Source organism: Streptosporangium carneum (assembly GCF_027922005.1).
In the GTDB taxonomy this organism is placed as follows: Bacteria; Actinomycetota; Actinomycetes; order Streptosporangiales; family Streptosporangiaceae; genus Streptosporangium; species Streptosporangium carneum.
In genome coordinates, this window is record NZ_BSEV01000002.1 from 341,334 (window position 1) to 456,676 (window position 115,343).

Annotated in this window: 76 protein-coding genes (2 of these 76 cut by a window edge); 46 read left to right on the plus strand and 30 right to left on the minus strand. The window is 69.5% G+C overall.

Annotated elements, in window-relative coordinates; all coding sequences use genetic code 11:
* Together PKF00_RS07605 and PKF00_RS07610 are read right to left on the minus strand one after the other, a co-directional pair.
* Positions 1-288, minus strand: partial view of a hypothetical protein gene (locus PKF00_RS07605; protein WP_271216659.1) — the 5' portion only. It extends 12 nt beyond the left edge of the window; the window shows 288 of its 300 coding nt (coding positions 1-288); the start codon lies at positions 286-288; the stop codon falls past the left edge of the window.
* 47 nt (positions 289-335) lie between these two features.
* Positions 336-569: a hypothetical protein gene (locus PKF00_RS07610; RefSeq protein ID WP_271216660.1), complete on the minus strand. Its 234-nt coding sequence runs from the start codon at positions 567-569 to the stop codon at positions 336-338.
* Between the two features lie 151 nt (positions 570-720).
* Between PKF00_RS07610 and PKF00_RS07615 the strand changes: the two genes are divergently transcribed.
* Together PKF00_RS07615 and PKF00_RS07620 are read left to right on the plus strand one after the other, a co-directional pair.
* Positions 721-2,088 (plus strand): helix-turn-helix domain-containing protein, encoded by a 1,368-nt coding sequence (locus tag PKF00_RS07615; RefSeq protein WP_271216661.1) that lies wholly within the window; start codon positions 721-723, stop codon positions 2,086-2,088.
* Positions 2,089-2,194: 106 nt separating this feature from the next.
* Entirely contained in the window at positions 2,195-2,590 is a 396-nt protein-coding gene (locus PKF00_RS07620; RefSeq protein WP_438827848.1) for an NUDIX hydrolase, read from the plus strand.
* Positions 2,591-3,161: 571 nt separating this feature from the next.
* Here PKF00_RS07620 and PKF00_RS07625 read toward each other — a convergent pair.
* Both PKF00_RS07625 and PKF00_RS07630 read right to left on the minus strand, forming a co-directional pair.
* Positions 3,162-4,310: an ATP-binding protein gene (locus PKF00_RS07625; RefSeq protein ID WP_271217032.1), complete on the minus strand. Its 1,149-nt coding sequence runs from the start codon at positions 4,308-4,310 to the stop codon at positions 3,162-3,164.
* Between the two features lie 378 nt (positions 4,311-4,688).
* On the minus strand, positions 4,689-4,997 hold the full coding sequence (locus PKF00_RS07630) for a helix-turn-helix domain-containing protein (RefSeq protein ID WP_271216663.1): 309 nt from the start codon (positions 4,995-4,997) through the stop codon (positions 4,689-4,691).
* 329 nt (positions 4,998-5,326) lie between these two features.
* Between PKF00_RS07630 and PKF00_RS07635 the strand changes: the two genes are divergently transcribed.
* Entirely contained in the window at positions 5,327-5,788 is a 462-nt protein-coding gene (locus PKF00_RS07635; RefSeq protein ID WP_271216664.1) for a hypothetical protein, read from the plus strand.
* Positions 5,789-6,008: 220 nt separating this feature from the next.
* On the opposite strand, the gene PKF00_RS07640 is transcribed toward PKF00_RS07635, so the two are convergent.
* Positions 6,009-6,896, minus strand: coding sequence for an NmrA family NAD(P)-binding protein (locus tag PKF00_RS07640; RefSeq protein WP_271216665.1), 888 nt, complete (start codon positions 6,894-6,896; stop codon positions 6,009-6,011).
* An 81-nt stretch (positions 6,897-6,977) separates the two neighbouring features.
* Here PKF00_RS07640 and PKF00_RS07645 point away from each other — a divergent pair, with 81 nt between their 5' ends.
* Complete coding sequence (locus PKF00_RS07645) at positions 6,978-7,406, plus strand: winged helix-turn-helix transcriptional regulator (protein WP_271216666.1); 429 nt, start codon at positions 6,978-6,980, stop codon at positions 7,404-7,406.
* Between the two features lie 74 nt (positions 7,407-7,480).
* On the opposite strand, the gene PKF00_RS07650 is transcribed toward PKF00_RS07645, so the two are convergent.
* The 3 genes from PKF00_RS07650 to PKF00_RS07660 form a co-directional block, all read right to left on the minus strand.
* On the minus strand, positions 7,481-7,819 hold the full coding sequence (locus tag PKF00_RS07650) for a transcriptional regulator (protein WP_271216667.1): 339 nt from the start codon (positions 7,817-7,819) through the stop codon (positions 7,481-7,483).
* On the minus strand, positions 7,819-8,175 hold the full coding sequence (locus PKF00_RS07655; RefSeq protein WP_271216668.1) for a type II toxin-antitoxin system RelE/ParE family toxin: 357 nt from the start codon (positions 8,173-8,175) through the stop codon (positions 7,819-7,821). Before PKF00_RS07655 ends, PKF00_RS07650 begins: the two co-directional genes overlap by 1 nt.
* A gap of 161 nt (positions 8,176-8,336) precedes the next feature.
* Positions 8,337-10,289, minus strand: coding sequence for a glycosyltransferase (locus PKF00_RS07660; protein ID WP_271216669.1), 1,953 nt, complete (start codon positions 10,287-10,289; stop codon positions 8,337-8,339).
* A gap of 85 nt (positions 10,290-10,374) precedes the next feature.
* Here PKF00_RS07660 and PKF00_RS07665 point away from each other — a divergent pair, with 85 nt between their 5' ends.
* Together PKF00_RS07665 and treS are read left to right on the plus strand one after the other, a co-directional pair.
* Entirely contained in the window at positions 10,375-12,033 is a 1,659-nt protein-coding gene (locus PKF00_RS07665; protein ID WP_271216670.1) for an asparagine synthetase B family protein, read from the plus strand.
* A 703-nt stretch (positions 12,034-12,736) separates the two neighbouring features.
* Positions 12,737-14,425: a maltose alpha-D-glucosyltransferase gene (gene treS / locus PKF00_RS07670; RefSeq protein ID WP_271216671.1), complete on the plus strand. Its 1,689-nt coding sequence runs from the start codon at positions 12,737-12,739 to the stop codon at positions 14,423-14,425.
* Between the two features lie 88 nt (positions 14,426-14,513).
* On the opposite strand, the gene PKF00_RS07675 is transcribed toward treS, so the two are convergent.
* The 3 genes from PKF00_RS07675 to PKF00_RS07685 are packed head-to-tail and all read right to left on the minus strand — an operon-like array spanning position 14,514 to position 18,050.
* Positions 14,514-16,793: an FtsX-like permease family protein gene (locus PKF00_RS07675; RefSeq protein ID WP_271216672.1), complete on the minus strand. Its 2,280-nt coding sequence runs from the start codon at positions 16,791-16,793 to the stop codon at positions 14,514-14,516.
* A gap of 7 nt (positions 16,794-16,800) precedes the next feature.
* The gene (locus PKF00_RS07680) at positions 16,801-17,547 is read right to left on the minus strand and encodes an ABC transporter ATP-binding protein (RefSeq protein ID WP_271216673.1); all 747 of its coding nucleotides are present in this window, start codon (positions 17,545-17,547) and stop codon (positions 16,801-16,803) included.
* A complete protein-coding gene (locus tag PKF00_RS07685) occupies positions 17,544-18,050 on the minus strand; it encodes a PadR family transcriptional regulator (protein WP_271216674.1) in 507 nt (168 codons plus the stop codon). Before PKF00_RS07685 ends, PKF00_RS07680 begins: the two co-directional genes overlap by 4 nt.
* Before the next feature lie 132 nt (positions 18,051-18,182).
* Here PKF00_RS07685 and PKF00_RS07690 point away from each other — a divergent pair, with 132 nt between their 5' ends.
* The 6 genes from PKF00_RS07690 to PKF00_RS07715 all read left to right on the plus strand — a co-directional run bounded on the left by PKF00_RS07690 (position 18,183) and on the right by PKF00_RS07715 (position 24,601).
* The gene (locus PKF00_RS07690) at positions 18,183-19,439 is read left to right on the plus strand and encodes an ABC transporter substrate-binding protein (protein ID WP_271216675.1); all 1,257 of its coding nucleotides are present in this window, start codon (positions 18,183-18,185) and stop codon (positions 19,437-19,439) included.
* Positions 19,440-19,641: 202 nt separating this feature from the next.
* Complete coding sequence (locus tag PKF00_RS07695) at positions 19,642-20,973, plus strand: ABC transporter substrate-binding protein (RefSeq protein ID WP_271216676.1); 1,332 nt, start codon at positions 19,642-19,644, stop codon at positions 20,971-20,973.
* A gap of 12 nt (positions 20,974-20,985) precedes the next feature.
* Entirely contained in the window at positions 20,986-22,599 is a 1,614-nt protein-coding gene (locus PKF00_RS07700) for an ABC transporter permease subunit (RefSeq protein WP_271216677.1), read from the plus strand.
* The gene (locus PKF00_RS07705; RefSeq protein ID WP_271216678.1) at positions 22,596-23,471 is read left to right on the plus strand and encodes a carbohydrate ABC transporter permease; all 876 of its coding nucleotides are present in this window, start codon (positions 22,596-22,598) and stop codon (positions 23,469-23,471) included. The genes PKF00_RS07700 and PKF00_RS07705 overlap by 4 nt, the downstream gene beginning before the upstream one ends.
* 75 nt (positions 23,472-23,546) lie before the next feature.
* Entirely contained in the window at positions 23,547-24,224 is a 678-nt protein-coding gene (locus PKF00_RS07710; protein WP_271216679.1) for a uracil-DNA glycosylase, read from the plus strand.
* Positions 24,225-24,259: 35 nt separating this feature from the next.
* Complete coding sequence (locus PKF00_RS07715) at positions 24,260-24,601, plus strand: hypothetical protein (protein ID WP_271216680.1); 342 nt, start codon at positions 24,260-24,262, stop codon at positions 24,599-24,601.
* A gap of 2 nt (positions 24,602-24,603) precedes the next feature.
* Here the strand turns inward: PKF00_RS07715 and PKF00_RS07720 are convergent, their stop codons facing one another.
* The 4 genes from PKF00_RS07720 to PKF00_RS07735 all read right to left on the minus strand — a co-directional run bounded on the left by PKF00_RS07720 (position 24,604) and on the right by PKF00_RS07735 (position 28,517).
* Complete coding sequence (locus PKF00_RS07720) at positions 24,604-25,005, minus strand: VOC family protein (RefSeq protein ID WP_271216681.1); 402 nt, start codon at positions 25,003-25,005, stop codon at positions 24,604-24,606.
* An 89-nt stretch (positions 25,006-25,094) separates the two neighbouring features.
* The gene (locus PKF00_RS07725) at positions 25,095-26,039 is read right to left on the minus strand and encodes a hypothetical protein (protein WP_271216682.1); all 945 of its coding nucleotides are present in this window, start codon (positions 26,037-26,039) and stop codon (positions 25,095-25,097) included.
* 102 nt (positions 26,040-26,141) lie between these two features.
* Positions 26,142-26,912: an SAM-dependent methyltransferase gene (locus PKF00_RS07730; RefSeq protein WP_271216683.1), complete on the minus strand. Its 771-nt coding sequence runs from the start codon at positions 26,910-26,912 to the stop codon at positions 26,142-26,144.
* Between the two features lie 327 nt (positions 26,913-27,239).
* Positions 27,240-28,517, minus strand: coding sequence for a cryptochrome/photolyase family protein (locus PKF00_RS07735; protein ID WP_271217033.1), 1,278 nt, complete (start codon positions 28,515-28,517; stop codon positions 27,240-27,242).
* 151 nt (positions 28,518-28,668) lie between these two features.
* Here PKF00_RS07735 and PKF00_RS07740 point away from each other — a divergent pair, with 151 nt between their 5' ends.
* The 3 genes from PKF00_RS07740 to PKF00_RS07750 all read left to right on the plus strand — a co-directional run bounded on the left by PKF00_RS07740 (position 28,669) and on the right by PKF00_RS07750 (position 31,272).
* A complete protein-coding gene (locus PKF00_RS07740) occupies positions 28,669-29,619 on the plus strand; it encodes a MerR family transcriptional regulator (RefSeq protein ID WP_271216684.1) in 951 nt (316 codons plus the stop codon).
* Positions 29,620-29,734: 115 nt separating this feature from the next.
* On the plus strand, positions 29,735-30,259 hold the full coding sequence (locus PKF00_RS07745) for an RNA polymerase sigma factor (RefSeq protein WP_271216685.1): 525 nt from the start codon (positions 29,735-29,737) through the stop codon (positions 30,257-30,259).
* Positions 30,260-30,363: 104 nt separating this feature from the next.
* On the plus strand, positions 30,364-31,272 hold the full coding sequence (locus PKF00_RS07750) for a YbgA family protein (protein WP_425582269.1): 909 nt from the start codon (positions 30,364-30,366) through the stop codon (positions 31,270-31,272).
* Positions 31,273-31,319: 47 nt separating this feature from the next.
* Here the strand turns inward: PKF00_RS07750 and treZ are convergent, their stop codons facing one another.
* The 5 genes from treZ to PKF00_RS07775 form a co-directional block, all read right to left on the minus strand.
* Positions 31,320-33,020, minus strand: a complete 1,701-nt coding sequence (gene treZ / locus PKF00_RS07755; RefSeq protein ID WP_271216687.1) for a malto-oligosyltrehalose trehalohydrolase — start codon at positions 33,018-33,020, stop codon at positions 31,320-31,322.
* A 3-nt stretch (positions 33,021-33,023) separates the two neighbouring features.
* Entirely contained in the window at positions 33,024-35,351 is a 2,328-nt protein-coding gene (gene treY, locus PKF00_RS07760; protein WP_271216688.1) for a malto-oligosyltrehalose synthase, read from the minus strand.
* Positions 35,344-37,449, minus strand: coding sequence for a glycogen debranching protein GlgX (gene glgX, locus PKF00_RS07765; protein WP_271216689.1), 2,106 nt, complete (start codon positions 37,447-37,449; stop codon positions 35,344-35,346). Before glgX ends, treY begins: the two co-directional genes overlap by 8 nt.
* 336 nt (positions 37,450-37,785) lie before the next feature.
* Positions 37,786-40,998 (minus strand): ATP-binding protein, encoded by a 3,213-nt coding sequence (locus PKF00_RS07770; protein WP_271216690.1) that lies wholly within the window; start codon positions 40,996-40,998, stop codon positions 37,786-37,788.
* A 359-nt stretch (positions 40,999-41,357) separates the two neighbouring features.
* On the minus strand, positions 41,358-41,726 hold the full coding sequence (locus PKF00_RS07775) for a hypothetical protein (RefSeq protein ID WP_271216691.1): 369 nt from the start codon (positions 41,724-41,726) through the stop codon (positions 41,358-41,360).
* A gap of 311 nt (positions 41,727-42,037) precedes the next feature.
* On the opposite strand from PKF00_RS07775, the gene PKF00_RS07780 reads away from it, so the two are divergent.
* The 5 genes from PKF00_RS07780 (at position 42,038) to PKF00_RS07800 (ending at position 44,881) form a co-directional block, all read left to right on the plus strand.
* Positions 42,038-42,889: a helix-turn-helix domain-containing protein gene (locus PKF00_RS07780; RefSeq protein ID WP_271216692.1), complete on the plus strand. Its 852-nt coding sequence runs from the start codon at positions 42,038-42,040 to the stop codon at positions 42,887-42,889.
* 55 nt (positions 42,890-42,944) lie between these two features.
* Complete coding sequence (locus tag PKF00_RS07785; RefSeq protein WP_271216693.1) at positions 42,945-43,157, plus strand: DUF397 domain-containing protein; 213 nt, start codon at positions 42,945-42,947, stop codon at positions 43,155-43,157.
* 370 nt (positions 43,158-43,527) lie between these two features.
* Positions 43,528-43,728, plus strand: a complete 201-nt coding sequence (locus PKF00_RS07790) for a DUF397 domain-containing protein (RefSeq protein WP_271216694.1) — start codon at positions 43,528-43,530, stop codon at positions 43,726-43,728.
* A 68-nt stretch (positions 43,729-43,796) separates the two neighbouring features.
* Positions 43,797-44,222, plus strand: coding sequence for a large conductance mechanosensitive channel protein MscL (gene mscL / locus PKF00_RS07795; RefSeq protein ID WP_271216695.1), 426 nt, complete (start codon positions 43,797-43,799; stop codon positions 44,220-44,222).
* A 50-nt stretch (positions 44,223-44,272) separates the two neighbouring features.
* Positions 44,273-44,881: a hypothetical protein gene (locus PKF00_RS07800; RefSeq protein ID WP_271216696.1), complete on the plus strand. Its 609-nt coding sequence runs from the start codon at positions 44,273-44,275 to the stop codon at positions 44,879-44,881.
* Between the two features lie 18 nt (positions 44,882-44,899).
* On the opposite strand, the gene PKF00_RS07805 is transcribed toward PKF00_RS07800, so the two are convergent.
* The 3 genes from PKF00_RS07805 to PKF00_RS07815 form a co-directional block, all read right to left on the minus strand.
* Positions 44,900-46,060, minus strand: coding sequence for a DUF5685 family protein (locus tag PKF00_RS07805; protein ID WP_271216697.1), 1,161 nt, complete (start codon positions 46,058-46,060; stop codon positions 44,900-44,902).
* Between the two features lie 166 nt (positions 46,061-46,226).
* Entirely contained in the window at positions 46,227-47,207 is a 981-nt protein-coding gene (locus PKF00_RS07810) for a Gfo/Idh/MocA family protein (protein WP_271216698.1), read from the minus strand.
* Between the two features lie 285 nt (positions 47,208-47,492).
* Positions 47,493-49,076 carry a peptide chain release factor 3 gene (locus tag PKF00_RS07815; RefSeq protein WP_271216699.1) on the minus strand — a complete coding sequence of 528 codons (1,584 nt, stop codon included), beginning with the start codon at positions 49,074-49,076 and terminating at the stop codon, positions 47,493-47,495.
* A 238-nt stretch (positions 49,077-49,314) separates the two neighbouring features.
* On the opposite strand from PKF00_RS07815, the gene PKF00_RS07820 reads away from it, so the two are divergent.
* The 5 genes from PKF00_RS07820 (at position 49,315) to PKF00_RS07840 (ending at position 59,740) form a co-directional block, all read left to right on the plus strand.
* Entirely contained in the window at positions 49,315-50,079 is a 765-nt protein-coding gene (locus tag PKF00_RS07820) for a PP2C family protein-serine/threonine phosphatase (RefSeq protein ID WP_271216700.1), read from the plus strand.
* 610 nt (positions 50,080-50,689) lie between these two features.
* Positions 50,690-51,253 (plus strand): OB-fold-containig protein, encoded by a 564-nt coding sequence (locus PKF00_RS07825; RefSeq protein ID WP_271216701.1) that lies wholly within the window; start codon positions 50,690-50,692, stop codon positions 51,251-51,253.
* A 12-nt stretch (positions 51,254-51,265) separates the two neighbouring features.
* On the plus strand, positions 51,266-53,458 hold the full coding sequence (locus PKF00_RS07830) for a flotillin family protein (protein WP_271216702.1): 2,193 nt from the start codon (positions 51,266-51,268) through the stop codon (positions 53,456-53,458).
* Positions 53,459-53,466: 8 nt separating this feature from the next.
* Positions 53,467-58,713 carry a DNA repair ATPase gene (locus tag PKF00_RS07835; protein ID WP_425582261.1) on the plus strand — a complete coding sequence of 1,749 codons (5,247 nt, stop codon included), beginning with the start codon at positions 53,467-53,469 and terminating at the stop codon, positions 58,711-58,713.
* A 196-nt stretch (positions 58,714-58,909) separates the two neighbouring features.
* A complete protein-coding gene (locus PKF00_RS07840; RefSeq protein WP_271216703.1) occupies positions 58,910-59,740 on the plus strand; it encodes a phosphoribosylaminoimidazolesuccinocarboxamide synthase in 831 nt (276 codons plus the stop codon).
* 101 nt (positions 59,741-59,841) lie between these two features.
* Here the strand turns inward: PKF00_RS07840 and PKF00_RS07845 are convergent, their stop codons facing one another.
* Entirely contained in the window at positions 59,842-60,639 is a 798-nt protein-coding gene (locus PKF00_RS07845; protein WP_271216704.1) for a PP2C family protein-serine/threonine phosphatase, read from the minus strand.
* A gap of 84 nt (positions 60,640-60,723) precedes the next feature.
* Here PKF00_RS07845 and PKF00_RS07850 point away from each other — a divergent pair, with 84 nt between their 5' ends.
* From PKF00_RS07850 to PKF00_RS07870, 5 genes are all read left to right on the plus strand, one after another.
* Complete coding sequence (locus PKF00_RS07850) at positions 60,724-62,622, plus strand: N-6 DNA methylase (protein ID WP_271216705.1); 1,899 nt, start codon at positions 60,724-60,726, stop codon at positions 62,620-62,622.
* Between the two features lie 24 nt (positions 62,623-62,646).
* Complete coding sequence (locus PKF00_RS07855; protein ID WP_271216706.1) at positions 62,647-63,540, plus strand: serine/threonine-protein kinase; 894 nt, start codon at positions 62,647-62,649, stop codon at positions 63,538-63,540.
* A gap of 360 nt (positions 63,541-63,900) precedes the next feature.
* Positions 63,901-65,955, plus strand: coding sequence for a hypothetical protein (locus PKF00_RS07860; RefSeq protein ID WP_271216707.1), 2,055 nt, complete (start codon positions 63,901-63,903; stop codon positions 65,953-65,955).
* A 243-nt stretch (positions 65,956-66,198) separates the two neighbouring features.
* Positions 66,199-67,341 carry an inorganic phosphate transporter gene (locus tag PKF00_RS07865; RefSeq protein ID WP_271216708.1) on the plus strand — a complete coding sequence of 381 codons (1,143 nt, stop codon included), beginning with the start codon at positions 66,199-66,201 and terminating at the stop codon, positions 67,339-67,341.
* 177 nt (positions 67,342-67,518) lie between these two features.
* Complete coding sequence (locus PKF00_RS07870; RefSeq protein WP_271216709.1) at positions 67,519-68,343, plus strand: MBL fold metallo-hydrolase; 825 nt, start codon at positions 67,519-67,521, stop codon at positions 68,341-68,343.
* A 58-nt stretch (positions 68,344-68,401) separates the two neighbouring features.
* Here the strand turns inward: PKF00_RS07870 and PKF00_RS07875 are convergent, their stop codons facing one another.
* Complete coding sequence (locus PKF00_RS07875; RefSeq protein ID WP_271216710.1) at positions 68,402-69,532, minus strand: globin domain-containing protein; 1,131 nt, start codon at positions 69,530-69,532, stop codon at positions 68,402-68,404.
* A gap of 4 nt (positions 69,533-69,536) precedes the next feature.
* The gene (locus PKF00_RS07880) at positions 69,537-70,217 is read right to left on the minus strand and encodes a pyridoxamine 5'-phosphate oxidase family protein (RefSeq protein WP_271216711.1); all 681 of its coding nucleotides are present in this window, start codon (positions 70,215-70,217) and stop codon (positions 69,537-69,539) included.
* Between the two features lie 640 nt (positions 70,218-70,857).
* Here PKF00_RS07880 and PKF00_RS44630 point away from each other — a divergent pair.
* The 7 genes from PKF00_RS44630 to PKF00_RS07910 all read left to right on the plus strand — a co-directional run bounded on the left by PKF00_RS44630 (position 70,858) and on the right by PKF00_RS07910 (position 82,114).
* Entirely contained in the window at positions 70,858-70,941 is an 84-nt protein-coding gene (locus tag PKF00_RS44630) for a putative leader peptide (protein ID WP_369011161.1), read from the plus strand.
* A gap of 282 nt (positions 70,942-71,223) precedes the next feature.
* Positions 71,224-72,357, plus strand: coding sequence for a dimethylsulfone monooxygenase SfnG (gene sfnG, locus PKF00_RS07885; protein WP_271216712.1), 1,134 nt, complete (start codon positions 71,224-71,226; stop codon positions 72,355-72,357).
* A 154-nt stretch (positions 72,358-72,511) separates the two neighbouring features.
* Complete coding sequence (locus PKF00_RS07890) at positions 72,512-73,729, plus strand: acyl-CoA dehydrogenase family protein (protein ID WP_271216713.1); 1,218 nt, start codon at positions 72,512-72,514, stop codon at positions 73,727-73,729.
* Between the two features lie 345 nt (positions 73,730-74,074).
* Positions 74,075-77,386, plus strand: coding sequence for a chitinase C-terminal domain-containing protein (locus PKF00_RS07895; RefSeq protein ID WP_271216714.1), 3,312 nt, complete (start codon positions 74,075-74,077; stop codon positions 77,384-77,386).
* A gap of 549 nt (positions 77,387-77,935) precedes the next feature.
* On the plus strand, positions 77,936-79,918 hold the full coding sequence (locus tag PKF00_RS07900) for a B12-binding domain-containing radical SAM protein (protein WP_271216715.1): 1,983 nt from the start codon (positions 77,936-77,938) through the stop codon (positions 79,916-79,918).
* Positions 79,919-79,925: 7 nt separating this feature from the next.
* A complete protein-coding gene (locus tag PKF00_RS07905) occupies positions 79,926-81,089 on the plus strand; it encodes a MalY/PatB family protein (RefSeq protein ID WP_271216716.1) in 1,164 nt (387 codons plus the stop codon).
* A gap of 131 nt (positions 81,090-81,220) precedes the next feature.
* A complete protein-coding gene (locus PKF00_RS07910) occupies positions 81,221-82,114 on the plus strand; it encodes a phosphorothioated DNA-binding restriction endonuclease (protein WP_271216717.1) in 894 nt (297 codons plus the stop codon).
* Between the two features lie 59 nt (positions 82,115-82,173).
* Here PKF00_RS07910 and PKF00_RS07915 read toward each other — a convergent pair whose 3' ends face one another.
* The 3 genes from PKF00_RS07915 to PKF00_RS07925 are packed head-to-tail and all read right to left on the minus strand — an operon-like array spanning position 82,174 to position 87,804.
* Entirely contained in the window at positions 82,174-84,276 is a 2,103-nt protein-coding gene (locus PKF00_RS07915) for a UvrD-helicase domain-containing protein (RefSeq protein ID WP_271216718.1), read from the minus strand.
* Positions 84,277-85,827, minus strand: a complete 1,551-nt coding sequence (locus PKF00_RS07920) for a serine/threonine-protein kinase (protein ID WP_271216719.1) — start codon at positions 85,825-85,827, stop codon at positions 84,277-84,279.
* 45 nt (positions 85,828-85,872) lie between these two features.
* On the minus strand, positions 85,873-87,804 hold the full coding sequence (locus PKF00_RS07925) for an N-6 DNA methylase (RefSeq protein ID WP_271216720.1): 1,932 nt from the start codon (positions 87,802-87,804) through the stop codon (positions 85,873-85,875).
* Between the two features lie 230 nt (positions 87,805-88,034).
* Between PKF00_RS07925 and PKF00_RS07930 the strand changes: the two genes are divergently transcribed.
* The 9 genes from PKF00_RS07930 to pglZ all read left to right on the plus strand — a co-directional run bounded on the left by PKF00_RS07930 (position 88,035) and on the right by pglZ (position 115,177).
* The gene (locus tag PKF00_RS07930) at positions 88,035-91,346 is read left to right on the plus strand and encodes a hypothetical protein (protein WP_271216721.1); all 3,312 of its coding nucleotides are present in this window, start codon (positions 88,035-88,037) and stop codon (positions 91,344-91,346) included.
* A 121-nt stretch (positions 91,347-91,467) separates the two neighbouring features.
* Positions 91,468-93,078 carry a hypothetical protein gene (locus PKF00_RS07935; RefSeq protein ID WP_271216722.1) on the plus strand — a complete coding sequence of 537 codons (1,611 nt, stop codon included), beginning with the start codon at positions 91,468-91,470 and terminating at the stop codon, positions 93,076-93,078.
* On the plus strand, positions 93,068-93,961 hold the full coding sequence (locus PKF00_RS07940; protein WP_271216723.1) for a hypothetical protein: 894 nt from the start codon (positions 93,068-93,070) through the stop codon (positions 93,959-93,961). Before PKF00_RS07935 ends, PKF00_RS07940 begins: the two co-directional genes overlap by 11 nt.
* Positions 93,958-96,003: an Hsp70 family protein gene (locus PKF00_RS07945; protein ID WP_271216724.1), complete on the plus strand. Its 2,046-nt coding sequence runs from the start codon at positions 93,958-93,960 to the stop codon at positions 96,001-96,003. The genes PKF00_RS07940 and PKF00_RS07945 overlap by 4 nt, the downstream gene beginning before the upstream one ends.
* 31 nt (positions 96,004-96,034) lie before the next feature.
* The gene (locus PKF00_RS07950) at positions 96,035-100,645 is read left to right on the plus strand and encodes a DEAD/DEAH box helicase (protein ID WP_271216725.1); all 4,611 of its coding nucleotides are present in this window, start codon (positions 96,035-96,037) and stop codon (positions 100,643-100,645) included.
* Between the two features lie 209 nt (positions 100,646-100,854).
* Positions 100,855-105,171 carry a BREX system serine/threonine kinase PglW gene (gene pglW, locus PKF00_RS07955; RefSeq protein ID WP_271216726.1) on the plus strand — a complete coding sequence of 1,439 codons (4,317 nt, stop codon included), beginning with the start codon at positions 100,855-100,857 and terminating at the stop codon, positions 105,169-105,171.
* Entirely contained in the window at positions 105,168-108,860 is a 3,693-nt protein-coding gene (gene pglX, locus PKF00_RS07960) for a BREX-2 system adenine-specific DNA-methyltransferase PglX (RefSeq protein WP_271216727.1), read from the plus strand. Before pglW ends, pglX begins: the two co-directional genes overlap by 4 nt.
* Entirely contained in the window at positions 108,857-112,555 is a 3,699-nt protein-coding gene (locus tag PKF00_RS07965; protein ID WP_271216728.1) for a DUF6079 family protein, read from the plus strand. Before pglX ends, PKF00_RS07965 begins: the two co-directional genes overlap by 4 nt.
* A 3-nt stretch (positions 112,556-112,558) precedes the next feature.
* Positions 112,559-115,177, plus strand: coding sequence for a BREX-2 system phosphatase PglZ (gene pglZ, locus PKF00_RS07970; RefSeq protein WP_271216729.1), 2,619 nt, complete (start codon positions 112,559-112,561; stop codon positions 115,175-115,177).
* Positions 115,178-115,276: 99 nt separating this feature from the next.
* On the opposite strand, the gene PKF00_RS07975 is transcribed toward pglZ, so the two are convergent.
* Positions 115,277-115,343 carry the end of a hypothetical protein gene (locus PKF00_RS07975; RefSeq protein WP_271216730.1) on the minus strand. It continues 314 nt past the right edge of the window, so 67 of the gene's 381 nt are visible here — the last part of the coding sequence; the start codon falls outside the window, past its right edge; it ends in the stop codon at positions 115,277-115,279.

A 115,343-nucleotide genomic window follows, 5' to 3' on the forward strand; every position in this document is an offset into this window, starting at 1 on the left:
GGGCTCGCGCGGGGCGGGCGGGGCCGAGACGATCCGTCTCTGACGGTCCAGGACCGTCGGGAACAGGTCGGCGGAGGCGTGAACGGCCTCCGCCTCACGCATCCGCGCCTCCAGCCCCTCGGGGGTGGGGTCGCAGAGGATGAGAGGTTCGGGGGCGGGCCAGGCGGCGAGGGCGTGGAAGCGTCGGCTGCCGGTGCCGTACAGCACCACCCACCCCGGCCACGCCGTCTCCAGTCGTTCGGCCTCGGCCCGAGCCGGGCCGTCCCACAGGCGGCGATGCACCGGCATGCGGTCCTGCCCAGCACGATGTCTTCCCGGATTACGGGGCTGCCCGATCACGAGGCCACCCGTCCGGCGCTCGTGGCCCGCTCGGCCGTCTCCTCCTGACGGGCCGTCGCGACGCGCAGCTCCTCCAGCGTGTCGCCGTCCACGGTGCGCTCGGCCCCCGCCTCGAACGCGGCGTCCGTGAACGGTGCCACCCGCGAGGCCCAGAACCGCCCCTGGTCACTGAGAAACACCCGCCAGCCGGGAATCATCAGCCCCAGAGGAATGGACTTAACATCTTCCATGGGTCAGGAGCACCTTCCTGATCAAGGACCCGTCCGGACGTTACGAGCGCCGGACGGGTCCGTCGTTTTCCGCGCCTTTGACTTGCGGCAATGCCATAGTGAGGACAGCCGGGAGCCGACAGAGGAAAAACGGCGTGGTCACAGCGTGGCCATGTGCGAACACGATCGCGAGGTGGCGATGAGTGCGCAGTCAGGGGAATCGATCGACCCTAATTTCATATTCGGTGCGGTTATGCGCCGATGGCGGGAGAACGACCGCAAGATAGGGTTGCGCAGGGCTGCCGACGAGCTCAGCATGAACTTCTCCCACCTGGCGAAATGGGAGCGCGGCGAGCGTCCTGTGCCGTCCGACATGATCCACAAGCTTGATCACGTGTACGCGGCCGACGGCCTCCTCATAGCGCTCCACAATCTGATGGCCCGCCATGACGCGCTGCTTGCGATTTCCGATTCGGGGTACCTATCTAGCGGTACATTTGAGGGGAATCTCCCCCACCGTGAGGATGACGACACCATGGAGCGTCGCGCACTTCTGCAACTTCTCACCGCACTGGGCTACGGATCCGCCATTCCCATGAGCGCCCTGGAAACGATCTTCTCTCACGCCGAGAGCGTTATAGGCGGGCACGAAAACACCAATTTGGAAGAATGGGAGGAATCTGTCTTCGAGTACGGATTCCTCTATGTGACCCGCCCCCCGGGCAGTTTGATCAGCAGCGCCACCACAGACTTCGTCGAGATCTCACGCCTCCTCACGATCAGCCAGACCCCGGTGATGCGTTCGGGATTGCTACGGATCAGCGCACAGCTCGCGGCCCTTCTGGGGATGGAGTTCAGCGACATCGGTGAGAAAAACGCCTCGCTGCGTTCGTGGCGACTGGCCCGCCGCGCCGCTGACGCGACGGAGGACCGGGAACTGCGGGTGTGGGTGCGCGTCCGCGAGGCGTCCTACGCCTTCTGGACAGGACGGCCAGGCTCGATCACGTCCCGGCTGATCGACGACGCCGTACAAATCGGCGACAGGACACCGTCCGCGAGCCTCGCACGGGCATTGAGCGTGAAAGCGACTGTGTCGGCCTCCGGGGGGGACACGGAGGCAACCCGGACTGCCCTGACTGACCTCCAGCGGGCATACGAAAGGATCCCCGACAGGCGCCGCGAGTCTCCGCTCTGGAGCTTCTCCGAACGAAGAATGCACTGGGGACAGGCGTACCCCTCCGCCCTCATCGGCGACACCACCGAGGCGACAAAAGCGGTGGAACGGTCACTTGCCCTCTGCCCTGCCGACTATCGCGCGGACATCGCCGAGCTCAAGCTGATCCAGGCACTCAGTCTCGCCCACGACCGGGACGTGACCACCAGTCTCGACATCGCGACCGCCGCCACCGAGGGACAGCCTCTCGGGGCGTCGCGCCGCCGGATCCTCGGCCAGATCGTCGACGCCCTCCCCGAGAAGGCCCGTGCCCTGCCCGCCGCCCGAGACCTCCACGTCCTGGCAGCGAGCGGCCAGTCGGCCTGACCCTCACAGGGGTTGTCTTCCTAAGCCAGCAATGGCGTCTGTCCTACGAATGGACCGCATCCTAGGAGGCTTCCCGATGCCGAACCTTTCGCGTCACTCCGTCAGCGTGACGGCGGCGGTGTTCCACGAGGACGGCGGGGTGCTCGCGATCAAGCGACGGGACGACGGACGCTGGGTGCCTCCCGGAGGAGTCGTCGAGCTCGACGAGTCTCCCGAAGAAGCCGTGGTACGAGAAGTACTCGAGGAGACCGGCGTGATGATCAAGCCAGAGGTCCTGACCGGCGTCTACAAGAACATGGTTCTGGGCGTCGTGTCGCTGACCTTCCGCTGCCATGTGATCGGCGGGGCTCCTCGCCCCAGTGACGAGGCTGTGGAGTCTGTTTGGCTGACACTTGACGAAGTACGCGACCGGATGCCGGAAGCACGAGGGATCCGGGTGCTGGACGCGCTTCGTACGGATGGTCCATTCGTACGGATTCACGACGGCACGAGTCTGATCTGAGCCAGGTCGTCCTGTCCTGGCACCGGCTCGCTCCTCCTCGAGCAGAGCGGCTCAGCGGAGACGACGAGGAAGGTGTGATCCACGCCCAACAGCCGTCTCACATGGCATGAGACGAATTCAAGAGGTGTGGAGGCGAAGCTCTCGTCGAGTCCCGGCCGGGTGTGGTTGGGGCGGGCATCGGGCGCACCACCGAAGGGCGGGCCTCACGGGTGGGCTGGAACCGGCCCACCCGGCGCAGCCGATCGCCTTCGACGACTCGCCGCCGTACGGCCAGGCGGCTGTCGCCTCGGCCCTCTTCCTTGATGTAGATCACAGCAGTCGACCGACATTTGACGAGCTGTAGTACCGACAACTTAGAAAGGAAGAAGCGACATTTCACGGAAACTTAAACCGACAGGCTGTGACCCTGGACATCGGGCACCTGCCGGCCACAGTGGCGCCGGCGTCCCGATCTCGGTCGTGTCCGCCCCAAAGGATCGATCCCCTCCGAGGCGGCCGACGTCACCGTCCCGGGGACGGCCGCTCGAACAACCGTCGTGGCGGACACCCGCCGACTGTCACGAATGACCGGTCATCTGTCCCAGAGAGCGCTGATGGGCAACGCTGTCAGCCGGTCTCCGAACGACAGTGATCTCGCACCGGTGTAGAAGACGAACCCGTGGACGAAGTCCTCCCCCAGACTGTCGCGTAGAGCCACGAGCCCTTTGAAATCGTCCTGGTTGACGGAGTCGGTTGCTTTGGCCTCCACACCGACGACACGCCCGTTGTTGCGTTCGAGCACAAGGTCCACCTCGGCTCCCTGGCTGATCCTCCAGTGATGAAGCCCGATTCGGAACGGTGCCCATGTGGCCTGTTTCGCGATCTCGTTGACGATGAACGACTCGACAAGGGGCCCTCGCGCCGGCGAGATCCGGGCGGCCAGACCGTCGGCGTCGACCCCGATGAGGTGAGTGGCCAAACCGGTGTCGGTAACGTGAAGCTTGGGCCGGCGGACCGCCCGAGCCACGAGATTCCGAGACCAGGCCGGAACCTGGCGGATCAGGAAGACGGTCTCCAGCAGGCCGAGATAGCGGGTGACCGTGGTGCGGTGAAGCTGGAGGTCGCTACCGACCTTGACCAGGTTCGGCTCCTGTGCCGTGCTCGCGGCGGCGATGCCCAGCAGCTGTCGGAGGTTGCTCGGTTCCTCGATTCTCGCCATCTCCCTGATGTCGGTGTCGATGACCGACTGCACGTAGGCGCGATACCACGAGTCTCTGGTGAGCTCCGATCTCATCGCCACGGCCTCCGGATAGAAGCCGCGGCAGATCAGCTCGAAGTAGTCCCGGCGGCCGTGGTCACTGAACGACGGGGACCGCAACGCCTCGGGATCGTTGAAGGCGGTGACGAGGAAGGAGTCTCCTCTCCCTTCGAGCTCCTCCTGGGCGAAGGGCCAGACTTCCAGGACCCCCGCACGGCCCGCGAGCGACTCACTCAGCGACGGCGTGGACAGAAACCTTGTCGATCCGGCCAGGACGAACTGCCCTCGGTCAGTCTTCCGGTCGACTTCCGCCTTGACGGCCAGAACGAGGTTGTCCCCCCCTCTCTGGATCTCATCGATCATCATCGGACGAGAGTCCTCGGCGACAAAGGCGACGGGGTCGGCCTGGGCGGCCGATCTCAGCGAACCGTCGTCCAGGGTGAGGTAGGTTCCCCCTCTGCCATGGTTGAGCTGCTGGAGCAGGGTCGTCTTGCCCGACTGCCTGGGACCGTTGACGATCACCACTCTGAAGGCGTCGAGGAACTCCTCGGCATGCCCGGCCACATGCCGTGAAACCAGTTTCGCCATCACGTCTCCCCTCCTGACGCCAACCCTCGATCACCCAACCGACATTTGACGAACTCTCCAACCGACAGATTACAGAGATCGAGACGACATTTCACGGGATCCTCAACTGACAGATGACTCACCTCCAACCGACATTTGAGAGGAGCCGCAGCACTCTCACGATGAGACACCACACTGCGTCCTCCCGCGTTCGGCGGCCCCCGAGCCGTACGTGTTCGACGACTCCTCGCAGAAGTCAGGTCGCCGTACGGCCAGGCGATCGGCGTCCGGCGATCAGGCGGCGTGCGGCTCGAACCGCACCGAGCCCAGGTCGTGCCCCGGGGTGAGACGGACATCGGCGTTCAGTGCCGCGGCAAGACGTCGCAGCAGAGCGATCGTCGGCGCGGTGCCGCCCTCTTCGATGCACTCGATGTCGTCCTCAGTCATGCCCGCGCGTTCGGCGAGTTCCGCGACAGTCAGTTCAAGGGCGTTACGGCGGCCGTACAGAGCCTTGCCGAAGGCCAGAGAGTCCCGGATCGTGATCCGTTCTGGATCCTCGGCCTGAGACTCAGATCGCCCCCAACGGGTGTGACAACCAGCCATCACACCTTCCTCTCGTAGATCTCAGCCTCAGCCCCCTGCTGGTCGCATTCACAGATCTTCTGCGATCGGACCGCCCTGGCGCAGCTGTACGGGCTCGTGTCTCGGTGCCCAGGAAGGTTTTTCCACCTTGACGGCACAGGTCATCAGCGAATGAGCCGGAGCGAGCGGAGATTCCCGGCAGGGCCGTGAAGGCCCGGGGTTCGGACGGCCTACAGCGGGCTGCATGTGGGTGTCGGACGGCTGAAAGCGCGTTGCAGGCGGTCGGCCCGTCAATGGTGACGCGGGCCCCCACCGAGCCCGCACGGTTCACACTCACATGGGAGACCCCGATGAACCGCACCATCCGCACTCTGCTGGGAGCCGCCGCCACCGCCGGAATCGTCGCCCTGGGCGTCCCGGCCCTCAGCTCCGCCGCGAACGCGTCGACCGCGTCGAGCACGTCCGCCACGGGCGTCACCGGCACGGCCTCCGCCGTCAGCGACCTCAGGCGGGCGGGCCAGCCCTTCCTGTTCAACTACACCTTCAACGGCCACCTCAAGGTCGCCGGCGGCAACTTCACCGTCGGCCGCCGCGTCTACCTGGTCGTCAAGTACAACACCGGCCGGATCGCGTTCTCCAGGTGGCAGGTCGCCAAGACGCACTCCATCACTCCCGGCGGGACCATCTACGTGGAGACGACGATCGCCGCCCCCTGCTCCGGGAGCAGGAACGGCTACGCCCGCGCGTACGACGAGGCCACCAGGACGTGGTCCCCTCGGCTGGCAGTGGACATCTGCCAGCGGATCGACTGACCCCTCGCCGGCATGAGGTCATCCCGCCATGGCCGACGAACCCCTCCGCGCCCGGCGAGACGGCGACGGCCAGGCGCCCTCGCCGGGCGTGGAGGGGAGACCGCACGGGGACACCCGTCCTTCCGTATCCGGCCGAACCCGTCGCGGATCAGGCGCCGACCGTGTCGTCGGCGGTGGAACACGGCAGGCTCCCGGTCGCGACCGATTAGGAGGTGACTGATCAGGGCCGGGATCCACCCGCCTCAACGGTCTTCACGATGAGGTCGTGGACGGGGCGGGGCTTGGCCGACAGGAGGGTGGTCAGGTCGGTGTCGCGGGCTTCGAGGAGGCCCGCGTTGGCGTTGGAGAACAGCGAGAGCGCGTGGGTGACCTGGTAGGGCTCCAGGCCGCTGCCCGCCAGGGCCTCGCGTGTGTCGTGGAGGGAGACGGTCCGGTACTCGACGGTGCGGTCAAGCGCTTCGGTGAGCGCCTCGGCGATGTCCTGTCCACCGATGGCGACGACGCCCTCGAGTTCGTAGGTCTTGTCCGCGTGACGGCTGCGGCCGTCCGCTTCGAGGTCGCGCTGGGTCTCCGCCGCCACCCGTACGGCCACGTCCGCCAGATCGTCCCTCGTCACGACCGACACCCTGCCGTCGCCGAAGGGGGCCGCGAAGACACCGGTGGCGGCGGCCGACTCGATTCCCGCCGCGGCGAGGCCGACCGGCACCTCCGCGTACAACCCGTTGCGCAGGATGGTCACCTCGAACGGGGCGGCGGCCAGGCGTGCCTCGGTCCAGCGGTGCGGGAGCGCGAGGGTCATCAGATCACCCGAGCCCGCCAGGCTGGTGTAGATCACATGCCGAACGCCCGCCACGGCGGCCGCGTCGACCACGGCCCCGTGGCGGGCGAGCACCACGTCGTCCTCGGCGTACCCGGCCGAGATGAAAACCAGCACATCCACGCCCTTGAAGCCCTCGGTCAGGGTCGCCGGGTCGTCGAAGTCGATCCGCCTCACCGTCGTGCCGTCGCCAGATCGGCTGCCCGCCACCACCTCCACGTCCTCCACCGAAGACAGGCCTTGGAGAACCAGGCCGCCGAGCCCTCCGGAAACACCGGTGACGAGAATCATCAGGACACTCCTTGCGTTGCTCTGATTGGAAACACGTCCGAGCATCCGCGCAGATCGGCGGGGCCGTAAGGAGGCACTCTCGTGTCAGTCACGAACACGCCCATAACTTCCCAGGTCAGCGCACCTGTCACCACCGGGCCGTGTGGCGAGGACGACTGCGGCATCCGAGACGTGCTCGACCGGCTCGGCGACCGGTGGACCGTGCTGGTGATCGTGGAACTGTCGAAGGGCACACGCCGGTTCCGCGAGTTGCATCGAGCGATTCCGGGGATCTCACAGCGAATGCTGACGCTGACCACCAAACGGCTCTGCCGGGACGGGCTCGTCGAGCGGAACGCCTATCCGACCATCCCGCCGCAGGTCGACTACCGCCTCACGGAGATGGGACGCAGCCTCGCCGACACCGTCTTCGGCCTGGCCGACTGGTCGCGCGACCACAAGAACGCCATCGCCGCCGCCCGCGACCGCTGGGACGCCGATCACCCCGGCGCCGAACCCGCCCTCCGGTGACCGATTGCCGGTCGTGCGCCTTGCCTGCCGTGCGCCTTCACGACGAGAGCCGTGTGCCTTCACGACGGGAATCGTCACCCGGTACGGCGTCCGCGGGGCATGTCGATCACCATGGACGAGTCGCCGAAATCGGCCACGATCTTGAGCTGACCTCCGAGTGCCGTCACGTAGGCGGCCAGTGTGGCCACTTCACTGATCGCCCCGCTCTCGATCTGCGAGACACGCGCCTGCGACACGCCCATCGCCTGGGCGACGTCCTCCTGCCTCAGGCCAAGCTTGTGTCTCGCCTCAGCCAGCTGGTAGGCACGCTGGCGAATCACTAGCTCATCACGGAGCCTGGCGACCTCCTGCTCGTCCTCAGGCCGAACGAGCTCAGCACGCAGTTCCTCCCACGTCACCGCCTGATCGCTCATTACTCCTCCTTGAGGTATCGGGCGAAGCGGGCCTCCGCCGTTTTGATCGCCACGTCGTACCAACCGTTCCAGTCACTGGATTTGTCTCCGGCGACCAGGAAGACGGCTTGACGCCATGGATCGAAGACGAAGAGGATCCGCACCTCGCTCCGTCCGCTGGATCCGGGTCTCAACTCCTTGAGATTACGGATGGTCGACCCCTGGAGCGTGTCCACCAGAGGCCGCCCCAGGGCAGGGCCTTCCTCTGCGACTCGATCCAGAGCGGCGGTGACCTGCAAAAGCGTCTGCCTGTCTGTTTTCCGTAGCTCATGAAGCCAGTCACGCACCTCAGGAACGATCACTATCTGCCAGTCCACCTCAGCATAATAAATTTCTTATGTCGCTCCAAGTGCAGCTTTGCCAACTCAGAGTATTCGAACCGTCACGGGTATCAGTCGCTCGTGTCCCGCGCCACGGTCAGAACAGGACGTTTCCCCGCCAGCCACTCATACCACCTGTCTCGCGCGGCCGTACGGGCTCAGGCCAGGGCGTGGGGTTCCGGGGGGCCGTAGGCGACGAGCTGGGCTGAGCCGAGGAGCCAGCGGTCGCGGTCGCGGAGGCGGACGTAGCCGAAGCGGTCGGCGGAGAAGACCTTGACGCCGTCCGCGCGGCACTGCCGCATGAGCACCTCGTCCCAGCCCTCGGAGACGTCGGCGAACCCGATGCCGCGCAGGACGGCGCGGCGGGCCAGCAGGGTCGCGCCTGCGACCTCGGGGAGGTAGGCGTACTCGGCGGACGGCTGGCGCAGCACCGTCGCGGCGACGTCGCGCAGGTGCGCGTGGTAGGCGGCCTTGCCGACGATGTCGGCGGTGGTGAACAGGAAGGCGCGGGTCAGGTCGGCCAGGTAGTGCTCGCCGTACAGGTCCTGGGCGTCCATGATCGCCACCAGGTCGCCCTGGCACAGGTCGAGGGCGCGGTTCAGCATGGTGCCGGTGGTGAGCTCGGGGTCGATGGGACGGACCACGACCTCGACCTTGGCGGACATCGTCTCGCGGGCCCGCTTCGCGGCGTCCTCCGCGTCGGAGAGCAGCACCAGCTGGACGACGCCCTTCTGCGGCGCGACCTGGGCCAGGGTGTGGTCGAGGTCGCCCCTGTCGATCATGATCACCGAGATGTTCAGGGTGGCGCGGGCGCTGGGCAGGCCGACCGCGTCCAGCAGGTCGTCCACCTTGTGGGTCATCGTGCCCGAGGCGTAGGCCTGGCGGAGCGCCGCGTGGGCCCTGCGGGCGTCGGCGCCGGTGTCGGGGGCGACGCCGAGCGGGAGGGGTTCGGCGGGCTGCGCGGCCTGCGCGGCGCGCGACGCCACGATCGGCGTGCCGCAGGCGGCCAGCTCGGCCATGCGCCAGGCCTCGGTGCCCGGCGGGCAGTCGACCGCCTTCGGCCAGCGGTAGGAGGTGAGCACGTCGGGATACGACAGGTGCTCGGGAAGCAGCTCGTCCAGGGTGAGCACCCGGTCGAAACGGTCTCCCGCGAGCGGCAGCGGGTTGTGCACGCGGGGCTGCACGGCGAAGGGCAGCAGGCCCAGCGACGGCGAGCGGCGCCCTGGCTCCGGCTCACGTGCGGCCAGGGCCGCCCCCCACGCGCCCACCGACTTGGGTTGCGCGGTGACGATGTGCTCGAACAGGGCGGCGGCGGGGGCGAAGGCCGCGACCTCTCCCCCGGTGTGCCAGAAGACGGTGCGGATGCCCCGCTCGGCGCACCACGACAGCAGCGCGTGCAGGCCCTCGCCGGGCTCGGCCAGCTCCTGGGCCCACGGTCCCGTGGTGACCGACTCGACCAGCAGCAGGTGCGGGACCTCCGCGGCCAGGACCCTGGCGAAGTCTCTCGGCGTGAAGCCGGTGGTCTGCCGCCACTCGTAGCGCAGCAGCGCCTCGGCGTGCGGCTCGGCGACCACGGCCACGGTCAGGTGCGGCCGGGTGTTCGGCCCGGTCGGCACCCGGTAGGGCTTGAGCTTGACGGACTTGCCGCCGACGGTCCTGGTCGACGTGGTGGCCTGGAAGGACGCGCCGGGAACCGGCTTGCCCGCCGCCTTCTGCTGCACCGGCTGGCGTTTCGGCGCAGCGGGTCGCTTGGCGGGTTTGGCGGCCCCGCGCAGGCCGCGCGCCAGCCTCACCGGGTTGCTCTTGCCGGTCCTGATCGCGTCACCGAGCCTGGACCAGCGGGCCACCTGCACCGACGACAGCTTCCACTTCGCCACCTCGGCCTGGTAGCGCTGCTCGGCCAGGTCCCTGCGGAGCTTCTCCTCCGCGGCCTGGGCGGCCTGAAGCCGCTCCTCGGCCTCGCTCAGGCGCTCCTGGAGCCCCTGCAGCTCCGCTGTCGCGCCCTCCGCCTCAGCGGCCCTCGCCTCGGCCTCGGCGAGGAGCCTGGCCAGTTCGGCGGCCCGCTCTCCCTGGGCCATGGCCTCCCGCAACGCCAGTCGCGTGCTTTCCAATTGCCCGTCCGCCACGCCGTCCTCCGATTCCTGAGCCGGGCAAAGGATACCCTTTGGTCAATCGCGACACAGAGGAGTCAGCACGGTGCAGTGGCCGACGTTCAATGTGAGACCGTACGTCTGCGGCGGCATCGGCCACCTCGACGAGTCCGCCCTCGAGACTCTGCGAGGGGCGGGCCCACGGGTGAGGCCCGCGTTGCAGGCGCCCGAGGCGGCGCTGTTCAGCTCCTCCCCGCTGCCGCCCTACCGGCGCGACGAGCGGACGTGGGCGTTCGCCTGGGGTGAGCGCAGGCCGGTCGGGGCCGGGGCGTGGATCACCGTGGCGGAGGAGTTCGAGACACCCGGCCTGATCGACGAGGGCGGACGCGTCGTCCTGCACTCGGGCGGGCTCGGGCTGGTCGACCTCTACTACCTGTTCAAGGACGGGGCGGTCTACTTCTCCTCCCTGCTGGAACCGCTGCTCTCGCTGGCGCGCGCGCCGTACGAGGTCAACTGGGACGCCTGGGCCTCGATCATCCAACTGACCTTCCCGCTCCGCGACGACACACCGTACGCCCAGGTCAAGCGACTGGCGGGGGCGAGCGCGCTGGTCTTCGACCGGGCGTCGGGGCGGATCTCGACCGAGCGGACGCTGCCGAGGTGGCTGCGTGAGGAGCCGTTCGAGGCGGGGCGCACGGCCGGGGAGATCCTGGAGATCCTGCACGACGTCTACAAGGAGTTCGACGGGCGGCCGCTGCTGGTGCCCGTCAGCGGCGGCTACGACTCGAGGCTGCTGTGCTCGGTCGCGGTGGCCAGGGGCGCGGACGTGGAGTCGTGGACGACCAGCCCCGACGACGGCACCGACACCGACATCGCCTTCGCCCGCGCGATCACCCGCGAGCTGGGGGTGCGGCACCGGGTGATCGCCCAGGACGCCGCCGCCTACCCGGACGACGCGCTGGCCGTCGCGCGACGCCTGGAGTTCCTCACCCCGCACCACGCCTGGTACAGCCCCTTCGCCCGCGAGGTGCACCAGGCAGGCAGGACGCTGGTCGACGGCCTCGCCGGAGGTCCGCTGCTGAAGAACTTCATGGTCAGCGGGGCCGCCCTGGAGGCCTCGACGCAGGCGGAGCGCAAGGCCGCGCTGCTCGGCTCCCTGGCGCTCGGCGCCCCGTCGGTGCCGTTCCTGTCCGAGGAGGCCTCGGACTGGATCGGCTCCTCGGTCCGCGCGGCCTTCGCCCAGGCGACCTCGATGCTGAACGGCCACCGGGCCGAGCTGCCGCTGTCGGTCCTGCACACCAGGACGGCCAGGGGCATCGCCCGCTCCCCGGTCAACCTGGTCGGTCCGGAGGTGTCGTTCGCGGCGCCGTTCATGCACCCGGCCTTCTTCGACGCGGCGCTCTCGGTGGGCGTGGCCCGCAAGGCCCAGGGCCGGTTCTACCGGGAGCTGCTGCACGCGGCCAACCCGCGCGTCGCCGCCCTGCCCTCGACCAACGTGGTCAAGCAGCCGCTGCAGCGGGTGCCGCTGCGCTCGGCCGCCGCGCCCGCCAGGGAGTACGGCCACCGGATGCTCACCCGGGTCGCGACCCTGGTCCCCTCGCTGCTGTCGGAGCCGCTGCACGGCGTGGTGGCCGACGGGCCGGACGCCCTGACCCGGTTCAACGGGTGGAACGACCGGTTCTGGGTGCGGAGTCTGGTGCTGTTCGGGGCCTGGCTGGGCGACTACGAGACGCGGCTCACCGAGCTCGCCCCACCGTGGGCCTGACCCGGGCGGCCGGGGGCCGCCCGGGCCGCCCCTGCTGTGCGACCGGCGGATTCCAGGAGTGACCGACGAGTTTCCCCGCGTGACCGGCGGGCTCGCCCGCCTCGCGTCCCACGGGAAATCGATCTTCCCTCAGTAGTCTTTTCGTGATTTTTACCTTTTCAAGGTAAAACTTCGTGCTTTCTGATGACATTCATCTTCGAGGGATCGTCCCACCTTTGGCTAACCGTCCGTGAGCGTCCGAATTCATTTCCGAAGCCGCCCTGTCGAAAAGACGGAAGGGAAGGCGCGCGCCCGCTGTCGCGCCGCCCCGCCCGAATCCCCGGCGGGCGAGGGCGTCCGGACGCCTCGAACGAGGCCATAAGCCCAGCGAGACGTGTGTCGAGGTCACAGCGGTGCGGACCCCGGGTTTCCCGCCGTGGGACGCACGGTGACGACGCGATTACGAGCGGACGGCGCGATGTCGGCGAGGATTCCGCGCGGCCCGGGGGTGGCGACCTGTTTGAGGGGGCTTCGGCGCACTCATACGGCTGGTAGTCTTCGGCCCAGAAAGCGCCACAACGGATGGCACCGAATCACAAATTCGGTCCGCCGAGGGCACGGAGCTCGTGGGGATGACGGCTCCCGCCAGCGCAGTCATCAAACATCATGAGCCGGATACTCCGGTCACTTCGTCCTGCCCTTTCTCACTGTGAGCGAGAACACGATGAACGCATCCCCCTGCCCGGAATCCGTGCCCGAGGACTTCGTCTCGGCGGATCCGCAGTGGTACAAGCGAGCGGTCTTCTACGAGGTGCTGGTCCGTGGGTTCAAGGACTCCAACGGCGACGGCACCGGAGACCTGCGCGGCCTGATCGAGAAACTGGACTATCTCCAGTGGCTCGGCGTGGACTGCCTGTGGCTGCTGCCGCTGTACGAGTCGCCGCTGCGCGACGGCGGCTACGACATCTCCGACTACATGAAGATCCTGCCGGACTTCGGCAATCTCGGAGACTTCGTCCAGCTCATCGAGTCGGCACATGAGCGGGGCCTGCGCATCATCACCGACCTGGTGATGAACCACACCAGTGACAAGCACCCGTGGTTCCAGGCCTCGCGTCACGACCCCGACGGGCCGTACGGCGACTTCTACGTCTGGGCCGACGAGCCGACCGCCTACCCCGACGCCCCGATCATCTTCATCGGCGCCGAGGAGTCCAACTGGACCTACGACCCGGTCCGCAAGCAGTACTACTGGCATCGCTTCTTCCACCACCAGCCCGACCTGAACTACGACAACCCGGCGGTCCAGGAGGCCATGCTGGAGGTCCTGCGGTTCTGGCTCGACCTGGGCATCGACGGCTTCCGCCTGGACGCGGTGCCGTACCTCTTCGAGCGCGAGGGCACCGACTGCTCCGGGCTGCCGGAGACCCACGCGTACCTGAAGAAGGTCCGCGCCGAGGTCGACCGGCTCTTCCCCGACCGGGTGCTGCTGGCCGAGGCGAACGGCTGGCCGGAGGACGTGGTCGAGTACTTCGGAGACCCGTCCGTCGGCGGCGACGAGTGCCACATGGCCTTCCACTTCCCGCTCATGCCGCGCATCTTCATGTCCGTACGGCGCGGCAGCCGCGAGCCGATCTCCGAGATCATGTCCAGGACGCCGAAGCTCCCCGACAACGCGCAGTGGGGCATCTTCCTTCGCAACCACGACGAGCTGACGCTCGAGACGGTGACCGAGGAGGAGCGCGACTACATGCACGCCGAGTACGCCAAGGACCCGCGCATGCGGGCCTACCTGGGCATCCGGCGCCGCCTCGCCCCGCTGCTGGAGAACCACAGGGACCAGATCGAGCTGTTCACCGCGCTGCTGCTGTCGCTGCCCGGCTCGCCGGTCATGTACTACGGCGACGAGATCGGCATGGGCGACAACATCTGGCTCGAGGACCGCGACGCGGTCCGCACCCCGATGCAGTGGAGCCCCGACCGCAACGCCGGCTTCTCCTCGGCCGACCCGGGGCGGCTCTACCTGCCCGCCGTCATGGACCCGATCTACGGCTTCCAGGCGGTCAACGTGGAGGCGCAGCAGAACAACCCCGCCTCGCTGCTCCACTTCACCAAGAGGATGCTGGAGATCCGCCGCAACCACCCGGTCTTCGGCATCGGCGTCTACAACGAGCTGTGGTCGGCCAACCCGGCCGTGCTGTCCTTCATCCGCGAGGACGGCGACGACCTGATGCTGTGCGTCAACAACCTGTCGAAGTATCCGCAGCCGGTCGAGCTCGACCTGCGGCGCTTCGAGGGCATGACGCCGGTCGAGGCCAGGGGCGGCGTGCCGTTCCCGCAGATCGGCACCCTGCCGTACCTGCTGACCCTGCCGGGTCACGGCTTCTACTGGTTCTCCCTCACCCGCCACTGACGGCCTCACGGAAGGCGTGGCACGGTCCCGGCCGTGCCACGCCTTCTCCTTTTCGCGCCGACCTCCGGTGAGCGACCGCCGCGCGCCTCTATCTCGCCGTCACCGGCACTCGGGCACGGGCGGCCCTCCTCGCCGGGATCAGCGCCACCAGCAGCGCCGCCCCGGTCGCGGCGAGCACCGCGACGATCAGGGTCAGGGCCGAGGGCGTGCGGCCGATGCCCGCGCCGACGCCGCTGCTGTGGCCCTGCAGGTCGATCAGGCCGCCGACGAGCGAGGCTCCCGCCGCCGTGCCCGTGACCACGCCCAGCACGACGAGCAGCCCGGTTCCGGTGACCAGGGTCGCGGCCACCTGCCTGGGGGTCAGGCCCATGGCCTTGAGCACCGCCAGGTCGAGCGCGTGGTCGCGCAGGCCGAGGGCGCTGGCGGTCAGCAGGTTGGCCAGGCCGAGCAGCGAGAGCACGACGACCAGCGCCACGATCACCCCCCGGATGACGGCGAGCCGTTCGGCCGGGTTGACCACCCGCTGCACCTCGAGCGCCTCGCCCGAGGCGGCCAGCAGCCGTGCCCTGACCGCCACGGGGTCGGCTCCCGGTCTGAGCACCAGACTGTAGAACTGCGGCGGCACGGCGTCCTTCGCGGCCAGGCTGTCCATGCCGAGGGAGAGCACCTCGCCGTCCTGCTCCGGCTCGACCACCCGGCCGACGATGTGCACGATCAGCGGCGTGCCGCCGACCGTCATCCTGACCCGGTCGCCGATCTTCGCCCCCATCAGGTCGAGCAGGCCCTGCCCCGCGACCGCCTCGCCCCTGGCGGCGAACATGCGCCCCTCGACCACGGAGAAGGGGTACGGCTCCGCGGAGGTGCCCAGCGCCCGGGCGAGCACGCTCCTGGTCTGCTCGGGCTCCAGGGCGGAGACCTCGCTGCCCGGGTAGACGGCGGCCACCTCGGGGTCCGCCCTGGCCAGGCGCGCGGCGTCCTCCGCGGGCAGCTTGTCGGGACGGACCGTGAGCGCCGCCGCCTGGCCGACCTGTTCCGGATGACGCAGGAAGTCGTCCAGGGTGGCCCAGCAGCCGAGGCCGATCGTGATCATCATCATCGGGACGGCGAGGCCGAAGATGCTCAGGAGCGCGGGGACCCGCCTGGTGAAGGCGTCGCGGGTGCCCAGCACGAGGGCGGGCGGCAGCCGTACGAGGAGGGCCAGCCTGGCCAGCCGCGACAGGTGGCCCCTCGGCGGGGCGGTGGGGGCGGAGGGGAGCGGCGCGATGCGCCCGCCGCGCCAGGCGGGCAGGGCGACCGCGACGAGGACGACCGCGGCGGTGCCCGCGGTGATGGCGAGCAGCGGGACCGGCGAGAGCGGCAGGATCGACATGCCTCCGAGCGCCGCCGAGGCGGCGAGCTGGCCGCACAGGAGCCCGAGGGCGATGCCGATCAGGCCGAGGGCTCCGTGCTCGGCCATGAGCAGGCCGAAGATCTGGCCCCTGGTGTAGCCGAGGGACTTGAGGGTGGCGAGGTCGCGGGTCTGGCCGAGCACGCGGCCTCCCGCCGCGTTGGCGATGGCCAGAGCGGCGGCGACCAGCCCCGCCACGCCGAACAGCGCGAGCAGCAGGCCGAGCAGCCGGTTGTCCAGCTCCATGGCGGCGCGGACCTCGCGCCAGGTCGACATGCGCTGGATCTGCCCGCCCAGCATGGTGACCGCGCCGTGCGCGACGGGCAGGGTGTCCTCCCCGTCGGCGAGCCTGAGCCCGGTGACCGACTCGCTGCGCCCGAGCGCGGGCTCGATCCTGTCGAGGGTGGTGGTGAGGGTCCAGGCGAGACCCGGCGTCGACTCGGGGTAGAAGCCCTGGTCGGCCGTGTCGGCCAGGCCGACGACGGTCAGCGGGTGCGTCGCGCCGTTGAGCGCGGTGACGGTGAAGGGAGCGCCGATCCGCAGGTCGAGCGCCCGCGCGAAGGACCGCTCGACGACCACCCCCTCGCCGTCGCCCGCGCGCAGCCAGCGCCCCTGGCGGACCAGCGGAACGGCGACGGCCGGCAGCCGCGCCTCCATCCCCCGCAGCGTGACCGGCGACTTCCTGCCGTCCGTGGTGAGCATCACCGGCGCGGCCCGGTACGGCCCCGCCACCCGGACCACCCCCTGGAGCCGTGACAGCGCGGCCACGTCGGGGGCGTCCCTGGTGTGGATCCACACGTGCGCGCCCCGGGACTCGGTGAACAGCCCCCGCCACGGGTTGGTGCCGTCCTCGAGGAGCGTCGCCGAGGTGATCAGCGCCGTGACGATCCCCGCGACCGCGAGAACCGTCAGCAGCGCCTGCCCCCGCCGCGCTCTGAGGTCTGCCCTGATCCATCTGGCGGAGGCCCGCAGGGTGCTCACGGCCCGGTTACCCTCTCAGCTCGACGACGTCGCCCGCGGTGCCCCTGGGGCGGCGGCGGGTGGCCCCGATGAAGCCGTCGTCGACGATCTCACCGTCGAGCAGGGAGACCACGCGGTCGGCCAGGCTTGCCACCCGGGCGTCGTGGGTGACCAGGATGACGGTCTGCCCGTCGCGGTGGACCTCGCCGAGCAGGCGCAGGACGTCACGGGTGTTGCGGCTGTCGAGGTTGCCCGTCGGCTCGTCGGCCAGCAGCAGGCTGGGCCTGTTGGCCAGCGCGCGGGCCAGCGCGACCCGCTGCTGCTCGCCGCCCGCGAGCTGGGCGGGGGAGGCGTCCGCGCGGTCGGTCAGGCCCAGCTCGCCGAGGAGGTGCTCCCTGCGCTCGCGCGCCTCGCGGGCCGAGGCGCCGGCCAGCAGCGCGGGCAGCTCGACGTTGTCGGCCACGGTCATGTTGGCGACCAGGTTGAAGAACTGGAAGACGAAGCCGATCTTCTGACGGCGCAGCAGCGCCCAGGCGCTCTCGCCGAGCGTGTCCGCCCTCTTGCCGTCCAACCAGATCTCGCCGCTGGTGCGGGTGTCCAGGCCGCCGAGCATGTGCACCAGCGTGGACTTGCCCGACCCGGAGGGGCCGGTGATCGCGACGAACTGTCCCGCCTCGACCCGCAGGTCGACCCCCCGTACGGCGGGCACCGGCACGCCCCCGTTCTGGTAGATCTTGACCAGGTTGACCGCGTGAACGACGGGGGGTGGGCTCACGACAGGTCCTCCTGACAGCGTTCGAGCCAGTCGAGGTCGGCCTGCAGGTGCAGCATGGCCCCCTCGATCAACAGAAGCGCGACGTAGTCCTCGCGGTCGGTGCGGTCGGCCAGCTCGTTGAGGTCGCGCATGAGCCCGAGGTAGTGACGCCTCTGGCGGTTGATCAGCGCCATCCGGTCGGCGATGCCGGTCATCGGGGCCAGCACGAGTTTCATGAAGAACTCGTCGCGGACCCGCGGCCCCTCCGTCGGCTCGTCGACCCACGCGTCGAGGGCGTCCCGGCCCGCGGCGGTCAGATAGTACACCTTTTTGTTCGGCCGGTTGGACTGCTCGACGTCCACGGCGCGCACCAGGCCGTCCTTCTCGAGACGACCGAGCGTGACGTAGATCTGCCCGATGTTCGGCGGCGGATAGGCGCTGCCAAAGATCTGTTCAAGCGCCTGTTTCAGCTCGTATCCGTGGGCAGGTTCCTTCGCGAGGAGCGCCAGCAGCGACAGCCTCACGCCTCACCTCCTCGAACTGCTCGTTATCTGAGCGTTACGGGACTATCCGTTGACGCCCACATTAACGCTGTGCATAACATGCATGCATCTACCTAACACGTATGTAACCGCCGGGAAATGAGGAGGCAATCCATGCGCCGCCTGCTCATCGCGTCGCTCGCCGTGCTGCTGACGGCCGGCTGTTCCGGGGCCGTCGCGCAGGACACCGAGCGTTCCGGCGGCAGCGGCCCGTTCACGCTCGTGATCGGACGCGACACCACCGCCTACCTGCAACCGCTGCTCGACCGGTGGAACCAGGCGCACCCGGCGGAGCGGGCGACCCTGCTCGAGCTGCCGGAGGCGGCCGACGAGCAACGCGCCCAGATGGTCGCCAACCTGCAGGCCAAGAGCGACCGCTACGACGTGCTCGGCCTCGACGTGGTCTGGACCGCGGAGTTCGCCGACGCGGGCTGGATCGTGCCGCTCGAACGCGGCATGTTCCCGCTGGACCGCTTCCTGCCCCCGGTGGTCGACACCGCGACCTACCGGGGCAAGCTCTGGGCGGTGCCGTACACCAGCAACGCCGGCCTGCTCTACTACCGCAGGGACCTACTGGCGAAGCAGGGCCTCAAGCCGCCCACGACCTGGGCGGAGCTGCGGGAGCAGGCCCGCTCGCTGCACGACAGGTACGGCATCGGCGGCTACGCCGGGCAGTTCCTCGCCTACGAGGGGCTGACGGTCAACTTCGCCGAGGCCGTGCAGTCGGCGGGCGGGCAGATCCTCAACCACGACGGCACCCAGGTCACCATGGACGCCGCCAAGGCGAGAACCGGCCTCGACTTCCTGGTCGGCGGGCTCCGCGAGGGGTGGATCCCCCGCGAGTCGCTCTCCTACAAGGAGGAGGAGTCGCGGCTGGCCTTCCAGGAGGGCCGCCTGGCCTTCGCCCGCAACTGGCCGCACGCCTACGGCCCGGCCACGACCTCCGCGGTCGCCCGCAAGTTCGGGGTGACCCGGCTGCCCGGCCTGAACGGCCCCGGGTCGAGCTCGCTGGGCGGGGTCAACCTCGCGCTCAGCGCCTACTCGAAGCGGCAGAAGTCGGCGGCCGAGTTCATCCGCTACTTCACCGGCCTGGAGAACCAGCGACGGGTGCTCGTCGACGGCTCGTTCCCGCCCGTGTGGGCCGAACTGTACGACGACCCCGGCCTGATCAAGCGCTTCCCCTACCTGCCCGTGCTCAAGCAGAGCATCCTCTCCGCTCGGCCACGACCGGCGAGCGCCAACTACAACCAGGTGAGCCTGGTGATCGCCAGCGCGGTCTCCAACGCGCTCACCCCACCCTTCGACGAGGCGAGCGACGACGTCGTCGCCTCCATGAAGGGCCAGCTCAACGAGATCATCCGGGCTCAGTGACCGGGGGCGACCCCTCCGGCGAGCCGTCATCCCACCGCATTTCATCCCACCGCACGACCCGCACGACATCCCATCGAACGACCCGCACGCACATCCCGCCGAACGACCCGCGTCGACCCGTACCGAACCGGTGTCTCCCTGAAGGCCCCTCTCCCTCCCGATCCGCGCGTCGGGCCCCACCAGCACAGGAGGTTTGCTCAGCATGCGTAAATCCATCGCCATGGTGACGATGTCGGGACTGGCCCTCGCGCTCGCCGCGTGCGGCGGCCAGGCCGCGTCCACCGAACCGACCGCGAGCGGCAGCGCCTCCGCGTCCGCGCCCGCCCCTGCCGCCAAGACCCTGGACGGAGTGACCATCGAGGTCGCCGCCAAGTGGACGGGCCCGGAGCAGGCCAACTTCCAGCAGGTCCTCAAGGCCTTCGAGGCCAAGACCGGCGCCAAGGTCACCTACGCCTCGACCGGTGAGGACACCGGCGCCTACCTCGGCCCGCGCATCCAGGGCGGCAACCCGCCGGACATCGCGATCCTGCCGCAGCCCGGCCTGGTCCAGCAGTACGCCAAGGAGAAGGCCCTCAAGCCGCTCACCCCGGAGGTCCAGAAGCAGATCGACGACAACTACACCCCGTACTGGAAGGAACTGGGCTCGGCCGACGGCCAGGTCTACGGCGTGCTGGTGAAGGCGGCGCACAAGTCGCTCATCTGGTATCGCGACCAGGCCTTCCAGGACGCCGGGGCGCAGCCGCCGACCAACTGGGACGAGCTTGTGAAGACCGCCCAGACCGTCGCCGACTCCGGCACCCCGCCCTTCTCGCTCTGCGGCGCGTCGGGCTGGACCCTGACCGACCTGTTCGAGAACGTCTACCTGTCGACCGCGGGCCCGGAGAACTACACCAAGCTCTCCAAGCACGAGATCCCCTGGACCGACGCCACCGTGACCACCGCGCTGGAGAAGATCGGCCAGCTCGTCGGCAAGAAGGAGTTCCTGCTCGGCGGCGCCTCCGGAGCGCTGCAGACCGACTTCCCGACCTGTGTCACCCAGGTCTACGGCCAGGACAAGTCCGCGATGGTCATCGAGGCCGACTTCGTGGCCACCTCGGCGGAGCAGTCGGGGGCCAAGCTCGGCGAGGAGGCCAAGTACTTCGCCTTCCCCAAGGCCGGTGACACCGAGCCGGTCGTGCTGGGCGGCGACATCGCGGTGGCGCTGAAGGACTCCAAGGGCGGCATGGCGCTGCTGGAGTTCCTCGCCTCGAAGGAGGGCGGCGAGATCTGGGCCAAGCTGCCCGGCTACCTGTCCCCCAACCGCAACGTCTCGCCGGACAACTACCCGGCCGAGCTGACCAAGAAGCTCGCCCAGACGATCATCTCCGCGGGTGAGGCGGTCCGCTACGACATGTCCGACCTCGCGCCGAGCGCGTTCGGCGGCACCGAGGGCAAGGGCGAGTGGAAGCTCCTGCAGGACTTCGTCCGCAACCCCTCCGACGTCAAGTCGATCCAGAGCAAGCTCGAGGACGAGGCCAAGAAGGCCTGGAAGTAAGGGAGGCAGGCCGTGACCGACCGGTTGGACGGCCCGCAGAGCTCGCGGGGCGGCGAGGACGCCGCCCGCGAGTCCTCCTCCGGACCAGAAGAACCCCCCGGGACCTCCCCCGTCCCTGACGACGCCCCTCCGCCCGCGGAGGAGGGCGTCGAGCGGGACGGCTCCGACGGGGACGTCCACCCCGCCCTGGCGGACGTGGAGTCGGACGACCCCGCTGCTCCGCGGGCCGCACCCGAACTCGCGACCGCCGGGGCCGCCGCCCCGGCGGCCGGGCCCGCCGCGACCACCCGGGGAACCGGGCAGGGCGCGACCGCCCAGGGGACGGCGCGCGGCCGTACGGCGAGGCTCGGGCCCGCCCCGACGCTGGCGCTGGTGTTCCTGCTTCCCGCCGCGCTCGTCCTGGGCGCGATGGTGATCTACCCGATCGTCTACTCGATCTTCCGGAGCCTCTTCGACGCCACCGGGGACACCTTCGTCGGCGCGGGCAACTACGCGTCGATCTTCAGTGACTCCTCGACGCTGACCACGATCAGGAACAACCTGATCTGGGTCGTGGTCGCCCCCGCCCTGGTCACGGTGATCGGCCTGATCTTCGCGGTGCTGACCGAGCGGATCCGCTGGGCGACCGCGTTCAAGCTGGTCGTCTTCATGCCGATGGCCGTCTCCCTGATGGCCTCGGGCGTCATCTTCCGGCTGGTCTACGAGCAGGACCCCGACCGGGGCGTGGCCAACGCCGTGATCACCTCGGTCCAGGGGCTCTTCGGCTCACAGCAGGGCTATCCCGACGCCAGGCCCAGGGAGAACGACAAGGCGCCGGTCGCCCTCCAGCAGGGCGCGGTCGTGTCCAGGCAGCCGGCGAGGCCCGGGCAGGCCGTGCTCGTCCCGCTGGTCGGGGTCAAGCCCGCGACCCTCGCCTCCGCGTCGGCGGCCAAGGCCGCGCAGCCGGGCCCCGGCGAGCTGGCCGGCACCGTCTGGGTGGACTTCACCCAGGGCGGCGGCGGCACGCTCAACCAGGTCGACGGCACGGAGAAGGCCCTGGCCGGGGTGACGGTCGAGGCGGTGCGGGACGGCTCCGTCAAGGCCACCGCGACCACGGAGGCCGACGGGACCTTCCGCTTCGCCGGCCTCCCCCAGGGGGACTACCTCGTGCGGCTGCCGCAGTCGAACTTCCAGGAGGCCTTCAACGGGATCCCCTGGCTGGGCCCGACCCTGATCACCCCGGCGATCATCGGGGCGTTCATCTGGGTGTGGGCGGGCTTCGCCATGGTGCTGATCGCGGCGGGTCTGTCGGCCATCCCGCGTGACGCGCTCGAGGCGGCCCGCATCGACGGGGCCACCGAGTGGCAGGTGTTCCGGAAGATCACCGTTCCGCTGCTCTCCCCCGTGCTGCTCGTCGTGTTCGTCACCATGATCATCAACACTCTCAAGGTCTTCGACCTGGTCTTCGTGATCGCTCCGGGCTCCGTGCAGCCCCAGGCGAACGTGATCGCGCTGGAGATGTGGCGGGTCTCGTTCGGCGGCGGCGGCAACCAGGGACTGGGCAGCGCGCTGGCCATCTTCCTGCTGGTCCTCGTCCTGCCATTCATGATCATCAACATCCGCCGGTTCAGGAGGGACAACCAGTGACGACCTCCGCTCTCGGCGCTCCGCGTCGCGGCGCCCTCGGCAGGACCCTCGACCGGGTCGGCGGCGGCCTGCTCCAGGCCCTGCTGGCGGTGATCGGCGTGTTCTGGCTGGTCCCCACGCTCGGCCTGTTCGTGGTCTCGATCCGCGGGGACGCCGCGAACAACTCGACGGGCTGGTGGACGGCGTTCACCAAGCCTGCGGAGCTGACCCTCGGGAACTACTCCAGCCTGCTGGCCACCGGCTTCACCGGGTCGTTCTGGAACACCGTGCTGATCACGGTGCCGACGACCGTCCTGGTGATCGGCATCGCCGCCATGGCCGCCTACGCCTTCGCCTGGATGGAGTTCCCCGGCAGGGACACGCTGTTCCTGGTCGTGGTCGGCCTGCTGGTCGTGCCGGTCCAGATCGCGCTGATCCCGATCGCGAAGCTCTACGGCACGTTCGGGATCTTCGGCTCCATCGCCGGTGTGGTGATCTTCCACACCGCCTTCGGTCTCCCCTTCGCCATCTTCCTGCTCCGCAACTTCTTCGCGGGCATTCCGCGTTCGCTGCTCGAGGCGGCGCGGATGGACGGCGCGGGCGAGTGGAAGATCTTCTCGACCGTGGTGTTCCCGCTGGCCAAGCCCGCGGTCGCCTCGCTCGGCATCTTCCAGTTCCTCTGGGTCTGGAACGACCTGCTCATCGCCCTGGTTTTCGCCGACACCGACAACCAGCCGATGACCAAGGCCCTCCAATCCCAGATGCGGCAGTTCGGAACCAACATCGACATCCTCGCTCCCGGTGCCTTTCTGTCGCTAATAATCCCGTTAATCCTGTTCTTTGCGTTTCAGCGCTATTTCGTGCAGGGCATGATGGCGGGATCAGTGAAATAAAGGGGCAGGTCCGGTACGGCTGGCGGTTTTCCCGTGCGAGCCGTACCGGGTCTCAAACCTCGATAAGGTTTTCGCATGGCCGCACGTCCCTTGAACGAAGTCGTGGAAGCCGGGTGGGCCGAGGCCCTGGAACCCGTCGCTGAGAAGATCGCCGAGCTGGGCGAGTTCCTCAGGAAGGAGGTCGCGGAAGGCAGGCAGTACCTCCCTGCGGGAGCGAATGTGCTCCGGGCCTTCCAACAGCCCTTCGACCAGGTGAAGGTGCTGATCGTCGGACAGGACCCCTATCCGACTCCGGGCCACCCCATCGGCCTGAGCTTCTCGGTCGCCGCCGACGTGAAGCCGATCCCGGGAAGCCTCCGCAACATCTACAAGGAGCTCACCGAGGACCTCGGGCTGCCGATGCCGAGCAACGGCGACCTGACCCCGTGGACCGAGCAGGGCGTGCTGCTGCTCAACCGAGTGCTCACCGTCATGCCGGGCAAGCCCGCCTCGCACCGGGGCAAGGGCTGGGAGGACGTCACCGAGCAGGCCATCAAGGCCCTCGTCGCCCGCGACCGGCCGATGGTCTCGATCCTGTGGGGCCGCGACGCCCGCTCCCTGCGCCCGATGCTGGGCCAGACCCCCGCCATCGAGTCGGCCCACCCGAGCCCCCTGTCCGCCCGCAGCGGCTTCTTCGGCTCCCGTCCGTTCAGCCGCGCGAACGACCTTCTCCAGCAGCAGGGCGCGACGCCGGTCGAGTGGAAGCTGCCTTAGTCTGGTCGCCCCCGTCAGGGCACTAGGATTCCACCATGAGTGATGAATCGGGCACCGAACGCTATCTGCGTCTGACAGTTGAGCTGACCGTGGAGGTGAGCGACCTCGCCGGCTTGCAGGACGCCGCGTTGAAGGAGATCAACCACCCGGACGCGGATCTGGACGACGACGAGCGCAGGGAGCAGGCGGAGATGGTCTCCGCCGACGAGACGGGGGCCACGGCGCTGCAGTGGCTCATCGAGCCGGACCACGTCCTGGGTCTGATCGAGCACGTGGAGCAGATCGAGCCCCGGGAGGCCGTCCTGGGAGTCGAGCCGTCCGAGGGCCCCTCGGACGAGGACGACGAGCATGACCACGACCACGACCACCAGCACTGAGGTCAGTCGTTGACCTCGAAGCCGTCCCCGAAAGCCCAGAGCTGGCCTTCCAGATCGAAGGCCATGTAGACCCTGGCGCCTTCGGGGGTGGCCTCGAGCTCGACCACGATCTCGGCGCCCCTGGCGACGGCCTGGTCGTAGTGGGCCTCGACGTCGTCGACCACGACGAACACCCCCTGACTGACGGCGGGCAGATCGAGGGCGCTGCGGAGATACGGCTCCCCCTGACGGACCGAGGCCAGCATGACCACCGCCTCCCCCAGGGTGAGCTGGGCGTACCCGATGCCCCCGCGAGGGCCGGGCACCGTGACCGAAGGCCGGAAGCCGAAGACCTTGCCCAGCCATTCGACGGCGGCCGGGGCATCCTGGTAACGAAGGAACGGAACCACATGGGGGTTCGACATGCTGCCCTCCATCGAGACGACGCGATGCCTTCAGCCCAGAGCTTGTCACCGTTGGCCGGTCCCGTCAGCCCACCGGAGGCACCTTCCTGTCAGCCGGTGAGCACTTCCTCCCGGCGGGCCACGAGAAGGTCGCGCCGCTGCGCCAGCTCCCCGCAGCGGACGCCCAGGTTGCCGACCGTGCCGTTCACCCACTGACCGATCTCGGCGACCGCCTCGCCGGTGCGGGCGATCCGCTGGTGCTTGATCGCGTCGGTGACGATGTTGTCGAAGAACATGTCGGCGAACCAGCGGGTGTCCACCTCGGGCAGTTGCAGGCAGGCGCGCACCCCGACGTCCGACAGCTCCCTCGAGAAGACGTCCAGAGCCCGCTGGGCGTGCCAGGCCGCCTCGTCCGCGTTGCGCAGGTGGCCGTGCTCCACCATGTCGGCGAAACCGCCGCCGCCGCTCAGCATGTCCCAGCGGGAGGCGCCGCGGGCGCTGCCGAGGCAGCGCAGGACCTGATCGACCGCGTGGCCCGCGGCGACCCCGGCCTCATGGGCCTCCTCGTGCTCGCGGAGGTCGGCGTGGGTGTCGGCGAGCCGCTGGCCGATCTCGGTGAGCTCACCGCCGCGAGGGTCGCCCGACTCGACCAGCACGCGCTCCTTGCGCTCGAGCAGCGCGGCGAACTCCTCGCGGGCCGCGCCGACCTCGGCCAGGCCGCTCTCCACGCTCACCCTGTCGGCCTCCAGCCACTGCAGGCGGGTCCGCTGGCCGTCCAGGCGCTGCCGCAGCGCCTGCGCCTGCGCCCGTTCCCTGGCGAGCCTGTCCTCCTTCGAGCCGACGAGCCCGGCCAGGAACGCCGTGAAACCACCCCCCTCGAGTTTGGAGACGTCCTGCTCCTCCTCGGCGAGCCGGTCCTCGAGGTCGACGAGCAGCTGCCCGACCTCGTCGAGCTGCTGGGCCAGCGCCTGACGCCGCGTGGTCAGTTGTTCCAGCCGCCGCACCCGCTCACGGGCGGCACGCAGGCCGTCGTCGATGTCGTCGTAGGAGATCACATCTGTGCGACGTGCGGCGGCGGCGGATCGTTCCGCTCACGACATATCAGCACTTGCGGTCATGGCCGGATCCCCGGGCGCGGCCGGCTCGCCACGCGCCGCTCACACCTTGCGGCCGACCCCGGCCCAGCCGAGCATCTCGAAGCGCCTGAGCGCGATCGGCGAGATGAACCCGCCGCTGTCCAGGATCTCGAAGTCGCCGAAGAACTCCTTGATCTCCTCGACGCCGCGGGGGAACACCCCGGAACCGGCCCCGGTGTAGATCTGCCTGACCCGGTCGATGTCCTCGCTGCGCCGCGGCGTCGAGGACAGGTGGGTGATCACGAGATGGCTTCCCGGCGCCATCAGCTCCCGCAGCTTGGCCACCTCGGCGTGCGGGTCGTCGAGGAAGTGCAGGATGGCGACGAGGAGGACGGCGACCGGCTCCGCGGGGTCGAGCAGCCCCGTCTCCACGGCCCCGGCCCAGATCTCCTCGGGACGGCGCAGGTCGCCCTCGAGCATGGCGACCGTCGGGGTGTTCGCGAGCAGCGCCCTGCCGTGCACGCACACGACGGGGTCGTTGTCGACGTAGACCGTACGGGCCGCGGGGTCGACGGAACCCGCGACCTGGTGGACGTTGTCACGCGTCGGCAGGCCCGCGCCGATGTCCACGAACTGGCGGATGCCCACCTCGCCCGCGAGATGGCGGACGGCGTTGCCGAGGAACTCCCGGTTGGCCCTGACACCCTCGCGGGACTCGGGGAAGGCCTGGAGGATCTGCTCGGCCGCCCTGCGATCGGCGGCGAAGTTGTCCTTGCCGCCCAGGACGTAGTCGTAGATCCGGGCCACGTTGGGCGTGTTCACATCGAAGCCGGAGGACTTTCGCGCGTTCACTGCCACCACCTCGCCCTGCCACTGATCGTGGTAGCCGTAGATCGGCTCAGTCGCAGATCGTAGCCCACCTGTGGCACTGCGAGCTCGTCCGGCGGGCATTCGTGACAGCCCCGCCGCCTTACGGTGACAGGACGTCCCGGGGAGAGCGCCCGATCCGGCCGTTCCCGGACGGCCTCCGGGTGGCTGACCCGCCGCCTGGCCACAGGACGGACGGCGGGTCACACGCACCCCCGCGTCGGCCCCCCTGTCCGCGCGAGGGGGCGGAGTCCGTTCGCCGTGTGTGCTCCCGCGCGGCCGGAAGGCCGCCCGGGCCGACCTGGGCGGCGCTCAGTCCATCGAGACCAGCGGTGCGGGATATCCCCTGACGCCCTTCGGCATGCGCCACGGCTCATAGATCATTTTCATCGGCACGGCGTCCAGTTCGGGCAGGTAGCGCCGGATGTACTCCCCCTCGGGATCGAATCGCCTGGCCTGCCTGACCGGGTTGACGATCCGGTTGGGGCGGGTGTCGTTCCCGGTTCCCGCCACCCACTGCCAGTTGCCGTAGTTGTCGGCCACGTCCCCGTCGAGCAGCAGGCGGTAGAAGTGCTCGGCCCCCACCCTCCAGTCGACGCCCAGCCTCCTGACCAGGAACGACGCCGTGAGCATGCGGGCGCGGTTGTGCATCCAGCCCTCGGCGAGCAGCTGCCGCATGCCCGCGTCCACGATCGGCACGCCGGTCCTGCCCTCCTTCCACGCCTGCGCCGCGTCCCGGTCGTCGAGCCACTGCTGTCCGCGCGGCCGGTAGTCGTCCCGGTTGATGCGCGGGAAGGCCAGCGTGACCTGGTGGAAGAAGTCCCGCCAGCACAGCTGCCTGACGAAGTCGCCGCCGTTGACGGACAGCGACTCGACCTCGAGCGGCGACAGGCAGCCGAAACGCAGGTAGGGGCCGAGCTTGGACGTGCGGTTGCCCGCGAGGTCGTCGTGCCCCTGCGCGTAGTCCTCGACGCAGTACTTCAGCCACTTGTCCATCCGCTCGCGCGCCACCGTCTCGCCGCCCCTGAACAGCCCGTGCGGCGCGCGCCTCGACACGGGCAGCGAGCCCGCGTCGAGCTCCTCGGGGAAGCGCACGGTCGCGGGGGCGTCCAGGACGGCCCTGCGCGGGTGCTCGCTCCAGACGCGCCAGTAGGGCGTGAAGATCCGGTAGTGGTCGCCGCCGCCGGAGGGCCGCAGCGCGCCCGGCGGCACGACCGTCACGCCGGGGAAGGTCCTGAAGTCCATCCGGTCGTGTTCGCACCCCTCCGCCAGCAGGCGCTGCCTGCGGCGCGCGAGCGCGCTGACGTCCTCGCTGACGTAGACGGCCTGGGCGGAGACCTCCCGCGCCACGCGCATCGTCTCCGCGACCGGGTCGCCCCAGCGGATCGCGAGCTCGCCGCCCCGCCCGCGCAGGGACTCGCGCAGGTCGGCGAGGCTCTCCGCGAGGAAGCCCGTCCGGTGGCCGACGGCCAGGGCGGGGTCGACGACGAACAGGGGCGCCACGCGGCGCGCGTCCGCGCACGCCGCGGACAGCGCCGGGTGGTCGTGCACCCGGAGGTCACGGTTGAGCAGGACGACGACGGTCTCCATCACAGAATGACTTTCGTGCCTCCCCCGCCCGTGGTTGCATCCACCTGGGGCTGAGCCGTCGAAGAAGCTCAGGGATGGATCGACCACACGCGACGGCTGGCAGTCTGGTACGGCGGTCGCGGGGATGTCCCGCGGATGAGGTGAGGCGGCGATGGACGAGCAGGGGCGGGCGACCACCGAGGAGGAGGCGGGCTACGGCATCGGCGCCGTGGCCCGCAGGCTCGGCGTTCCCGCCCCGACGCTGCGCACCTGGAACCTGCGCTACGGCATCGGCCCCAGCCGCCGGAGCCCGGGGGGGCATCGCCGCTACGACGCCGACGACCTGCGCCGTCTCGAGGAGATGAACCGGCTCATCAAGGCCGGGGTGCCCGCGGCGGACGCCGCGCGGCAGGTCCTGAGGATCAGGGCCGTCCCGCCGCCCGCGGAGGCCGGGCCGCCGCCCGCCGTGCCGGCTCCCGCGCCCCCTCCGGCCCTGGCGTTGCCCGCGCGTGCCGAGATCCCGACCGTGGCGATGCTGGCGCGGGCGGCGATCGCGCTGGACAGCCAGACGGTCTCCGAGTGGATCGGCGTCGCGCTGAGCAGGCACGGCGTCATCTGGACCTGGGAGAACCTGGTGCTGCCGGTCTTCGACACGATCTGCAGGCGTCAGGCGGAGACCGGTGCGAGCGTCGAGGTCGAGCACGTGTTCTCCGACCGGGTGCTGGCCGCGCTGGCCCCGCTCGTGAGGCGTCCCGCCAGGCCCGTCAACGACCGCCCGGTGCTGCTGGCCTGCGCCGAGGACGAGCAGCACTGCCTGCCGATCTACGCGCTGGCCGCGGTGCTGACGATCGACCACCACGTCGAGACCCGCGTGCTGGGCGCGCGGACCCCGTACTCGGCCCTCGGTGACGCCATGCGCCGTCTCGGGCCCGCGGTGGTCTTCGTCTGGTCCCAGCGTCCGGAGACCGGCGACCCCGCCCCGCTGCTCTCGCTTCCCCTGCTGCGTCCGCCGAGCCGCCTCGTCGTGGGCGGCGTGGGGTGGCGGGACGACCTGCCCGCGTCGGTCACGCGGGTCGCCTCCTTCTCCGAGGCTCTCTCCCGGATCGGCGCCGCGCTGCGCTGACCCGCCCGCGCGGGCGTTCTCCGCGCCGCACCGGGCTTCCCGCCAAGGTTGCGATCACCAAACCGGAGGAGTATGAATAAGTTTTGAATAGGTTTTCTCGGTAAGGGGAGCCACCATGACAGACACGCTGAACGTCCGGCTCGCCGACGGCGACGACACCGCGCTGGCTGAGTGCTTCCGTACGCACGGCTCGCTCGTCCGCTCCTACCTGCGCCGTTTCGTGGCTCCCCAGGACATCGAGGACCTGCAGCAGATCGTGTTCGCGGAGGTCTGGCGGTCACGTCACCGCTTCGACCCGGCCCGCAGCCTCCCCGCCTGGCTGCTCGGCATCGCGCACAACCGGGCGGTCGACCACCTGCGGGCCCGCGTGCCCCAGACGGTGCCGTTGGACGTGGTCGCCGACCCCGCCGGACCGGACGGCCGGACCCACGGGGACGGGATGGCCGAGCGCGACGAGGTCCAGCGGGCGCTGGCCGAGCTGCCCGCGCCGCAGCGCCAGGCCATCGAGCTCGCCTACTACGGCGACATGACCCAGCGGGAGATCGCCGAGAGGCTGAGCATCCCCCTCGGCACCGTCAAGGCCCGTACGGCCCGCGGCCTGCGCCGCCTGTCCGACCTCCTCACCCCGGTTGCGGCGTGAGCGAGATGTCCGGTGTGCACGACGTGACCGAAGCGACCGGCGCGGGTCCGACGGGCCCGGCCCACGACGGGATCAGGCCCCGGGTCGCGGTCTCCAGCTGCCTGATGGGCGAGCCCGTGCGGTTCAACGGCGGCCACAGCCGGGACAGATTCCTCAGCGGGGAGCTGGACCCGTACGTCGACTGGGTGCGCGTCTGCCCGGAGATCGAGCTCGGCCTCGGCGCCCCTCGGGAGACCCTCCGCCTCGAACGGTCCCCCGCCGGGCCGCGCCTGGTCACCCGTAAGAGCGGCGTGGACCTGACGGCCGGGATGGCGTCCCTGGGGGAGCGGCGGGCCCGGACCCTCGACGTCGACGGCTACGTCTTCAAGTCGAGGAGCCCCAGCTGCGGCCTGCACGGCATTCCGGTCTACGAGGGCGACGCCGCCGTCGACCGCAGGGGCACCGGCGTCTTCGCCGCCCGGATCCTCGCCGCCCACCCCCTGCTGCCGGTCGAGGACGAGGGGCGGCTGAACGACCCGCTGCTCCGCGAGACCTTCGTGGAGCGGATCTTCGCGCAGGCCCGGCTGCGGGCGCTGCTGGAGAGCGACTGGCACGCGCGCGACCTGGTCGCCTTCCACTCCCGGCACAAGATGCAGATGCTCGCCCACGACCCGGCCGCCTACCGCGAGGCGGGCCGGGTGGTCGCCCACGCGGGCTCGCGCCCCCGCGAGGAGCTGGCCGCCGACTACGCCCGCGCGTTCGGCACGGCCTTCGCCAGGAAGGCGAGCATCGGACGCAACGTCAACGTGCTCCAGCACTGCATGGGGATGATGAGCGACTCACTGGACGCGGCCAGGCGCGCCGACCTGGGCGAGGTCATCGCCTCATACCGGGCGGGCCAGGTGGCGCTCAGCGTGCCCGCCACCCTGCTCCGCCACCACGCGCGGGGCGAGGACGCCGGATACGTCAGGGACCAGACCTACTTCTCCCCCTATCCGCAGGAGCTCCGCCTGCGCAACCACGTCCCGGCGTGACCCCGGCCCCCGGCATCTCGGCGGCACGGGGTCACGGGGTCACGGGGTCAGACCTTCAGCACGGCCAGCGAGCGGGCGGGCAGGAACAGCTCCTCCCCCTTCACCGTCGCCGAGGGGTCGGAGGCGAGCAGGACGTGCCCGGGCTCGAGCCGTACGGTGATCGGGATCGGGCTGAGGTTGGCCGCGACGCGGAGCGTCCCCCGGTGGACGACCAGCCAGGTCTCGCCGTACTCGACCTTGACGCGGTCCAGCCTCGGGTCGGTGAGCTCGGGGTGCGCGCGGCGCAGCGCGATCAGCGCCCGGTACCAGTCGAGGTGGGCCCGGTGGGCGTCGTCGTCCAGCTCGTCCCAGTCGAGCTTCGAGCGCAGGAACGTCGACTCCTCGCCGGGGTCGGGCGCCTTCTCCGCCCAGTCGTCGTAGCCGTGGCCGACGAACTCCCGCCGCCGCCTGTCCCCCTCCCCCTCGCGGAGCTGCGGCTCCACGTGGTCGGTGAAGAACAAGAAGGGCGTGCTCGCCCCCCACTCCTCCCCCATGAACAGCATCGGGGTGAACGGCGAGGTCAGCAGCAGCCCGGCGGCGAGGCGCAGCGCCTCGGACGGCATCCGGTCCCCCGTGGCGCGGTTGCCGATCTGGTCGTGGTTCTGCGCGCTGCAGACGAAACGGTAGGCGGGCACGTGCCGCGCGGGACGGCCGTGCGAGCGTCCCCTGAAGGATGAGTAGGTCCCGTCGTGGTAGTAGCCCGCGGTCAGCACCTTGGCCAGGGCCCCGGCGAAGTCGTCGTAGTAGCCGTGCCGCTCCCCGGTCACCGCCACGTGCAGCGCGTGGTGGACGTCGTCGTTCCAGGCGGCGGCCAGGCCGTACCCCCCGGCCTCGCGCGGGGTCATCAGCCTGGGGTCGTTGAGGTCGGACTCGGCGATCAGCGTCAGCGGCCTGCCGACGGCCGCGGAGAGCACCTCGACCTCCGTGGCCAGCTCCTCCAGCAGGTGCGTGGCCCGGGTGTCGTGCAGCGCGTGCACGGCGTCCAGGCGAAGGCCGTCCACGTGGTAGTCGCGCAGCCACTGCAGCGCGTTGCCGACGAAGTAGCGGCGCACCTCGTCGGAGCCCGGCCCGTCCAGGTTGACCGCCTGCCCCCAGAAGGAGGCGGCGTTCGCGTTGAAGTAGGGGCCGAAGGGCGCCAGGAAGTTGCCCGAGGGGCCGAGGTGGTTGTAGACGACGTCCAGGATCACCCCGAGCCCCCGCCGGTGACAGGCGTCGACGAAGCGCTTGAACCCGTCGGGGCCGCCGTAGTCGTCGGTGACGGCCCACAGGTCGACGCCGTCGTAGCCCCAGTTGCGCCTCCCCGGCACCGGGGGCACCGGCATGACCTCCACGAAGTCGACGCCGAGCTCGGTCAGGTGCGTGAGCCTCTCGATCGCCGCGTCGAAGGTGCCCTCCGGGGTGAAGGTCCCGACGTGCAGCTCGTAGATCACCGAGCCGGGCAGGTCGCGTCCCCGCCACAGGTCGTCGCCCCAGACGAACCTGTCGTGCTCGTAGACCCTGCTGGGCCCGAAGATCCCCTCGGGCTGCCAGCGGCTGCGGGGGTCGGGCAGCGCCTCGCCCCCGTCGAGACGGAAGCGGTAGTCGGTGCCGTGCCCGGCTCCCGGCACCTCCGCCGACCACCAACCGCCCGCCCCCGCCGACATGGGGTGGCGGATCCCGCCGATCTCCACGTCGACCGACATCGCCTCAGGCGCCCAGACCTCGAACACGGACTACTCCCTTTCCAGAAGCGCGACGGGGTGCGCGGACAGCAGGTGGGCGAGCGGGATGCGCCCGGTGTGCTCGACGCCGGACAGCAGGTCCCGCCACCTGCCGTGCGGCAGTGTGATCGTCTCGCTCCCCCACCCTCCGCGCCTGGCCAGCCCGACCGGCAGCCGGGTGGCGACCGCGACCGCCCTGTCCCCGCGCGCGAAGGCGACGGCGTGCTCGTCCGCCTCGATCGGCACGTACGGCAGAGCCGGGTCGAGCCGCCCGCGCAGGCGCAGCGCCTGGACGGTGACCCGCAGCTTGTCCTCCTCCCAGGAGGAGCCCGTGTCCGCTCCGAGGCCGGCCCGTACGGGGTCGCCCGCTCCTTCGGCCAGGAGGGCGCGGCGGCGCGCGAAGTCCACGGGACGCCGGTTGTCCGGGTCGACGAGGGAGAAGTCGGTGATCTCGTTGCCCCAGTAGAGGTCGGGCACCCCGGGCAGCATGAGCTGCACGAGCTTCTGCCCCAGGGAGTTGGACCTGGCGTACGGCTCGATCATGGCGGCGAACGCGGCGACCGAGGCTCCGCACTCGTCGACGGCCCGGGTGACGAAGTCGCGGATGCCCTGCTCGTAGGCGGGGTCGGGAGTGGCCCAGGAGATCGAGGTCTTGGCCTCGCGGGCCGCCTTGAACAGGAACTCGAAGAACCTGTCGGGACCGATCGGCCAGGCCGCCATCAGGTTCTGCCACGCCAGATAGTCGAGCACCGGGTCGAAGGAGACCTTCGACGACCACTCCTCGACCGCCCGCGCCCACTCCTGCGGCAGCTCGGACAGCACCGCGAGGCGGGCCCGCACGTCCTCGGAGCGCTTGGTGTCGTGGGTGGACAGCGTCGTCATCGTCCCCGGCGCCATCCCCCGGCAGAACGCGTGGAAGCCGTCGACCGTGCCGCCGAACCTGTCGGGCTCCCCGCCCACCTCGTTCAGGCACGCCAGCGGGTACCACCGGTAGAGCGCGGTGTCCTCGACCCCCTTGGCCATCACGGGGCCGCAGGTCTGCTGGAAGCGGGTGACCGCCTCCGCCGGGCCGTACAGGACCCTGTCGACGACCTCCGCGACCGGGGCGCCCTCGGGCAGCCGGGTCGCGGCGAGGCGTCCGGCCGCCTCGACGATCTCGGCCGAGGCGGCGGGCACGGGCTCCCCGGGAACCGCGTAGGCCCGGTAGACCGGCATCGCGGCCAGCAGTTCGACCAGTGTCTCCCGGTCGGAGCCGACGACGGCGTGCAGCCGGTCGATCTCGGCGGCGAAGAACAGGTCGAGGACCTCCCGCTTCGACTGCCTGACCACCGTGGCGTAGTCGCGGGGCATGCCGGTGCGCGCGACGAACAGGTCGACCAGCGGCCGCTCCCCCGCCGGGTCGACGAACAGGCCGGTGATCCGGTTGAGCACGTCGTAGCCCGTGGTCCCGTCGCAGTCCCAGTCCGCGGGCAGCCGCTCCGAGCCGACCAGGATCTTCTCCGCGACCGTCCACACCCCCGACGCCTCGCGGAGCCTGGCCAGGTAGCCGCGCGGCTCGGCCAGGCCGTCCGGGTGGTCGACCCGCAGGCCGTGGACGACGCCGTCGCCGACCAGGCCGAGGATCACCTCGTGGGTCGCGTCGAAGACCTCGGGGTCCTCGACCCGCAGCCCGATCAGCGAGGACACGTCGAAGAAACGCCGGTAGCCGGGCCCCGAGCGCCACTCGACCAGCCGATAGTGGGTGTCGGGCAGCGGGAACTCGTGGTCGTGGTAGCGCAGCACGTCGCCGTCGGCGACCGGCTCGACGGAGTCGCCGATCACCGGCATGTTCAGCCTGCCGCCGCCGCCCTCCCAGTCGATGTCGAACCACGACGCGTACGGCGACGCCCGCCCCTCCCTCAGCACCGACCACAGCTGCCGGTTGCCCGACTCGGGCACCGGGACCGTCATGTGGTTGGGCACGATGTCCACGACGACTCCCAGGCCGTGCGCGGTCAGCGTCTCCGACAGCTCCCGCAGTCCCTCGACGCCGCCGAACTCCCGCCTGACCCGGGAGTGGTCGATCACGTCGTAGCCGTGCCGGGACTGGGGCGTCGCCTGCAGGATCGGCGAGAGGTAGACGTGGCTGACCCCCAGGTCCCGCAGGTAGGGGGCCAGCTCCGCGACCTCGGCGAAGCCGAAGTCGGGGGTCAGCTGGATCCGGTAGGTCGACAGCGGCGCGGGGAACGGTTTGCGCCCCGCCGCCTCGTGGGACGCCTCCGGCCCCTCCTGGAAGGGTCCCGGCTCCCCTGAGCGCTCGTTGAGCGGCCCCTCGAACGCCCCCTCGAAACGCTCAGACACGCCGCAACACCCTCACGGACCTGCCGGTCACCGGAACCTTCTCTCCCGCCCGGCAGACCCGGGTGTCCACCGTTATCGGCATCGCCGTGTCGATCTCCGTCAGCCACATGTCGCCGTAGTCCTTCGGAAGGGTGAATTCGATGACGTCGTGATGGGCGTTGAAAAGCAGCAGGAACGAGTCGTCGACGATCTGCCGCCCCCTGCGGTCCGGCTCGGTGATGGCGTCGCCGTTCAGGAAGACCGCCAGCGACTTGGCGTAGCCCACGTTCCAGTCCGCGTCGGTCATCTTCTCGCCCTGCGGGGTGAACCAGGCGATGTCGCTGAGGTTGTCCCCCGAGCCCCGCACCGGGCGGCCGTAGAAGAAACGACGCCTGCGGAAGACCGGGTGCTCGGCGCGGAGCTTGGCCAGGCGGCGGGTGAACTCCAGCAGCAGCCAGTTCTCCCTGACGTCCGACCAGTCGACCCAGCTCAGCTCGTTGTCCTGGCAGTAGACGTTGTTGTTGCCCTGCTGGGTGCGGCCGAGCTCGTCCCCGTGGGAGATCATCGGCACGCCCTGGGACAGGAACAGCGTGGTCAGGAAGTTGCGCTTCTGCTGCTCGCGCAGCGACTCGATCGCCAGTGAGGCGGGGCCCTCCGCGCCGCAGTTCCACGAGCGGTTGTCGTCGGTGCCGTCCCGGTTGTTCTCGCCGTTGGCCTCGTTGTGCTTGCCGTTGTAGGAGACCAGGTCCTGCAGGGTGAACCCGTCGTGGCAGGTGACGAAGTTGATCGAGGCGGCGGGCCTGCGGCTGTCGTCCTGGTAGAGGTCGCTGGAGCCGGTCAGCCTGGAGGCGAACTCCGGCAGGGAGGCGGGCTCGCCCCGCCACAGGTCGCGGATCGTGTCACGGTACATGCCGTTCCACTCGGTCCACCTGGCGGGGAAGTTGCCGACCTGGTATCCGCCCGGACCGACGTCCCACGGCTCGGCGATCAGTTTGACCTGCGACAGCACGGGGTCCTGCTGGACCAGGTCGAAGAAGGCGCTCAGCCGGTCGACCTCGTGCAGCTCCCGCGCCAGCGTGGCCGCCAGGTCGAACCTGAACCCGTCCACGTGCATCTCGATGACCCAGTAACGGAGCGAGTCCATGATCATTTGAAGCACGTGCGGGGAGCGCATGAACAGGCTGTTGCCGGTCCCCGTCGTGTCCATGTAGTAACGCTTGTCGTTCTCGACGAGGCGGTAGTAGCCGGGGTTGTCGATCCCCCGCATGCTCAGCGTCGGGCCCAGGTGGTTGCCCTCGGCCGTGTGGTTGTAGACCACGTCGAGGATGACCTCGATGTTCGCCTCGTGCAGCGCCTTGACCATGGCCTTGAACTCCAGCACCTGCCCGCCGCGCTGGCCGGTGCTCGAGTAGGCGTTGTGCGGGGCGAAGAACCCGATGCTGTTGTAGCCCCAGTAGTTCGTCAGGCCCCGTTCCGTCAGGACGTGGTCGGTGACGAACTGGTGCACCGGCATCAGCTCGATCGCCGTCACCCCGAGCGACGTCAGGTGGTCGACGATCTCCGGGTGGCCGATGGCCGCGTAGGTCCCGCGGATCCGCTCGGGGATCTTCGGGTGGTTTATGGTCAGGCCCTTGACGTGCGCCTCGTAGATGACCGTGTCGTGGTACGGCGTCGCGGGCGGACGGTCGTGCCCCCACCCGAAGAACGGGTTGATGACGATGGACCGGGGGACGAACGGGGCCGAGTCGGCGTCGTTGCGGCTGTCCGGCTGTCCGAAGCGGTAGCCGTACACCGCCTCGTCCCAGTTCACGTCCCCCTCGACCGCCTTGGCGTACGGGTCGAGCAGGAGCTTGGCGGGGTTGCAGCGCACCCCTCGCGCGGGGTCGTAGGGGCCGTGGACGCGGTAGCCGTACCGCTGACCAGGGCCGACGCCCGGAAGATAGCCGTGCCAGACGTATCCCTCGCACTCGGTGAAGGGAACCCTCGTCTCGCGGTTCTCCTCGTCGAACAGGCACAGCTCGACCCGCTCAGCGGCCTCGGTGAAAAGCGCGAAGTTGGTCCCCGCGCCGTCGTAGGTGGCCCCGAGGGGATAGGGGTCACCAGGCCAGATCTCGATCATTGCACCGCCCTTCAGCGGTGGGAAAACATGCCCCACGTTCTCCCTGTCATGCACACATGCCCACCTTTGTCATAGTGAACGTGATCCCGAGCAAAGTCATTGGCCGCTCCGACGGCGGGAAGCCCGCGTGACATGGGAGTATTCCGCGCTCTCCGGCGGGAGGACAGGACCCCGACCGGCGATTCGCGCAGCGACATGAGCCGGGGCCCTTACCCGGGACGCCGGCTGGAACACGGCCTGAGACACGGCCTGAGACACGGCCTGGGGCACGGCCTGGGGCACGGCCTGGGAGACCGCCCGGGACCCTGCCCGGACACGACCCGGGGGGCGAGCCCGTCAGCGCGGCGACGCCGGTCGGGAAAGCGCGTCGGCGAGCTCGCGCACCGCGGGTTCGTACCGCTTCAGCCCGGCACGGGCGACGAACTCCTCCGCCGCCTCCAAGTGGGCCGAGGCGCGCTCCGCGTCGCCGTCCAGCAGGGCGAGCCGCCCCAGGCACAGGTCCGTCACCGACCAGCCGAGCAGCCGGCCCGCGTTCGGGGCGAGCGTGCGGTACAGGATCCTCCCGGCGTCCACGTCGCCGAGCACGGCGCAGATCTCGCTGAGGGCGTCGGGCACGTACCGGTACGGCAGGTCGGGGCCGACGGGCGCGAATCCGTCGCGGGAGAGCTCGGCGAAGACGTCACGCGCCTCGCCCGCCCTGCCCAGGTCGGCCAGTGCCAGGCAGCGCAGGATCTGCCACGGCCGTTGCCCGGGACGCCGGTCGAGCATCTCCTCCGCCACCGCGAGCGCCTCAGCCGCCTCCCCGCCCGCCCGCAGGGCCAGGAAACGGAAGACGCCACGCCGCAGGTCGGCGTCGTCCCTGCCCAGCGCCCCCTCGGGGTAGGCGGCGGCGGACTCGTCGGCCGCCGCCAGGGCCTCGTCGAAACGCCCGCCCAGGTAGGCGTGGACCGCGCGCTGCCAGGCGGCCAGGCTCACCATCGAGGGAAGCCTGAGCCGGTCCGCGGTCTCCCCGAGCCACGCCAGCAGCTCGGGCGCCCGCTCCGTCCTGCCCTGGGCGGTCAGCTCGACGTAGGCGGTCTCACGGCCGATCCACTCGATGGCCAGGTCGCCGGTCCTGCGGCCGATCTCGGTGATCTCGTCGATGACCGCCTGCCTGCGGTCGTGGTCGTGGTCGGTCCTGGACAGCAGCTCCTGGACGATCAACGCTCTGGACAGGGTCCGGTCGTCGCCGGTGCGGCGGGCGAGCCGTACGGCCTCACCCGCCATCGCCGCGCTCTCCTCCACGGGCCTGGCCGTGGCACCGGTCATCGCGGCGGCGGCGAGCAGCTGGGCCCGCCAGGGCGAGCCCTCGGCCAGACGGGAGGCGAGGACCCGGTCGATGCGCTCGGCGAGCCTGTCGATGCCGGTCGTCTCCTCGTACATGGCCAGGGAGATCGGGTCGGAGAAGCCCAGCGCGGCCCTGGCGAGACGGTTGTCGTCGCCGAGCCCCTCCGCGATCTCCGCGGCGGCCTCGAGGGAGGCGTGGGCGGCGATGCTCATCCCCGCCGCCGCCTGCGCCTCGGCCAGGTCGAGGAGGAGGTCGCAGCGGAGCGCGTCGTCGGACCTGGGAAGCCGGTCGACCATCGCGATCGCCTGCTCCAGGTTCTCCACCGCGTCCTCGTGGGCGAACTGCGCCGTGGCCTGGACGGCGGCGCGCCGGGTGTAGCCGATGGCCTTGCCCGCCATCCTGGCGGTGAGCAGGCTCTCGCGGTAGTGGTGGGCGATCTCGGTGAGGCGTGTCCCGCTCCGCGCCTCGAGCACCTCGGCGATCCGGGCGTGCAGCCGCCTGCGGCGCAGCGGCGGCAACGCCTCACGCAGCACGTCACGGACGATGTCGTGGACGAAGCGGCAGGCCGGCCCCTCCCCCTCGGCCAGCAGCCCGGCCCTGACCGCCGCGTCGACGATGTCGAGCACCCGCTCCTGGGGCAGCTCGGCCACCTGGAGCAGGATGTCCGTGGCCGCGTCCCTGCCGAGCAGCGCCGCGACGGTCAGCACCTCCTCGGTGTCCGGCGGCAGGTCCGCCATCCGTCCTCGCACGACGTCGGACAGCGCCCGCGGGGTCTCGCCCAGCTGCAGGACCTCTCCCAGGAAGAACGGGTTGCCCGCGGTCAGCCTGCCCATCTCCGCGGCGCGGCCCGGGTCGGCCCCCGCCCTGCCGAGGTACTCCCTGATCTCCTCCTCGCCGAGCCCCCGCAGCAGGAGCCGCCGCACGTGCGGCAGCCGCAGCAGCGCGCCGAGGGCGTGCTCGAGCGCCCCGCCCTGACGCACGTCGGTGTCGCGGTAGGTCGCGACCACGGCCAGCTCCGGACAGAGCCTGGTCGAGGCGAGGAACTCCAGCAGCCGCAGCGACGAGGCGTCGGCCCACTGGAGGTCGTCGAGGACCACCAGGATCCGGCCGTGCTCGTTGAGCAACCCGGCGAAGGCCTCGTAGAGCTGGAACTGCCCGCCTCCCGCGAGCCTGGTCAGCCCGCCGTCCCCGCCGACCAGCTCCTGCACGGCCTGCGTCCACGGCCAGAAGGGCGGCGCGCCCGTGCCGTCCCAGCAGCGGCCCCACACCACCCGGCGTCCCCTGGCCAGCGCGGTCTCCGCGGTCTGTTCGGCGAGGCTGGTCTTGCCGATGCCCGGCTCCCCCGCCAGGAACACCACCCGGTGTCCCCCGCCGGTGATCGCCTCCTCCAGCACCCCGATCTCCGCGTCCCTGCCGACCAGCCGGCTCTCACGCGCCACAACCGCCCTGCCCCTGGGCACGAGCGCGGGATCCTGGGCGAGGATGCGCCGCTCCATCTCCCTCGACCTGGGGTCGGGGTCGAGACCGAACTCGTCGACCAGCAGGCTGCGCCCCTCCGCGAGCAGGGCCAGCGCGTCGGCCTGCCGTCCCGCCTGGTAGAGCGCGTGGGCTCCGAGCACGCGCAGGCGCTCCCTGAACGGATGGGCCGCGATCAGCTGCGCCAGCCCTCCGGTCGACGCCGCTCCCAGCCCGAGCGCGAGATCGCTCTCCGCGACGTCCTCCTGCAGGGTCAGCCTCAGCTCGGTCAGGTGCGCGATCTCCTCCGCCGCCCACGGGGCGTCCGCGAAGTCGGCGAGCGGCTCCCCTCGCCACTCGGCCAGTGCCAGCCGCAACCGCGCGCCCGCCGCCTCGTGGTCGCCCGCCGCGCCGAGCCGCCTGCCCTCCGCGGCGTGCTCACGCGCCCTGGCCAGGTCGAACGCGCTCTCCGGGATGTCGAGGGCGTAGCCGCCCGGCCTGCTGACCAGGACCGTGGGAGGCACCTCCCGCCTCCTGCCCGGCTCGAAGACGCGGCGGAGCTTGGAGACGTAGGCCTGCAGGGTGTTGGCCGCCCTGGGCGGCGGCTCGCCGTCCCAGAGGGCGTCCATCATGCGGTGCGGCCCGACGGGGCGGGGGGCGGCGAGCATGCACAGAGTCAGCACCGCCCGCTGCTGGTATGGCCCGACGTCCAGCGGTTCCCCGTCGTCGGCGATCACGCCGACCGGCCCCAGCACACGAAAGTCCATCCGGCCACCTCGCTCACGAACTCGGCAGATACTAGCCGTTCGCGCCCCCCGGCCAGACCGCCCTCCTCCCCGCCCACTCCCCTGGAAACCGTCCCCACACCGAAACCCACCCCCGCCGCCCCGCCCAGCCACGAGTTCACCCGCCCGCCCCCGCCACACCGAGAACCCACTCCCGCCGCCCCGCCCGCCCCCGCCACACCGAGACTTCCCCACACCGAAACCCACCCCCGCCACACCGGGGACCACTCATGGCGCCGGTACGGCGAGCGGCGGCACGGACCTGGTCGGCGCCGGTGAACGGCGCTCAACCAGGGGCTCGGCCCGGCACCCGACCCCCGTGAACGTTTCCGGGCGGCCGGTCAGCGCCGTTCCCTCAGCCAGAGCCGGTCGAGCCGTCCGGTGCCGTCACACAGCGAGCAGCCCTTCTCCATGCCCTTCTCCATCTCTTCCTTCACGTCCTTCTCCAGGTCGGCGCCGGTTCCGCGACCGGCCTCGGCGAGGGCCCGCCGACGGCCGGCCTCACCCCCGGCGGCAGCAGCACGACCGGCCTCACCGCTGACCGCGCACCTGGCGGTGCCCTCACCGTGGCACAGGCCGCACTCCATCAGGGCCGCGAACCTGGTGTCCCGGTAACTCCGCCGCAACAGCCTGTCCCGGCCGATCTGCCACTCCTGCACCCAGGCGAACGAGTCGGCCTCCCCGAAGATCCAGCCGTCTAGCGTCCGCATGTAAATGATCAGTAAGCTTGTCGCAGTGGCCCGGCCGCCGATCCGGACCTCGATGCCGTGTCTCAAGGATCGTCACCTCCTTGAAGGTTTCACCCCGTCGGAACCCAGCTTCCCTTTACTCCAGCTTGCGGCATCGACGACTGCCATTGGCAATTACCACAGGAATGTACCCCTGGCGGTTACCTTCCGAGATTGCCATAGGATGTTGCCGTTTGGTGGTTACCATGGCTGCGACCTGGGAATACTTCCGGGAGCAGGGGGCAGCCGTCCGCGTCGTCCACGGAAGAAAACAGAAGAAGAGGTGAGCGCCGATGGCCGGAACCAACCCCACTCTGCGCCGCCGACAGCTCGCCAGCCGCCTGCGGGAGCTTCGCGAACAGGCGGGGAAGAGCATCAGGGACGCCGCCGAGCAGCTCGAGTGCTCGCCGGCGAAGATCAGCCGGATCGAGACGGCCCAACGCGGCGCCCTCCCCCGGGACGTGCGCGATCTCTGCCTCTTCTACGGCGTGACCGACCAGGCGCAGATCGACGCCCTCATGACACTGGCACGCGAGGCCAAACAGCAGGTGTGGTGGCAGGAAACGGAGGACGTCGACTTCCGCCCCTTCCTCGGCCTGGAGATCGACGCCACCTCGATCTCCGAATACGAGACGACGACCGTTCCCGGGCTCCTTCAGACCGAGGACTACGCGCGCGCGATCATCAAGGGATATCTCCCCCGGATGAACACCGACGTCCTCGAAGAACGGGTCGCCTACCGGATGAGACGCCAGGAGCGTCTGCACGGCCCGCTGCCGCCCAATTACTGGGTTCTTCTCGACGAATCCGTGCTGCACCGCCATGTGGGCGGGACCGCTGTCATGAGAAAGCAGATGGAGCACCTCGCGACGGTCTCCGAACTCCCTCATGTGACCGTCCAGGTGATTCCTTTCACCGTTGGCGCGCACATGGGGTTCGACAGTGCTTTCGTTTTACTGGAGTTCTCCGACCAAACGATCGGGGACACGGTCTATCTCGATACCCTGATGGGTAGCTTCTACCTGGAGAAGGCCAAAGAACTTGAGCGTTTCAGGGAGACGCTCAACCATCTTCGCGCGGTGGCGCTGAGCCCACAGGAGTCGGCGGTCCACATCGCGAGGGCATACGACAGGTTCGCGACCTGATCGGCGCGGCCCGTCATCCAAGAAACCAGTCCCAACGAATTCTCACGGAGAGACGATGACGTCTTCCAAACCTGCCGACTTCTCCACTCTTGAGTGGCGGGTGTCCAGCCGGTGCAACAACGGCTCCTGCGTCGAGATCGCCAGGCTTCCCGGCGGGGGCGTGGGCATGCGCGACAGCAAGGACAAGAGTGGACCGGTGCTGGAGTTCACGGTCGCTGAATTCCGGGATTTCATACACGGCATCAAGGACGGAAGCCTCGGCCTGTAGCCCCTGCCCCTCAAAAAGGGGAGTGACATAGCATCGAACGGCACCGAAGGCGGATCCCGGAGGTGCCGTTTTGTTTTGCCCGACCCCTGAGGACCGTTTCGTCCGGGCGCCCCGCCCCCTCGCCGTATGGCCGGGCCGTTTCGCCCGTACGGGGCACACCGATTTCTCCCGCCCCGGCTCCACGGCTTTCCCCCGCCGCCCGGCCCTTTTGTCCGCATAGCCGGGGAATTGATTCCCGACGTCACACCGGACACTCACCGCCCAGCGACCACAGCGGAAATCACCGGCCGGGGGCGTGAAAATGGACTATAATTCCCCTGGCGCTGCGCTCTTCCACGGAAGAGTCGTCAATCTTTCCGGGAGGAAACGCATGGACGGCGGTTCGCGGTTCCAGGGAGCCATCTGGCGCTCGAGGTGCAGCAACGGAAACTGCGTCGAGGTCGCCTCGCAGCACGGCTGGGTCGGCGTGAGAGACGGCAAGGACGACGGGACAGGACCCGTCCTGTCATTCACCTTCGAGGAGTGGAGAGCCTTCATCACCGCCGCGAAGAACGGCGAGTTCGACGTCTGAGACGGACCGGCGTTCCCGTCCGGGCTTCGGGGTAGGCTCAGCGTTCTCATGAGTGGAGGACGCGCAGGATGAGCGGTTTCAAGAAGTTCCTGATGAGAGGAAACCTCGTCGAGCTCGCCGTGGCGGTGGTGGTCGGGGCGACCTTCAGCGGACTGGTGCAGGCCCTGGTCAAGGACCTCATCACACCGCTGATCGCCGCGGTCACCGGCGGCAAGGAGCCGGACTTCTCCCAGTACGTGTTCACGGTCAACGGCGCCAAGTTCATGTACGGCGACTTCATCAACCAGCTGCTGAGCTTCATGATCATCGCCTCGGTCATCTACTGGCTGGTCGTGCTCCCGATGAGCCGGCTCATCACCTTCTTCGACAGGAACAAGGAGGCCACGGAGAAGAAGTGCCCCGAGTGCCTCAGCAACATCCCCGTCGCGGCCAGGCGCTGCGCGTTCTGCACCGCGGAGCTGCAGACCGAGGCGGCGACGGCGCCCTCCGCCTGACCGGAGGCCGCTCGGCCCGTTCCACCGGGACCTCTTGAGACGATGAGGCCATGAGCTTCGAACTGGCCGTCTGGCACGAACCCGAGCCGATCACCCGCGAGCACGCGGAGAACGTCTTCAGGGCGCTCCGCCGCGGAGAGCCCGGGGCCGCCGGACCCCACCCCGGCGTGGCGGAGTTCGCCTCCCTGCTGCCGGAGGCCGAACAGCTCTCCCCCGCCCACGCCCTGGTCACCGTGGACCTGGAGCGGTCGGACGAGGTGGCGGGCGAGGCCTTCACGCTGGCCCGCCGGTGCGGGCTGGTCTGCTACGACCCCCAGCGGCGGCTGGTGCACAACCTGACGCCGCTCGGCGCCTATTCGGGCATGCAGCTGCGCACCGGTGACGGAATGATCGTCGTCGACCCCGACCTGCGGCTCGTCGGCGACGTCCTGACCACCATGTCGCCGCAGAACCCGTTCACGGCACTGGTCGTCTTCGGCGAGCACTTCGTCCAGACGTCGCCGGAGATCTCCGGGTACGAGCTGGAGTACAAGGACAGCCTGCGCGACGTGATGGTCCGCACCCACGTCCCCGACCTCGAAGCGGTCCAGGACGCCTTCTCCGAGTACGCCACGGACGACCGCGCCTTCCTGGAGCGCCACGAGTGGCGCCGGGTCTGACCGCCCCGCGGCGCGTCGTCAGCAGCCGCAGTCGCAGCTGCAGCAGTCGCCCTCACAGTTGCAGCACTCACAGCAGTTGCAGCAGTTGCAGCACTCGCCGCACTGCCCGCAGCCGTCACAACCGCTGGCGTCACACCGCTCCGTGCACGACTTGTACCGGTCCTCGTCCCACGGCGGCCGGTACAGGCCGCAGGTGCAGCAGGCCAGCGCGGCGCACATCATCGACAGCAGACCGCCGGGGTCGGGCTTGAGCCGCGGGTCGCGGTGCGGCGCCCCGGGCTTCTCCTGGTCCGGCTTCGTCCCGCCCCCCGCCCCTGCCCGGACACCGGCTTCGGCTTCGGCGAAGGCACGGGTGACGGAACGGCCGATCTCCTTGACCAGCAGGGCCTTGACCAGGGTCCGCCTCTCCAGATCGAGCTCGGCCACCGCCAGCCGCAGGCCGAGCAGCGCGTCGTCGCAGTGACGTCTGGCGGCGGCCAGGTCGGTGCCCGAGGCGACCAGCGGGTTGTAGGCTCCGGCGGCGCGGTCCCGCGCCAGGTCCTCGACCGCGTCGAGCAGGTGGGCGAGACGGCCGAAGTGACGTCCCGCCTCCTCCAACGACTCCCGGTTGTGCGGCTTTCCCGCGAGCAGCGCGGTGTGACCGAAGGCGGCGGCGACCGCGGCCTCCGTGGGGCCGGTCAGCTCCAGCAGGCGCAGGCCGGGGACGCCCTCGAGGCGGGTCTGCTCCTCGACCGCCCCGAGCAGGATCCCCGGGTCGAACCCGACGGCGACGGCCGTGCCCGAGCCCGCGGCCGACCAGCGTGCGGCGACGCGCTCGGCGACGGCGGCGACCGGCCGTCGCGCGTAGACGCCGTCCCCGTCGGCGACATGGTCCCTGATCTTGCCCGCGGCCAGGATCAGGGAGACCGAGGCCGCGAGCCGCACCCCCTCGGCCTCGACGACGTCGGCCCCCTTGAACCCGCGCAGGGCGCACGCCCCGGCGCGGCGGTGCGAGGAGGACGCGGCCCTCTGCGCCTCGGTGAGCACCGAGATGAGCAGGCCGTCGTAGTTGGTCACCAGCCGGGAGGCGTGGCCGTGCTCGTCCCTGAGCGCCAGGCAGAGGCCGCACAGGTGCGCCATCCACTCCTTGAACAACCCGCCGCACATCCCATGGCGGCACGGACGGACAATCCCAAACATCTTTTCCCTTTGCTGTGTGACGTGCTGTGCGACATACCGATTGATCCGTTCTGTGTGACTCACCGAACGGCCCGATGGTTGTCGTGTGATCGGCGTCGCGGGCCGCCCCGCCGTACGGCCCGCTCCACGCCTGGCCCGCCGGCCGTCCGCCGCGGAGCCCGGCGGGTCACTCTCCGGGGAAGCGGACCCCGATCTGTCCCCGTACCTCGTCCATGACCCGCATCACCTCGAGCGTCGAGCGCCAGGGGACGAGCGGGCTCTCCAGCAGGCCCTCCCGCAGGCAGCGCATCGCCTCGGCGGCCTCGTGCGCCATGCCGGTCCCCTCGTAGGGGACGTGGAAGGTCTCCGGGTCCGCGCCCAGGCGGTACAGGGTGAAGGAGTCCGGCCTGAAGAACAGGTGGGGCACCTCGATCCGGCCGAGCCTGCCGGAGACGGAGGCGGTGACCGGGCCGTCGACGGTGATCCCGCAGGACAGCAGCGCGACCGCGCCCCCCGGATGGCCGAGCAGCACGCCGGTGTTCTCGTCCACCCCCTCGGGGGTCAGCCTCGCCCACGACCGGACGCTCTCGGGAGCGCCGAGCACCAGGTTGGCGAAGGAGATCGGATAGACCCCCAGGTCGAGCAGGGCGCCTCCGCCCTGCGCCGGATCGCGGAGCCTGTGGTCGGGGCCGACGGACACGGAGATCCCGAAGTCGGCGTGCACCGCCTCGACCTGGCCGATCGCGCCGTCCTCGAGCAGCTCCACGATCCTGCGGATGGCGGGGTTGCAGCGCATCCACATGGCCTCCATGAGGAACAGCCCGCGCTCGGCCGCGAGGTCGACCAGCTCCGCGGCCTCGGCGGCGTTCAATGTGAACGCCTTCTCGCACAGGACGGCCTTGCCCGCGTTCAGGCAGGTGAGCACCGCGTCCCGGTGGGCGTTCTGGGTGTTGGCGACGTAGACGATGTCCACGTCCTCGTCGGCGGCCAGCTCCGCCCACGAACCGTGGGCGCGGGGGATGCCGTGACGCCGCGCGAAGGCCTCCGCCGACTCCCGCGTCCTGGACCCGACCGCGACCACCTCGGCGTCGGGCAGGAGTTTCAGGGCCTCGGTGAACGTGGCGGCGATCCCGCCGGTCGCCAGGATGCCCCACCTGATTGTGCTCATAGCGACATATCTCACCACGTATGGCCCATAACGCGTACGGCCCGCGCGTGGACCGTCGGCGCGGGCCGTACCCGGCGGGCCTGTGACGCCCGCCGAGCCGCGCGTCACAGGTCAGCCGTGCGTGGCGAGACCCGCGACGCGGCGCGCGGCCGTCCTTCGGCAGGCCTGTGGCGGCCATGACGGGCCGTACGCGCCGGGCCCTGGTTCAGGCGCGGGAGCCAGGCGAGCGGGCCGTACGCGGCTTGTGGGCGGGCTGAGGGTGGTTTCAGGGCGAAGGCGGGCGCCTCAGCCCCGGGTGTCGGCGAGCAGTGCCCTGAGCGCCAGGTCCGGGTGGTCGCGCAGCACGCCGCGCATCCGCCACTCGTCGGTGAACAGCGCCAGCAGTTCCCCGTCGAGCGCGCGGGTGAAGACCTCGACGCCCCGCTGGCGGGCCAGGATCGGCGCGGACTCGGCGTCGGTGATCCTGGCGAGGCTGAAGTCGAGCCGGTCCATGGCGATCTCGGTGTTGAACTCCCCGGCGAGGCGGTGCTTGACCACGTCGAACTGCATCGGCCCCACCGCGGCGAGCACCGGCGACTGGTCGCCTCTGACGTCGGAGCGCAGGACCTGGACGACGCCCTCCGCCTCCATCTGGTCGATGCCCTTGCGGAACTGCTTGGCCCTGCTGGAGTCGCGGCAGCGGGCGGTCCAGAAGTGCTCGGGGGCGAAGCTCGGGATCTTCGGGAACTCGACCTGCGAGCCGTCGTAGAGGGTGTCGCCGGGGCGCAGGGCGGTGGCGTTCACCAGGCCGATCACGTCGCCGGGGAACGCCTCGTCGATCGTGGCGCGATCCTGGCCGAAGACCGACTGGGCGTACTTCGTCGCGAAGGGGCGGCCCGTGGCCGCGTGGGTCAGCACCATGCCGCGCTCGAACCGGCCCGAGCAGACCCGGACGAACGCGATCCGGTCGCGGTGCGAGGGGTCCATGTTGGCCTGCACCTTGAAGACCAGCCCGGAGAAGGGCTCCTCCAGCGGGCGCGGGTCGTCCTTGACGTCGGGACGGGGCGCGGGGGCGGGGGCGATGTCGACCATGGCGTCGAGCAGGCGGCCGACGCCGAAGTTGTTCAGGGCCGCGCCGAACAGCACCGGTGTGGACTCGTGCGCCTCGAAGGCCTTCTGGTCGTGGTCGGAGCCGATCGCGGAGAGCAGGTCGACCTCGTCCTTGGCGCGCTCCCAGTCCTCACCGATCTCGGCGAGGGCCTGCTCGGGGGTGAGGTCGGTCTCGATGGCCTTGGTCGCCCCGCCGGGGGTGCGGGTGTAGCGGACGGCCTGGTCGACGACGCGGTCGATGACGCCGTGGAAGAAGCCGCCGGTGCCGATCGGCCAGGTGATCGGGGTCGGCCGGAGGCCGGTCTTCTCCTGGATCTCGTCCAGCAGCTCCAGGGCCTCCCGGCCCGGGCGGTCCCACTTGTTGACGAACGTGATGACCGGGATGCGGCGGTGGCGGCAGACCTCGAACAGCTTCAGGGTCTGCGGCTCCATGCCCTTGGCGGCGTCGAGCAGCATGACGGCGCAGTCGACGGCGGCCAGCACCCGGTAGGTGTCCTCGGAGAAGTCGGCGTGGCCGGGGGTGTCGACCAGGTTGAACATGTGGTCGCGGTATTCGAACCTGAGGGCCGCCGAGGTGATGGAGATGCCCCTGGCCTTCTCCATGTCCATCCAGTCGGAGGTGACGCCGCGGCGTCCGGCCTTGCCGTGCACGGCGCCGGCCTCGCTGATGGCGGAGGCGTGCAGCGCGAGCGCCTCGGTCATCGTCGACTTGCCGGCGTCGGGGTGGCTGATCACCGCGAACGTACGGCGACGCGCCGCCTCCTGAGTGACCGCGGTCATTTCCTGCTCTCCTAGACGTGTGTGGGGTGGGGAGCTCCCGGCACACTGCGGGGCGCCGAAACAGCTTACGCGCCGTCGTGACGCCGTCGTGGCGGCCAACTGATGTGACGACACTTCCCCAGGCCGCTTGCGCCACCATGGTGTTAAGTGGATTGTGGAACCTCTCGGTTCGCCCGTGCCCATCCCGACTGCCCGAAAGCGACTCGCTCGTGCAACTCGACCTTCCAGTGGTGTGCAGATGATCACCCTCCGGTACGCAGCCGGTTCCGATGTCGGCCGGGTCCGCCAGGGCAACGAGGACGCGGCGTACGCCGGCGCCCGGCTGCTCGCCGTCGCCGACGGGATGGGCGGCCACGTGGGCGGGGAGGTGGCCAGCTCGGCGGCGATCGCCGCGGTCGCGTACCTGGACCACGAGTGCCCCGGCGAGCTGGTCGCCGCCGCGGAGGCCGGGATCCGCAAGGCCAACCAGCGCCTGCGCGAGCTGGTCGAGCAGGATCCGTCCCTGACCGGGATGGGCACCACGCTGACCCTGATGCTGTGGGACGGCCCGCGGGTCGCCCTGGCCCACATCGGCGACTCCCGGGCCTACCTGCTCCGCAACGGCGACCTCTACCAGATCACCTACGACCACACCCTGGTCCAGACGCTGATGGACGACGGCCGGATCACCGCGGAGGAGGCCGCCAGGCACCCGCACAGGTCGATCCTGCTCCAGGTCCTCGACGGCGGCGACAACACCGAGCCCGACCTCTCGCTGCGGGACGCCGAGGTCGGCGACCGCTACCTGCTCTGCTCGGACGGCCTGTCCGGGGTCGTCGAGGCCGAGCGGCTGCGTCACGTGCTCGCCGAGGTCGACGACCTCGGCGAGGTGACGCGGCAGCTCATCGAGCTGGCGTGCGAGGCGGGCGGCCCGGACAACATCACCTGTGTGGTCGCGGACGTCGTCGAGGGTCCCGCCGAGGACGACACCCCCGTGGTCGTCGGCTCCGCCAGCCCCTCCTGAGGGCGGGCGCACCGCCCGAGGTCCCGCGGGCGCCGCTCCTGCGGGCCTCCCGCCGGGGCGCCTCGCGGGCGCCGCTTCCCACGGCTCTCCCGGGGCCGGGCCCGACCGTGCCCGCCACCCTCGGCTCTCCTCCCGAAGGGTGTTCCGGTGAGTCCTGGTCGCGGCGGGGAGCAGGCGCTATCGTCGGTGATCAGTGCTCCTCAGCGATCGTCACCCGGAGGGATGTCCGTCGTGTACAAGGAATTCGCCATCGAGGCGATCGTGTGGCTCATCCCCGTCGTGATCCTTGTCGGGCTGGCGTTCATGATCACGCGACCGGTCTGACGCTCTCCCGGGAAGCCGGGGCATCGGGACACGGGTCCCCCCGCCCCGGCTTCGTCGTGTCCGGCGGCGTTCCGCACCCCCGGTGACCTGCCCCGCCACTCCAACTTCCGACATTTTCGTTTTTTCGGGAACTATCCCTTTAACTCAATCTTTATGTGTATATAGTCAAACACACGCGCTCGGGGGAGCGTCATCAGCAGGTACAGCAGGGGGACCTCGCACACCTATGGGCATGTTCATCGATGCCGTCTTAGCTTTCCCGACCGTTTTGTTCACATTTGCCGTTGTGGTGGTCATCGGCTTCTGGCTGCTCACGGCGTTCGGCGCGATCGGGGCCGACGGCGACATTCAGGGTGACGGGGGCGAGACCGGGGTCACAGGGGGCCTCGCCGGTCTCGTGCGCGGCCTCGGACTGGGGGGCGTCCCCGTCTCCGTGGTCGTGTCACTGCTGGTGATCATCGCCTGGTTCGCCAGCCTGGTCGGCGGCGTGCTGCTCGCTGGCACCCCCGCGCTGGCCGCCGTGCCGTTCGGGGCCGTCGCCTGCGCCTGGGTGTGCACCCGCCTGATCGTGCTGCCGCTGCGCCGCGCCGTGCCGAAGGAGCGCGTCCCCTCCAGGAACGACTTCGTCGGGCGGACCTGCGTCATCCGCACCGGCAGGGTCAGCGGGGAGTTCGGCCAGGCCGAGGTCACCGCCGCGGACGGCTCCTCCGCTCTCGTTCAAGTCCGTCAGACCGGCGACGACGTTTTCGGCGCCGGAAGCACCGCTCTGATATTCGCCTACGACGCCGCGGGCGAATTCTTCTGGGTGATGCCGTACGCCGCCGAACTCGACCCTGACCGTCCTATTTAGCTGAAGGGCCACATGGACGTCATATCCACCGGGCTCGGCGTTCTGCTCGCCGTCGTCCTCCTCGTCGTCATCGGTCTGGTCTTCATGGCCAGCCGCCTGTTCAACAAGGTCGAACAGGGCAAGGCGCTCATCGTCTCCAAAATCAACAAGGTGGACGTCACCTTCACCGGGGCGATCGTGCTGCCGGTGTTCCACAGGTCCGAGGTCATGGACATCTCGGTGAAGACCATCGAGATCGAGCGGTCCGGCAACGAGGGGCTGATCTGCCGGGACAACATCAGGGCCGACATCCGGATCACCTTCTTCGTCCGGGTCAACAAGACCGTCGAGGACGTGGTGAAGGTCGCCCAGGCCATCGGCACCGCGAGGGCCAGCCACCAGGAGACGCTGCAGGAGCTGTTCAACGCCAAGTTCTCCGAGGCGCTGAAGACGGTCGGCAAGCAGCTCGACTTCATCGACCTCTACACCCAGCGCGACCACTTCCGCGACCAGATCGTCCAGGTCATCGGCACCGACCTGAACGGCTACAGCCTGGAGGACGCGGCGATCGACTACCTGGAGCAGACCCCGCTGACCAAGCTCGACCCCGCGAACATCCTCGACGCCCAGGGCATCCGCAAGATCACTGAGCTGACCGCGATCGAGCACGTGCGGACCAACGAGTTCCAGCGGCGCGAGGAGAAGGAGATCACCCGCCAGAACGTCGACGCACGGGAGGCCATCCTCGAGCTGGAGCGCCGTCAGGCCGACGCGGAGATCAAGCAGAAGCGCGAGGTCGAGACCATGCGCGCCCGCGAGGAGGCGGAGATCTCCCGGGTCAGGTCCGAGGAGCGGCTCAAGGCCCAGGCGGCCGCGATGCGCACCGACGAGCAGCTCGGCATCCAGCAGGAGAACCAGGCCCGCGAGATCGCCGTGGCGGCCAAGAACCGCGAGCGCGTCCTGGCCATCGAGACCGAGCGGATCGAGAAGGACCGCCTGCTGGAGGTCATCTCCCGCGAGCGCGAGACCGAGCTGTCGCGCATCTCCAAGGACAAGGAGGTGGAGGGCGAGAAGCGCTCCATCGCCGAGGTGATCAGGGAGCGGATCGCGGTCGAGAAGACCGTCGCCGAGCAGGAGGAGAACATCAAGCGCCTGCGGGTGGTCGAGGAGGCCGAGCGGACCCGCCAGGCCGTGATCATCCAGGCCGAGGCCGAGGCGCAGGAGAACCTCGTCAAGGACATCAAGGCCGCGGAGGCGGCCGAGGCCGCGTCCAGGCACAAGGCGCGCGAGGCGCTGGTGCTGGCCGAGTCGCGGCAGCAGGCCGCCGAGCTCGACGCCCGCGCCAAGATCCGCCTGGCCGAGGGCGTCCAGGCCGAGGCGGCCGCGGTCGGCCTGGCCGAGGTGCAGGTCCGCGAGCGGGACGCGGCGGCGATCGAGAAGGTCGGCCGCGCCGAGGCCGCGGTCGAGCGGGAGAAGGCGCTGGCGGTCGCCGAGGGCGACCAGGCGAAGGCCCACGCGGCGGCCACCGCGGTGCGCGAGAGGCTCAAGGCCGAGGCGGACGGCGAGCAGGCCATGGCCCTGGCCGCCGCGACCGCGGTCGGCGAGAAGCTCAAGGCCGAGGCGGAGGGTCTCACCCAGAAGGCCGCGGCCATGGCCGCGCTGGACGACGCGACCCGCGCCCACGAGGAGTACCGCCTGCGTCTGGAGGCCGACAAGGAGGTCCGCCTCGCGGGGGTCAACGCGCAGCTGAAGGTCGCCGAGTCCCAGGCGGCCGTGCTGTCCGCGGGCCTGTCGAAGGCCAGCATCGACATCGTGGGCGGCGACAGCGTGTTCTTCGACCGGTTGATGGGCTCGATCACCATGGGCAAGAGCGTGGACGGCTTCGTCAAGCACTCCGAGGTGGCCCAGACGCTGGCCGGGCCGTACCTGGACGGCTCGCAGAGCCTGCCCGCCGACCTGGCCAGGGTGCTCGGCTCGATCGACACCGCCGACGTGCGGAACCTGTCCCTGTCCGCGCTGCTGGTGAAGATGATCAACTCGGGCGGCCCCGACGCGGACAGGCTGCGTGAGCTGGTCGGCGCGGCGCAGCCCGCGACCACGGTGGCAGGCGGCGTGGCGGTGCCCGCGACCGGCACCGTGCCTCCCGCCACCCTGCCCTCCACGGTGTCTTTCGCTGAAACCTCGACGCAGGTCCCGGTCGGCTCGCTCGACGCCGGCGAGAAGTGACGGCGCCGGTGACGGAAAGCACCGTGGAGACCGCCCAGGCCGCCCCCGGCGGCCCGGGCGGCCCCGGCGTCGCCGTGGACGGCCACGCCGGCATCGAGGCGGGCACCTACGAGGTGCTCCGCGCCCGGCTGGGCGAGCAGGCGGCCGAGCTGGCCCGGCGAACCGAGACGCTCAACGCGCGACGCCTGGAGGTCTTCGGCGGGACCGAGCTGCGCCTGATCGGCACCGAGCGGATCCGTACGGAGAACAACTGCGTGCCCTGCGACGTCGTCGCGCTCGGCGGGACCTCCGACGCGGGAGGCGGCGGGCGGGGGCTGCTGCTGTTCGGCTACAACGTGTTCGTCGGGCTGAGGCCGGAGACCTCCGTCGACGACGTCTTCTCGACGCACACGTTCGTGCGGGGCGGGCAGGACGGCGGGACGGGCGAGGCGTTCAGGTTCGACCCTGCGCCGATGTTCCGCGACCCCCGCTTCGAGCGGGACTTCGCCGAGCTCTACCGGTACTACCGGGAGAGCCGCCTCGTCAGGCTCCGCCGGGTGGAGGACAAGCTGCTGGCCGTCTTCAGGACGGGCCCGCAGGACATCCGGGTGCTGCGCTGGCAGGTCGGCCTGGACGGCGGGCTCGCCTACGTCGACGACCGGGGCGAGCGCGACCACGTGCACCCGCCGTCGCACGACTTCGAGTGGACCCCGACCACGCGCGACGACCACGTGCTCGGCCGCCACCCGCACATCTCGATCCAGGGCGAGGTGTTCGTCGAGACCGTCGGCGGCGACCTCACCGTCAAGGTCGAGAACAACACCGAGACCGGCGAGGGCGTCTACCGCGAGCCGGTCGCCGAGGCGCTGCAGAGCCTCGCGGACGCCGACGTGCAGCACGCCAGGATCGGGCCGCTGATCCTGCTGCGTATCCGGCCGTACAACGAGACCGAGTGGCGGCACCTGGTCTTCAACACCCGGACCAGGGACGTGACCCGCCTCGACGCCATCGGGCAGGCCTGCCTGCGCCTGCCCGAGGACCAGGGGATCGTCTTCCCCGGCGGCTACCACCTGGCGACCGGGGTCGGCAAGACCTTCGACACCGACGTCTCGGGACTGGAGTTCGAACGCGTCATCCGCTCGGCCAACGGCGAGGACGTGCTCTACGTCTTCCACGCGCCCGCCGAGGGGCGGTCGCTGCTGCTGCCGTACAACATGATCCGCAAGGAGGTCTCGACCCCGCTCTCCTGTCACGGGTACTCCCTGTTCGACGACGGCACGCTGGTCGTCTTCAGGGCGACCTCGGACGAGCCGACCCGGGTCCACCCGATGCAGGTCTGGCAGACGCCGTACCTGTCGGACGTCCACGCCGCCGCCCAGCCCGCGGGGACCGGACCGCTGGAGCGGATCGGCAACGCGGAGCTGGTGCGCGGGATCTCCGACTGTCTGTCCGTGGCCAGGATGATCGACGAGATGGCGCCCTCGATCCCGGTCTTCGAGGCGCTGATCGCGGCCTGCGCCAGGGTCTTCGACCACTACCACTGGCTGGGCGAGCACGACCTGCGCGGCCCCCTCTCCGAGGTGCGCGCGACCGCGGAACAGGTCCTGGACGAGTTCGAGAAGGTCCAGGCACTGACCGGACAGGCCGCCTCCGCCCTGGAGTCCGCCGCCGAGGAGATCACCTCCCTGGTACGGCGGGCACGCGGCCAGGCCCCCCGCTCCGCCCAGGAGTGGGTGAGCCTGCTGTCGGAGCTGAGACGGGCGCAGGGACGCCTGGTGACCCTGCGCGAGCTGCGCTACGTGGACACCGGCGCGATCGACGGCCTGGGCGCGGAACTGGGCTCGGAACTCGACTCCGTCGCCAGGCGGGCGGCCGACTTCCTGGGTGGCGAGGACGCCTTCGCCGGATACCACGAGGAGGTGGAGCGGCTCGTCGGCGACGCCTCGGCCATCGCGACGGTCGCGGAGGCCGTCCCGGTCGGCGAACGGCTGACGGAGCAGGCCCAGGCCCTCGAGGTCGTGATCGAGGTGGTCGGCACGCTCGACATCGCCGACGCGACCGTGCGGACCTCGATCCTGGAGCGGATCGGCGAGGTGCTCGGCGGCGTCAACCGCGCCCGCGCCACACTGGAGGCGCGGCGCGGGGAACTGCTGGCCACCGAGGGGCGCGCGGCCTTCGCCGCCGAGTTCACACTGCTGGGGCAGGCGATCACCGGGGCGCTCGCGCTCTCGGGCACCCCGGAGCGGTGCGACGAGCAGCTCGGCAGGCTGATGCTCCAGCTGGAGGGCCTGGAGTCGCGCTTCGCCGAGTTCGACGACTTCCTCGCGCGCCTGGCCGCCAAACGGGAGGACGTCTACGAGGCCTTCTCCTCACGGCGGCAGGCGCTGCTCGACGAGCGCGCCCGCAGGGCCGAACGGCTGGCCGACTCGTCGACGCGCATCCTGGCCGCCGTGCGACGCAGGGTCGCGGGACTCGGATCGCTCGAGGAGGTCAACACCTACTTCGGCTCCGACCCGATGGTCGCCAAGCTGCACGGCGTGGCCGGGGAGCTGCGGACGCTGGGCGACCAGGTCAGGGCGGAGGAGCTCGAGGGCCAGATCAAGTCGGCCCGCCAGGAGGCGGGCCGTGCCCTGCGCGACCGGCTCGACCTGTACGCCGACGGCGGCCAGACCATCCGCCTCGGGCGGCACAGGTTCGCGGTCAACACCCAGGCCGCCGACCTCACGCTGGTGCCGTACGAGAACGGGCTGGCGTTCGCCGTCACCGGGACCGACTACCGCTCGCCGGTGCGCGAGGAGTCCTTCGCCGAGACCAGGCCGTTCTGGAACCAGCCGCTGGTCTCCGAGTCCGCTGAGGTCTACCGGGGCGAGCACCTCGCCGCCGCGGTCCTGGCCGCCGCGGAGTCGGGCGTCTCGGCGGCGGGCGAGCCCGCGCCCTCCCTCGACGCGCTCGACGAGGCCGCGGCGGTCGAGGGCGGCCTGCTGGAGATCGTGCGCGGGGCGGCGGAGGCCCGCTACGACGAGGGGTACGAGCGGGGCGTCCACGACCACGACGCCGCCGCGATCCTCGGGGCCCTGCTGCGGCTGCGCGCGGGCGCAGGCCTGCTGCGCTATCCCGCGGGCGCGCGGGCCGCCGCCCAGCTCTTCTGGGCCTTCGGGCTGGACGAGGCCTCCCGCGCGACGTGGACCACCAGGGCGGTCTCGCTGGCGCGGGCCCGGACGCTGTTCGGCCGGGTGGACGCGGTGGCCGAGACGCAGGCCTCGCTCGGCTCCGCGATCGCGGCCTTCGCGCGCGCCCTGCGCGGCGGCGACACCGACGCCCACACCGACGCCCACACTGACGGGGACGCCTTCGACCTCGCCGGGGAGTACCTCTTCGAGGAGCTGGCGGGCGGACCGCCCGGCTTCGTGACGAGCGCGGGGGCGCGGTCGTTGCTGGAACGCTTCGACCGGGCGCTGGGAGCCTCCCGCGAGGAGTTCGACGGTGAACTGCGGGCGCTCGGGGACGACCTCCCCAGACGCCACCAGCTCGCCGAGGCGTGGCTGAAGGCGTTCGAGCCCTCGGCCGAGCTGCCGGAGGCGGTGGCCGTGCTCCTGTGCGAGGTGCCCAGGCACGACTCCGCCGCGGCCCTGACGACCAGGGTCGAGGGCCTGCTCGGCGCGCACCCCAGGATCACCGGGCGCGGGCTCGACCTGCGCCTGGACGAGTTCCTCGCCAGGACGAGGGACTTCCGCGACCGGCGCGTCCCCGCCTACCGGGCCTACCAGAGGCGGCGCAACGACCTGGTCGCCGCGGAGCGGACACGGCTGCGCCTCGAGGAGCACCGGCCGAAGGTCATGAGCGCCTTCGTTCGCAACCAGCTCCTCGACGAGGTCTACCTGCCGCTCATCGGCGACAACCTCGCCAAGCAGCTCGGGGCGACCGGCGACGCCAGGCGCACCGACCAGATGGGCATGCTGCTGCTCATCTCGCCGCCCGGCTACGGCAAGACCACGCTCATGGAGTACGTGGCCAGCCGCCTCGGGCTGATCTTCGTGAAGGTCAACGGCCCCGCCCTGGGACACCTGGTGACCTCGGTCGACCCCGCCGACGCCCCGGACGCCACGTCGCGCCAGGAGGTCGAGAAGATCTCCTTCGCCCTGGAGATGGGCAACAACGTGCTGCTCTACCTCGACGACATCCAGCACACCTCGCCCGAGCTGCTGCAGAAGTTCATCTCCCTGTGCGACGGCCAGCGCAAGATGGAGGGCGTGTGGGAGGGCCGCAGCCGCACCTACGACCTGCGCGGCAAACGCTTCGCGGTCTGCATGGCGGGCAACCCGTACACCGAGTCGGGCAGGCGGTTCCGCATCCCCGACATGCTCGCCAACCGGGCCGACGTGTGGAACCTCGGCGAGGTGCTGTCCGGCAAGGACGAGCTGTTCGCGCTGAGCTACATCGACAACGCGCTCACCTCGAACCCGGTCCTGGCCCCGCTGTCCACCCGGGACCGGGGCGACATCCGCCTGCTGGTACGGCTGGCGCAGGGCGACCCGTCCGTCAGGGCCGACCGGCTCTCCCACCCGTACTCCCCCGCGGAGCTCGACCAGGTCCTCGCGGTCCTGCGCAAGCTGCTGCGGATCCAGCGGGTGGTGCTGGCGAGCAACAGGGCCTACATCGCCTCGGCGGCCCAGTCGGACGCCTCGCGGACCGAGCCCCCCTTCCAGCTCCAGGGCTCCTACCGGAACATGAACAAGCTCGCCGCCAGGGTCGTCCCGGTCATGAACGACGCCGAGCTTGAGGCGGTGATCGACGACCACTACCTGGGCGAGGCCCAGACCCTCACCTCGGGCGCGGAGGCCAACCTGCTCAAGCTGGCCGAGCTGCGGGGCGTCATGACGGCCGAGCAGACGGCCAGGTGGGCGGAGGTGAAGGCCGCCTACCGCAGGGCGCAGGCCCTCGGCGGAGCCGAGGACGACCCGATGACCAGGGCGGTCGGCGCGGTCGGCCTGCTGGCGGACCGGGTGAGCACGGCCATCGAACAGGCGGCCGACCGCCTGTCGCCGGCGCGACCGGGCCGGGGCGGCCAGGACGCGGCACCGGAGCACTCGAACCGGGGCGGCCTGGACGCGGGACCGGAGCGGTCGGCCCCGGACGGCGGAGGCGCAGGGCCTGAGCGGCAGGACCGGGACGGTCAGGAGGCGGGGGCGGCGAGCGGCGCCGGGACGCCGGGGGCGGGACCCGCCGCCACCCGCAGGAACCGCGCCCGTGGGGACGCCCTGCGGCCCTACGACTAGTCTGTTGGTGCCGATCAGCCCCGCACCTGCGGGGATGACCCGTCGGCGGGCACGTCGGTGACGGAGATCACGTAGTCGGCCCCGCGTCCGCGGGGGACGGTCCCGTCACCGGGTGAGGCGAGTAGGTGTCAACCAACGGCCGGCGGCTCCCACGCGACCGCCTGGCCGAGCAAGCACAGGGGACAGGGAACACACAGTGAAGCTTCTCCACTCAGGGAAGGTCCGCGACGTATACGAGGACCGGGGGGACATCGTCCTGGTCGCCTCCGACCGGGTCTCGGTCTACGACGTGATCCTGCCGACCCCCATCCCCGACAAGGGGAAGATCCTCACCCAGCTGTCGTTGTGGTGGTTCGAGCGGCTCGCGGACGTCGTGCCCAACCACGTCATCTCCGCCACCGACGTGCCCGCCGAGGTCGAGGGCCGCGCCGTACGGTGCAGGAAGCTGGACATGGTGCAGGTCGAGTGCATCGCCAGGGGCTATCTCACGGGGTCGGGGCTGAAGGAGTACCAGACGACCGGCGCCGTCTCCGGAGTCGAGCTGCCCGAGGGTCTCGTCGACGGCTCCAAGCTCCCCGAGCCGATCTTCACGCCCACGACCAAGGCGCCGCTCGGACAGCACGACGAGTTCATCACCTTCGAGGACGTCGTCGCCAAGGAGGGCGCCGACGTCGCCGCCGAACTGCGCAGGATCACCCTGGAGATCTACCGGCGCGGCGCCGAGCTCGCGCGTGAGCGCGGCGTCATCATCGCCGACACGAAGATCGAGCTGGGCCGGGCGTCCGACGGCACGCTGACGCTCGGCGACGAGGTGCTCACCTCCGACTCCTCGCGGTTCTGGCCCGCCGACGACTGGGAGCCGGGGCGTCCGCAGTTCTCCTTCGACAAGCAGTTCGTCCGCGACTGGGCCACCGGGAGCGGATGGGACAAGAAGGAGCCCGCGCCCGAGGTCCCCGCGGAGATCGTGGAGGTCACCAGGGCGCGCTACATCGAGGCGTACGAGCGCATCACCGGCAGGACCTGGTAGACCGTCGGCGGGGCGCCGGGAGACCGGCGCCCCGAACGGCCGCGGACGCGGCGCGGGCGGGCCGCCTCCGCGTCACCGCCGTCACCGTGCCCGGCGGCTCGTCAGGGAGTCAGCTTCCGCTCCGCGGCCGCGCCCACGACGAACCGGTTCGCCGAGACGGGATGGGCGCCGAAGTCGGCCACGATGCAGGTGATGTTGTCCGGGCCGCCGCCCCTGTTGGCGAGGTCGATGAGCCATCTGGCCGCCTCGTCGGGGTCGTCGATGTCGGTCAGCGTGTTGAAGAGGGTCTCGGGGCCGACCACGCCGGTCAGGCCGTCCGAGCACAGCAGGTAGCGGTCTCCCGGATGGGCCTCGCGCAGCGACAGGTCCAGCTCGCCGTCGCCGGTGCCCTCCAGGACCCGCAGCACCATGGAGCGGCGCGGATGCTCCGCCGCCTGCTCCAGAGTGATCCGCCCGTCGTCGACGAGCGACTGGACCAGCGTGTGGTCGTGGGTGATCTGGTAGAGGGCGCCGTCGCGCAGCATGTAGGCGCGGGAGTCGCCGACGTGCGCCAGGGCGAAGGACGCGCCGTCCCAGAGCATGGCGGTCAGGGTCGTGCCCATGCCGCGCAGCGTGGGATCGTGCTCGCTCATCTCCCGCAACCTGTGGTTGACGTCCCTGGCAGTACCCTTGATGGCCGCGACCAGGTCGACGCCGGTCGGCGGAAGGTTCTCGTCCAGCGCCGCGATGGCCGTGACGGCGACAGAGCTGGCGACCTCCCCGCCCGCGTGACCGCCCATGCCGTCCGCTATGGCGAGCAGGCGTGCACTCGCGTAGCCCGAGTCCTCGTTCGCCTCGCGGCGGACGCCGACATCCGAGCGGGCGGCGTAACGCAGTGCCGGTGCTTCGTTCAGTGCCATGAAGGCAGTAAAGCATTGGTTGAAGCACTTCACAAGCAAAGCTGTTGTAGACCGTTGCGGCACAGTCAACTACTCTGGCCCAGTATGGAGGAGAGCCAGGACATCACGGTGAACGCGGGCGACATCGCCCGGCTCGCCGCCGTCGGCCGTGCCGCGGTCAGCAACTGGCGCCGCCGCCACGATGACTTCCCCCAGCCGGTGGGAGGAACCACTTCCAGCCCGCTTTTCTCCCTGCCCGAGGTCGCCGCGTGGCTGCGCCGCAACGGCAAGACCTTCGAGGTCTCCCTCGGAGACCTGGTCTGGCAGCGGCTGCGCACCTCCGTCGACGACCTGCGCCTGGGCGACCTGGTGGGCAGGGTGGGCGCGTTCCTGCTGTTCCTGCACCGCGAGCCGGGGATCTGGCGCGAGCGGGGCAGGCGCTCCCTGACCCGCATGGCCGAGGTGACGGCCGACCTCCCCGGCTCCCCCGAGCTGCGCCTCGACGACACGGCGCTGCTGCGCCTGGTGGCCGAACTGGCCGCCGAGCGCGGCCCCCTGCGGGCCTTCGAGTTCCTCTGCGAGCGCTACGTCGAGGCCCACTCCCGCAGGCTCTCCGTCACCAGGGACGACGTGGCCGCGCTGATGCACCGGCTGGTCTGCCAGGACGGCGAGACCGTCCTCGATCCCGCCTGCGGCGTCGGCACCCTCCTGCTGCACGCGAAGAGCTCGCTCGGACAGGAGATCAACGAGACGAACGCCCTGCTCACCGCCGTTCGGGTACTGCTGCGCGGCGCCGAGGCTCGCATCGTCGCCGGCGACTCGCTCCGTGAGGACGGCCTCGCCGGCGAGCTGGCCGACGCCGTGGTCTGCGACCCGCCGTTCAACGAGCGCGCGTGGGGTTACGAGGATCTGACCGGCGACCCCCGCTGGGAGTACGGCCTGCCGCCGCGCGGGGAGTCCGAGCTCGCCTGGGTGCAGCACTGCCTGGCCCGCGTCCGGCCTGGCGGCCTGGTGGCGATCCTGATGCCGGCCGCGGCGGCGAGCCGCCGCCCCGGCAAGCGGATCAGGGGCAACCTGCTGCGCGCCGGGGCGCTGCGGGCCGTCGTGACGCTGGGCCTCGGCGGCCCCGACCTGTGGCTGCTGCGCCGCCCCGACGGCGAGCGGCCCCCGTCCCAGCTCCTGGTCGTCGACGCGAGCGAGGACCTGTCGGTCGTCGAGCCCGCCTGGCGCGCCTACCTGGCCGACCCCGAGGCGGAGCTGTCCGGCGACAGCCGTACCGTGCGGATCATCGACCTGCTCGACGACGAGGTGGACCTCAACCCCGCGCGGCACCGCCCGCAGCAGGGCGGCCCCGACTTCCTGCGCGACTTCACCGAGGCCCTCGACCGGTTCCGCGACACCTCGGCGAGGCTCTCCGACGCGCCCCCCGCCCTCGAACTGCTCGCCGAGCGCCAGGACCTGCCGACGACCACCGTGGGCGAGCTGGCCAAGGCGGGGCTGATCACCATCCTGCAGGCCCCGCCCAGGATGTCCGTCGACTCCGGCCCGCTGCCGGTGCTGACCTCCGACGACACGACCCTGGGAACCACCCCCTCCGGCAGGACCGTCCTGGACCCCGCGCTGGTCATGATCAGACCGGGCGACGTCGTGACCACCGTCATGGGCGCGGTCCGGGTGATCACCCGAGGCGGGGCGGCGCTCGGCCCGCAGCTCACGCTCTACCGGGTGGACCCCCAGCGGCTCGACGCGGACTTCCTGGCCGGGTTCCTCCGTTCGGCGGACGCGGCACGCGTCCACCCCAGCTCCAGCCGTCTCGACGTACGGCGGGCCAGGGTGCCGATGCTCCCCCTGGCCGAACAGCAGCGCTACGGCACGGCCTTCCGCGAGTTGTTCACGCTGGAGGACAGGTTGCGCGAGACGACGGCACTGGGGGAAACCTTGATCCGGCTAGGCTTTGACGGACTGGTTGACGGTCATCTCCGGCCGTGCGACCAAGGAGTGTGATTTCCCCAGGCTTGGGAGGGCCGGATGGTCATCGGCGACCGGTATGTGCTCGACGACCTCCCTCTCGGCCAGGGCGGCATGGGCGCTGTGTACGCAGGTCACGACAGACATCTCGACCGCAGGGTCGCCGTCAAGTTCCTGCGGCTGGTCACCGGCCCCGACGAGGAGCTGAAGCGGCGTTTCCTGCGTGAGGCGCGCATCCTGGCCAAGCTGGAGCACCCGGGAGCGCCCGTGCTCTACGACTTCGGCACCTTCGACCACCGGCTGTTCCAGGTGATGCAGTTCATCGCGGGAGTCACCGTGGCCGACCTGCTCAGCGAGCACGGCCCGCTCCCCGTGCCCTGGGCCGCCGCGATCGCCGCGCAGGCCTGCGCCGTGCTGGCGGCGGCGCACGCGCTGAGCATCTACCACCGCGACCTCAAGCCGACCAACCTGATGCTCTGCCCCGACGGCAGCGTCAAGGTCCTGGACTTCGGCCTCGCCATGCTCCGCGAGGCGGACTCGACCCAGTTCACCAGGGTCGGGCAGATCCTCGGCACGCCGGCCTACATGGCCCCCGAGCAGATCCAGAGCGGCGTGTCCGGTCCCCGCAGCGACCTCTACTCCCTGGGCTGTGTGATCCACGAGATGCTGACGGGCAAGCAGCTGTTCACCGGTCTCACCGAGTACGCCGTGTTCGAACGCCAGGTGAAGGAGCGCCCGCCGGCGGTGCCCGGCGTCCCCGCCGAGCTGAACCGCCTGATCCAGGACCTGCTGGAGAAGGACCCCGCGCGGCGTCCCTCAGGGGCCGACGTCCTCTACGAGCGCCTGCAGCCCTTCGCCGTCGACCTGCCGATGCTGCCCGGCTTCCTCAACCCGCCGTCCGTCCCCAGCCCCGGACGGATGTACGCCCGCGTGGTCGGCCGCGTCCTGGCCTGAACCCTGTTTATTGCGACGCCTGGTGGCGTCGCGGGCTTGGGCGCCCCCGAGTCGGCGTCTTCCCCTCGTCACTCCGTCGCTTCGCTCCTGCGTTCCTCACTCCAGACACCGACGCGCCCAAGCCGGGCCTCAGTCCAGACACCGACGCGCCCAAGCCGACAACCAGTCCCCGACCGGGGAGACAGGCCTGGTCCCGGGGCGGGCAGTGGGGCGGCGTCGCGGGCTTGGGGGCGTCGGTGGTGCGGGGTTCAGCGGTTCACAAGGCGATCCCAAGTCTCCGCTGGCACGCTGTGCGGGCTCACAGTGCAAGCAGAGAGAGTGACGCAACATATGTTCTCGGGGTCACGGTGGCGCACCGCGTTGACAGCGGTGGCCGCCTTCTCGTTGTCGGCGGGCCTGCTCGCCACCCCCGCGCAGGCGGCAGTCCCCACGGTCAGGGTGACGGGAGTGCAGTCGTCCCCCGTGAAGTACACCGGCCCCTGCCCTGCCTCGGTGACGTTCTCGGCCACGGTCTCCGTCAAGGGCGCCTCGACGGTGAGGTACCGCTGGGTGCGCGGTGACGGCAGCAGCGGGCCGGTGACCACCGTCCGGGCGGGCGCGAAGATCAAGCTCAGGGACCGGCAGACCTTCACCCGCTCGACCCGCGGCTGGCAGGCCGTGCAGGTGCTCAGCCCCGTGAAGCTGACGACCCGGCGGGCCGCCTTCTCCGTCTCCTGCGAGGGGCCGGAGGAGATCCACAGCCCGAAGCCCCCGTCGGGCGGGCAGCACCAGGCGCCGAAGGCGTCGGCGCGGGTGACCGGCGACAGCTACTCGGGTCCCTGCAGGGCTCCCGGCAGGACGCTGACCTTCTCGGGGACCGTCCAGGTCTCCCGGGTTCCCGCCGCGGTCTCCTACCGGTGGGCGGACAGTGACGGAGGCGTCGAGGCGCGGCAGGACCTGTGGTTCTCCGCCAAGGACTCCCCCCGGCGTACGGTCGGTTCGAGCCGCACGTTCCTGGCGAGCGCCTCGGGCAGCCGGTGGATCGAGATCCTGGACCGGGACGGCAGGGTGCTGAGCACCTCGAACCGGGCTCCGTACTCGGTGACCTGCGCGGCGACGCCCGCGCCCGCGACCGCGTCGGTGACCGGCCTCAAGGTGACCCCCGCGACCTTCCAGGGTCCCTGCACCGCCCCGGTCGACTTCACCTTCACCGCGGACGTCGCCGCGTCCAGGCCGACCGTCGTCACCTACGTGTGGCTGCGCGGCGACGGCACGAGGACGCCCGGCAGGTGGGAGTTCAAGAACGCCGGAGACCTGACCAGGACCGTCTCCCACACCTGGAGGGTGACCGACCCCGCCAAGCTGGCCGGCGGGTCCGCGTCGATCCGGATCACCTCGCCCGGCCGCTCGAAGGCGGGGCCCGTGGAGTTCACGATCAAGTGCCAGGGGCTGACCGCCACCGGCGACAAGGTGCTCTCCCCCACACCTCAGCCGTACACCGGCGTCTGCCCCGCGACCGTGAAGACCTCGGCGGCCGTCACCGTGACCGGCGGCCCCGCCACGGTCGAGTACTACTGGAAGTCCCCGGTCACCCCGGTGCAGCGGACGAGCGTCTCGGGAACGGCGACGCTCACCCGGGAGTGGTCGCAGACCTCGGACGCGACCGGCAGGAGCGGTCTGCTCGTACGCTTCCCCGACGGCCCCTGGATCGAGTCCGAGGGAGCCGACTGGTCGGTCACCTGCGAGGCCGCGGAACCCGAGGCCGTCACCGTCTCCAAGCCGGTCGTCACCACGTGGAGCGCGGGCGGGGGCGAGTGCACGACCAAGAACCCCTACCAGGTGAGCGCCGCGTCGATGGTCACCGCGCCCAAGGGGATGACCTTCCCCTTCGACCTCACCTACCGGTGGCGGTGGGCGGACGGCGGCTCCTGGCAGCAGGAGACCGTGAGGATCACCGGTTCCTCGGCTCAGCGGCTGCTCCACACCTGGTACACCTCCCGCAGCCAGGCCGGCAGGATCTTCGTGGACGTCCTCAGTCCCACGCAGGTGAGGTCCGAGGCCACCGAGTACTCCGTGACGTGCGACGGCAAGCCCCCGGTTCCGAACACCGGCGGCAGCGTGGTCTCGGTGACGGACCCCCGGATCACGCCGTCCTCCTACACCGGCGCGTGCCCGGTCGACCTGAAGGCCACCGCGACGATCACGGTCTCCGCCCCGACGGCGCAGCCCGTCGAGTACGCCTGGGTGTTCGACAACGGCACCTCGAGCCCCACCGAGAAGATCGACTTCCCGGCGGGCGGCCCCCTGACGAAGACCGCGGTGTGGGACTCGTGGCGGGCGATCAAGTCAAGCGGTCCGGTGACCGGCTACCTGGTGATCCTCTCGCCCAATCCCGCGGCCTCCGACACCGTCTCCTACAGCGTGAACTGCACCTGACCGGCGTGAACCGCGCCTGACGCGGAGCGGTCCGCGGCGTCCACGCGTGTGGCGTCGCGGACCGCCGGACAACGGCGGGCGCCGCGGCCCCCGGCACGGGACTCGAAGGGGTTCCGCACCGGGGAGCGGGCCGTCGGCCCCCGGTGATCGGAACACGGTGGCGGCGAGCCGTCCGAAGAGTGAATTCTCCAAATGGGAACTCACTCCGAGGGTTATTCACCACCGCACGGTCATAGAGCTGACATGGATGCCAACACCGTACTGCTGGGAGTCGTGGTGGCCACCGCGCTCGCCTTCGACTTCACCAACGGGTTCCATGACACCGCCAACGCCATGGCGACGTCCATCGCCACCGGGGCGTTACGTCCGAAGGCCGCGGTGGTCCTGTCGGCCGTGCTCAACTTCGCCGGAGCCTTCCTGTCCCTCGCCGTGGCGGCCACCATCGCCCAGGGCATCGTCGACGCCGGAGCCATCACCCTCACCGTGGTCTTCGCCGGGCTGGTGGGCGGCCTGGCGTGGAACCTCGTCACCTGGTACTTCGGCATCCCGTCGAGCTCGTCGCACGCGTTGATCGGCGGAGTCGTCGGGGCCACGCTGATCGCGGCGGGCCCCTCCGCCGTCAAGGGGGCGGGCCTGGTGTCGAAGGTGCTCATCCCCGCGGTCCTCGCGCCGCTCGCCGCCATGCTGGTCGCGGCCGTGGGAACGTACCTCGTCTATGTGACCACCAGGAACGTCCCCGACGGGATTCGCGGGCGGGGCTTCCGGTTCGGCCAGATCGGGTCGGCCTCGCTGGTCTCCCTCGCCCACGGCACGAACGACGCCCAGAAGACCATGGGCGTCATCACGCTCGCGCTGATCGCCAACGGCACGCTCGGCAAGGACGCCGGACCGCCCCTGTGGGTGATCGTCGCCAGTGCGACCGCGATCGCGCTGGGCACCTACCTCGGCGGCTGGCGGGTCATCCGCACGCTCGGCAAGGGCCTGACCGAGATCGAGACGCCGCAGGGCTTCGCGGCCGAGGGCTCCTCGGCCGCGGTGATCTTCGCCTCGTCCCATTTCGGGTTCCCGCTGTCCACGACGCACGTGTGCGCGGGTTCGGTGATCGGTTCGGGACTGGGCAGGCGTCTGGCGGAGGTGCGGTGGAACGTGGCGGGCCGGATGGCCGCCGCGTGGCTGCTGACGCTCCCCGCCGCGGCCCTGGTCGGCGCCGGGGCGTGGAAGGGCGTCGACCTCATCGGCGGCGCCTCGGGGGTGACGATCGTCTTCGCGCTGGCGCTGCTGGGCGCGGGCGGCCTCTATCTGGCCTCCCGCCGCACCTCGGTGAACGCCTCGAACGTCAACGACGACTGGACCGGGCGGCCCGCGACGGTGAAGGAACCGGTGTGAACGACCGCACCGGCCCGGACTCGCCGTGGAGGGTCGTGGTCGCGGCGTTCGCCGGGGGCGCCGGACCGGTGGCGGTCTTCTCCGTCGGCCTGGCCTGCCCGGCCTCCGCCCGCCCGGTGTCCTCGTGTCCCCGCCTCCGCCGCGGACGCGAGGACACCGGGCGGGTCGTGGGGAAGAATGCGGTCCGTGGAAGGACGATGGATCGAGGTGGCCGACCGGGTGCTGGTACGGCGTCACACCGAGCTGGACCTGTCGGTCGGGCTGGTCGTCGGCGACGGCGGCTGCCTGGTGGTCGACACCCGGGGCGACGAGCGGCAGGGCGCGGAGCTCGCCGCCGAGGTGCGGCGGATCACGCGGGACCCGTGGACGGTGGTGATCACCCACTCGCACTTCGACCACAGCTTCGGCACACGGCCCTTCCTGGACTGCCCCGTCTGGGCCCACGAGGGGTGCAGGACGGACCTCGTGGAGAACGGCGCGGCGGCCAGGGACGTCTGGGCGCGGTGGTACCGCGAGCGGGGAGAGGACGGGATCGCCGACGACATCGCCGGGACGGAGATCGTGCTGCCGGACCGGCTCGTGACCGGCGGAGCCGAGCTCTCCGTCGGTGGAAGGGCCGTCGTCCTGGCCCACTTCGGCCCCGGGCACTCCGGCAACGACCTCGTGGTCCACGTGCCGGACGCCGAGGTGGTCTTCGCGGGCGACCTGGTCGAGAACGGCGCGCCGCCCGACTACGAGGACGCCTTTCCCCTCGGGTGGCCGGCCGCGCTCGACGGGCTGCTCGGCCTGCTCGGCCCCGCGGGCGGCACGGTCGTGCCCGGCCACGGAGACCCGGTCGACCGCGGGTTCGTCGTCGCCCAGCGCGCCGAGACGGCCGCGGTCGCCGAGCTCTGCCGCGAGGTGGCGGCGGGCCGGATGACCCCGGAGGAGGCCGTACGGCTGTCGCCGTACCCGGAGGAGACCACCAGGGTCGCACTGGGCCGACCCGTCGCGGTGGGGTAGGGATCCCGGGCCGGGGGGTGGCGGACGAACAGGGTGACGGACAGGGTGACGGACAGGGTCAGGAGGGGACGAAGCTGGAGGTGTCGGGGCTGAACTCCGTGTGCACGCGGTCGTTCCGCACTCCCATGGCGACCAGGCGGATGACCGTGTCGCGCACCATCCCTGACGATCCGCACACGAAGACGTCGCCGTCGGGGACGATCCGGTGGTGTTCCAGGGCGTCGACGGCGGTGTGCGCGGGCCACTGGCCCGGCTCGTCGGAGACGGCCTGGATGACCCTCAGGCGTTTGTGCTGCGACCGCAGGCGGCGCAGGTCGGCCAGGTCGTAGGCGTCGGCACTGTGCCTGACGCCGTGGAAGAGGTCGATGGAGGGACGGTCGGGCATCCACGCCGACTCCTCGACGAGCGCCTTGAGCGGGGCCAGGCCCGTGCCTCCCGCCAGGAACACCAGGTGCGAGGTGCGTGCCCGGTCGAGCACGAGCGACCCCCTCGGCGGTCCGAGCAGGACGGTGTCGCCAGGACGCGTGCGCTTCGTCAGGGCCGTGCTGACCCATCCGCCGGGCACGGTCCGAACGTGGAAGGAGAGCCGGTTGTCGTGCCGGGGCGCGTTCGCGATCGAGTAGGGGCGCCACACCTTCGGCCAGAGCGGGCTCTGCAGGGTGGCGTACTGCCCCGCCCTGAAGGGGTAGGCCTGGTCGGGTTCGACGCTGATCACGGCGATGTCGGGGGTGCGCATCTCGTGTGAGACCACGGTCGCGGTCCAGGCGGGGGGCGCGTGCGCGGCGTCCTCCTCCGCGGCCTGGATCATCACCTCGGCGATGTAGCGGTAGGCGGTCATCCACGCCTCGTCGTAGACGGGCAGCCAGGCGCCCCCCGCGTTCGCCCGCATCGCGGCGACCAGGCAGTGCCCGACGGCGGGGTAGTGCTCGGGGCGGACGCCGTACTTGCGGTGGTCGCGCGCGAGCTGGCCCAGGTAGTCGCCCAGGGAGGCGCCGTTCTCCAGGTTGAGCACCACCTGGGTGAGCGCCCTGAGCAGGCGGTCGCGCTGCAGGTCCATCGCCGCGGGGAACAGCTCGCGGATGTGCGGGTACTCGGAGAAGAGCTTGCCGTAGAAGTGCATGGTGACCTTCTCGGCCACCGGCGCGACGAGCAGCCAGCTGTGGCGGATGAGCCCGATGTCGATCGTCATATCGTCACCCGGCCGTTTTCCCCGCCTTTTCCCGCGCACGTTCGACGGGCCTCGCCTTCACCTGTCCGACTCCGAAGTAGTCGTCTCCCGCGGGCCTGCGTCCCTCGGGGGCACGCTGCCTGCGGTCCTGCCTGACCAGCAGCGGGATGTGCTTCGAGCAGTGGATGTAGGCCTCCTCGACCTCCACCTTGACCCACCGCTCGGCTCTGCGGCCCGGCGCCGTCATGTCCTCGTCGGCCAGCCCGTGGCGGCGGGCCGCGTCGTAGGCGGTCGTGATGGTGGCGGCGCCGTTGACGTGCAGTCCGACCAGGTCGTCGAAGAAGTCGACGAACAGCAGGCTGAGGTGCGGGTTCTCCAGGATGTTCCCGAGGCTGGCGAGCACGCCGTTGCCCCGGAACTCCGGGTACATCAGCGTGCGCCCGTCCAGCACCCTGACGAATCCCGGCGGTCCCGCGCGGAACGTCGTGTCGCAATTGCCCGAGGCGTCCGAGGTGCCCACGAAGACCATCTCCTGCCGGGCCACGAACTCCCGCATGTGCGGGGTCAGGTGGTCGACGACCTGACGCTCGTAGAACCGCTCCGCCCTGTCACGGGTGGCGAACAGGCGTTGGAGCACGTGTTCCCCCCTCGACCCCGGCAGAGCGTCTCCCTCGCCCAGACCCTCATGCGGCGTGTGCTGGTCCATCAACTCGACATCGCTCCTGTTCGTCGCGGGCACTGAGGCCTGTGACGTGGGCGAACGCCGGTCCTGCCTCCGGCGGTGACCTGCGATGAAACATCACGTCGTCCCCTACGCCCACATAAGCGAAGGAGCCTAGAGCATAAATCCTGCATGTCTGGAATGTTTACGAAACTTTCCTTCATCAGTCACACAGGTCGCTCAAGCCTCGCCCGCCCCAGGTACCCCGACCCGATGGCGGCAAACACAATCAATCAGATTTTTCCTCCGATGAAGCGACTTTCTGCTTTCACTGCGGCGTCATCGCAGGTCAGCGACGCTGATTTCCTCACGAAAGCCGAGCCCCGCCGCGTCGCCCCGCCCCCGTCCCGCCTCCGCCCCGGCACGCGACAGGCGAGGGACGGCGGGGCGACCGTCTCCGACGAGCCCGCGGCGGAGCCGGGCCTGTCGGCCGCGACCGCGCCGGCCCGAGCTCCGGAACGCGTCCGGCCGTGCTCGGCCGCGAGGGCTGCGAGGGCTGTGGGCGACTGTGGGCGGCTCACGCCGTGGGCGCGAAATGCCTCCGCGACGGATTACCAAAAATCCCCACCAGAATGTCATGAATGACTTCTCGACCATCGGTGACGCTTCGGTTACTCTTGTCGACATGACGAAGCGACAGGCTCTCACGCGGCGACGCCACGTCGATCTCGCGCGCGTCTCCAGCGCCATCTGTCGCCGCGAGGCCTGACAATTCCTCTTCATCTCCTTTGCCAGGCTTCCACTGATTCCTCCGGTGAAGGAGCAGGCCTCGTCGGCCGTCCGGGACACCGCTCACCAGCCGTTCCCGCGGAGTCAGCCGTCGCACGGTGCCGCCGTTCCGACAGGGAACGCTCCGCGCGTTGAATCAGCTCTGAGGTTTTCCCGCTTTCAACGTCTCGTGTCCGATTTCTCCTTCTTGCGGAACTATCGGATATTTCCGTAATGACCGGCTCTATTCCTCATGCCCTCCGCAACGTGCCGGGAGTTTCCCATGTCCGTCCCTTCCTCCTCAGAGCCCGTACGTTTCGCCTACTGGGTGCCGAACGTCAGCGGCGGCCTGGTCACCAGCACGATCGAGCAGCGCACGGACTGGGGCTACGACTACAACCTCGAGCTGGCCGTCCTCGCCGAGGACAACGGCTTCGACTACGCGCTGACCCAGGTCCGCTACATGGCCGGCTACGGCGCCGAGTACCAGCACGAGTCGACCAGTTTCAGCCTGGCCCTGCTGCTGGCCACCCGGCGGTTGAAGGTCATCGCCGCGGTCCACCCCGGGCTGTGGCACCCCGGGGTGCTGGCGAAACTCGGCGCGACCGCCGACCACCTGTCCGGCGGGCGGTTCGCGGTCAACGTCGTCAGCGGCTGGTTCAAGGGGGAGTTCACCGCCCTCGGCGAGCCGTGGCTGGAGCACGACGAACGCTATCGGCGCTCGGAGGAGTTCATCCGCGCCCTGCGCGCCATCTGGACGGAGGACCACGCCGAACTGGCCGGAGACTTCTACCGGATACGCGACTTCTCCCTCAAGCCGAAACCGCTGAGCTCGGCGGACCGCCCGCACCCGGAGATCTTCCAGGGCGGCAACTCGACGGCCGCCCGTGCGATGGCGGGCCGGGTCTCCGACTGGTACTTCAGCAACGGCAAGGACTTCGACGGCGTCGTCGAGCAACTCGGCGACGTCCGCGCCGCCGCGGAGAGCGCGGGCCGCCCCGCGCCCCGCTTCGGCCTCAACGGCTTCCTCATCGCCCGCGACACCGAGGCGGAGGCCCGCGAGACCCTCAGGGAGATCGTCGCCAAGGCCGACACCGACGCCGTGCGCGGCTTCGGCGACGCCGTACGGCAGGCGGGCCGGTCGACCTCGGACGGCAAGGGGATGTGGCAGGACTCCACCTTCGAGGACCTGGTCCAGTACAACGACGGTTTCCGCACCGGGCTGATCGGGACTCCGGAGCAGATCGCCGAGCGGATCGTCGCCTACCGGCGGCTCGGCGTCGACCTCCTCCTGCTGGGCTTCCTGCACTACCTGGAGGAGGTCGAGTACTTCGGCAGGCGCGTGCTTCCGCTCGTCCGCGAGCTGGAGTCCCAGTTGCCCGCGGACGAGGCCGAGCCTGTCCCCACCGCCTCCTGACCAGGCGACCGCCCCGCTCCCCTCCTCACCGCGACCGCCCCGCTCCCCTCCCCCTGCAGCGGACGATCCCTGTCACGAACGATCGCCGCCCCGAACCCCCCCTCCGACCCCCGGCCCGAACGATCCGACCGTCAGCCCGAACGAAAGGTTCACCATGGCCACCGTCGCACCTTCCGCCTGGCAGACCGAGCCCGTCCCCAGCGACCCGCGAGGCTGGGTCGACCGCGCCGCCGAGGTCGCCGCCGTACTGTCGACGGACGCCGCGGCCCGCGACAAGGCGGGCGCGACGCCGTACGCCGAGATCCAGCTGCTGAAGGACTCGGGCCTGGTCACCCTGCTCGGCCCGGTCGAGCACGGGGGCGGCGGCCAGCACTGGCCGACCGCCTACCGCGTGGTGCGCGAGGTCGCGAAGGCGGACGGCTCCATCGGCCAGCTGCTCGGCTACCACTACCTGTGGAACTGGGCGGCCAGGCTGGTCGGCACCCGCGAGCAGTGGGAGCTGGTCGAGGCGGAGGCCGCGCGCGACCGGTGGTTCTTCGGCGGAGCCGTCAACCCGCGCGACAACGACGTGGTCGTCACCGAGGACGGCGACGACCTGGTCTTCACCGGGCGCAAGTCCTTCTCGACAGGCAGCAAGGTCTCCGACGTCACCGTGCTGGAGGGCGTCCTGGAGGGGACGCAGACGCACGTCTTCGCGATCGTGCCGTCCGGCAGCGAGGGCCTGACCTTCCATGACGACTGGGACAACATCGGCCAGCGGCTCACCGAGAGCGGCACCGTCACCCTCGACGGGGTCCGCACCCCGTGGGCGTCGGCCGCCGGCTTCGTGGACAGGGTCTTCCAGCCCCGGGTCTACAACACCCTCAACGTCCCGACCATCCAGCTCGTCTTCGTCAACCTCTACCTCGGCATAGCCGCGGGCGCCCTGGAGACCGCGGCGACCTACACCCGCACCAGGTCCCGCTCCTGGCTGCACGGCGGCTACGACAGAGCGGTCGACGAGCCGTACGTCATCGACGTCTACGGCGACCTCACCGCCAAGCTCTGGGCGGCGGAGGCGCTGGCCGAGCAGGTCGCCCAGGAGGGCCAGAAGCTGCACGACGACCCCGACGCTGTCACCGAGCGGGCCCGCGGCGAGTTCGAGGTGCGGGTCGCGGCCGTCAAGGCCGTGGCCACCGACGTGGCTCTGGAGGTGACCAGCCGCATCTTCGAGGTCACCGGGGCCCGCGCCACCGCCGGCGCCGAGGGGCTGGACCGCTTCTGGCGCAACGTCCGCACCCACACCCTGCACGACCCGGTCGCCTACAAGCGCCGCGAGGTGGGGCGTCTCGTCCTCACCGGCGAGATTCCCGAACCCACGTGGTACTCATGACGGCCCGCCCGCCGGACGCGTGCCCGTCCGGCGGACCCCCGTGAGCCCGGCGCGAAACCCTGGCCGGCGGCGCTCCCCTCCCTCCCCGTGAGGCCGGAGAGCACCGCCGGCCTCACTGTTTCCCAGGGGCTCGAACCCGGGTGGACGCGGTCGGACAGGCGGAAAAACTAAGGGTTGACGGTGCATGTCAGCGCGAGTAGCTTCCCGAATTAAATAAGAAGGTTTCTTGTTTGTTGCTTCCCTGAACAGGCGGCTTCCGCCTCCTCAGAGGAAGGTCACACACATGCGCGCGCGAGCACGTTCTCGGGGGACACGCCTTACCTACTCCGCTAGAGAGGAAGCACGATGTCCCGTCTCCGTTCGTGGAGAGCAGTCGCCGTGACGGTGGTGTGCGCGACCGTCACGGCGGGAATGGCCGCGGTCGGTGCGCCGGCCGCGCATGCCGCGGCATCGCTGACCGCCAAGTTCACCGCCTCGGATCGAGGCACCTGGTGGCAGGGCACGTACGAGGTGAAGAACAGCGGCGACACGGCCGCGACCACCTGGACCCTCGAGTTCGACCTCAACTCCGGCCAGTCCATCGGCAACTGGTGGAACGGCACCCCGACCGTGAGCGGCAGCCACGTGACGGTGAAGCCGGGCAGCGGCAACGCCAACGTGCCCGCGGGCGGCAGCACCGGCGGCAACAGCTTCGGATTCGTCGGGATGGGGCCGACCACGCCTCCGGCCAACTGCAAGATCAACGGCAACCCGTGCGACGGCGCTCCGGTGGACCTCCCACCGACCGCGCCCGGCAAGCCGGTCGCGACCCCCACGACCAACAGCGTGGCCCTGACCTGGGCCGCCTCGACCGACGACAAGGGCGTCACCGGATACGACGTCTACCAGGGCGGCACGAAGGTCAAGTCGGTCACGACGACCTCGGCCACGGTCGAGGGCCTCACCCCCGACACCGAGTACACCTTCACGGTCAAGGCCAGGGACACCGCCAACCAGGAGTCGCCGTCCTCCCCGGCGACCACGGTGCGCACGCTCAAGGACGAGACCCCGGACACCGAGGCGCCCACCGTGCCCGGCACGCCGACCTCGACCAGCAGGACGACCACCAGCGTGACCCTGCAGTGGGGCGCCTCGACCGACAACAGGGGCGTCACCTCCTACGAGGTCTACAACGGCGACTCGTCGGCGGCCACAGTGACGGGGACGCCGCCGGGCACCACCACCACGATCAGCGGCCTGACCGCCGACACCGAGTACACCTTCAAGGTCCGCGCCAAGGACAGGGCTGACAACCGGTCCGCCTTCTCCGGCACGGTCACCGTACGCACCGACAAGCCGGACACCGACGCGCCGACCACACCGGGCACGCCGACCTCGACCGGCAAGACGAACAACAGCGTGACGCTTCAGTGGGGCGCCTCGACCGACAACAGGGGCGTCACCTCCTACGAGGTCTACAACGGCGACTCGTCGGCGGCCACAGTGACGGGGACGCCGCCGGGCACCACCACCACGATCAGCGGCCTGACCGCCGACACCGAGTACACCTTCAAGGTCCGCGCCAAGGACGCGGCGGGCAACCAGTCCGCCTTCTCCGGCACGGTCACCGTGCGCACCGACAAACTGCCCGTCGACCAGTCGGCCTGCAGGCCTGACGGCCTCTACCAGTCGCCCGGCGTGACCGGCGTGCCGTACTGCACCGTCTACGACACCAACGGGCGCGAGAAGATGGGCGCCGACCACCCGCGCCGCGTGATCGGCTACTTCACCAGCTGGCGGACCGGCCAGAACGGCGCCCCGGCCTACCTGGCGAACAACATCCCGTGGGACAAGATCACCCACATCAACTACGCCTTCGCGCACATCGACCGTGACAACAAGGTCTCCGTCGGCTCCCCCGGCCCGAACAACCCGGCCATCGGCATGCAGTGGCCCGGCGTCGCCGGAGCCGAGATGGACCCGGCGTACTCCTACAAGGGTCACTTCAACCAGCTCAACAAGTTCAAGAAGCAGCACCCCAACGTCAAGACCGTCCTGTCGATCGGCGGCTGGGCCGAGACCGGCGGCTACCTCGACGACAACGGCGTCCGGCAGGCCACCGGCGGCTTCTACACGATGGCCGGCTCGCAGGCGAGCATCAACACCTTCGCCGACTCGGCCGTGAAGTTCATCAAGGACTACGGCTTCGACGGCGTGGACATCGACTACGAGTACGCCACCTCCGCCCCCAACGCCGGCAACCCCGAGGACTTCAGCTTCTCCAACCCGCGCCGCGCCACGCTGATGGCCGGCTACGTCAACCTGATGAGGACGCTGCGTCAGAAGCTGGACGCCGCCGCGGCGGCCGACGGCAAGTACTACCTGCTCACCGCCGCCACGACCGCCTCCGGCTGGATCCTGCGCGGCAGTGAGAACTACCAGGTCACCCCGTACCTCGACTACGCCAACATGATGACCTACGACCTGCACGGGGCGTGGAACCGCTTCGTCGGCCCGCTGCAGGCGCTGTACGACGACGGCAGCGACGCCGAGATGAAGTACTGGAACGTCTACGGCACCTACAGCGGCATCGGATACATGAACGGCGACTGGGCCTACCACCACCTGCGCGGTGCGATCCAGTCAGGCCGGATCAACCTGGGCCTCGGTTACTACAGCCGAGGATGGAAGAGCGTCGTCGGCGGAACCGACGGGCTCTGGGGCACCTCAGACCTGGCCGACCAGAACAACTGCCCCGAGGGCACCGGCGGCAAGATCGGCTCCAAGGTGCAGTGCGGTGACGGCGCCGTCGGCATCGACAACCTCTGGTACGACCTGGACAAACAGGGCAAGGAGGTCCCGGCGGGCGTCAACCCGGTCTGGCACTTCAAGAACCTGCAGGAAGGCAAGCAGGGCAGCTACATCACCCAGTACGGCCTGACCCCCGACACCGACCCGAGCGACCGCATCTCCGGCACCTACGTCCGCAAGTACTCCTCGTCCATGGTCGCCCCCTGGCTGTGGAACAACGACAAGAAGGTCTTCCTGTCCACCGAGGACGACCAGTCCGTCCAGACCAAGGCCGACTACGTGGTCAGCAAGGGCCTCGGCGGCATCATGATCTGGGAGCTGGCCGGCGACTACGCCTACTACCCGCAGCGTGACGGCGGCAAGGGCGAGTACTTCATGGGCGACACGCTCACCACGAAGATCTACAACACCTTCAAGACGGCCGCGCCGTACGGGAACCTGAAGGCGGGCGGCAGGACCATGCCCACCGACACCCTGAACGTCCAGGCCGATCTGTACGGCTTCGCGGTCGGCGACGCCAACTACCCGATCTCCCCCAAGCTCAAGTTCACCAACAACTCGACCACCACCATCCCCGGCGGCGCGACCATCGAGTTCGACTACGGGACCTCCGCCCCGGCGACCATGAGCCAGACGACCGGCTGGACGCTGACCACCGTGTCGACGGGGCACACGGGACCGAACGTCGGCGGCCTCAAGGGCGACTTCCACCGGGTCCGGCTCACGGTCCCGACCTGGGAGAGCATCGCCCCCGGCCAGTCGAAGGAGGTCCAGCTCCGGTATGACCTGCCCATCGCCGCCCCGTCCAACTTCACCGTGACGTTCGGCGGAAAGTCCTACCGGTTGGCGTTCGACAACCCGCGCTGACCGTTTCCCGACCCTCTCCACCCTGTCCCCGCGTTCCGCCCGGCCGTCAAGCCGGGCGGAACGTTTTTCAGCACCTTTCCCATATGTTTCCCGGCATTCTTGAAAGCGCTCTCCCACACCGCCCGTTCGACGTCTCCGGCGCCTTCCGGCCAATCAGACCGCTAAAGGCGAAACCATTTCACGATCCATGCCGGCCGCATGTCCACGTCCGTCAAGATCCGAATCGCGCCCGCTCCCGGCGTGCCCTCCGCGACGCGAGGGCCTCTCGGCACGGGCGGAACCTCCCACGTCCACCGTCCCGCCACGAGGCCCCGACCATGTCATTGAGCGTCCCCTCCGTGCCCGGAGCGCCGCACCGGCCTCCCGTCCCCGGGACGTCTCGCCTCTCGCGCGCTCCCGCTTGACGTTCACCGTCGATCTGGTTCAATCGGTCCAAAGTGGTGAGGCGGATAGTGCACGACAAAAGCTGTGCAGGATCACAAGGGAGTGATTCCTCCATCCCTCGGCGTACGCATACCGGCCGCGAACACAAAGGGAAAAGGAACTGCATTGCTGGAGAACGTTCACGTGCACCGATTCCCGCAGACAACCGTTTCCGCCGGATTCAAGGAGCTTCTCTCCGCGCGCAGGGAACGGCTCGCCGCCGACCTCGCGCACGGAAGGATACCTGACCGCTACTTCCCCGTGCTCTCGGTGCTCGCCCCCGTGATGACGCAGCCGGAGGGCGAGATCACCTATCCCGGTGACCCGATGTGCCTCTACGCGGCGCTCTCCGTCGCGGCGCACAACGCCGTGCACGACGCGGGCCCGCTCGAACTCGCCCGGCACTACAACGACATGGCCCCCCGGTGGACCCGTTTTCCCGGCGTCGACTACCGCCTGTCCGTGGGACACGACGGCTACCGGCCGTACGTCGAGGCTCCCAACACCGACCAGACCGTCTTCGACCCCCGGGTGTGGGACGAGCAGGCACGGGCCCGCTGGATCCGGCTGCTCCGCGAGACCCGGCCCAGGGTCGTGCTGATCAGCAGCGTCTCCCCCGCGCACCGGTACGCCCTGGAGATCGCGGAGCTGGCGAAACGCGAGGCGCCGGGCGTCTACGTGATCCTGGGCGGACGACACGTCGACGAGACGATCGGCTGCGCTCCCGGACAGGACACACTCGTGCTCGCGCCCAGCAGCACGCTCACGGTCATGGACGACGGCAGGGTGCCGCGCGTGGTCGACGCCCTCGTCGCCGGCGAGGCCTACCACTCGCTCGACCTGCTCGTGCGCGCCGTCGCGCTCTCCATCGACCTGGACACCCGATGGGTGGCGCCGGAGCGGGTCCGGCGCCACCTGGAGGAGCTGCTCCGCGTCCACGGCGCCGCCCCGGGACGCTCCCTCGTCATCCTGGTCACCGGCGACGCCGTACACGCCTATCCGCAGGAGGGGCGCAGGCTCGACCTGGCGGCGCTGCCGTCGCCGTACGAGGCGTTCGCGATCCGGTCCAGGTTCCCGATCTTCGTCGACGGCGCGACCGGTGAGATCCAGCGGACGGCGCACGTGATGGTGTCGAACGCCTGCCCCTACCAGTGCAACTTCTGCTCGGAGTCCGCCAAACTCGCGGGCGGCCTGAAACGCTTCGGCAGGACGGCCTCCGCGATCGAGCGGGTGTGCGAATACGTCGGATACGGCGCGGAGGCCCTGTTCTTCGACGACTCCATCTTCTGGAGTGGCACGTTCCGCGACATCGCCGAGTTCTGCGCGAAGCTCGGCGAGATCCGCCGGACGCCGGCGAACGAGCTGGACAGGGGCCTTCTGCGTTTCCTGCGGACGGAGGCCGACGTCACCCGCCTGCGCGACCTGCAGTGGGGCGCGCAGCTGACCGTGGACGTGCTCGTCGGGCCGCGCTCCCCCGAGGAGACCGGCGCCGTTCTCGACGGGATGCGCGAGGCGGGGTGCACCTACGTCTACATCGGCCTCGAGAGCATGTCCGCGCGGGTCATGGACAAGATCCACAAGAACCTCCGCCGCGTCGAGGGACGCGACTGGGCGACGAAGGCGCGCGAGGCGACGTCGCTGGTGAAGTCACACGGGCTCAGGGTCGGCACGTCCGTCCTCTTCGGGCTCGACGGGGAGACGCGCGCCAGCATCGACGAGACGATCGCCGGGGTGAGCGAGCTGATCGACGACGGGCTCATCGACCTCGCCAGCCCGAACATCCTGACCTACCATCCCGCGACGCCGATCACCCGGCTCCACGGCATGGTCGACAAACTCGACTACCACTCGCCGTGGATCGACAACCGCGAGCCGTACATCTACTTCGAGGAGGCCTTCCCCGGCGTCGTGTCCGTCGCGCTGACGGAGGACGACCTCTGGTACATCCACGACGAGACCGGCAAGCGCTGGGGCGCCACGCGCAACGACAGCGCGCCCGTCTCCCCCGAACAAGCCCCCGAACAGGCCCCCGGCAGGACCTTGGACCGTGACACGACCTTCGACGGAACCTCGGCAGGACCTCGACCGGCCCCCGACAGAACCAGGTGAGCGCCCGATGACTCTGGACGCCCTCGAACTGGCCGCACTCTCCCTGCGGGACGGGGAGAAGTGGGCCTCCGTCCCCGACGGCGTGCTGCCCGCGTGGGTCGCGGACATGGACTTCCCGATCTCCCCGGTCATCCGGCGGGCGCTGCTCCGCCGGATCGACACCGACCTCGGATATCCCGCGTGGTACGACGAGTCCCAAGGCGGGCCGCTGGGAGAGGCGTTCGCCGAGCGCATGCTGGGGCGCTTCGGCTTCGCCGCCGACCCCGCGCACGTCAGGCTGTTCACCGACGTCAACCAGGCCATGCAGGTCGTGCTGCACTTCGGCACCTCGCAGGGCGACCCGGTCGCGCTGCACACCCCGGCCTGCCCGCCGTTCGCGGAGACGCTGGTCAGGCTGGGCCGCCCGCCCAGGGCCGTGCCGATCCGCCGGCGGGACGACCGCTGGCAGCTCGACCTCGACCGGCTCGCCGACGAGATCCGTGGACGCTCCGGCCCCCCGTGCCGCGCGCTGTTCCTGGTCAACCCGCACAACCCGACGGGACGGGTCTTCCTGCGGGAGGAACTCGAGGAGCTGGCGAGGCTGGCGGTCGAGCACGACCTGCTGGTGATCTCCGACGAGGTGCACGCCGAGCTGACCTACGAGGGACACCGGCACATCCCGTTCGCCTCGATCTCCGACGAGGCCGCCGCGCGCACGGTGACGATCACCTCGGGCAGCAAGGCGTTCAACCTGGCGGGGGCGCGCTGCGCCGTCGCGCACATCGGCGTCAGAGAGGTCCGTGAGGCCGTCGACGAGCACCGCGGCCTCCTGTTCGGCCAGGTGAGCGCCCTGGGAGTGGACGCGCTCAGGGCCGCGTGGACCGGCGGGGACCCCTGGCTGGACACCGTGAAAGCCCTGCTGGCCCGCAACCGGCTCCGGGTCGCCGAACGCCTGCCCGAGGGCGTCGGCCACCGCCTCCCCGACGCCACCTACCTCGCGTGGCTGGACTGCCGCTCCCTCGGCCTCGGCGACGACCCGTCCGCGTTCTTCCTGGAGAAGGCCAAGGTGATGCTCTTCAGAGGCTCGGAGTTCGGCCCCGAGGGCAACGGCTTCGCCCGCCTGAACTTCGCCACCTCCCCCGCGGTCCTCGACGAACTGCTGAACCGAATCCGCGCCGCCGTACCGGACTGACCCACCCGCCCCTCACTCCGTGGCCGTCCCTCGGAACGGCCACACCCCGTAGGAACCCCTCGCAGGCCTGGTGGCTCCGGCGCGACTTCCACCCGTTGCCGATGACGAAGATCTCCATAGACTGACGGACTGTGGACTGGATCGAACGGGTCGCCGGAATCCGTCGCTGGAGCAAGGGCAGCGAGCGCGCACCGCACAAACCGCTTCTGCTCCTTTACGCCCTGGGGCGCTTCCAGCGGCACGGCAACAGGCCGATCCTGTTCAGCGCCGCCGAGGCGGAGCTGAAAAAGCTGCTCAGGGAGTACGGCCCGCCGCGCGAAACCAGCCCCGGCTACCCCTTCCACCACCTGACCAGTGACGGCCTGTGGCTGGTCGAAACCGCCACCGGACCGGGTAGTCCGGGACCGGAGCTGGGCAGGCTGCGCGACAGTCAGGCCACCGGCCGCCTCCACCCCGACCTGGCCCGCGCTCTGTCCGAGGAGCCAACGCTGGTCGCCCGGATCGCCCGTTTTCTTCTCGACGCCAACTTCGCCCCCTCTCTGCATGCCGACCTCTGCCTGCTCGTCGGTCTCGATCTGGAAACCCTGGAGACCGCTGGGGAGACCATGGCAAACGGCGTCACCATACGCCGGGATCCCGCCTTTCGCGCGCAGGTGCTCATGGCGTACGAGTACACGTGCGCGTTCTGCGCCTACGACGGCTGGCTGGACGGCACGGCGGTCGGATTGGACGCCGCCCACGTACGCTGGCGAGCCTTCGACGGCCCTGACGAACTGGGCAACGGGTTGTGTCTGTGCGCGATCCACCACAAGCTGTTCGACAAGGGCGTCCTCGGGCTGAGCTCGGAGCGCACGGTGACCGTCTCGGCCAGGTTCGTCGGCCGTTCGGACTCGGCGCGGGAGATGGTGCTGGCCCTGGCCGGACGTTCTGTCCGCGCCCCACAGCCCGGCCTGGAGCCCGTCGAGGCGAACCACATCACCTGGCACAGCCGCCAGATCTTCCGCACTCCGGCTCGCGCCTCCTGACCCGCTCCCATAGTGCTCCATCGACGGAGGGCTCCGCCGAATCGGCCCCGGCCCCGGATCTACCACGTGTGGCGGGGCTGATCCATCGGCAGAAACGCGCTCGGCTGGCCGTGCCATGAGACGTAGAGCCGCTCACGGGCACGGGTGGAGGAGACAAAGAGAACGCACCGTTCGCGCTGCAGGTCACGGACGTGGGCGTTCTCGTCTTCCGTCACAGGCGTGACGGCTCTTGCCGGTGGCACCTGGTTCTCGCCCACCCCGATCACAGCCACGCAGCGGAACTCAAGCCCTTTCATCCCGTGCATCGTCCCGATCCGCACCGCGTTGCCCTGTCCTGTCCGTGCGAGTGTGCCGACAGGGACCCCCTCCCGTTCCAGAAGCTCTCGGGCATCCCTGGTCAGAATGTCGGACCGGGCCGCGACACCGATCTCCCTCGGCTCCACTCCTGCCTCTATCCACTCCCGGATCTGCGCGACGAGCGCTTCTCTCTCATCGAGCGGTGTGGGGAATCCTCGCTCAAGCGGTTTTTCCCCGTGGACATGCGAACGGCACCCTGCGATCTTCTCCAGGGCCTCGTTCATGTCGTCGATTCGAACATCGTGCAGCATGGACAGGCTCCAGGCCAGAATCTCGGCCGTGGTCCGATAGTTCAGGGTGAGCCGTACGGACCGTCCGCCGATGTCGATGCCCACTTCACGAAGCGACGGATGGTAGTGATAGATCCGTTGATGGGTGTCCCCCGCGACGAACAGGTCGTCGGTTCCCTCCGCGACAGCCTCCCTGATGAGGCGCCACTGCATCGGGCTGAAGTCCTGTGCCTCGTCGACGACGATGTGCCGGTACGGCTTCTCAGAAGTCTCAGCGAGGATCTTGCCGGCTTCGACGCAGACCGTTTCGTGAGTCCACCGATCGATGAGCCGCAGTTCCTGCTGAAAGTCCCAGACGATCTCCCACACCTGCACGCGCTGCTGCGCACGAAGGCCGCGTCCTCTGCCGGAGCGCTTCGCCTGAAGGTAGGCGCCGGCGCTGGTGACCTGCTGGGCGAGCACGACCTGCCGCCACTCGTCGTACAGGAACTGCTCGCTGAGCGACGAGTTCCTCTTTATGGCGAGCCGCTTCCAGATTTCGAGCTCTTCGTCCTTGCGGAGGATCGTAGGTCGGCCGTGCCGCTCGGTGAAGACACGGTGCGCGACCTGGTCCACGTTGAGGACCGAAACTCGCTGAGCCTGCTCCGGCGTCTCAAGGAGGAGCGCCATGTCATGCCCCAACGAGGAGGCCAGCGCCGATGTGAACGTGGTGAGCAGAACGGGTCCCTCGTTCTGAACGGCGAGATGCTTTGCCCTGTGCAGGGCGGCCACCGTCTTACCCGTTCCCGGCCCTCCGGTGACCCGCGCAGGCCCGCGATAGGAAGCGTGCGCCACCTGATACTGGAGGGGGTGAAGGTAGACCCGCCAGAGCGCGAACGGCTCGCGGAAGATCTTCATCAAATCGGCGGGACCGTCCACGAGGAGAACCCGGTCCGAGGTCCGCATCACGGCCGAGGAGAGGTCCTCGGGGTCGAACGGCTCGGGTTCCGCCCTGCATCCGAGGTCTGACCAGACCTCTTCCGGGGTCATTCCGGCTGCGAGCCCGAAAAGCACGTCCCACTGCGTGGCGGACAGGAATGCTTTGGCGGTTTCCAGCTGCTCCACGCGGGTGAGCTCGCGCGCGAACGCCAGGGTCTCCTTCGTGATGCCGAGCCGTACGAGATCTGAGTCGCTGACGTGATCGAACAGATGCCTCACGGTCTCCCGCGCCTCGTCCTCGATCTCACCGAGCGCGTCATGGAGTGCGGCGGGGTCCCAGATGTCTATGCAGCCGTTCGCCGCGTTCACTTCCACCTTGTGGCGCTCGGCCCATCTGTAGGCGTCGTCGTGCGGAAGCACTTTGAGCAGTGTGTAGTTGTCGCCTCCCTTCGGGGCCAGGACGACACCCCGCCAGAAAATGTCCACCCTGACCGTGCGCAGCCGGTCATCTCGAGCGTTGTTGACCTTCTCCAGATGCAGGCTGGCGTACGTGGCCTGCTCGAACTTGCCGAACACCTCACCGATCCGCATCCGGATGGGAGCGTCCATCCGGAAGACTTCCTTGAGACATTCGATGTGGATGCCGAGCCGGGCCACTCACGACTCCTTATGGTCGATTTCGTCGATGAGGCGGCCGATTTCGGCCACCTGTGGGTGGTCGAAGCCGCGAAGCATGGCGATGTCGCCACGCAGTGCGACAAGGGTTCGCTCGGCCTCGTGGACGTCTCCGGCCCCCAGCTGAAGGACGGCGATCTGCTTGCGCAGCTCGAGAGGCCGGGAGTCGGCGTCGCCGTACAGGGCCCGCTGGTCCTGGAGAAGCGAGGTCAGCTGCCGGAGCGCGAGCCTGATGTCCCCGCCCATGGCACGGCAGCTCGCCTCTCTGAGCCTGCAGTGGAAGGCCAGCTCGGCTCCGTCCTCTCCGCGCTGGCCATAGAGGTCTGCGAGGTCTCGATAGTGGGACGCGGCGAGACGGTAGTCACCGCCCTCGAACAGGACGTCGGCCAGTTCCAGTCGCAGGCTCAGCATCTCGCCGTTCTCCGGTACGAGGAGCCGTCCCGCCGGGCCTGCCACCTCGGTGAGGATCTCGACCGCCTGGGTGTAGCGAGACTCTCTGACCAGCTCCGTGACCTGGGCCCGGATCGCCGACAGATCGGCGGCGTGGGTCAGGCGGGGCTCGTCGGCGAGAACCGGTTGCCGCGTCTGGTCGATCATCTCCGGCCGGTCATCGCTCACCAGCGCGGCGAGGGCTCGCGCGTACATCCGAACGGGCGACTCGGTCGATGCCGGGTGGACGAAGTCAGGAAGACGCACTGTCCCCGAGGTCAGTGCCGACAGCGAGGCGAAGACCGCGCAAGCGTCTCGCGGACGGTCCTCGGGTCGCTTCTCCAGCAGGCCGAGGACGAGTTCGTCGAGCTCGTGGGGAATCTCACCGCGAATCCGGCTGGCCGCCCGCGGAGCATCGCTGACCTGCTGGTGGAGCGTCTCGTACTCGGAGGGACCGGGGAACACGTGCTTGCCGGTGAGCATCTCGTACATCACGCAGCCGAGAGCGTAGAGATCACTCCCTGGACCAAGCGGCTGGGCGCGCACCTGCTCCGGCGACATGTAGTGCGCGGTCCCCATCACCTGACCGCTCCGGGTATATCGCGAGAAGCGCGGGTCGGTGAGAATCGCCAGGCCGAAGTCGAGCACCTTGACACTGCCGTCCGGACAGATCATGAGGTTGGACGGCTTGAGGTCCCGATGCAGAATCGACAGTTCGTGGGCGGCTCCCAGGACAGCGCAGACCTGTGCGGCGATACCCGCCACCCAGCCGATCGGGAGCGGTCCAAGCTCGGCGAGCAGATCAGCGATGGTGCTGCCCTTGACGAACTGCATCACCTCGAAAAGGCGTCGTTCACCGGTCTGCGGATCGTCGTAGCTGCCGGCGTCATAAACGGTCGGCGCTCCGGGGTGGTCGAGACGCGCCATGATCCGAGCCTCGCGCAGGAAGCGCCGCTCCAGTTCGTCCGGCGGAAGGTTGCCGACGAAACGAATAAATTTAATCGCTACTTTTCGGTCAAGCTGGCGGTCGTGCCCCGAATAGACCTCACCCATGCCACCTTTACCGATGGGACGGCCTACCTCGTAACGATCAACGATGACCATCCGCCCCCCACAACATGTAGCTACAGTGGGAGAAGTTACACCGATCTATGCATGTGGATCGAGAGTACCGTCGACAAGGCCCTCGAATCCGGCCCGAACCAGTGCGGCGCTCAGCTCCGTGATCTCTCTGGCGGTGTTCTCGAAGGCCATCAGACGCCGAAACACCTCTCCGTATCTCTTCTGTTCAGCGAGCGGGAGCCGTGGAATGGGGGCTCGTCGAGCATCGATCCTGCTTGACACGGAAGACGCCCGAGCGGCTCTGGCCCCTCCCGCCATCCGGAGAAATCCGGCCAGGAAATAAGGGTCAATTCTGTCTGGATCAGCTCGGAAGAGATAGAGCTGCGGCCCTAGAACCTGTCCTTCCTCGTCGACCACCATGGACGTCGACTCTCGGGCCAGGATGGGTGCGATCACGTCACCGGCCTGGCAGAACACCGCGCCCGCGTCGCGGCTGGTGCGCCCGGACGGTCTGCCGCCCCGAGTGACATCTCCTGAGGTGATGACCGGGAGGTCACCCTCACCCAGGGTCATCTTCAGTGGGGCCTGGTAGATCTCCACCAGCCCTGCCCGCGCCAGCTCCCCCGCCGTGGTCATCGACAGATCACGGGGGGTACGTGCTGCTCGCAGTTCGGGGAGCTCCCCGGGAAACAACTGGCGCAGCCGCTCGCGTGCTCGCTCGAAGGTTTCCCCCACGACGACCGTCGTGGGGGTCACGTACCGCCCCGGGCTTACGTTCACCTCTTCGTCAAGCAGGTCGATGAGTCGGACCGTCCGGCAGTTCGGCTCGGCCATCTCGGTTTCAGGGTTCTGTCGGAATCTTCCCCAGGCCCGCCGTACAAGGGAAAGGTCCTCGGCCGCCTCGACCATGAGGACGTGGATGGGGGTGGGGTCGTCGGGTGCCGGTTTTCGGAGAAGCCAGAGATCGGGCGCCATGCTCGTGCCTGGTGCGGCCCCTACCGGCAGTGACACCACTGCTCTGAGCGCACCAGAGCGGAGCAGGTTGCCGCGGATTCTCCGGCCACTGCGGCGATCGGCCGCGACGGAGGGCATCATGATCGCGACGACGCCGCCCGGTCTGACGTGTGCCAGGCAGTGCTGCGCCCAGGCCAGCTCCGGCTCGCCTCGAGGCGGCAGACCGTACTCCCATCGCGGGTCGCCGGCCAGTTCTTCATAGCCCCAGGTCCGTTCCCCGAAGGGGGGGTTGCAGATGACGGCATCAGCCTGATCGGCTGCGAATCCGTCATGCCTGAGGGAGTCGGCGGCCACGACGCGCGCGTGCCGATCGTGGAGAAGGAGCCTGACCGCGGTGAGTTTCGCCGCCGCCTCATCGACGTCCTGGCCGAGCAGAACCTCCGCTCGGGCCGCGACGAGAAGGGTACCGATTCCGCAGGCGGGATCGAAGACCACCCGCCCCTCGACCAGGTCTGCGACGAGGCGGGCGATCTCCGCAGGTGTGGCGAGCAGGCGACGAGAGTGCGTCTCCGCATATCGCTCGAAGAGGAAGTCGAAGACTTCGACCGGTCCCACTTGTTCCGCGAAGTCCGCCAGGCCGCGGACGAGTTCGACGTCGTCGAGCATCTCCAGTCCCCCTGGCGCATCCGGTACGGCGCGCGTCAGGGCTTCCTGAAGGAGATGGAGCAGATTTTCCCGCTCAGCGAGTTTTCGCCACTCCGCGGGATAGCCCTTGATGAACAGAAGCAGGGCTCCCACCGAGCCGACCGCATCTCCCAGGCGCAGGTCGTCAACAGTACTGCGCAGGCGCTGCCACACCCTGTCTCCTGGAGAGACCGTGAACTTCTTGCCCTGCTTGCGCAGCCAGTCCTCGATCTCGGACAGGGAGAAGGCAGGACTCGTCGCCGTCCCGCCGACGGGTTGAGGGAAGTCCTCGTAACGCTTGCGCCAGTTGCTCACTGCCGCACGGCCCACATCAGCAAGCCGGGCGATGTCCGCAGCGTTCACCGTCGCGTCGTTCGGCATGCCCAACCTCTCTCGTTTTGGCCTGCCCGGTCCAGCCACACGCTATCTCACGATGCCGCGACTCCATCAAGTGGGTTGTGAATAGGAGACACGAGTGCTTTACTCGCACAGGTTGCCCCTTCGGAGTGCTTCTCCGCCGAAGCAATGCGCTTCGCCAGGTTTACCTCCTCAGCTCGTGAACCCCCGCATCTCAACCGCCTTCCCAGGACTTCGGACGACACGGTGTGCCCATGAGTTTTCACCTCGACGCCGACCCCGCACAGTCATCGGCGCTGCTCGACCAGCTCGAATCCGGCTGGAATCCGCAACTCCCCGGCATCTCGCTGCTGACGGAGCTTGAGGTCGACCGAAAAGTCCTTATAGAGGCCTCTCACGCCCTTGGGCACCTCTACCGGCTCAAGGTCACCAGAGGCCGGTATCAATCTCTCTTCACCCGGTGGCCCGCCTGTGTGGCGGTGACGATGAGCGGAACGGCGGCCAACGACTACCGGGAGGGGACCTTCTGGCCCTACTGGTGGGACGCGATCGGCTATGAGTTCGCTGCCCAGTCCGACGCGAAGGCATGGGGACAAGCTTTTCTCGACGCTCTGCGCATTTTCCACCTGCCGCGCTTCACGGAACGTTCCATGAAGTACGTCGGGCCGATCCTCATGCACGCCGGAATCCCCACGTTCTGCCTGGGGAACTTCTTCAGGCTCCTTCTCCAGCGACGTGCCCAGGACCCTCACCTGGACGCGGACGCCCTGCTCGCCTGGGCCACCGGACGGGAGAACCGGCTCCGCGGTCTGCATGAGCCCGCCCAGTGGTTCATCAGGTACGGCACAGACCACGCCGTCGACGTCATCGACCGCTGCCTCGACCTCCTCGACCGGCTGTGCGCGGGCGACCACGATCTCGACGGACTCGGCCTCCCCGTTCGCTACTTCGAGCAGGCCCAGCTCCTGGTCGCCGACCGCGGTCTCGACCTCACGCTCCCCGCCGGGTCGGGCGGGCGCTCCCGCCGGGCGGAACGGCCCCGACTCGCCGTCGACCCCTTCGGGCAGGGTGTTCAGATCATCTTGCCGCCGGTGGGCGATGCTCCGGACGGAACCGCACGCTGGTGTGTCACCGTGGACGGTGTCCAGAACATCGTGAAGAGCCGATCCATGTGGCTGGGAGCGACCGAAGCCGCCCCCAGCACCTCCTTCCCGATCGCCAGACCCGCGAGAGTCGCGCAGATCTCCCTGTACGGCACGGCGCACGAGTCCCAGATCGACGTCGTCGACGCGGAAGACCCCCTGCTGATCTTCACGGAGAACGGCGACCGACTCGCCGACCATCTCGGAGTGCCTCCAGACTCGGTGTGGCTGCTGTATCCCGGCGATCGCGAGCTGGTGTCGGACATTTCGCTGCGAACTGTCGCTCAAGGCGCCCTTCCCATCGGTTGGGATGGCTGGCGACTCGTGCAGGTGGCCCTGGAGGGAGCGACCTGGATCGGGCTGTCCGATGAGAAGGCCAGGCGCCGGCCGGTACGCGGACACAGCAAACCCCGGGTGGTCACCGGCGAGCCGTTGACCGGTGTCTCCACCCCTTACGGCTCGCCGGTCTTTCCCTCGCTGCCCGCTGTCTGGCTTCCCGCCGAGACGACGACCACCTGGCTGGTCGACATCCGTCCGGGCTCAGGGGACGGCAGTGTCTACAACGGTTCGTTCACGGTCAGCGAGCCCACCAAGCTCTCGGAGGAGCTGTGGGCGGACGTGCCCAGACCCATCCTGGGGGCCTTCGAGATCACCGTTCGCGGACCGATCGGCCGGAGCACCCGCAGGACGGTCTTCGTCGCCGAAGGGCTGAGCGCGCGGTTCACGCCTCAAGTGCGACTCCTGGCGCACAGCGGCCTGACGCCGGGAGAGTCAACGGTCTCAACGGCACCCGGGATGACGGCCGAGCCCACGAGAGCGATCTACTCCCCGGCCGAGCGGGAGCACGTCATCACCTGCGGCACAGGCCGTGAGAGCGAGCCCCTGATCGTCACCCCGCCATCCATGAGGGTCATGGTGGAGGAGTCGGATCAGAGCCCCTACTGGACTTACGGACCGGTGCGACTGGTGACCGAGCTCTTCGAAGACGTCGAGTCGCTCCAGGTCGAGGTTCCCGGTGTCAGCACGCCACCTTCGTTGGAGGTGCTCGTCGGCGGCAAACTCGTCCAGCGTCTCACCCCATCCGGCCGTGGCCGCTACAGCCTGAAGCGGGCTCAGGACACCATCGCCCAGCACCGGAGCGCGGAACTCGTCTTACCGCTCGCGGGGCTCGTGCTTCCTGTCGGCAGTGTCCGCCCCAGCCGGTTGGCCACGGGTGTCTCTCACCAGGGTGACCATCTGAGTCTTGAGAACTGTGCCTGGGTCGAGGGCCTGACCGCGGGGATCTACCTGTGTACCGCCCCCTGGCGCGCCCCAGAGATCATCCCGATCAAGGAGGACGGTTCGATTCCCCTCCCCACCGAAGTGAGCGGCGCAGGCTCGCTGCACATCCGCCTCGTGGTTGAGGATCCCTGGGTTCCCTCGGAATGGCCGCGATGGCCGCATCCCAGCGAGATGCTCAAGTGCGAGATCCCCGGCCAGTACGGCGGAGCAGACGACGAGGAGCGGCTGCTCTCGGGTTACCTGGCCGGGGCCAACGGGCTCCCAGAGCGGGTTTCCCGTCTGGACCGGCTTTGGACGGTCATCGATCTGGCCAACCGAATCGACTACCCGTCGGCGGCTCGGCGGATCAACGACTGCGCGTCGCTGCTCCGCACGCACCCAGAGGCGATCCGCTCACTGCCCGACGCCGCCCTCCCTCCGGACCGCACGGTCGTCGCGCTGGTGACGACCGGCCTCGCCGCCACCCTTGTCAGCGACTATCGGGAGTCCGACGACCGCCTCTGGCGCAAATCACCCGCGGTCGCCGCGCTGCTGACCTGTTCGGCGCTCGCAGATCTCACCGAGGACTCGGATCTGCTCGCCGAGATCAGGGCCGAATGCGGCGAGTCAGCGACGGCCATCCTGGGCGGAGAGGACGATCCCCACGCCGGGGCCGGACGGTTCGATCAGTTCGCCGAGTTGATGGACCGCAAGAGCCCCGCGGAGATCGAGCAGATGTGGACCGCCGTTCAAGTCGTCCCCGCCGGGCTGCTCGCCGGAGACACCCGTGTCATCGCCGCACGTCGTCTCTTCGACGAACGGCACCGCCGCGACGGACGGGGGCTCTCCGCCCAGGCGGCCAGAGTGCTTCGGGAGGCGATGGCCATCCGAATCACCGAGTATCGCGGCCTGGAGAAGTACATCGAGGCCCGCTGCCATCCGCAGCGACGCGACGGCTGGGTGTCGCTGCCCGCCCTGTCCATCGCGTGTGCCCTGATCGCCCGGATAGCGGCGCGCGGACATGAGGGCTGCCAGTACCTCGAACGTGAGTTCCGCCCGCTGTGGCGAGCATTGTCCAAGATCGCCCCCGATCTGACGGCTCTCGACCTCGTCCGGGCGGAGCTTCTCGTCGCGCTCAAGGCGACGGAAGCCGGTTCCGCATAAGGCCCGGGTAATTCCGAAAAAGCAACTATAAAGCGCACGTTGATCGCTACCCTTTAGCGTGATGGGCGCACACCGAGAGTGAGAGATTGCCCTGAACGCACCTAATTCCCACGCCGAACTGGTGGCGGCCTGGCGCATCAAGCGAAATGCCAGACAGGCAGCGATCAGATCCGGCGGCGCCGGCGCGGATCCTGTAGCAGAAGGCTGGGCCGCCCTTGGTGTTCACGGTGGCGACACCATCGGCGAGCTTCACAGAGCGATCTCGGCATTGCTCGACGATAGCGCCCCGCCGGCTGAGGATCTGGAAACAATCAGAGGGTCCCTTGAAGGCGCGCCCGACCCGTCGCTTCCCACAGCCGTCAGATCCGCGCTCGTGACCGTCCCTCCTCGGCTCCTCATCAAGAATCTCGGCGAGCTGCTCCAGGCCGGCATGCCGTGGATCACCGACGTGGGACGCCGCAAAGTACAGTTGCTCTCCTTCGATCACCCCCTCGCCGGGGTCGTCCGGCTACCCGGAGACGACGTGCTCGAAGGTGGCGCCAAGTGGCGTCTCTATCTGGCGGCCCTGGGGCACCCTGCCCGCGTGACCACAGCGGAGGTCACGCGGATCATTCCAGATCTGCCCCTAACCGTGGTCGACGACTTCATCGACCTCGGTCTGCTCGGCGAGCGCGAGCAGCCGTGGCGGCTGCGCCCCGACCCTGACGAGAGCCTGTATCTCCGCGCCCGTCTCACGCCGGACTCGATCGAACGGCAAGACGCGACGACTCTCGGGTGGGCCGAGATAGAGCGTCGTCATGCCTTCTTGGAGGGCGACGAGCTCCTCGACGGTGCCGATCTCTTCTCCCTCCTCGCGGCGTTCTGGCGAGGCGAGACGGATATCACCCTGCGGACGCGCCTGTCTTCCGGTGGCCGCGCACTGTATGACGAGATAACCGTCGGCGCCCAGACCGGTCGATGGCCCCAGCGCATCGTCACTGACAGGGGCCTCTGGCCGCTCCTGACCGCGCACTGGACGCCGAGCGAGTCCGTCAACCCCAAATTGAGTGAGTTTCACGCCTGGCGGGCGCTGTACAACTGCTACCGATGGATCCTCATGGGCTGGTTCGACAGAGCAAAACCTCAGGTCGAAGGCCTCCTGGAAGCGTCGAACGAGACGGACGGGAAACGGGAACGGTTGCTTCCCGACGCGATGCGCGCGGAGATCCACACGATGGCCGCCTACCTCGCGCAGGAGAACAACGAGCTGGAGTTCGCGATCAAACTTCTGGAAATGGCCCAGGACACGCACCCGGAGGTCCGGGAGAACCTGCGTCGCCTGCGAGAGCGCCGTGCGCTGACCATGAACAACCGTGATCACTGGGAGAACCCCTACCTCATGTTGGGCGTCCCGCACGGCGATCCCGGCTGGGAGGATCAGTGGCGCGACCTCCGCAAGGAGCTTAATCACGACGTCGATCGGTTGACGCACATCAATGCCGCGAAAAGGCGGCTCATGCATGCCGAAAGACATGGCGCCGACTTCTACGTCCTGCCACTCGAAGAAAGCTCGTTGCACCTCTCCAGGGAACGCTCCGCAGCACTGCTCCCACCTGTGGAGCCACTGCACCGCCGGACTTCGCAGAGCAAGCCTGAGGACTTCGACCCACTGCGGGTGAACGCGACACGATCATTGCTGGACGACTTCGAATTCAGCATGCCGAAAAACACGGAACCGAGCGATGAAGCCTGAGAACATGTCGACCAATCAGCCTCCCGGAAACCAGGGCAGGAAACCACGAAGGTCAGCGGCGAGTCCGCGACCGAGATCGGAGCCGCGCAACAGGAACGACCTCCATAATGTCGTCGACAACCTAACCCAGCGCCTCGAGCGAGAAGTGGAACGACGCCTCCTCGATGTCAGCAGCGAGCTGAGAGGGCTCCTCCGGAGCGAGATACGGATGCACGCCGCGCGGTTGGCCCGAGAGAGCGAGGAGAAGGCCTCATCGGCAGCACGCGCGAGCCAGGAAAAAGCGAGACCGCGTCGTGAGACGGAGACCCCGTCCGAGGAGAAGGCCTCACCGGCAGAACCTTCGAGCCGGGAAAGAGCGGACTTGGAGACGAGGCTGCGTCGCGAGATGGAGGACCGGCTGGCGACAATCGCCAAAGAAAGGGCGCACCTCGATCCGAACCTCGTGCTGAAGAGATTCACCGAGCACACCAGCGCGCTTCTAAACAAAATCGACGGTTCAGACTCGGGCACGTTGCGCGAACAATTGAACAGCGGTCTGCGTCAAGCCGTTCTGGACGCACTGCGCGGCCGGAAACAGCACCTCTCCCATCTGACGAAAATCGAACGGGTGGTGCGGGAGGGATCCATGGACCAGATCCCACAACTGCTGGACGAGTTCTTCGTCGAAGCCGGAGTTCGGAGGATCTCGGACCCCTCGGAGGGCCCGGAGTTCTTCAAGGCCATCAACGACTCGGTCGGCAAACCGTATCTCCAAGTGGTGGAACCCGCTTACGTGGACGAGGCAACCGGCCGGATTCTGCGTGCTGGCCATCTGAGGCATGTCGCGGAACCGCAGCTCGACGAGACCACTGCGGCACGTGACGTTTCGGAGAGGAAACCGTGACAACCGGAATCGACTTCGGCACGACCAATTCCGTTGTCGCGCAGTGGAACGGTGAAGACGTCGAGGTGCTCTCGCTGGACAGCGAGCACCTCGAAGACGAATGGTTCTATCCTTCCTTCGAGCATCTCTTCCCCACCATCGTGGGAGAGAGCTCGCTTCGCCTTGGCACACTGTTCGGCTGGGAGGCCAAGCTCCGGTCGAACCGGGTGATCGAGGCCTGCAAGCGCATGCTGCGCAACGACGGGGGTATCCAGCTCCGGGATCGTCGCATCTCCGCGACCGCCGTCGCCGCCGGTGTCTTCCAGGCCATGCGCGACCGGGCGGAGACGAACCTCACCACGATCGACAGCGCGGTCATCACCGTTCCGGCCAACGCGAAAGGCGGTGCCCGCTACCGCACACGGGCCGCGGCCCGAGCCGCGGGAATCCAGGTCAAGGCCCTGCTGAACGAACCGACCGCGGCCGCGCTCTCCTACATGCACGACATCCAGGAGGAGGGCACCATCATGGTCTTCGACTGGGGCGGCGGGACCATCGACGTCACCGTCCTGGAGCACAGGGACGGGCTGTTCGAGGAGCGCGCGTCGCGCGGCGTCACCCAGCTCGGCGGCCTTGAGGTCGACAAAAGACTCCGCGCCCTCATCATCAGAAGGATCGGATACGAGCCCGACCTCTCACCGGAGGAGGAGAGGCAGTTCGCGCTGGCCGTCGAACGGACCAAGATCCGGCTTTCGACCGAGGAGACCGTCCTCACCAGGATTCCGGGGGTCAGCAGACTGATCGAGGTCTCCCGGACAGAGCTGGAGGCGCAGATCGGCCATCTGGTCGAAGAGGCTCTTCAGCCTGTTCGCATGTGCCTGAACGATCTCGGCATTGAAACCACCGGGGTTTCCGACATCCTCCTGATCGGCGGCACCAGCCAAATGCCCTGCGTGCGCAGAGCCGTAGAACGGCTGATGGACGCCGAAACCGTTCCGGCTGAGATCTGCCATCCCATGACGGCCGTCGCCAGGGGTGCCGCCATCGCCGCCGCCATCATGGACGGCGAGCTCGACAGCTTCCTCCAGGTGTCCTCCATGTACGCCCTCGGCACGACGGCCGCCCGGAGCCTGGACAGCAGCGAGAAGGTGTTCAGCGAGATCATCAAGCCGCGTTCCCCGCTGCCCACTCGCGAACGGAAAAGCTACACCCCGAAGAACGATTTCCAGTCCGAGCTGAAGATCGAGATATGGGAGGCCGACCCGGACAAGCCCCTCCAGCATCCGGAGAACTTCCAGCTCACCACGCTCAGGGTTCGCTACCCCCAGCCGCTTCCCCGCTCGGAGGCGTCCTTCACCCTGGAGTACACCTACCAGGCGGACGGTCTGCTCCATGTCAAGGCCGCCCTCGACAAGGACGGCCGGATGCTGGTCGACCAGGAGATCTCTGACTTCACTCATGGCGAGACGCTCACCATGAGCGATATCAAACGTCAGATGACCGCGATGGAGGGGCTTCCCCAGCACACGCCATCCCCGGACCCTCAGCCGCGCTTCTCACCCCCTGTCTCCTCATCCGCGACGACCGGACCGGCGATCGCGAGCGGCACAGGAAAGGCGTTCGTGGTCGACGGCTCCAACCTCGCCTGGCTCGGCCGGGACGTGAGAGCGGGCGACTCCCCCAGCTTCACCCAGCTCCTAGAGGCGGTGGAGGCGCTCAGGACCCAGCATCCTGATTCGTCCGTGGACGTGATCGTCGATGCCGCGCTCGTCCACCAGCTCACCTTCCTGGAAAGAGAGGAGCTCAGGAAGGGTATGCGCTCGGGACTCATCACACAGGTACCCGCCGGCACCAAGGGCAAAGCGGACCGGCTCGTCGCGACGCTGGCGGCGCGGAAACAGGCGATCGTCGTGACGAACGACAGTTTCAAGGAGCTGCAGGCGGAGTTCCCATGGCTGCTTGACTCCAGCCGCGTCCTGGGCGCCTCGAACCCCGGCGGCGAGTGGATCTTCCTGGCCCGTCATCCGGTCCGTCCGCGCAGACCCGACGTCAACGGGCGCTGACCGGCACCTCCCCCCGATCTCGGAGCTCAACGTGGATCCGCTGAAGACCAGCTCACTCATCACCGACACCTACCGGCGCTACCTGCGGTCACTGCTGCCCGTGCGCGATACGAAGATCGCCGAAGCACTGATGGCGGAGATCACGAACAGTCCGATGCTGACCAAGGGTCCGTTGCTTGAGGCGACCCCGCCGTACGCGACAGGCGCCACGCTGCGACAGCTCGTCGCGGAGGGGGTGCTCTCCCGGTCGTTCGAAAAGCTGGAGAGCACGAACCTGGACCGTCCTCTCTACCTCCACCAGGAGCAGGCGATCCGCAAGGCCGCAGGCGGCCGCAATCTCGTGGTGGCGACGGGCACCGGTTCGGGAAAGACGGAGTCCTTTCTCCTGCCGATCCTGAACTCCCTGATCACCGAGCACGCGAACGGGACGCTCGGCCCCGGCGTGCGGGCGTTGCTCCTCTACCCGATGAACGCGCTCGCCAACGACCAGCTCAAGCGTCTCCGCGAACTCCTGAAGGGGACGCCGTCCATCACCTTCGGCCGGTACACCGGGGACACGAAGGAGCAGATGCACGAGGGCCTCGCGCAGTTCTCCGAGCTGAACCCGGACCAGCAGCCGCTGAGGAACGAGCTGCTGAGCCGCCAGGAGATGCGCGAAAAGCCCCCGCACATCCTGCTCACCAACTACGCGATGCTGGAGTACCTCCTGCTCCGTCCCTCCGACATGGATCTGTTCGAAGGTGAGCACAGCGGGCACTGGAGGTTCATCGCCCTCGACGAGGCACACGTCTACGACGGCGCGAAAGCCGAAGAGCTGGGCATGCTCCTGCGTCGTCTGCACGACCGGGTCGCGCCAAGGCAACAGCTTCAGTGCATCGCCACCAGCGCGACCGTCGGCGACCAACCAGAGGCCGTGATGGAGTTCGCCTCGAAGCTCTTCAACGTGCCGTTCGAATGGACGGAGGGCGACGCCGGCCGGCAGGACCTGGTCGGCGCGACCCGAGTGGCGATGCCCAGGGGCCCGTTCTGGGGGCCGCTGTCGGCCGAGCAGTACCGGGAACTGGCCCAGTACGACGATCTCGACGACGCGCTGAGCTGGCACACGACCGGCGAGTTCCCCGACACCGCTTCGGCTCTCGCCCACGAGCACGCGATGGCCAGCCTCCGAGGGACCCTCTCTCGCGGCCCGAAGGCGTTCGGAGCTCTCGCGCAGGAGATTTTCGACGGCCAGGAGGATCCGGAAGGAGGGCTGGCCGCGCTCGTCGAGGTCGGCAGCCGGGTGAAGGACGCGACCGGCACCTCCGTCCTGTCGGCGCGCTACCACCTGTTCGCCAGGGCCACCGAGGGGGCTTTCACCTGCCTCACCGGGGAAGGCCCCCACGTCTCACTCAACCGGCACGAGGCCTGTCCCACCTGTGACGGCGCCATGTTCGAGCTCGCCGGCTGCAAACGGTGCGGGGTGGTGCACCTGATGGGCGCCGTCGTCCATTCGGCGGGAGGCTATGTTTTCACGCCCCGGATCACCCGCGACAACCCCCGGGCCTGGCTCCTGCTGGACGACACCCCCGAGGTCGTCGACGAGGACGAGACCACCCTTTCGGATGTCGCGCCCACCGAGGGCCAGGCCGCCTACCTGTGCCCGCGCTGCGGGGCTCTGCACAGCTCCTGGCTGTCCTTCTGCGGCAGGAACGGCTGTGGCGAGAGCGCGTTGCGACCGGTCAGGAAGCTGAACACCAAAGCCGCCTCTCCCACCGGCTGCGTATCGTGCGGCGGCCGGGGCTCGGGCGTGATCCGCCAGTTCGACAGCGGCCGGGACGCCACCGCGGCCGTGCTGGCGACCGCTCTCTACCAGCAGATCCCTCCTGCCCCCGACCGGGCGACGGCCGACCACCCCGGTGAGGGCCGCAAGCTTCTCACCTTCAGCGACAGCCGCCAGCAGGCTGCGTTCTTCGCGCCCTACCTGGAGACGAGCTACTCGGGGCTGCAACACCGCCGCCTCATCATGGAAGGCCTCCACGAGGCGGTCGAGAGCGGCGACCAGGTGAGCGTAGCCTCGTTGATCTTCTACGTGACCAAGGCGGCCAACAGGGCGGGAGTCTTCCCTGGCAAGGACGACGCCCCGACCAGGCAGCGGGCCGTCGCGCTGTGGGTGATGCGCGAGCTGCTCGCACTGGACGAACGGCAGTCCCTCGAAGGTCTGGGCCTGGTCAGGGTCGAGCTCGCTCGAGACGCCTCATGGAGGCCGCCCGCGCCGCTGCTCGCGCTGGGGCTCTCCGAGGACGAGTGCTGGGACCTGCTCCAGGAGCTGGTGCGGTCGCTGCGCACCCAGGGGGTGCTCACCATGCCGGAGAACGTCAACCCTCGGGACGAGGCGTTCCAGCCGCGGACCGGCCCGATCTACGTCCGCAGCGACGGCTCGGAGTCGAAGCTGAAGGTGCTGAGCTGGCTCCCCACCCGAGGCGTGAACCGGCGGTTGGACTATCTCACGCGGGTGCTCACGACGCTCGGCTCCTCCACCGACCCCAAGGAGGTACTGGGCGGCTGCTGGCGCTTCCTCACAACGCAGAAGGGCACGTGGCTGCCCGGTGACAGCCCGCGCCTGATCGGCCCGGTCCACCAGATCGACCACACCGGTTTGCGGCTCTCCCCCACCGAGACGCTCTACCGGTGCGATCGCTGCCGCCGCTTCGCCGGGGTCAGCGTCCGCGGTGTCTGCCCGATGATGGGGTGCGCGGGCAAACTCCTCGAGGCGACGGCCGACCTCGACGACCACTACGCGACGCTCTACCAGACCATGCTCCCCATCCCGCTGGCCGCCATGGAACACACGGCGCAGTGGACCGGTACCAAGGCCGCCGAGATCCAGCAGCAGTTCATCAGAGGTGAGCTGAATGTCCTGTCCTGCTCGACCACGTTCGAACTGGGAGTCGACGTCGGCGAGCTGCAGACGGTCATGCTGCGCAACATGCCGCCGACCACGGCCAACTACATCCAGCGCGCGGGCCGCGCGGGCCGTCGCGCCGACTCGGCCGCGCTGGTGCTCACCTACGCGCAGCGCCGCTCCCACGACCTGGCCCGTTACCAGGAACCGGAGGCGATGATCGCCGGTCAGATGCGCGCGCCGTACGTGCCGCTCGGCAATGAGCGGATCGACCGCAGGCACGCGCACTCGGTGGCGCTGGCCGCGTTCTTCCGGCACGCCAAGGAAAGCAGCGGCGAGGTCTGGCGGAACGCGGGCGAGTTCTTCCGCGGTCCTCGGGGAGCACAGGACGCGCCGTGCAACCGCCTCCTTGAATTTCTCACGCCGGTTCCCGAGGAGATCACCGCCGCCCTGCGCCGGGTGCTTCCCTCGGAGGTCCAGGGGGAGATCGGGGTGGAGTCGGGGAGCTGGGTGATCGAGTTGTGCACACTCCTGGACGTGGTCCGCGAGGAGCTGGACCAGGACATCACGATCTTCGAACAACGGATCAGCGAAGCCGTGGAGAACAGGAAGTTCCAGGTCGCCGACCGCTTCCAGAAGACCATCAACACGCTGACCAGGCGCAACCTCATCGGCTTCCTGGCCAACAGGAACGTGCTGCCGAAGTACGGCTTCCCCGTGGACACCGTGGAGTTGCGCACCATTCACTGCGACGGCCAGGTGGGATCCAGCCTGGAGTTGGCCCGCGACCTGTCCAGCGCCATCTACGAGTACGCCCCGGGAGCCGAGGTGGTCGCGGGCGGCCAGCTCTGGACGTCGGCCGGGGTGTACCGCCTGCCCGGACGGGAGCTGATCAGCAGGAAGTACTACGTCTGCCGGGCCTGCGGGCACTTCCGGTACGTCGAGGGCGACGCGTCCCTCGTCTGCCCGGCCTGTGACACCCCCGCGGACACGACACCGCGTGAATACTGCGTGCCGGAGTTCGGCTTCATCGCGGAACGGAAGACCCGCAGGCCCGGCAGCGAGCCGCCCAAGACATCGTGGTACGGCGCCACCCACGTGGTGGAACTGGCGGCCGATCCGGTGGAGTTCCGCTGGCGTACGGCCGGCGGCCTCGGAGTGCGGGCCCGTTCGGGAGAGCGCGGACTCATGATCGCCCTGTCCGAGGGGATCGGTGGAGCCGGCTACCTGATCTGCGACAGGTGCGGCTGGGCGGTCGCCAACCTGGGGCGGAAGGTGTCGAGTCACAGCAACCCGGTGCGGCAGGCCGACTGCAAGGGCCAGCTGCAGTGGCGGTCGCTGGCGCATCTGTACCAGACCGACATCCTGGAGATCCGCTTCGACGGGCTGAACATGCTGTGGGAGGAGTGGCTGTCCACGTTGTACGCCCTGCTCGAAGGGGCGGCCTACGGATTGGAGATCAGCCGCAACGACATCGACGGAACGGTTCACGCGGGGACCGACGGGCAGACGAGCCTGGTCGTCTACGACACGGTGCCCGGCGGGGCCGGCTCGGTGATGCGGATCGCGAAGGGGCTCGACATCGTCGGCGAGACCGCGCTCAGACGCATGTCGGACTGCGGCTGCGGTGAGGAGACCGCCTGTTACGGCTGCCTGTGGAACCGGAGCAACGAGCGCAGCCACCAGTCGCTGAGCCGGGGCGCGGCGCTGAAGGTGCTCCGGATGCTCAGCGAGGACGGCCCCCTCAAGCTGGAAATGTGAGGTTTCGGCCCTGACGTCTCCGCCCAGCCGTCAGGGCGTCCACCACCTCTCAGCGTTTACCGTCCCGATCCCTGCACTATCTGATGAAATTTGCGGACGGCTCTGACAAGATGCCCTCTGATCATCGTTTGGGACGGTCCAAAGTGTTCGACGCCGAGCACCGCCCAGACACGAATCGTCATGTGAATACGGTAGGAAAGGAAGGCCTTGTGGACCGCTGGCAGGGACCTCGCTCACCCTTCCCCTGGGAGCAGGAGGCCCTCAACTACGTCCGTGACAAGCTTCCGGACAGCGACCCGCACCTGGCCTTCCAGACCTTCAGCTTCACCGCCAAGAGCGGACACTCGCGCGAGGTCGACCTGCTCGTCACGACCCCGGCGGGATGTTTCCTCGTCGAGATAAAAAGTCACCCGGGCCGGGTCGTCAACGACGGCGGCCACTGGAGCTTCATCGGCGAGCGGACCCTCACCCTCGACAACCCCTTCGATCTGACCAACCAGAAATGCCGGGAGCTCAAGAGCCAGCTCGAATGGGCCGCCCAGCAGCTTGAGCTCGACATCCGCATCCCCTACATCGCCCCGGCCGTGTTCCTGTCCGACCCCGGCCTCGTCAGTGAGCTCGACGAGGTCCAGCGGCTCAACGTCTACGCCAGGGATGAGGCAGGCAGCGGCCTGCCCGGCATCTGGAAGGACCTGCTCGGCCAGGCGCCCCGCAGCGACAGCCGGCGGGTCAACCCCGTCTTCGCCCGGCGGCTGCCCGATCTGCTGCGCAAGATAGGCGTCAGCGCGGTCCGCAAGAACATCAGGGTCGGCCAGTGGCAGCTGCAGGCCAGGTCGCTGGAGACCGGGCCGACCTGGGAGGACTACCTCGCTGAGAACACCGCCCTGGCCGGGGAACACCGGCGGGTGCGCGTCTACCTGTCCGAGCAGCGCGCCACCAAGGAGGATCGAGAGGCGACACGCCGCGTCGCGCGACGCGAGTATCTCGTCCTGCAGGGCATCGACCACCCGGGCATCCTCAAGGCGCTCGACTTCAGCGACGACCACCCCGGAGGGCCGGCCGTCCTCTTCCCGCACAAGCCGGAGTGGCTGCGCCTCGACCACTACATGACCCGGTACGGCGCGCAGCTCGACGTCGCCACCCGGCTGGACATGATCAAGCAGCTCGCCGAGGCGCTGGACCACGCCCACCGCCAGCACCTCTACCACCGGGCCCTGGCCGCCCGCAGCGTCTGGGTCGAGTTCCACGCCAACGGCCGCTACCCGCGCCTGATGGTCGCCGACTGGCAGACCGCGGCGCTCAACCGCATCGCCGGGCCGGGCGCCTCCGCCCGCCAGACGCTCACCCAGCACGCGGCGCCCTCCCTGGCCGGGCACATCGAGAAGGCCGCCCAGGCGTATCTCGCCCCCGAGTTCGTCCAGCCGGACGCGGAGAGCGTTCCCCTCGACGTCTTCGGGCTGGGCGCGTGCGCCTACCTCGTCCTGACCGGCAAGGCCCCCGCCGAGAGCCGGGGCGAGCTGACCCTCCTGCTGGCCGAGCGGTCGGGACTGGTGCCGAGCGCGGTCACCGACTCGATGGACCCGCTCCTGGACGAGCTGGTCCGGGACGCCACCCGGCCCGAGGTGTGCGACCGGCTCGACTCGGTCCGCGCGCTGCTGCGCCGCCTTGACCTGGTGGAGGAGAGACTCTACGCACCCAAGGAGGTCGATCCGCTCCAGGCTCCCAAGGGTGCCGAGGTCGGCCCGTGGAAGATCCTCGGCACCCTCGGCAAGGGCTCGACCGCCCGCGCGCTGCTCGCGGAGCGAGCCGTCAGGAACACCGACGGCACCGGAAAGGACGTCGCCCAGGAGGCGGTCCTCAAGGTCGCGCTGAACGACGCGGCAGTTCCTCGCCTGGAGCGGGAGGCGGCCGTCCTCAAGCGGCTGCACTCGCAGCACATCGTCGACCTCGTCGAGAAGTCGGGAACGCTGGAGTTCGGCGGCCGGACGCTCATCGTGCTGGAGCGAGCGGGTCAGACGACGCTCGCCGACTACCTGCGCCGCGACGGCCAGCTGTCCATCGAGGAGCTGGAGCGCTACGGCGAGCACCTGTTCACCGCCGTCGACTACCTGGCCAGCGAAGGCGTCCGGCACCGCGACCTGAAGCCCGACAACTTGGCCGTCCGGACCCTGTCCAACCGGCAGACCCGGCTGGTCCTGTTCGACTTCTCCCTCGCCGACACCGACGACAAGGTCGTCACCGCGGGCACCCCGCCCTACCTCGACCCCTTCGTCGGCACCGACCGCCGCCCGGTCTACGACGACCACGCCGAGCGTTACGCCCTGGCGGTCACCCTGCACGAGATGGCGAGCTGCGAGCACCCCTCGTGGGGTGACGGCATGGTCGAGCCGAGGCTGCTCGGCCCTGCCGAGACGGTGCCGCAGCTCGCCGAGGACCGGTTCGACGCGCAGATCCGCGAGGGCCTGGTCGAGTTCTTCAGCACGGCCCTCGCCCGGGAGTCGGGCAGGCGTTTCCGCACGTTGCAGGCCATGCGCGACGCCTGGCGCGACATCTTCCGGGCGCTGGAGGACAGCCGCCCGATCAGCAGCACCGGGCACGACGAGGCCGCGGCGCCGCAGGATGTCCGCGACCAGGCCGCCGAGGCGGCCACCGAGGTCACTCCCCTGGTCGCCGCGGGCCTGACCCCGAAGGCGCTGTCGGTCGCGCTCAACGACCTCGGCGTGGAGACCGTCGGCGAGCTCATCCGGGTGCCCGGCGGGCGCATCCAGCGACTGCGCGGGGTGGGCGTCGCACCGCGCAACGAACTGCTCCGACGGGCCCGCGAGTGGCGCCGCCGCTTCCAGGTCACCGAGTCGATCCGCCGGGCGGTCGAGGCCAAGCCCGTCGCCGTCGGCGAGAACGTGGACACACTCGGCCTGGACGAGCTGGTGGGACGCCTGATCCCGAAGAACGCCAAGCCCGGTGACAGCGGGACGAAGGCGCTGCTGCTCAGCCTGGCGCTGCCGGGCCCGGACGGCGCCCCCTCCCCGGTGAAGCCGTGGGCGCCGCAGCGGGACGTCGGCGAGCTCGTCGGGGTCAGCTCCGGCTACGTCGGCAGTGTGCTCAAGAGAGCCCGCGAGCGGTGGGCCAAGGACAGCGCCGTCACCGCGCTCCGCCATGACCTGCTGCGGATCCTCGCCGACAACGGCCGGATCATGGAGTTCTCCGAGCTGGCGGCCGAGCTGCTGGCCCGGCGCGGCTCGGCGCTGGAGGAGTCGGCGGCCCGGCTGGCGCTGGCGGCGGCGGCCGTACGGGCGGCGATCGAGACCGAAGAGAAGCTGGAGAACCCGCGCCTGGTCAAACGGCGCAAGAACGACGGTCGCGTCCTGGTGGCCCACGTCAGCGACGACCGGGCGCTGCCGAGCGACGCCCAGCTCATCGACTACGCCCTCACCCTCGGCGGCAAGGCCGACGAGCTGGCGCGGCGGGACCCGCTGCCGGTGACGACCGCCGCGCTGCGGGCGCTGCGCGCCGTTCCCGCCCCGGACGGCATGCCCGCGCTGCCCGACACCCGGCTGGTCTCCCTGGCCGCCGCCGCGTCGGTGTCCGCCGCGGTGACCCAGCGGTTCGAGATCTACCCGGTGGACCTCGAACCGGTCAGGGCCGTACGGCTGGCGCAGGTCGGCGGTATGCTGTCGGCCCCGATCACGCCCGAGGAGCTGCGCAAGCGGGTGCTGGCCCGGCTCCCCCACCTGACCTCGTTCCCCGATCACGCGGGCGGCCTGCGCAAGGTGCTCAAGGATGCCGGGCTGTCGGTCGAGATCGACCCGGACGGCCGGTACCACCTGCCGGCCGCGAGCCTGCACACCCGGCTGCCCAGCAGCACGGCCACCCATACCACTCTCGGCCGGGTCGGGCGGCTCGACCCCTCCGAGGTCCTCAACCGGCTGGCGACCGTAGCCGACCGGGGCGGCTTCCTCGTCGTCAAGGCCCGGATCAAGAGGAGGCAGGCGGCCGAGCTGCCCGCCGTCCTCCAAGCCATCCCAGAGCTGCGGATCTCGCCGGTCAACGTGACCGCTGAGTTCGTCAGGGCGCTGCGCGAGGTGCGCGACGAGTGGGGCGTGCCCGAGTGGCCGATCGTGCTGGCCACCGACTCCCCCGACGCCTCCCCGGTGAACCGGGTCGGCTTCGCCGACATGACCGTCGAGGCGTTCGCACTGGTCGAGGAGCGGATCAGGGCCGTGGAGGAGATCGCGCTGCTGCACGACGCGACCCCCTTCGCCCAGGTCGTGCGGGACGGCCGGCTTGTCTCCCGCTACGCCGGAGGTGCCGAGCTGCTGGGCCGCCTGGCAGAGGCCGCCCGCAGCGCCTACGAGACGCCGTACGGCGTCTGGCTCCTCGCCCCGATGGCCGACCCGCGCGAGGCTGCCCAGCTCGACGGCCAGGCGATCCCCGTGATCCCCGGCGGCAACGAGGAGCTGGCCCTGCCCCGCGACGCGATGACCGCCCTTGACAACGCCACCTCCACCCCCAGGAGAGCTTCGTGATCGACCGTAAGGTGCTGCTGGCCGACCTCCGCAAGCAGGTCGGCGCGTTGGAGGACGACCTGCGGGACTGCGCCGAGCAGGACGAGGCGGTCGACGCCGAGCTGCGCCGGGAGTGGGAACGCGCCCGTACGGCGGAGCGGATCGCCGCCACCTTCGAGTCGTGGCGTGACGAGCGGGTCACCCAGTCGGCCGTCGCCTGGGTGCTGGGCACAGTGTTCCTTCGCTACGCCGAGGACAACCGGCTGATCGACCTGCCGTACCTGGCCGGTCCCGGCGACCGGCTGGACGTGGCGCAGGAACGACAGGGCGACTTCTTCCGGGCCCACCCGGACAGGACCGACCGCGACTGGATCCTCGCCGGGTTCCGCGCGATGGCGTCGACGCCGGTCGTGGCAGGCTTGTTCGACTTCGAGCACAACGCCATGTGGCTGATCGCCCGTCCTGCCGAGGAGGGCGAGAGCGGCCTGTCGTTCGACGCCCGCTGGGAGGCCGTCGCCGCCCGCCTTGCCGGCCCCTCGCACCCGGTGGCGCAGCGGCTCCTCGGGTTCTGGCGGGAGACGGACGCCGACCGGCAGGTCAGGCACGACTTCACCGATGAGGACACCCGCTTCCTGGGCGACCTCTACCAGGACCTGTCCGAGCACGCCAAGAAGACCTACGCCCTGCTCCAGACCCCGGACTTCGTCGAGGAGTTCATCCTCGACTACACGCTCACGCCCGCGTTGGAGGAGTTCCGCGAGGAGTTCCTGAAGGGCGACTTCCGGCTGATCGACCCGACCTGCGGGTCCGGCCACTTCCTGCTGGGGGCGTTCCACAGACTCCTGGCCGCCTGGGAGCAGGAGGCTCCCGGCGCGAACCGCTGGGACCTGATCGCCCGCGCCCTGAAGTCCGTGCACGGCGTGGACAAGAACCCCTTCGCCGCCGAGATCGCCCGCTTCCGGTTGCTGATCGCGGCGCTACAGGCTGCTGGGATCACCTCACTGGCCAAGGCTCGGGAGTTTCCGATCAACGTGGCCGTGGGCGACACGCTGCGCTTCCGCCGGTCGAAGACGCGGGGTCAGGAGTCGTTGACCGAGGTCGACGCGATGCTGTTCGCCACCGAGGATGTTGAGAAGTACGTCGCCCAGTGCGACATCCTGGCCCCGCAGTCGTATCACGTGGTGGTGGGCAACCCGCCCTACATCACGGTGAAGGACAAGGCGGAGAACCAGGGATATCGGGACCTCTATGACACCTGCTACAGGGAGTACGCACTCTCTGTTCCATTCGCCGAACGTTTCTTTGATCTGGCCATAACGGCCGACAAAGGCCAGCGCAACCCTGGCTACGTCGGACAAATAACCGCAAATTCGTTCATGAAACGAGAGTTTGGCAAGAAACTGATTGAGGAGTTTTTTGCCACGAATATTGATCTCACTCGTGTCATTGACACTTCCGGTGCCTACATACCGGACCACGGAACTCCAACGGTCATCCTGATCGGACGTAGTCGTCAGGCAAACCAAAAGCCAATCCGCACAGTTATGGGAATTCGCGGAGAACCGGATCAGCCCAAGGATCCAGCTAAAGGCGAGGTCTGGCAGGCAATTGTTAATCAAGTAGAAAATCCGGGCAGCGAGAGTGCGTGGGTCAGCGTTAACGACCTTGACCGTGGAGCGCTTCTACAACATCCGTGGAGCCTCAGTGGAGGTGGAGCGGACAACCTGATGACCGAATTGACGCGCTCCTCAGTCGCCAAGCTAGCCGGCCACATCGCCGCAATGGGTTTCTCGGCCATTACCGGAGAGGATGACGCCTTTTCTCTTCCAAACACAGCTTCGCTAGCACGGCTACGGCTCGAAAACGGCCAACCAATGGTGTCAGGCGACCGAGTTCGCGACTTCAGTGCTCGCCCAAACATCATCAGCGCATGGCCATACACGAGAGATCTATCCACGCTCGATCTTGACAAGATCCCCCAGATAGGCCGATTCCTTTGGCCCAATCGACAAATAATGCAAAAACGAAAGAAGTTCGGAATCCCGATTGAAGATATTAAAAATATCCACTGGTACGAGTATCGTGAGTTTTATCGCGACAAGCTAAGAACACCACTGTCGATCGCATTTGCATTCGTGGCTACACACAACCACTTTGTTCTCGATAGATGCGGCAGAGTATTCAATCGCTCCGCCCCGATAATCAAGCTGTCCGATGATGCCGAGAAAGAACACTTAGAGTTACTGGGAGTTCTCAACAGCTCAGTCGCATGTTTTTGGCTCAAGCAAGTGAGTCAGCCCAAGGGGGGCAGCGGTATCGGAAGAGGAGTCCAAGACGAGGCTTGGGAGAGCAGGTACGAATTCACCGGGACCAAGTTGCAGGAGTTCCCTCTGCCTACCGTACTTCCTCTGAAGCTGGGGCGAGAGCTAGATGTGCTCTCTCAGCAAATCGGCCAGATAGAGCCTTTGGCAGTGTGCGCCGAAGGTGTGCCCACGCGAGGGCGGCTATACGATGCGCAGGCCGAATATCACCGGATCCGTAGCCGGATGATCTCCCTCCAGGAAGAGCTGGACTGGGACGTCTACAAGCTCTACGGCCTGCTCGACGAGGACGAGGCCGCCGAACTCTGTGTCGAAAACTGGGCGGCTGAGCCCGGGGAGCCTGATGAGGTTCCTCTCTTGAACCTGGGTGAGCGGGCCTTCGAGATCGTGCTCGCCCGCAAAATGGCTACCGGAGAAATCGAGTCCCAGTGGTTCGCCCGGCACGGTTCAAAGCCGATCACCGAGCTGCCCGAGCACTGGCCCGCCGCCTACCGCGAGGTGGTCGAGAGGCGGATCGAGTGCATCGAGAGGCGCCGGGACATCGCGCTCATCGAGCGTCCGGAGTGCAAGCGCCGCTGGGCCGCCGAGCCGTACGCGAAGAAGGAGCGTGAGGCGCTCACCGCGTGGCTGCTGGACCGCTGCGAGACGAAGGACCTCTGGTACGTCCAGGACGACTTCGGCAACCCGCAGCCCAAGCCGATGACCGTGAACCGGCTGGCCGACAAGCTGCGTGACGACGCCGACGTGGTCGGAGTGGCGCGGCTGCTCACCACGGCGATCGGTCTCAGCCCGGACGCCGACCTGGCGGACGTGCTGAAGGCGATCCTGGCCGAGGAGCACGTCCCCTACCTCGCCGCGCTCCGCTACAAGGACACCGGCCTGCGCAAGCGCGCCCAGTGGGAGCGGAGCTGGGAGCTGCAGCGCGAGGAGGACGAGACCGGAAAGCGGCTGAACATCCCGGTGCCGCCGAAGTACGCCAGCGCCGACTTCAAGCCGGGCTTCTGGAAGCACCGCGGCAAACTCGACGTGCCCAAGGAGCGGTTCGTCTCCTATCTCGGCGCCAACTCGAAGACTGACGACAGCCTGCTGCTCGGCTGGGCGGGCTGGGACCACCGCGACCAGGGCTACGCGCTGATGACCCTGATCGAGGAGCGCGCCGACCAGGACCTGTGGGAGAAGCAGGAGCTCATCCCGCTGATCGCGGGCCTGCATGAGGTGCTGCCCTGGATCAGGCAGTGGCACAGCGAGGTCGACCCCGACTACGGCGACTCCTGGGCCAACGCGCTCAGCAGTTACCTGGACGACCAACGGCACCGGTACGGCCTGACAGACGACGATCTCACCTCGTGGCGTCCCCCCACGGCCGGCCGCGGGCGAAAGAAGGCATGACGATGGCGGAACTGCTGCGCGACCTGATCGAGATCCCCGAGCGCGTCCACGCCGGGGACTTCGTCCTGAAGCTGACCGAGGGCGTCAGCCACGCGGACCGGACCATCCGCGACTACGTGGTGACCACGCAGCTCGCGGAGACCTTCGACGAGGCGCTGGACGTCGTCAAGAAGGCCGTGGAGACCAACAGCTCGCACGCCACCTACCTGGACGGCTCGTTCGGCTCCGGCAAGAGCCACTTCATGGCCGTGCTCCACGCGATCCTGCAGAAGAATCCGGACGTGCGGGCCAAGGACGAGCTGGTCCCGACCGTCACCAAGCATGACCCGTGGTTGCGGGACCGCAGGATCCTGCTGGTGCCGTACCACCTGATCGGCGCGAAGAACCTCGACTCGGCCGTCCTCGGCGGCTATGTCAAGCATGTCGGCAAGCTCCACCCGGACAAGAAGCTGCCTGCGGTCTACCGCGACGAGGCGCTGCTTGACGACGCCCGCGACCTGCGCGCCCGGCTCGGCGACGAGCGGTTCGTCGCCGAGCTGCCCGCGGGGGAGGGCGACTTCCGGCGGGGGACATGGAACGGCGAGTTCCTCGACCGGGCCTTCGCCGCCCCGCCGGGCAACCGGGAGCGGCGACGCCTGGTCACCGACTTGCTGGCGGGGCCGTTCAAGCGCTACGCGGGGGCGGTGCACGGCGACGGCGAGGCGTTCATCGATCTCGACCAGGGCCTGTCGGTCATCTCGGCGCACGCCAAGGAGGAGCTGGGATACGACGCGGTCGTGCTGCTCCTGGACGAGCTGGTGCTCTGGCTCGCCGGGCGGCTCGGCGACGACTCCTTCGTCCGCCGCGAGGCACAGAACGTCTCCAAGCTGGTGGAGAGCGCCGAGCACGAACGGCCGGCGCCGATCATCAGCTTCGTCCCCCGCCAGCGCGACCTGCGCGAGCTGGTCGGCCGGGACATCGCGGGCTCGCAGACGGCCAGCCTGTTCGACACGCTCAAATACTGGGACGGCCGCTTCGGCAGGCTCGCCCTGGCCGACCGGAACCTCCGGGAGATCATCAAGCGCCGTCTGCTCCGTGCGAAGAACGCGGAGGCGAAAGCCTCACTGGACGCGGCCTTCGAGCGGACTGCCAGGAACAACCCGCAGGTGTGGGACGTGCTGCTGGACGCCCAGGGCGGCGGCGCGACCCGCCAGGACTTCCGGACGACCTACCCGTTCAGCCCCGCCTTCCTCTCCGCCATGATCGACATCTCCTCGGCGTTGCAGCGGGAGCGCAGCGCGCTGAAGCTGACGCAGCAGCTCCTCGTGGACCACCGGGACACCCTCGAAGTCGGGAAGATCGTGCCGCTTGGCGCGATTTACGACGTGCTCGCGGCGGGCGGCGACAAGCCGTTCAGCGACAAGCTTCGCGAGGAGTTCGACCAGGCTAAGCGGTTCTACATCGAGCGCCTGAGGCCCCACCTGTTGCAGAAGCACAACCTCGCCGAGGACTCCGCTTCCACCCCGGCCTTCCGCCTGGACGACCTCACCGCCAAGACGCTGCTGCTGGCGGCTCTGGTGCCCCACGTGCCCGCGCTGCGCAATCTGACCGCGAGTCGGATCGCCGCGCTCAACTACGGCTCGATCATCACGATGATCCCCGGCCAGGAGAAGAAGCAGGTCGCCGCCACCCTGCGCGAGCTGGCCTCCGCGTTCGGCCAGATCCGCATCTCCGGCAGCTCGGACGACCCCTCAGTTGAGATGGCGCTGATCGGTGTCGACACCCAGGCGATCCTGGCCAGGGCCCGTGGCAAGGACGACTCGGCGGCCAAGCGACGGCGGCTGCAGGAGATGCTCTGGACCGAGCTGGGAGTGCCCAACAGCGGCCAGATCGAGTCGCGCCGCGAGATCGTCTGGCGCGGCACCCCGCGGGTCGTCGAGGTGGTCTTCGAGAACATCCGCGACCCCGAGCGGCTGGACAGCCGCAAGTTCGAGCCGTCCGAACCCGGCGCGCTGCGGATCATCGTGGACTACCCGTTCGACGAGGGGAACTTCGGCCCGGCCGACGATCGGAACCGGCTGTTGCGCATCCGCGCCGACCAGCCGAACGCCAGCACGGCCGGGTGGCTGCCGAACTTCTTCTCCCAGGACCGGCTGAGCGATCTCGGAGACCTGATCGTCATCGAGCACGTCCTGTCCGGTGACGTGCTGAAGGAGCTGGCCGAGAACCTCACGGAGGAGGACCGTCACCACGCCCGCAGGCAACTCGAAAGCCGCCGCGAGGCCCTCCTCGTCCGGCTGGGCGATGTGATCAAGCAGGCGTACGGCGTAGCCGAACCGGACCCGGTCAACGTGGGCCGTGAGTCGGACCAGCCGGTCATGCCGCTGATCGACGGGCTGGACATCCGGCTGCAGGCGGGCAAGGGGCTGAACGGCGCCCTGCAGTGGATCTGCGGGAAACTGCTCGACCACCAGTTCACCAAGCATCCGAATCTCGACCCGGACGGCAGTGGCGCCGCCTACCGGCCACGGGACCTGCAGCTGGTGCTGGAGAAGATCGAGCAGGCCACACAGAGCGACCCCAAGCGGGCCGAGGTCGTCAAGAACGACATCCCCGTGTTGAAGCGGATCGGGGAGGCCCTGGAGCTCGGCACCATGCACGAGGCTCATTTCGTGCTCCGCGAGGAGTGGCCGCTGCGGATCGAGCGCGCTGCCAGCAAGGCGGGCAAGACCGGGGACCTCACCGTCCGCGAGCTCAAGGAGTGGATCAGGGCCGAGCAGCCCGGCCTGCCGGAGGAAATCGTCAGCCTGATCGTCTACGGCTACGCGATCCAGCGGGACCGGGCCTGGGTGCGCGGTAAGCAGGTGTTCGCGGCTCCGGACCTGCGGAACCTGCCCGGGGACATGGCGCTCCGCGCGCAGGACCTTCCCTCCCGGGAGGAGTTCCGGGTGGCGTCGGAGCGAGCGTTCGGGCTGTTCCAGATCGAGCGCCCGCCGGTGGCAAGCGCGCGGGCGGTGCACGCTCTCGGCACCGCCGTACGGAAGACGGCGAGCGAGCTGCTCCCCGACGCCGAAACGCTGGTACGCGAGCTGGAGCGTCACGCCGGTCTACTGGACCTGGCCGACTCCCAGCGCCTGGCCACCGCCAGGACCGTGGCCGAACTGGTGGAGAAGCTGGCCGGAATCACCGACGACACGGCCCTGCTGCGCGAACTCGCGAGCTTCTCCCTGGACCAGCCGCTGGAGACCTACCACGTGAGCCTTCAGAAGGCCGGAGCGGTCACGAAGGCGCTCGGCGGGGTGCAGTGGCCGATCGTGGAGGCGGTGGCCCAGCGGGCGGACGAGCCGGCGAAGCTGGTTCTGGAGCGGCTACGTGCGGCCTCCGTCAGGGACGAGCAGGTCACCCCGCTGATCCCCGCGCTCAAGACGGCGAACGACGACGCCGTCAAACTGGTCGTTGCCGTCCAGCCCCCCGTCGTCACACCGCCCATCGTCACACCTCCGCCGAAGGACCCGCCTCCGGTGGACCCGTCCCGGATCGTGGTGCCGAACCCCGACAAGCCCTCCGGAGGAACCACGGTCCCGGTTCCGGGGCCCAAGCAGGGGCGTCACACCGTGCCGCTGTCCCAGCTCGAGGCCGTCATGGCCGAGCTTCTGGGTCTGGCCAAGAAACACGGGGACGCGACGATCGAGATCACCTGGCGAGTGGTGGACTGATCGATGGGCATCCCGACACTTCAGTTGCCGCAGGCCAGCCGGGCCGTGATCGAGCAGGCGGTGCGCCGTGCCGTCGCCCGGCAGGATCATGAGCGGATCATCGCGCTGCGCGCCGCCCCCGAGTGGCGTGACGAGCCGCTGGTGGAGGTCGACGGCCACCGGGTCGAGGTGCGGGCGTGCGGGACCGTGCTCGCGGTGCTCGACGCCGTGACCTCCCGGTCCGGCGACGGTTACCTGGTCGTCCTGACGCCCTGCGAGGACCTGGGCGACAGCCTGTTCGCCCGGATCGCCGAGCACGAGCTGCGGCCGGTCAACCGGTTCGACCTCGTCCGCGAGGCGTTCGGCGCCCGCCTGGTGGACCCGCGTCTGTCAGCCCGTGACCGGGTGTGGCTGGTCGAAGCCCTGATCGACGCGCAGCCGCCCGGCGGATGGCCGAAGCTGGGTGGCGGTGTGCTCACGCTGGAGACGGCCGTGCGGACGCTGGCCTCGGCGCGTTTCGACGGCGAGATGGACGCGGCGACCCTGCTGGCGTGGACGGGGAAGGCGTCCAGCGTCGCCCGTTTCGAGGCCCTCGCCGACGCCGAGCGCGCCGGGCTCCAGGAGTGGCTGGAGAGCGAGGTCGGCCCGGTCGCCTCGGCCGTGTTCCGGCTGGTGGCGAACGACCACGCGGTCGACGCCGTGCCGCTCGGGCTGGTCACGGCCGTGGTGTTCAGCGACAGAGCCGTCCGCAAGCAGGCGGCCGTACAGGCCAGGGTCCGGATCGAGGAGCGGTTCTTCGGCGGCTCCGGGCTGTCGGCGCAGACCGTGCAGCGCTTCTCCGAGACGGCCGAGTCACTGTGGACCCGCTGGCTGGGCACCCCCGAAACGGCTCACCAGGCCGCCGAGGTCGCGGCCCGTGCCGAGCGGATCCTCGCTGAGATCCAGGCCGAGTCGCTGGCGGAGTTGAGTGACGCGCTCTCGCTCGGCTTCGACATACGCCTCGGCGCGCTCGCCGAGCCGCTCGCGGCGCGGAACCTGCCCGAGGCCGAGAAGGCGCTCGACCTGGTGCGCAAACACCAGATGGCGTCGGGGCGTGCGGAGGAGACAAGGGCCGCCGAGATGGCGGTGCGGCTCGCCCGCTGGCTGGCCACGCCGATGGAGACGCCCGCGACCCTGGACGCGCTGGCGACGGCCCACCTGCGGGAGTGGAGCTGGGTGGACCGCGCGGTCGCCGCCGTCTGGCAGGCGGACACCGCCAGGGTGCCGCGTCTGAAGGAGGCGTACGGCGCGCTGTACGAGGACGCGCGTGCCCGCCGTACGAAACTGGACGAGGTCTTCGGGCGGCGGCTGGCGGCGTGGACGGAGCACGGCTCGGACACCGCCTCGCTGGTCCTGGCCGAGAACCTGCTGGAGCGGGTGGTCAGGCCGCTGAGCGCGCCGGTCGTGGTCGTGCTCGACGGGATGAGCGCGGCGGTCGCCGGCGAGCTGGCCGACGGCATCCTGACCAGGTGGAACTGGGTCGAGATCGGGCGTCGGACGGACGGCCGGGAGCCCGCGATCGCGGTAATCCCGTCGATCACGCGGTTCTCCCGGACCAGTCTGCTCTGCGGGCGACTGCGGGAGGGCACACAGCACGAAGAGACGCCGGGCTTCCGCGCGGCGTGGCCGGGCCGCCGCAGCGCGCTGTTCCACAAGGGCAACCTGCCGGGTGACGCTGGGGCCAAGCTGGGCGACGACGTGCTGGCCACGATCGCCGACTCCTCGACGGTGGTCGGCGTCGTGCTGAACGCGGTGGACGACTCGCTCGGCAAGGGCCCGACGGACGGTCGTGACTCCTGGACGCTGGACGGGGTCGCCTACCTCCGTGAGGTTCTGGCAGCCGCCTGGCTGGCGGGCCGCAGCGTGGTCCTGACCTCTGACCACGGGCACGTCCTACAACGCGAGGCCCCGGCGAGGGCGGAGAAGTCGGACGCGGCCCGGTACCGGACCGGTACGGCGGGTGACGGCGAGATCCTGCTGCGCGGTCCGCGAGTCCTGGCCGGAGGCGGCGAGGTCGTGGCGCCGTGGGACGAGTCCGTCCGCTACACCGCCAAGCAGGCGGGATATCACGGCGGGATCTCCCCGGCCGAGATGGTGATCCCGATCCTGGTGTTCGTGCCCGGCGAGCGGCACTGTCCGTCGGGCTGGCAGCTCTTCGACCCGGCCCAGCACGCCCCCGCCTGGTGGAACGGGCCCGTTCCCGTCGCCGAGGCACCGCTCAGGGCCACTGTCAGGAAGCCGAAGGGCTCCAAGGAGGAGGAGGGCCTGTTCTCGGTCGCCGAGGCAGCGGGGGACTCGCTCGGCCTACGGGTGACCGGATCGGCGGCCTTCGAGGAGCAGCGCGGGTTCGTGCGCAACGCCCCCGCGTCCGAGCAGATCGCCCGCCTCATCGACGGCCTGGCCGCGGTGGGCGGAAGACTGCCGGTCATCGAGGCGGCCGCACTCGTCGAACAGCCCCCGGCGCGAATGCGCGGCTACGTAAGCCAGGCTTCGAGGTTGCTCAACCTCGAGGGGTACGGCGTGCTGACGCTGACCGACGGAGATCGGACGGTCGCACTGGACGTCAAGCTGCTACGGCAGCACTTCCTGGGAGAGATCGGCTGACAGCCGCTGCCGGTGACAGGCTCTCTGCCTTGACGGCCGCCGTGATGAGGCTCCACGGCGGCCGGTGACCGAGAGCCAGGATGTCATGATCATGCCCTTCTACCCGTCCAGCACCTGGGCGCCTTCAACGAACATGTCAATCAGGCCGCCAGAGAGGTCACAGCCG

What these genes read in the sequence shown, in the direction of transcription:
- PKF00_RS07610 (WP_271216660.1), bottom strand. Translation starts at nt 569, where the DNA reads ATGGAAGATGTTAAGTCCATTCCTCTGGGGCTGATGATTCCCGGCTGG.
- PKF00_RS07615 (WP_271216661.1), top strand. Translation starts at nt 721, where the DNA reads ATGTGCGAACACGATCGCGAGGTGGCGATGAGTGCGCAGTCAGGGGAA.
- PKF00_RS07630 (WP_271216663.1), bottom strand. Translation starts at nt 4,997, where the DNA reads ATGGCTGGTTGTCACACCCGTTGGGGGCGATCTGAGTCTCAGGCCGAG.
- PKF00_RS07635 (WP_271216664.1), top strand. Translation starts at nt 5,327, where the DNA reads ATGAACCGCACCATCCGCACTCTGCTGGGAGCCGCCGCCACCGCCGGA.
- PKF00_RS07640 (WP_271216665.1), bottom strand. Translation starts at nt 6,896, where the DNA reads ATGATTCTCGTCACCGGTGTTTCCGGAGGGCTCGGCGGCCTGGTTCTC.
- PKF00_RS07650 (WP_271216667.1), bottom strand. Translation starts at nt 7,819, where the DNA reads ATGAGCGATCAGGCGGTGACGTGGGAGGAACTGCGTGCTGAGCTCGTT.
- treS (WP_271216671.1), top strand. Translation starts at nt 12,737, where the DNA reads ATGAACGCATCCCCCTGCCCGGAATCCGTGCCCGAGGACTTCGTCTCG.
- PKF00_RS07690 (WP_271216675.1), top strand. Translation starts at nt 18,183, where the DNA reads ATGCGCCGCCTGCTCATCGCGTCGCTCGCCGTGCTGCTGACGGCCGGC.
- PKF00_RS07695 (WP_271216676.1), top strand. Translation starts at nt 19,642, where the DNA reads ATGCGTAAATCCATCGCCATGGTGACGATGTCGGGACTGGCCCTCGCG.
- PKF00_RS07710 (WP_271216679.1), top strand. Translation starts at nt 23,547, where the DNA reads ATGGCCGCACGTCCCTTGAACGAAGTCGTGGAAGCCGGGTGGGCCGAG.
- PKF00_RS07715 (WP_271216680.1), top strand. Translation starts at nt 24,260, where the DNA reads ATGAGTGATGAATCGGGCACCGAACGCTATCTGCGTCTGACAGTTGAG.
- PKF00_RS07720 (WP_271216681.1), bottom strand. Translation starts at nt 25,005, where the DNA reads ATGTCGAACCCCCATGTGGTTCCGTTCCTTCGTTACCAGGATGCCCCG.
- PKF00_RS07735 (WP_271217033.1), bottom strand. Translation starts at nt 28,517, where the DNA reads ATGGAGACCGTCGTCGTCCTGCTCAACCGTGACCTCCGGGTGCACGAC.
- PKF00_RS07740 (WP_271216684.1), top strand. Translation starts at nt 28,669, where the DNA reads ATGGACGAGCAGGGGCGGGCGACCACCGAGGAGGAGGCGGGCTACGGC.
- PKF00_RS07745 (WP_271216685.1), top strand. Translation starts at nt 29,735, where the DNA reads ATGACAGACACGCTGAACGTCCGGCTCGCCGACGGCGACGACACCGCG.
- PKF00_RS07750 (WP_425582269.1), top strand. Translation starts at nt 30,364, where the DNA reads ATGGGCGAGCCCGTGCGGTTCAACGGCGGCCACAGCCGGGACAGATTC.
- glgX (WP_271216689.1), bottom strand. Translation starts at nt 37,449, where the DNA reads ATGATCGAGATCTGGCCTGGTGACCCCTATCCCCTCGGGGCCACCTAC.
- PKF00_RS07770 (WP_271216690.1), bottom strand. Translation starts at nt 40,998, where the DNA reads ATGGACTTTCGTGTGCTGGGGCCGGTCGGCGTGATCGCCGACGACGGG.
- PKF00_RS07775 (WP_271216691.1), bottom strand. Translation starts at nt 41,726, where the DNA reads ATGCGGACGCTAGACGGCTGGATCTTCGGGGAGGCCGACTCGTTCGCC.
- PKF00_RS07780 (WP_271216692.1), top strand. Translation starts at nt 42,038, where the DNA reads ATGGCCGGAACCAACCCCACTCTGCGCCGCCGACAGCTCGCCAGCCGC.
- PKF00_RS07785 (WP_271216693.1), top strand. Translation starts at nt 42,945, where the DNA reads ATGACGTCTTCCAAACCTGCCGACTTCTCCACTCTTGAGTGGCGGGTG.
- PKF00_RS07790 (WP_271216694.1), top strand. Translation starts at nt 43,528, where the DNA reads ATGGACGGCGGTTCGCGGTTCCAGGGAGCCATCTGGCGCTCGAGGTGC.
- mscL (WP_271216695.1), top strand. Translation starts at nt 43,797, where the DNA reads ATGAGCGGTTTCAAGAAGTTCCTGATGAGAGGAAACCTCGTCGAGCTC.
- PKF00_RS07800 (WP_271216696.1), top strand. Translation starts at nt 44,273, where the DNA reads ATGAGCTTCGAACTGGCCGTCTGGCACGAACCCGAGCCGATCACCCGC.
- PKF00_RS07805 (WP_271216697.1), bottom strand. Translation starts at nt 46,060, where the DNA reads ATGTTTGGGATTGTCCGTCCGTGCCGCCATGGGATGTGCGGCGGGTTG.
- PKF00_RS07810 (WP_271216698.1), bottom strand. Translation starts at nt 47,207, where the DNA reads ATGAGCACAATCAGGTGGGGCATCCTGGCGACCGGCGGGATCGCCGCC.
- PKF00_RS07815 (WP_271216699.1), bottom strand. Translation starts at nt 49,076, where the DNA reads ATGACCGCGGTCACTCAGGAGGCGGCGCGTCGCCGTACGTTCGCGGTG.
- PKF00_RS07820 (WP_271216700.1), top strand. Translation starts at nt 49,315, where the DNA reads ATGATCACCCTCCGGTACGCAGCCGGTTCCGATGTCGGCCGGGTCCGC.
- PKF00_RS07830 (WP_271216702.1), top strand. Translation starts at nt 51,266, where the DNA reads ATGGACGTCATATCCACCGGGCTCGGCGTTCTGCTCGCCGTCGTCCTC.
- PKF00_RS07845 (WP_271216704.1), bottom strand. Translation starts at nt 60,639, where the DNA reads ATGGCACTGAACGAAGCACCGGCACTGCGTTACGCCGCCCGCTCGGAT.
- PKF00_RS07850 (WP_271216705.1), top strand. Translation starts at nt 60,724, where the DNA reads ATGGAGGAGAGCCAGGACATCACGGTGAACGCGGGCGACATCGCCCGG.
- PKF00_RS07855 (WP_271216706.1), top strand. Translation starts at nt 62,647, where the DNA reads ATGGTCATCGGCGACCGGTATGTGCTCGACGACCTCCCTCTCGGCCAG.
- PKF00_RS07865 (WP_271216708.1), top strand. Translation starts at nt 66,199, where the DNA reads ATGGATGCCAACACCGTACTGCTGGGAGTCGTGGTGGCCACCGCGCTC.
- PKF00_RS07870 (WP_271216709.1), top strand. Translation starts at nt 67,519, where the DNA reads ATGCGGTCCGTGGAAGGACGATGGATCGAGGTGGCCGACCGGGTGCTG.
- PKF00_RS07875 (WP_271216710.1), bottom strand. Translation starts at nt 69,532, where the DNA reads ATGACGATCGACATCGGGCTCATCCGCCACAGCTGGCTGCTCGTCGCG.
- PKF00_RS07880 (WP_271216711.1), bottom strand. Translation starts at nt 70,217, where the DNA reads ATGGACCAGCACACGCCGCATGAGGGTCTGGGCGAGGGAGACGCTCTG.
- PKF00_RS44630 (WP_369011161.1), top strand. Translation starts at nt 70,858, where the DNA reads ATGACGAAGCGACAGGCTCTCACGCGGCGACGCCACGTCGATCTCGCG.
- sfnG (WP_271216712.1), top strand. Translation starts at nt 71,224, where the DNA reads ATGTCCGTCCCTTCCTCCTCAGAGCCCGTACGTTTCGCCTACTGGGTG.
- PKF00_RS07890 (WP_271216713.1), top strand. Translation starts at nt 72,512, where the DNA reads ATGGCCACCGTCGCACCTTCCGCCTGGCAGACCGAGCCCGTCCCCAGC.
- PKF00_RS07895 (WP_271216714.1), top strand. Translation starts at nt 74,075, where the DNA reads ATGTCCCGTCTCCGTTCGTGGAGAGCAGTCGCCGTGACGGTGGTGTGC.
- PKF00_RS07905 (WP_271216716.1), top strand. Translation starts at nt 79,926, where the DNA reads ATGACTCTGGACGCCCTCGAACTGGCCGCACTCTCCCTGCGGGACGGG.
- PKF00_RS07920 (WP_271216719.1), bottom strand. Translation starts at nt 85,827, where the DNA reads ATGGTCATCGTTGATCGTTACGAGGTAGGCCGTCCCATCGGTAAAGGT.
- PKF00_RS07925 (WP_271216720.1), bottom strand. Translation starts at nt 87,804, where the DNA reads ATGCCGAACGACGCGACGGTGAACGCTGCGGACATCGCCCGGCTTGCT.
- PKF00_RS07930 (WP_271216721.1), top strand. Translation starts at nt 88,035, where the DNA reads ATGAGTTTTCACCTCGACGCCGACCCCGCACAGTCATCGGCGCTGCTC.
- PKF00_RS07940 (WP_271216723.1), top strand. Translation starts at nt 93,068, where the DNA reads ATGAAGCCTGAGAACATGTCGACCAATCAGCCTCCCGGAAACCAGGGC.
- PKF00_RS07965 (WP_271216728.1), top strand. Translation starts at nt 108,857, where the DNA reads ATGACGATGGCGGAACTGCTGCGCGACCTGATCGAGATCCCCGAGCGC.
- pglZ (WP_271216729.1), top strand. Translation starts at nt 112,559, where the DNA reads ATGGGCATCCCGACACTTCAGTTGCCGCAGGCCAGCCGGGCCGTGATC.